This window comes from Methylophaga sp. UBA2513 (genome assembly GCF_002341285.1).
GTDB lineage: Bacteria > Pseudomonadota > Gammaproteobacteria > Nitrosococcales > Methylophagaceae > Methylophaga > Methylophaga marina.
This window is the reverse complement of record NZ_DDNT01000007.1, coordinates 371-115,713: the sequence shown is the minus strand read 5'-3', so window position 1 is coordinate 115,713 and position 115,343 is coordinate 371. Positions and strand designations below refer to the sequence as shown.

Here is a 115,343-nt window from a genome sequence, read left to right as displayed (position 1 = left end):
TAAGCCGCCTGCAGGGCTTCGATGCCTGTTGCTGCCTGATACTGACCCTTACCTTCAGTGATGAGTTGATAAGCTTCTTCGACACGATTCCAGCGATTATCTCTGTCCATGGCGTAGAATCGACCGATAACTGTAGCAAGTCTTCCGGCGCCTGATGTTTTAAAACTGTCCTCAAGTTTTTCAATAGCCGTGTGAGAGCTTTTCGGCGGTGTATCGCGTCCATCGAGGAAGGCATGGACGTAAATGTTTTTAGCACCCTGCTTCGCGGCTAGTTCGACCATCGCATGAAGATGTTGTTCGTGACTGTGAACACCACCGTCAGACAGTAAGCCAAAGATATGTACCGCGTTATCAGTTTTTTTTGCTTTTTCTACGGCATCAATCAAAACACGATTGTTAAAAAACTCACCATTCTTGATTGCCAGACTAATACGGGTAAATTCCTGATAAACCACGCGCCCCGCGCCCAAGTTTAAATGACCGACTTCAGAATTACCCATTTGATCGCCAGGCAGCCCCACACCCTCCCCTGAGGCATTGATTAATGTGTGTGGATAGTTTTTCCACATATCATCCCAGTTTGGGGTATCTGCTGCGAGAATAGCATTGTTTTCTGCGGATTCGCTGTAGCCCCATCCATCGAAGATGATGAGCGCCAGAGGTCTGTGTGTTTGAGTCATTGATTAGTCCTTAAAACGAATGGTGGTCTGGCTCTCTGCTGACTCACCGTTGTCTTGTATGTCATTAAGAATTGATGCCGTGTATTATATGGTGTTTTGTGATGAAATACAGTCACGGGTACTGACGGGCAAAATTGTGGCACAAGCTTTAAACATGGATTCTATCGCGATTGATAATGATATCGAGCGTGCTGCATTTGCACTGAAAGCGATGTCTCATCCTCTTCGTTTGAAGATTCTCTGCGCGATTGGAGAAAATGAATTATCCGTTCAGGATATCGTAGAGCATGTTGGCACGACACAAAGTAACGTCTCCCAGCATTTGGCAAAATTGCGTGAAAAAGAGATTCTCATGTCTCGTCGTGACGCTAATCGCATTTATTATCGTGTAAACGATGAACGAACGCTTCGTTTGATTGAGATGATGCGTGAAGTATTCTGTTCTGCAAAAAATTAATCTAATTTTAAGACAGCTTTAAGGGTTGATATGGAAAATTTGGGCGAGTTTATTGTTAATCATTGGATTTTAAGCACGGCATGGATTGTATTAGCTTGGTTAGTTTTTTCCGATGCAATTAATCGTAAACTGACAGGATTACATCCGCTTGATGTGAACCAGTCAGTCCGACTAGTCAATCAGTACAAAGGTAAGTTTGTTGATGTGCGAGAACCGGAAGAGTTTGAAAAAGGGCATATTGCTGACTCAGTAAACCTCCCGCTCTCCAAGTTGGATGAAGAAATTAGTAAGCTAAAAAATAAGTCGCAACCATTAGTCATTGTATGTGCCAGTGGTCAACGTGCAAAAAATGCTGCTAAAAAGTTCAAATCGAATGACTTCGAGGAAGTCTATGTAATGACTGGCGGCATTAATGGATGGAAAGAGGCAAAATTACCCCTCTTTAGTTAATTAAACAAAATGGCAGGATTTTTATTGTGGCAAAAGTAATCGTTTATTCTTCCGCTCACTGTCCCTACTGTGTGATGGCAAAGCAACTGCTGGAGCGTAAAGGCGTTAAGTACGACGAAATTCGTGTGGATCTTGATCCCTCTAAAAGAGAAGAGATGATGAAAAAGAGCCAACAAAGAACCGTGCCACAAATATTTATCAATAATAAAGCCATAGGTGGCTACACTGATTTAGTTGCGATTGATCGCAGCAAAGAGTTAGACAGCCTCCTGGCGCAATCTTAAAACAAGAAGGAATAGAGATGGCTGAAGAAAATACAGCAGCAGGTGAAGAGCAGCAAAAACCACGTTTTGTGATTCAAAAAATTTACACAAAAGATGTGTCTTTTGAGTCACCTAATTCACCAGAAATTTTCCGTGAGGAATGGCGTCCGCAATTGGATTTGCAGCTAGGTAATGAATACAACCGTATCGACGATGATACACATGAAATTATTTTGTCAGTTACTGTCACAGCAAAAGTAGGTGATAAGACGGCATTTCTTGTGGAAGTCAAACAAGCTGGTATTTTTACTTTAACGGGCTACACCACAGAAGAAATGGGACCATTAGTCGGCAGCTATTGTCCGAATACCCTTTTCCCTTTCGTCAGAGAAGTCGTTTCTGATCTGGTGACCAAAGGTGGCTTCCCACAACTTGTCTTAGCGCCAGTAAATTTTGATGCGATGTACTTGCACCAGAAAGAACAGGTAGAAAGACAAGCCCGCGAAGCAAAATCAAACACCACTCACTAAGACTTGGGTAGCGGCTGTGGCAGAACAGGCCAATTTAACACCAACATTAGTTATGGGTGCCGGTGCCTGGGGAACGGCATTGGCGATGGCGATGGCCAGAAATGGTCATCAGACCTGGTTATGGGGACGTGATAAACAACATCGTTCGGAGATGACGTCGTCGCGTGAGAATACGCGTTATTTACCAGGTCAAGCTTTTCCTGAGGCCTTATCCATTGTTGATGATCTCGATACAGCCATACGTGATTGTCGACATGTACTAGTTTCTGTTCCCAGTAAAGCGTTTGTTGAAAGCTTGCATATGATCAAGCCAAGGCTTGGAGAGACAACGCCAGTTAGTTGGGCGACCAAAGGGTTGGCTCCAGATACGGGTGAGTTGCTCTATGATGTTGCTCGTTCGGTATTAGGTGAAAGTCATCCTTTGGCTGTCATATCCGGTCCATCCTTTGCTGCAGAAGTTGCCGCTAATCTTCCTACTGCCTTTACTGTCGCGTCGGAAGAGGGGCATTTTGCTGAGCAATTGGCGGGACTATTTCACTCTTCGACACTACGTGTGTACACAACTTATGATGTGCTGGGAGTACAGATTGGCGGCACAGTGAAAAATGTATTAGCGATCAGCGCAGGTATTTCTGATGGTTTAGGCTTTGGGGCTAATGCCCGAGCAGCATTGATTACACGAGGTATGGCGGAGATAAGACGTTTAGCCGCAGCACTAGGGGCTGAAACTGAAACACTGTTTGGCTTGTCTGGAATTGGTGATTTAATTTTAACCTGTACGGATGACCAAAGTCGTAACCGCCAATTAGGTTTGGCGATAGGAAGAGGACTCAGTGTTGAAGATGCTGTTCAAGCTGTAGGTAAAACGGTAGAAGGCATGCATGCTGCCAAAGAGGTCATGATAAGAGCTCGACAAGCTAAAATTGAAATGCCGATAGTGGAACAAGTATGCAAAATTTTGTTTGAAGGGTACGATCCACGAGAATCCGTTCAGACGTTGTTATGCAGAGAACAAAAAGCAGAACTCACACCTCCCGCTAATAAACGGGTTAACTAAAACGAGGAAGAATCTATGCGAGGCATTGTGAAGTACAGCACGGCAGTGACCGTTGCTTTAGCCCTGAGCCTGGGGCTGAGTGGTTGTGGTAACCCACTGAAAAAATCTGATGAAGTAGAAATTTCTACAGAGGGAAAAACCTTATTTGAAACAGGTTTGCAGTACGTTAAAATTGTCGATCGTGATGTGCCGGGTGTGGCTAACGACCATCCTTACTCAATATCTCCAGATACAATGCGTACGGTTTTAGAGTCTCTTTATGTAAATGAAAAAGTACTGTTCAACCAACGCCAAAACCCCTTGTTTTCACCTGCAGAGTTACAAATTCTGAGTAATGGCTTAGCGAATGGATTGAGCCGTGCGCAGCCAAATGAAGATGTGACTTTCGTGACGCTTGGTGTGCATCAGGGCATGATTGCGAAAGAGCGTCAAAGTGATAGTGGTCGTGTTTTCATGAGTGGTGGACGTTTAAACATCATCTTCGGTTTGTTGCATGAAGATTATCGTGACAAAGATCAATACACAGGTCAGGAAATTGACCGCCGTGTTAATCCTTTGCTGCCTGGTACAAGAAAGTTTGACTCAGAACCTGCTGTAAGAGTTGCTCTTGATAATGGTATGTCATATCACATTGATCCTGAGACGGGTAAAGAAAGAACAGACTGGATTGAGATTGATATTCCTACAGTCTTACAAACCGTTGCAGAACGTCAAGCTGATTCAAAAGATGCACTTATCAGCCCAGAGTTGAAAGAAGATATTGCGCGTAATAAGCAAGAAACCAGTAATCTTCGCGATGATATGGCTAATATCAAAGAAGTGTTATTTGATATGAGTGAAAAAATGGATAAGTTACAAAAAGAACTGGAAGCGCTGAAGAAATAATTCCAGCGGTTTATTTCCTACTTTAAAAGGGGCCTTGTGCCCCTTTTTTTGCCTGTTTTTTAGAGTTGATAGCGCCTGTCACTTACTGAAAGTCGTGGCAGTGAATTAATGTTCTTTGTCAGACTCAAGACTTTAAATTGCTGTCCCATTTGACCTGGCATCAATAACTGCTTTAAAGCCGCACTTTGTTGTAGCCAGTCAGCTGATGTCATTTCACTATGGCACTTCGCCGCAATTGAGGTGATATCGCCTGCTATTAGAAAATCACTTTGTTCATGGAATCCGGCGACATCCAGATCTTGTTCCAAAGCAATGTCAGCCAGAGTTGAGAACTCAGTGTGTGTCGTGATGTCTTGCAGCCCAGGTAAAAAGAATGGGTCATCATTGATTTGATGACGAAAATAGCAACATAAGGTCCCCTGCTCTCTTTCTTCGCGGTAGAACTCTGTAAAGCTATAACCATAGTCAATAATAAAGATGGCGCCGGCTTTTAGTGATTGAGCCGTAGTTTGTAGCCATTGCTGTGCTGTTAAGTTGATTTCAGTCTCGTAATATTCAGTTGAAATAAAGGATTGAATACGCTCAGCTTGTTTTTGAAGATCAGCTTTCGTGATGGCCCTGTCTTGCCATGCGAACGCGTTATTATTCCAGCCAACATGACGTTCAAATAATTCATTATCTTTTATTTTTATAAGGTTAACTGGCATGGCATCACATACTTCATTGGCCACAATAACCCCTTCAAACTTTTCTGGCAGGCTATCCAACCAAATAAAGCGATCCATAAGTTCAGGGATATGTTGCTGCAGATAGGCCCGTTGCCGTTGTCGTAAATCTGCGCTGATTTCTAGAATGAAATAATACTCAGGTAACTGGTGCTGGCTTTTGAGATAAGTCATGATATCGGCGGCCAGCTGTCCCGATCCTGCCCCAAATTCGAGTATCTGCTTTTTTGTTAACTGTACCAACACGTCATGTATATGTGTGGCAATACTATAACCAAAGAAATGACTGATCTCTGGAGCTGTAGTGAAGTCACCATACTTGCCCAGTTTATGACTGCCTGCACTGTAGTATCCATAGCCTGGGGTATACAGACAAGCTTGCATATAATCAGAAAAAGGAATTGAACCAGCTTGAGAATAGATCTGTGTCTTTATGATTTCTTTTAACGCATCACTGTGCTGTTGCGCTTCGGGAGAAACAGTCGATAATGTATCTGGATTATTCATCATTAAGGAGCAGCAATTGCAACAGGTTGTATTGGTGACAGGCACGAGTCGTCGAGTGGGTTTGCATATGGCCAAACGATTCCATGAACAAGGTTGTAATGTATTAGCACATTATCGTACTGAGACGTCGGGTGTCCAAGAAATGCGTGACTTGGGTATCGAAACAGTGCAGGCCGATTTTTCGTCGACGGAAACAATAATGACCTTTATTGAGGATTGCCAACAACGTTGTGAGTCTATAAGAGCCGTTATCCATAATGCGTCTTCTTTTTCACCCACACCAGATGATTTAGCAAAAGCTGCTGAGCAGTATGAACAGTTTTTTTATGTGCACATGATGGCACCTTTTCTTATCAACGAAGGCTTGAAGAATAAGTTTCAGGGAGATGACAACAAACCTGCTGATATCGTGCATATTACCGATATCAACGTGGAAAATCCGACCACTCGTTTTGATACTTATGGCACGACTAAAGCTGGACTTCATAATATGATGCTGGTGTTGGCTAAAAAATACGCGCCAACGATAAAAGTCAATGCCGTTGCTCCCGGGCCTGTGCTATTCACCGAGTCACACTCTGATGAGGTGAGGCAACAGATGATGTCTGAAACCCCATTAGGCTGTGAAGGTGGCGCCGAACCAGTCTTTTTGGCGGTAAGAAGTTTATTAGATAACCCTTTTCTGACCGGTGTATCAATCGCGGTGGATGGTGGTCGCCGACTCTCCAAACGATAAATGACCCACTTGGATAGCGGTGCCTCTTTGAATGCTCTTCGTAATGGGCTTGTCAGCTAAGAATAAAAACAACTCGTCGATTAATGGATAAAGAAAATACTCATCTGTCACTTGTCTGGCAGGAGTATTCAGGTCATCCGGTACAGTCAGTGAGCAAAGAATATCTAAGTCGGCAGGTCGATCTTTATGTTTGCGATCAGGATCTGCTCGATCTCGTCCAAGTGTCGTTTCTATGTCGTTACAGATATCTTTCAGACTTTCTTTCGATATATCAGTCTCAATGAAAATTACAGCATTAAGGAAGTCATGCTGACTGTTCATTCCTACTGGAGGAATGTGTAATACCCGACTGATATCAAAACTCGCAAAATGTGCCAAGAGCTGGGCAATAATCTGAGAAAAATTCTCAAAAGGCGCAATATTGCAGCCTAATCCAAGCAGGTAGCCGTTTCTTTTCTTGTGCATTATTTGCTTCGTTCAATCACAATCCGCGCGGTGTTTTGCCCATGAAGAGCGACAGGTTTGCTTAGTGTCAGCTTGAGTTTTGGAATTGAAAATTCAGTGAGTAGCATCTGCGTAAGATCTTCAGCGAGTGTCTCAATGAGCTGATAGTCACTGGCTTTAACAAAGTTAACAATTTTTTGGGCGATCGCACCATAATCGAGAGTGTTACTGATGTCGTCTGTTTCCGCAGCTTTACGAATATCCCAGTCCATTTCGAGATCAAAAGTCAGGGTCTGTTGGGTGTGTCTTTCCCAGTCGTAAATACCAATAATGGTATCGATTTTAAGGTCGTTAAGAAAAATTTTATCCATATCTCGATCTGTTAAAGGGTGGCAATCACTGATTCGCGACCTATAATGTCGCAACGTTTTTAAAAGGTAGCATCATATCATGCTTGAGACTTATACCTTACCCGTCATCTTATTGGTGGTCGCTTATCTTTTTGGTTCATTATCCAGTGCCATCATTCTCTGTAAACTGGCAGGCTTACCTGACCCGAGAACGCAGGGATCTGGCAACCCTGGAGCCACTAATGTGCTGCGTTTTGGAGGAAAGAAGCTTGCCGCTACCGTATTGCTGTTTGATGTTCTAAAAGGTGTCATTCCTGTTGCAGTGGCACATGCAGTCGGTCTTGAAATGGTATGGGTAGCGGGTACGGCATTCGCAGCCTTTTTAGGACATTTATTCCCCGTTTTCTTTGAGTTTAAGGGGGGTAAGGGAGTCGCGACAGCGTTGGGCGGTTTTATTGCTTTGTCCCCTGCTCTGGCTGCTGCAGGCTTAGCGACGTGGTTAATTATCTTTGCTGCGACACGAATATCATCGCTATCTGCCCTCGTGGCTGCTGGCTTAACACCCGTCTACAGCTTGTGGCTGATTGACAGTGTTAATGCACGTTGGATTATCTTGCTGACAGCACTGCTATTGATTGCCCGACATCATGGCAATATACGCCGTTTGCTCGCTAAAGAAGAATCTAAATCTGGTTAGTTTATGGTGGGCTGAGTTCATTCAGCGGCCAGCGAGGTCTGACAGTAAAACTTGGCACATCTTGATGTTTCATTGCCTCATGGCGCATGGCGCCTGCAAAAGCAATCATAGCGCCATTATCACTGCAAAATGCTTGTCGCGGATAAAACACTTCAACGCCCTTCATCGAGTCTAGTTTATGACGAAGCGCTTTATTGGCACTCACGCCTCCGGCCACCACTAAACGTTTATGCCCTGTTTGTTTGAGGGCTCTTTTACATTTGATAGCGAGGGTTTCGACAACAGCTGTCTGAAAAGCTAAAGCAATATCCGCTTTATCCTGTTCCGTTTGTTTTGTGTCCAGCCAGGTATTCATAGCAAATGTTTTTAAGCCACTGAAGCTAAAATCGAGGCCAGGTCGATTGGTCATCGGACGAGGAAAAACAAAGCGATCGGCAATACCTTGTTCGGCCTTGGCAGCCAGATAGGGGCCACCAGGATAATCCATCCCAAGTAGTTTGGCTGTTTTATCAAAAGCCTCGCCAACGGCATCGTCAATGGATTCACCCAGTAGCTCGTATTGGCCAACCCCTTTTACATCCACTAGCAAAGTATGACCACCTGACACGAGTAATGAGACAAAAGGAAAGGCTGGAGATGGTGTTTCGAGTAAAGGAGATAATAAATGCCCTTCCATGTGATTTATCGCTAAGGCAGGAATATTGAGAGCCCAGGCAAGGCTGCGACCTATCGCGGCGCCAACCAGTAATGCACCAGCTAAACCTGGTCCAGCCGTGTATGCAATGCCATCAATATCACTTCTGGATAATCCTGCCTCGGATAATACTTCTTCGATTAAAGGTAAGGTTTTACGAATATGATCTCTCGAAGCCAGCTCTGGGACGACACCACCATATTCGGCATGCATAGCTATTTGGCTAAATAAGCGATGAGCTAATAAACCTTTTTCAGTGTCGTAAATGGCGATACCTGTCTCGTCACAGGAAGATTCAATACCTAAAACACGCATTTTTTACCTAAACTATATTGTGAGTAAACGTGACTATTATGCCCTTTTTTATAAATAAAGTGATTTAACTGTTTGCTTTCCGGTAAATATTTCGTACAATTAGGGGTTTCCATACAAGAATTGTTTAGGGAGTTTTTTGAATGCCTGCAGTAAGAGTTAAAGAGAACGAACCATTTGACGTCGCTCTACGTCGTTTTAAACGTGCATGTGAAAAAGCTGGCACTGTTGCCGAAGCCCGTGCTCGTGAAGCTTATGAAAAACCAACAACTGTACGTAAACGTGCCGCAGCAGCAGCCGTAAAACGTCACCAGAAGAAACTGTCTCGCGAAAACGCAAGCCGTATCCGTCTTTACTAAAATCGTTATTCAGAGACAAGTCCAATACCATGCCTGCAGAAGCCAGCCCGTTAAAAGTTACTATTCAAGACAGCATAAAAGACGCTATGCGTGCGAAAGACAAAGAACGTCTTGCCGTGCTTCGTCAAATTTCAGCAGCGATTAAGCAAGTTGAAGTAGATAACCGGGTTGACCTTTCTGATGACGATATTGTTGTCATCCTGACTAAGATGAGCAAACAACGTCGTGAAGCATTAGAACAGTATGAAAATGCCTCTCGTGCAGATTTGGCGGATATCGAAAAAGCTGAACTTGCCGTTATTGAAGAGTTCATGCCTGAGCAGCTATCTGAAGAAGAGGTTGCTCAAGAAATCCAAACAGCCATTGAAGAAGCTGATGCAAGCAGTATTAAAGACATGGGCGCAGTCATGAATGTGTTGCGACCAAAAATTCAAGGCCGTGCTGATATGGCCGCAGTTAGTGGAAAAGTAAAATCAGCGTTAAGCAATTAAAACAGCAACGCTGCCGTATCTCATAAGATATGGTTAATATTTTCAATAAAATTCAGCCATAATACCAGATATGGCTGGTCAAATACCCCCACAATTCATTGATGAACTGCTAGCCCGGGTTGATATCGTAGATATCATAGATGCCCGGGTTGCTTTGAAAAAAGCAGGCAAGAATTTGCATGCCTGCTGTCCTTTTCATAATGAAAAAACTCCTTCGTTTACAGTTAGTCCGGAAAAGCAGTTTTATCATTGCTTTGGCTGTGGTGCACATGGCACAGCAATAGGATTCCTCATGGAATACGATCAACTTAGTTTTCCTGAAGCTATTCAGGAACTAGCTGATCATGTGGGGATGACTGTGCCGACCACACAAAATGTCTCGCAATCTCCGCAACAGAAAAACCTCTATGACTTGATGGATAAAGTCAGCCAATTTTACGTCCATCAGTTACAAACTCACCCCGACAGACAGCTTTTTGTGGATTATTTAAAGACTCGAGGGTTATCTAAAAAAACAGTTGAAATGTTTGGCATCGGTATGGCGCCAGATGGTTGGGATAATGTTTTAAAAACCTTTGGTTCTTCTCAAGCACAAGTTAAGCAGCTTCTGGATGCCGGTTTGTTGATCAAAAATGATGCTGGACGGACCTACGATCGCTTTCGACATCGTCTTATGTTTCCAATTCGTGATCGCAGAGGCCGAGTTATTGGTTTTGGCGGTCGAGTATTAGACGATTCAACACCAAAATACCTTAACTCGCCTGAAACACCGATTTTTCATAAAGGAACAGAGCTGTACGGCCTCTATCAGGCAAAAAAACAGAACCGTAAACTTGAACGAGTACTCATTGTTGAAGGTTATATGGATGTTATTGCTTTGGCCGAACATGGTATTACAAATGCAGTTGCCACACTGGGTACTTCAACCACACCGGATCATTTAAAACAATTATTAAGGGCCAGTCCGGAGGTTGTTTTTTGCTTCGATGGCGATCGTGCAGGTAGAGAAGCTGCCTGGCGAGCGGCGGAAAATGCATTACCTATGTTGGGTGGTAATCAGCAGCTGAAGTTTATGTTTTTGCCCGATGGTGAAGACCCCGATAGTATGGTGAGAAGGAATGGTGCAGAGGCATTCGAGTCAGAAGTGCTACATGCCCAAAATTATTCAGATTTTTTCTTCACATGGTTAACCGAGAAGGTTGACCTCAGTTCAATGGATGGACGCGCTCGTCTGGTAGAAATCACAAAGCCATACCTGAAACATGTTCCAGCGGGGGTCTATAGGGATATGTTAGAACAACGTTTAGCGGAGTTAAGCCAAACTAATATCGCTACATTAAACAGGCATATAGAGAAGCCCGCATCGAGACTGCAGAGAGCACCAAAGAAGCAAACACTAGCGACCATGACGCCATTAAGGCTAGCTATTAGCATTCTTCTGCAATATCCCATATTGGCGAGAGAGATTGATGACACAGCATCGATTAGTTCTCTTCAGTTACCAGGTGTGAATATTCTTAAAGAATTGCTTGAAACTCTTCATCAGTATCCCCATCTTACTACTGCGGCACTTCTAGAACGTTGGCGCGACAGGGAAAATGGTGCGCATCTTGAGAAGTTAGCGCTGCAAAGTTTGAGTTTGTCAGCTGATGAGCTCAAACACGAGTTGCTCGGTATATTTTCGCAACTACAAAAACAAGCTAAGGAACAACGACGAATTTATCTCGAGTCAAAACCGCTCAGTGAGTTAACCGAAGCAGAAAAAGCTGAGTTACGGTTATCGCAGAAATAAATGTTTATGTTAATTTGATGCAATAAATTTGTCATTTCAGTATAATGAAGTGTTCACGTCTATAAGCGTCACAGGGTTAAAGGGGCTGCATGAAAGATCAACAATCACGCGTTAAGGAACTGATCGCCTTAGGTAAAGAACGTGGTTATCTCACCTATGGTGAGATTAATGATCATCTTCCAGAAGATTTGGTAGATGCTGATCAGGTCGAAGATATTGTCAGCATGTTTAGTGACCTCGGTATCATGGTTCACGAAGATGGCATGGATACCGATGAAATGGAGCGTCTTGCTGAAGCGGTTTCGTCAAACGACGAAGTCTCCGATGAAGAAGCTGCTGCTGTCCTAGCAAGCTCTGATGGTGAATTTGGTCGAACTACTGATCCAGTACGTATGTATATGCGTGAAATGGGCTCGGTCGAACTGCTGACACGTGAAGGCGAAATTGTCATTGCCAAACGCATTGAAGCGGGCTTGCGTGAAAGCCTGATGATGCTCTCAACATATCCTGCATGTATTTCATCATTTTTAGAGTTGTATGACGCTGTAGAAGCAGGGGAAATGCGTCTGAATGAGCTAATAAAAGGCTTTGTTTCAGCAGATGAGCTCGTAGAAGAGCAGGATGATCTCAGCGATACAGATGACGATTCAGATGATGATTCTGATAGCGATTCAGATGATGACGATGATGACGATAGTGTAGACAACGTCAGTGATGATGATTCAGGTGAAATCGATCCTGAAGAAGCGCGGGTTCGGTTTGAAGCATTAAAAGACAGCTTTAATGCCTATCTGAAAGCTGAAGATAAAGAAGCTGAGACGTTACGCGAACAGGCAAGTGCTCAATTTATGGAGTTTAAACTCACTCCAAAAACATTGGCTTATCTCAATGTCTTAATGAGCGATACGGTCAACGAAATCCGTAATCAAGAAAGAATTATTATGGATATCGTAGTAGAGCAAGCTCGCATGAATCGCCGTGATTTTATTGATTCATTTCAAGGTAATGAGAGCAATGTTAACTGGGCTGACAAGCATATCAGAGCCAAAAAACACTACTCTTCTACCATTAAGAAGCATCACGACGAAATCATTGCTGCACAATCAGTTTTAGCTGAGATTGCAGAAAGTCGTGGCATGTCAATTTCTGAAATAAAAGAAATTTCACGCCAAATGTCGATTGCAGAGGCTAAAGCCCGCCGCGCGAAAAAAGAAATGGTTGAGGCGAACTTACGTCTGGTTATTTCTATTGCGAAAAAATATACAAACCGTGGCTTGCAGTTCTTGGACTTGATTCAGGAAGGTAATATTGGTTTGATGAAAGCCGTTGATAAATTTGAATATCAACGTGGTTATAAGTTCTCAACCTATGCAACCTGGTGGATCCGTCAGGCGATCACTCGCTCAATTGCCGACCAGGCACGCACTATTCGTATTCCTGTGCATATGATTGAGACAATCAATAAACTGAACCGTGTTGCCCGCCAAATGCTACAAGAGATGGGGCGTGAGCCGACACCGGATGAGTTAGCTGAACGTGTCGATATGCCTGAAGATAAAGTACGTAAAGTACTGAAGATATCTAAAGAGCCAATTTCGATGGAAACACCGATCGGTGATGATGAAGATTCACATTTAGGTGATTTTGTTGAAGATGTGAACGTGATTTCACCTTCAGATTCTGCGATAATAGAAGGTTTGCGTGAAGCGACTCAAGGCGTATTAAACGGCCTGACAGAGAGAGAAGCAAAAGTTTTACGTATGCGTTTTGGTATCGATATGAATACCGATCATACGCTTGAAGAAGTAGGCAAACAATTTGACGTCACACGTGAACGTATACGTCAGATTGAAGCGAAAGCATTACGTAAACTGCGCCATCCTTCACGTTCTGATCAATTACGAAGCTTCCTAGATTCAGAAGGTTCGTAAGCTAGTCAAAAGGGCCTATAGCTCAGTTGGTTAGAGCAGTGGACTCATAATCCATTGGTCCTAGGTTCAAGTCCTAGTGGGCCCACCAATACAATCAAAGCCTTGGTATTAAGTTCTGCCAAGGCTTTTTTTATGCCTGACATTGATAAATAATTCACAAAAGATTGATTATAGTCATAGCATCAGCATATCCCTGTTGTGATAAAAAAATACGACAGGCATGGTGTTATTAATTGATTAACATGTGAGTAGTTATGAGTGATGATCTGGATTTGTCTGGTTTAAGAAGAAGCTACGAAAAAGACTCTCTTGACGAGAGTATGAGTGCAGCATCACCACTTGAACAGTTTAAGCTGTGGTTATCAGACGCGCTGGAAAAAGGTGTGTGTGAAGCTAATGCAATGACCTTAGCCACAGCAGATGAACAGGGTAGACCATCAACTAGACCTGTCTTGATAAAAGGGTTCGATGAAGATGGCATTGTCTGGTTTACTAATTACCAAAGTAGAAAAGGGCAAAATCTAGATGTTAATCCTTACGCCTCAGTACAATTCTTTTGGCCAGAGTTAGAGCGTGTTATCCGAATTGAAGGGAAAGTTGAGAAACTCACTACATCATTGTCAGATGAGTATTATACTTCGAGGCCATTAACCCACCGTATCGGTGCTTGGGCATCACCACAAAGCCAAGTTATTAAAAGTCGGAAAGTGATTGTTGAAGACGCCGCGAAATACGCATTGAAGTTTGGACTAACACCGCCAAGACCTGAGTCATGGGGAGGGTATAGACTCATGCCTCAGTATTGGGAGTTCTGGCAGGGACGATCTAGTAGGCTACATGATCGCATTGCTTATAGCTTAAAAACAGATGGTCAATGGATAAAACAACGATTGGCGCCATAAAACTGATAGAAAATGTGATCTTGCTCATAATTTAGTGTCTTTATATTCAATTTTTTTATCTGTACGACGCTACACTTATTGTGAGGTGATGGGTTTCAGTTCTCACAATTATTGCTCCTTCTAATTGATTAAGCTAGGTATATACCTAGCTTTTTTTTGGGTAAAAAAAAGCCCCAATTAAGGGGCTGAGAGTAAACCGGTAGGTTTTAATAGTTTTTATTTTCAGAGGCGGAATCTTCAATCGCATCGCCTGCTGATTCAACATCCTTGCCAACACCTTCCATCGTGTTACAAGCGGATAAGAAAAGTGCCAAAGATAATGGAATTAATAAGGTAGTAAGTTTCATAATTTGCTCCTCCAATTATTGTTGAGAGGGTTTATTAAGTCTGGTCCAGTTCGGATACGTATCAAGATAACTCCGATCAAAACCAGATAGATCAATTAATCCGTCTAAATCGTTTATTTCTATTTGACCATTTTTATTGTCAATTAGACCTAAATCACGTAAGTGTTTAAACGTACGACTTACATGAACTGAAGAAATACCAAGGGTATCACCGATAATCGCCTGATTCATAGGTAGGTGAAACTCACATGCCCGCTGATGTAATCTCACTTTCATTTCAACAATGAAATGTGCAAGACGTTCAGCAGCGCTTCGTCTGCCTATATTGACGATTCTCTCAATCAGCATGGCCTGTTCTCTGGCCATGATCAAAAAGAATAAATCGGTTAATCTTGGTGATTTTTCAAAAATCTCAGTCAATCTTTGTTTAGGGAATGGACAGGCTTCTATTGGTGTCAGCGCCCTAAACTCTGTGAGTGAATGACTCAGTCCAATTTCCCTTAATCCTATAATCTGACCTGGCAAAAAGATATCCAGAATTTGCCTTTGGCCATCTGCCATGGTCTTTATCGCACAGGCCCAGCCAGATTTTAGGGTGTAAAAACGATCACTGTATTCACCAGCGAACGCTAGACGTTCACCAGAGCCAAACATACGAGCATCTCTTTCTAGAGCGGCAAGAAGGTTTACTTCTGACTCTGACAACTCGACCATTTTTTCAAACTGACGAACAATACAACTTTCTGTATCGCTGATAACAGATTCCATGAAGACTCGCTCAAATAATGTAGTTCAAAAGAGACCTTCTTGAATACGCCATCATCGATTAAGAATGTCTATATTTTTCGTGAGAATATACGTCTACATAGGTGGACGTCTACCAGTAATGAAGAAAATGAGGGCGAGAACTAAACCAATAACAAATAAAATCCAAGCAATGTTGGTCGCTGTACCAGCAACACCACTTAAACCAAGCGCACCAGCAATGATACCGATGATTAAAAACGTCAATGCCCAACTTAACATATCTATCTTCCTTTATAGTGAATGGGAATGAATACGATATGTGTATTTGATTACCTCGTCTTTAACATAGGTTAAGGCAGTAGTCATTAATCAGCGATAGGTTAGATTAAGAAGAGCCGAACAATAAGTATTTCCGATAAATACTTTTTGCTATGAAAGCTCTTTTAATGTCAGTATTGATGAACAAACGCATTAATAAGTTTGTCAGTCTAGTTGAATAATGTTTTTATTCAGCCCAATTCTAAATGGAGATGTATGTATGAAATCAATGAGTGAATCAAAGTCTTTTTCAATGATCTGTAAAGCATTTCTAATTATGTTTGCTTTTGCAGGCGTTGGTATGCTTTCAGCTTGTGATAACGATGGTCCAGCAGAAGAAATGGGTGAAAAAATCGACAACACGGTTGAAGATGCTGGAGATGCAATTGACGATGCTGCAGATGACGCTGGTGATGCTATTGAAGATTCAGCAGATGAAGCTGAAGATGCAATGGATAAATAGTTGCCACGGATAATAGTCTCGAAGATACGTTTATAACAGATCAATAGGAGATAAGAATGGCTACACAAACGACAAATCAAGAATTACAAGAACAGTTAGATGCACTACGTAAAGATTTTGCCGAAGTTACCAGTACTTTAAAAAATCTAACTACAGAATATGCACAACAAGGACAAGATAAAGTCAAAGCGACTGCACAGCAGGCACAACAACAGGCAAAAGAGAGTATTGCTAGAGCACAAGGCGAAGTTGAAGCACACCCATATACAAGTATGGCCGTTGCTTTTGGTATTGGCTTGGTGATTGGTAAAGCGCTCGATAGAAAATAACTCTATTCACCCTAACTAAATAAGAAGGTTACGATGAGTTTGTTTTCAAGAATACAAGTAACAACCTTAGCGTTTGCATTGGCAATCATTCTCGGATTATTTGCTATTGGTTTTGCCGGGATTGCTGGCTATATAGCTCTTCAGGCATATTTTGATACGCCTCTAGCAGCTTTGTTAACAGCCATCGCGTACCTTCTGGTGGCGTTAATTATTTTAGCCGTTGTAAAAGTACTGAACCGTACTTCTGATAAAGCACCCTCTCGTAATAGAGAGGGGCGCGAGTACAATACTCAACAAGCTGAGGAGTTAACCGCACTTTTGGAAAAATTTTCTGACCCTGTGCTGGTTGATGTGATCAAAAAACACCCAGGCAAGTCTTTAGCAACAACTTTAGCTGCTGGTGTTTTATTTGGTTATAGTCAGGAAGCTAGGTCTGTTGTTAAGTCTGCATTTAAGCAATACTTTGACGAAAGTTAATGTCACTTAACATATATAATAAAAAAGCCTCAATTCATTGAGGCTTTTTTATTAATAACCTTTATTCTCGCTGGCACTCTTTTCTAGAGCATCTCCTGCCGCACCCACATCTTTACCGATGCCCTCCATCGTATTACAGCCAGCTAGAAATAAGATGAAACAAACAGATAGTAACAAAGCCAATGGTTTCATAAACACTCCTATTTAAGACAGGCATAAAATTACCATAACTGATAAAAGATAGAGAAACCTTTATCTTTTTTTACACCATGGCTTTTTGTCTAGGAACTAAATTTTTCAATACTGGTCATGTATAATTGAATAATAATTGTCTGGCTAACTAAGTGTGATTGTCAGGCGCAAAAAAAAAGATTACTCGAATCAGAATTAGGATGAATCAAATGAAGCTCATGATTAACGGTAAAAGCCGTCAGGTAGACGCACCTGAAGATACACCAATTCTATGGACACTCAGAGACATACTCGGTATGACAGGCACAAAGTTTGGATGCGGTAAAGCGCTTTGTGGTGCCTGTACAGTTATGCTTGATGGTAAACCAATCCGTTCATGTGTCACACCAATCAGTGCGGCAAAAGATAAAAAAATTACCACTATCGAAGCGGTATCAGAGGACAAAGTTGGGCAAGCTGTTCAGACGGCTTGGCAATCGATAAATGTGCCTCAGTGTGGTTATTGCCAATCAGGACAAATTGTTGCTGCAATGGCCTTGCTTCGTGACAACCCAAACCCGACAGATGAAGATATTGACACTGCCATGAGTGGCAATATTTGTCGTTGTGGTACCTATACGCGGATACGCGAAGCAATTAAGCAAGCAGCGCAACAGGGGGGTAAATAATGAATCATTTTGATCTTCCTGAAATAGCCAATGTGAGTCGACGTAAACTTCTCAAGGGCTTCGCATTAAGCGGACTCGTGCTAGCTGTTGGTATGCCGTCACAATTATTTGCTGCGGATGAAAACCCAAAATATGGGCGTGACGGGATGCCAAATGGCTGGGTTGATGATCCTCTCGTGTTTGTCTCAATTGCTGAAGATGGCACCGTGACGATTGTCGCTCATCGTTCTGAAATGGGCCAAGGCGTTAAAACAAGTTTACCTATGGTGGTTGCCGATGAAATGTCTGCTGACTGGGCAAAAGTGAAAGTTGTTCAGGCAGAGGGTAATGAGAAACGCTATGGTAACCAGAACACCGATGGCTCGAGAAGTATGCGCCATTTTTTCATGCCTATGCGTAACGTCGGGGCAGCGGCAAGAATGATGTTAGAAGCTGCCGCCGCGGCGATATGGTCGGTGCCTGTCAGTGAAGTAAAAGCTGCGAATCATCAGGTCGTTCATGCGGCTAGTGGACAATCACTAGGTTATGGTGAGCTTGCTCAGAAAGCGGCCGAAATGGATGTGCCCGAAAGCCAAAACCTGATTTATAAAACTGCAGATGAATTCAATTACATCGGCAAAAGTGACAATAGGCTCGTTGATGGGGCCGATATCGCTACTGGCCAAACAACGTATGGTATGGATGTACGCCTTGATGATATGGTCTATGCTGTTATCGCGCATCCTCCAGCTTATGGCGATACACTCAAATCTTACGATGATACGGAGACCTTAAAAGTACCTGGCGTACTCAAAGTTCTGACCTTGCCCAGTAGCCCGCCTCCAGCTGTATTTAATCCACTAGGTGGGGTGGTTGTTGTCGCGACCAACACTTGGGCGGCAATTCAAGGTAGAGAGAAATTATCTATCGAATGGAACGCGGGCCCTAACCGTCAGTATGATTCAGAAGCCTTTCGTAAGACTTTAGAGCGTTCCTCACAGCAAAAAGGGGGCAAGGTCATCAGAAGCAAAGGTCAAGCGTATGAAGCAATGGCCAATGCCAGCTCAACAATTTCTGCTGACTACTACATTCCTCACCTAGCACAAGCGCCAATGGAACCTCCTGCTGCGACGGCACGGTTTGTTGATGGTATATGTGAGATTTGGACTGCAACCCAGAACCCACAGGCTGGTGTTGATACCGTTGCGAAATGGCTGGAAGTAAAACCTGAGCAGGTTAAGGTCAATGTGACCCTATTGGGCGGTGGTTTTGGGCGGAAGTCGAAACCAGACTACCTGGTTGAAGCCGCGCTGATTTCCAAAGCATTGGATGGGCGCGCTGTGAAAACAGTATGGACACGTGAAGATGATATTCAGCATTCCTATTTTCATACTGTGTCTGCTGAACATATGGAAGCCGCGTTTGATGAGCAGGGCGATACCATCGCTTGGTTGCACCGTACAGTCGCTCCAACCATTGCTTCAACCTTTTCGGAAGGTGCCAAACATGAAATGCCGATGGAGTTGAGCATGGGGGTGGTGAATATTCCTTTTGATATAGAGAATATTCAAATCGAAAACCCAGAAGCACCAGCTCATACACGTATTGGTTGGTATCGTTCGGTAGCGAATATTCCACATGCTTTTGCTATTCAATCATTTATTGCTGAGATGGCTCACCAACAGCAAAAAGACCATAAAGACTTCTTATTGTCTCTGATTGGGCCCGATCGAGAAATAGACCCGACCTCATTAAAAGATGAGTGGAACTATGGCGAGTCTCCCGAGCTTTACCCATTGAATACAAAACGTATGAAAGGCGTGATTAACATGGTGACGGACAAAGCTGAGTGGGGGAAATCACTACCGACAGGTTCTGGTCAGGGAATGGCTGCTCATTATAGCTTCGTGACATACGTCGCGGTTGTCGTTGAAGTGACGGTGAATGACGATGGAGAAGTCAGCGTGCCCAGAGTGGATGTTGCTGTAGATTGCGGTCCTCAAGTGAATCCAGAACGCATTCGTTCACAGATTGAAGGGGCATGTATTATGGGCATGAGCCTTGCCCTGTCTAGCGAGATTACCTTTAAAGACGGCGTTACCGTTCAAGATAATTTTGATGGGTATCAGGTTGCTCGCATGGATGCTGCACCTAAGGAAATTAATGTGCACCTGATGCCGGCTAATGACTTTAGTGAACCGCTAGGTGGTGTTGGTGAGCCAGGTATGCCACCGATTGCACCCGCTCTGTGTAACGCCATTTTTAATGCAACAGGCAAACGTATCCGTGAACTGCCAATACGTTATCAACTAGAGTCGTAATGTTATGACGGGGCATGATACAAACGTGCTAAAACAGCTGCAAAGCTGGTATCAGCAAGGGCATAAGGTCTGGTTAGTGACGGTACTTAGCACTTACGGTTCCAGCCCTCGCCAGCCTGGCTCTATGTGTGTATTGCGTGATGACGGGCTGTTCACTGGCTCCGTTTCCGGCGGCTGTGTAGAAGATGATTTAGTGACACTTTTACATGATGGTGCACTTTCGTCAGCTTCAGCTCAAATAAAAACCTACGGCGCTAATCAGGAAGAGCAAGCACGTTTCAAGCTACCTTGTGGAGGGCAATTAAAATTACTGGTAGAGCCAGTCATTGATGACCAATGGCTTGATGATGTTATCACCGCCATTTCATCCCAAAAGCTGATCAAAAGAGACGTTTCTCTGAGGTCTTTACGGGTAAGCTGCTCCTTAGCACTAAGTCATGAGCCTCTGGTCTGCGAACGGCCAGAGTCCATCTCATTCGTCTACGGACCGCGTTTACGCTTACTCATTATTGGCGCTGTAGAAACGTCACATTATCTGGCCAATATAGCCACTGCGCTCGATTATCAAGTCTATGTTTGTGATCCAAGAGTTGAGATGCAGCAGACATGGACACATCAAGAAAGTACATTACTGACAATGATGCCCGATGATGCTGTGACCTCACTGCAGCCCGATCTAAATACGGCAGTGGTGGCTTTAACGCATGATCCGAAGTTAGACGATATGGCATTACTTGAGGCGCTCAAATCAGCGGCCTTTTATGTGGGGGCTTTGGGGGCCAAATCGAATAACAATAAGCGTCGGGAAAGACTCAAATTATTTGATCTGACTCAACAAGAGATTGATCGGCTGCATGGTCCGGTTGGTATGTCCATAGGTAGTAAAACGCCTGCAGAAATTGCGGTGGCGATAGCGGCCGAGTTAGTCGCTATTTATCGTCAACGTATTCGAGCACAACAGACTTCAGCTTCATTGGATAAGGTGCTCACCTAAACATGGCGCTTGAAAAGGTAGCGCCGATTATTCTCGCTGCTGGTAAGTCAACACGCTTTGGATCGAACAAGTTACTGGCAGAAGTCGAATTTAAAGGCATCAGACAAGCGTTGCTACTGCATACTTTATCACCCTGGCTGGATGTGTTTGAGCGTGTTTATCTGGTGACGCCCAAAGAGAACCAGCTTATTAAAGAAGCCTGTCATTCTATTGATCACAGCATTGAGTTTATCAAAGCAGAAAAGAGTGAGTTGGGTATGGGGCATTCGCTTGCTGCCGGTGTGGAAGCTTGTCATTCATCACAAGGTTATTTGATAGGCTTGGCAGATATGCCAATGATTGAGCCAGAAATACTTGAAAATCTGGTCAATAAGCTTGAGCAAGGCTTTCCTATCGCTGCTCCCTATTTTGAGGGTAGACGTGGTCATCCAGTTGCTTTTTCTCAAATTTACCGTGATGCGTTACTGGCATTATCAGGTGATGTAGGTGCTAAAAGTATTCTGCTCGAGAACGAGAAGTTGATTGAAAAAGTGAATGTGAAATCGTCTTCAGTTTTGACCGATATTGATCTAAAGTCGGACCTTTCAGTGCTGTCATGAAGCCTGAGCTAATACAGGCTTTATTACTTATTCAGGGATAAGTTTTTTCGCCAAAGCATTCAGGTGATAAAAATGAAATCGACCGATCTTCACCGGCACAAGCACACAGTTGTTTTTTTCCATAAACTCACGCAGTTGTAACTGTTTGTTCGGCTTGTAGAGGGCGGGCTTGCCCGTCAGCGAGTAGAGAATGCCAGAATCGGTAATGGCTGAGCCTTGCCGTGTTTTGAAATCATAGTGAAAGTCAGTCACTTTTTGCGTGATGATAAAAAAATCGTAATGGCTGGAGTGCCCAAAAATATGTCGTTCTTGGGTTTCTTGGACTTCTACCAAGCCCCAATTTGATATGACGCCGCACTCTGATAACGATCTGGCTTCCAAAACACGATCCTTGTGTAAATTTGTGAAACAGTGCTCATTAATTTAGCAGTTTAATTCTCTTATAACAATGCTTTACGGGTGCCAATTTTCGATAAGCCGTATGGATACGGTCATCACATTTTTTTCATCGATCTGTCGACAAAATCAGACAAACATACATGGAGAAAGAATATGAATAATTCGCTCAAAGCTGGCTTACTTATGATGGTAGCTTCTAATGTCCAAGCAAAAGATTGCCCACAATATATGGATTATGACTTGCCCAAACTTCACTCGAATGACACGGTGAATTTATGTGAAATAGCCAAAGATAAAACCTTATTAGTCGTTAATACCGCAAGTCACTGTGGCTATACGCGTCAATTTGGTGGTTTGGAGTCATTACATCAGCAATACCAAGATAAAGGTTTAGTGGTAATTGGTTTTGCGAGCAATGACTTTGATCAAGAAGCCAAAACAGAAGCGGAAGCAGCGAGAATTTGTAAAGAAAACTTTGGTGTGTCATTCACCATGGTTGCGCCAAGTTATGTAACAGGTTCGCGTGCTAACCCAGTTTTCAGGGAAATTAATCAACAAAGCCAAGCGCCAGGTTGGAACTTCAATAAATACATCGTTGATGCTGATGGTCAGGTGGTAAAACACTTTGCCAGTTCAGTTGAGCCAGATGATCCTGATTTGCTAAATATTATTGATTCCACTCTGAGTAAGAATGAAGACAACCCCTAAGCTCAAGATATACGCCTAGCTTGTTGACTATGTACCCAGCAAGGTCAATACTCTACTGTTATTGATACTTTGTTGTTATCATTAACAAAGTCTATTAGCACACAAAAGGAACGTTGGGGTAAAGGATGTGTATTGTTTATCGACTGGTATTTGCCAGTTTAATAGGTTTGGCCTTATCTGCATGTAGCAGTATTCACAATACCATTGGTCCAGACGCTCCTCAGTCTGAGTTACGGGAATCTTTGCAGGCGCCGCTGACTATTTCTGATAGTGGTTCGCCTTTTTGTGAGGAAGCAATGGTGGTTGCAGTCACGCCAAAAGTGGTGCGTGTTCCAGAACGTTATCACGCAACGCTTTATTTTGAGTTAGACAAAACGACGTTTACACCAGCCTCTCTACGTGATTCCGTTGATGTATACAAAGCGATTCTGGAAAGAAAAAATCGTCATGTAGAAATTGTCGGTCATACAGACACGCTTGGCGCCAGCGCATACAATGAAAAGCTCTCAGAGCGTCGCGCTAACAAGGTAGCGCAGGATTTGATCAATGCCGGTGTTGAAGTAAATCAGATTTCTGTGTCAGGGAAAGGGGAAACGGATCTGAAAGTACCTACGGCAAATGGCACTGAAGAAGTACGTAACCGCCGGGTTGAGATTGATGTACGTTAATATCTGGAGCATTTAGACATATGGTTACATCGCAACGCTTTACTCTCATTGCTGCATTTATGACGGCTATCGCCAGCAGTCCCGTTTTTTCTGAAACTCTGCAGGGAGCAGTAGATAAAACACTAAAACAAAATCCTGAAGTTCTGGCTGAAGCAAACCGCCGTTATAGCGTTGATAAAACGGTTGATCAGGCTAGAGCCGGTTACTATCCAAGAGTCGATCTGACTCTGGGGATCGGCTTTGAGCGAACTAAGAACCCAGCAACAAGACCCGGTCATGAATTTCTTTCACGTGGCGAGGCTGAGATTGAAGCAACTCAAATGCTGTATGACGGTTTTGCTACAAAAAGTGCAGTTGAACAAACTCAGGCACAAGCTAATTCTGCTGGTTACAGTGTGACAGATTTATCGGAAAGTATTGGTCTGAACACTGTACAAAGCTACCTTGATGTAATGAAGCGTCAGCAATTACTTGAAAACACTCAAGCTAACTTGATTCAACATGAAAAGATCTTCGATAAAATCAAGTTACGAACAGATGCGGGTGTAGGCAATCGCTCAGACCTTGATCAAACCACTGGTCGTGTGGCGTTAGCGGAAGCGAATTTACGCTCTACCGAAGGTAATTTAAAAGATGCGGAAACACGTTATGAGCGATTAGTAGGGCAAGCCCCTGAAGCGCTAACCGATCCAGGTATGTCATGCTGTGACAGTGCACCGGCTAAGGTTGAAGATGCCATACAAATTGCCTACAGACAGCATCCAGCACTATGGGCAGCTATATCTGATCACGAAGCATCATTGGCCCAGCAAGAGGGAGCTAAAGCGCCATTTCATCCACAAGTGCGAGCTGATTTGAGCGCCAGAGCAGATAATAATCTCGACGGAACACGTGGGCATGAGAAAGAAGTTCAAGCGATGATTCGCATGGACTACAACCTCTTGAATGGCGGCGCTGACAAAGCACGTATTGAAGAAACCAAGTACCTCAGTGAACAAGCCAAACAAAACGCCGAAATTATCAAACGTGACGTTGATAGAGATGTGCGGCTGGCATGGAGTAATGTTGAAACCTTGTCGAGACGTTTACCTATTCTTGAGCAACGTATGCTGGCTGCTGAGAAAACGCGTGATGCCTATTTTGAACAGTTCAATGTCGGCAGACGGACCTTACTGGACTTGCTCGATACAGAAAATGAATTGCTAACAGCCAGAAATGATTATGCCAATGCCTATTATGATCATATTTACGCCTGTTACTGGTTATCCGAAACAATGGGGCGGTTAATGGAAAGTTTGTCTATTGAGGCACCGGAAGCAGCCATTATCGTCGCGCAACCTCAAACTGCTGAATAACCCCTACTAGTGGAATCCGTATTGAAGTCTGGCTGACTCGTCTGCCACTAAACTGTCACATATTACGGCTACGATATCCATTTTTATTGAATATCGTTATGCATCCCATCAGGCTGACCGCACCCTCACCTGCTTTAAAGGTCTTTGTTTATCTTCTACCTGCCTTATTATTATTCTCGAGAGCAATAGCGGATATTACTGTCGTTCTGGTGGCATTCACCTTTTTGTTTATCAGCTATAAAAATCAGTCTTGGCCATGGCTAAAGCAGTCATGGTTTGTTGCTTTTTTAGTATTTAACGCCTATCTAATTTTACTTAATTTACCCCAAAGTAGTGAACCATCAGAAAGTTTGAAGTATGTGCTTACTTTTATAAGATGGCCATTATTTGCAATGGCATTGGCGTTTTGGATTTTTGATAATAGTGACATTAGACGTCATTTTATTATCAGCCTCTCATTGATTATTGCATTCGTTGTAGCTGATACCTTATGGCAGTATTTATTTGGTGTAGATTGGTTTGGCATTGAACGTTTCACTGAAACACGCTTAACAGGGCCATTCAGAAGCCCTATTCCCGGAACGATGTTATTAAGACTGTGGTTCATCGTGCTATTCATCGCTTGTCTTGTGCCATGGTTCAAATATACGACAGTCCGACAAATAACATCATTAATGACCATTATGAGTGTCGGGTTTGTTTTCACCTATCTTACAGGCGAGAGAATGGCATTAATTCTTTATTGTGCCGGGGCTGCTGTTGTGTTTATAACTATGCTGTTCATCTATCGAGACTATCAGCGACGCTTGTTAAGTATGGTGGTAATTTTTGTATTATCACTGGGAATGATCATACTGATCTCTCCTGATATGCTCGAACGGAGCATCATGAGTATCGGTACTAAATTATCGTCATTTGCCGAATCCGATTATGGGCTGGTCTTTAAAGCCGCTTGGCAAGTATGGCAGGATAATTGGTGGTTTGGCAGTGGCTTGCATACCTATCAAAGCGTCTGTGAACAACAGCAATTATTAGCTAGTGCAGGCATGGTGTGCAGCCATCCGCATAATCTCTACCTGCAATTGGGGGCTGAAACAGGCCTGGTTGGATTAGTTTTATTTCTGGTAATGCTGTGTTTATTGTACAAGCAGGTATTGCTGCCATGTATTAAAGCTAAGAATGGCTTACAAACAGCATTATGCTTTGCATTACTAACGGTCAGTTTTTGGCCATTGTCCGGAGGGATTAGTGTGCTGAGCAACTGGGTGGCAGCTTTAGTTTGGTTAGGTGTAGGCTGGGCGTTGGCGATATCTAGGGCAAGTGCTGTAACACCTCATGAACATCTAAGTCATACAAATCATTAACCTGAAGCGCGCGAAAGTCCCCACGTTGAAGTTCGGATCGTTCAACAGAAGTTGTTGGTCCGAATAGAGCAAGACCCGGTTTGCCCAAACATGAGGCGATATGACTGGGGCCGGTATCATTACCAACCACAAACTGTGCATGATTGAGAATGGTTGCCAACTCAAACCAGTTAAGCATTCCATAGTCTTTTGCCGGTGTGTAACCTGCCAGTCTTGCTGCCATATCTTGCTCATCTGGCCCCAAAATATTCACCACATCATATCCAAGCTCAATGAGTTTAAAAGAGAGCTCGGCATAATACGGCCAGCGTTTTTCTTTATGTTGTGCAGAGCTACCAGGTATAAGGGCAATATAAGGTTGTTTAACATGGCGCCAAAGAAATTTGATAGCGTGACTTTCCGTCATCCACTTCACATCTGGAAAAAAAGCATGATGAGTGGGTATATCGGCCTGAGTGAGTAAGGTTTTCAATCCTTTCAAACCTGACTCAGGCGCCTTTGCTCCACGCCGACTAATCCAGTCAACATCAGGTAAAAAAAAGCGCTGATATAAGGCTGTTCTATCCGAGTTTTGTAAATCAATAACCAGATCAAACTGGTGTTGAATAAGTTGTCTGCGTAGCCTGAATTGGTGTTTCAGCCTTCTCAGTGGCTGGCGATCATCTATCATGATGCTATCGATATAAGGTGAACGCACCATTAAGGATTCATAGCGGGACATGGTCAACAAGATAATCTCAGCATCAAGGAAGTGCTGGCGGATATCTTTGAAAATACCGTCTGCCTGAATTAGATCACCAAATGCCCCATGCTTGATAAGCAAAATCTTATTTGCTTGTGTCATGAATTATGGTTCCAGCAAACCCTGGTAAACAGAAAGGGTATTGTCCGTCATGGCTTCCAGTGTCATTGATTGCTGAGCCAGCAGCATCGCTTTCTGCATCATACCTTGCCAGCCCACTATGTCTTTGCTAAGTGTGGCCAGCTGTTGACGAAAAGCCTGGGTATCAGCGATAGGTGTGATTAATGCCTTATCAAGGACTTCGTTAGCGACAGGTACATTCGTAGATAAAATGGGTTTGCCTAATAATAATGCTTCACTGACTACATAAGAAAAGCCTTCTCTTCTCGAGCTGATTAATACGCCGTCACAAGCGTGCATCAGTGAACTGACATCTGGACGATAACCGACCAAACGACAGTGTGTCTGTGTTGACATCTGTTGAATTCGGCTATGTAACCATTGGCGTTCTTCTCCTTCACCGATAATCAGTAAATTCAAAGCCAGGCCGTCTGCGGCATCCAATAACAAATCAAAGCCTTTTGCCTTTACTAGTCGACCAACGGCACAAAATGTTGGTAACTCAGGGTTGAGTCCAAACTCTTGATGGATATCAATAGGTGCAACTTTTGGGCTAGAAATACCGTTATATATTGTTGTGGCATTCGCTATGTTCAGATGTGAGCGAAGACTATGACTAACCGCAATCGCCTGATCGAGCTTGGCAAAATCTTTCACTCGGCTTTTGATGTTATGTAATGTACCTACGGTTTTTGCGCGATGAAAATAGCGACACTTATTTAGTACAGCCGTCGCTTTATTAGCCTGAGCATGCACTATATCCGCGTTGGACTTATGCAGATAATAAAGCACGCTGAACCACAAAAGTGGATTACGCCGGCTTTGCTCAGTATTAACTGGAAAACCTTGGATATGTGCAGGTAAGGTCTCTAGAAATTGAGGGTCGGCAATAACACTGACAGAATGACCGGCTTTGTGGAGGCTGATAGACAGTTCTCTGACATGTTTTTCAAGCCCACCACCGCCTGTGCTTAATAACAATTGGCAGATGTTCATGTGGGCGAATGTTGTTTTAATGCGCGTTTATAAACAGATAGCGTGGTTTCTAACATAGACTCCAGTACAAAAGGATGTGATTCTGGAACAACAGGCGGTGCAAGTAACCATTTTGTGCTTAAGCTGACGACAGCGGCTTTATCACCCGTGCTTACTTTGCCTTCCGGCAGTACGGCCGTTAGTTGTTCTTCCACACCGCCATGAGCATAAGCAATAACCGGCACCCCTAAACTCAGGGCTTCTATACTGACTCGCCCAAACGCTTCCGGCTGCAATGATAATGACATGACGATGTTGGAAATTGACATAATTTCTCTCAGATCACTCCGGTGGCCGATAAAACTTACATCATTTAAAACGCCAAGTTCAGTTGCACGTTGTTGTAATTCACCTAAAAAAGCCGATTTTCCTTTTTTAGTTTCACCAACAATCAAACCGTGCACATCAGAATAATATTTTTTTAGCTCAGCAATAATCTCTATAAAATCAGCCTGACCTTTCCAACGTGTAATGCGTCCCGGCAGAGTGATTAATAACTTGCCCCGTGTTTGAGGGAAGGATTGATACCAATGAGATAACCATGCATTATTTGGCTGATATCCATACGGGAACTCTCGTCGGTCAATACCCCGGTAATTCAGGGTGAGGTTTTTTTGAACACCGTATTGCGTCGTGACGTATTCACGGATTTTTTCCGACACAACCAATATCTGTTCGCCTTTGGTCATGATTCGGCTATAGCCGTTGACAGAGTATGTGCCGTGAACGGTAGTAATGAATTTTGGACGTGATGCCTTTGGTAAGGATTTCCACGTCAAATAGCATACCCAGGCCGGCATACGTGAACGCACATGTAAAATATCAACACGGTTATTCACCAGAAAGCGTCGTAGTCTCGGGATAAGACGGAATGTCGCCAGCGACTTACGGCCTATGTTCCAGTTGATATGCTCGCTGCCTTGCTGACGTAAGGTATCGACTAAGCGGCCACCAGCGGAAATAACAAACGAGCGATGCCCCAGGCTTGCCAGATAGCGGCCGACTTCCAATGTGCCTCGTTCAACACCTCCTGATTCAAGTGCAGGTAACACCTGAACAACGGTTAACTGATCTGTCATGAGCAATTAGCTGAGTTGAGGTATTGGCTGTGGTTGTGCTTGTGGCACGCCATCCAACCAGTGTTTTGCTATCCAGTCTGCACAGCGTTCTGATTCCATGAACCCCGGAACAGCTTGTAGACGGTTTTTGTAATGGCCCAGGCTGTCAAAGCGAACAGCATAGCCTTCACCCACTAATTTACTCAGTCCCCGTGAGACACGGTTATCACGTTTGATGGGCATGTTAAGAATACCGACCGCAGTGTTTGCTGTGAGTGCTTCATACACCATCGACACGGAGTCTTCGCTAATCCATGCACTATAACTTGCTGCTAATTGGCGTGAAACCCAGTTACGATCGGTTTCTTCGAAAGGCACGATAGTGAGGTTGGCCAATTTGAAGCCTAGCATGTGAGTGGCGAAGTTGTCAGGTGTACGTGGAGAGGTCGTGAGCGTATAGTGAATACGCGGGTTTTGCTTACAAAGCTGAGTTATTTGTGATGTTATATGGTTTTCATTCCAGTCACAGTGTTTGGAAGGGCCGCCAATCATGATTAGTCCCTTATCGGTGTGATGAACACCTGTCGCGTGAATAGGGTTAAGAACGCCTCGTGTTTCCAATACATTGCCACGACCTTGATAATAGTCATGCTCCGGTATTAAGCTAAGATCAAAAAAAGACACCGGTAAACTGGGCTGCATCAAGACGATGGTTTGCCCGCCATACACCTTTTTTGCTGCCAGCATGTGAAGATGCGTGCGATGACCTGCCCCGATAATGAGATCAGGTAAAGGTAGCCCATGACCTGCAGGCCAGGTTGTACTCAATAAATCGAACACAGGTTGAAGTCGACCACTCACCGGAATATCAAAACTTTGACAGGCCATTTTGCGCTTTAAGGCATTCACCAAACCTTGAGATTGGCTTTGATGGCCAGGTTTTCCATCAGTGAGTCGCCAGATGATGATGGGGTCTTCGTCTTTGTTGATATTCATGCAGACAGCACCTAAATATAAAGTAATGTAGCCTCAAGCTGAAAAGGCGATGTGCTGTGGACTATAGGGCAGCCGTATTAAAGTTTTATGAAATGAGAGCGGTTTCACAAAAAATAAATTAGGAATATTTTCTCTGGAGGCCTATGGCGAGCTGAGCCATAGTCAAGCGACGACAGTCAAAAGGAGTGCACATGATTGAGCGTGATGAAGATACCTTTAGTGCGTTAAAGGAAATGGCTGAAGATGCGCAGTTGGTCTCACGTAACCACAATGATGAATTAATCGGTCTCGAGTACTATTCAAATTTGGCTGTGTTGAGTGATGATGAGTTGGGTTTATTAGTTCGTTTATGGCACGAAAAGTATGTGACCTGCCAAAAAGAGAAACTCGCTTCTCAATGGATGGTCATACAGATATTCATTCTTATCTTATTAGCCATTTATGTGGCTTGGGTATCAGGGGGGATTGCTGGTACGCTGATCAGTATAGTCGGTGTGATCGCCATGATCGCCATGATTGAAGATAAGCGGGTCAGTGTCGCTAAACGAAATTTAGCTGATGCCCGCGAAGTCTACAGAACACTACAAACATTAAAACAAGACAGACAACGGTAATGTCAGCATGTTATCTAGCCAGTTCTTCAAGGCGGATGCTGACATGTTTCGCAAATTAAATTAAAGGAGATTTTATGACTACAGTGACATTAAAAGGAACCCCTTTTGAGACAGTGGGTGAGTTGCCTGCAGTTGGACAAAAAGCACCAGAATTTAGCCTGACAAAAGATGACTTGTCTGAGCTGACTCTGGCAGATTTATCTGGTCGTGTTGTGCTCAATATTTTTCCATCTGTAGATACGCCTACCTGTGCGATGTCTGTCAGACAATTCAACACAAAAGCGGCTGCCTTGGATAACACCACGGTTGTCTGTGTATCAAAAGATTTACCTTTTGCCATGGCACGTTTTTGTGGTGCAGAAGGTATTGATAATGTCGTGACTGGTTCGGCGTTTCGCTCTTCATTTGCTGAAGATTACGGTTTATTAATGAAAAATGGGCCTTTAGCTGGTTTGTGTTCGCGTGTGGTTGTCGTCATTGATGAAACTGGCAAAGTCATTTATACCGAACAAGTCAGTGAAATTGCTGATGAACCTGATTATGAAAAAGCCTTGTCAGCACTTAGCTAAACGAGCTTATCGTTGCAAAAGCCCTGTTCAATAGCTGTTGAACAGGGCTTTTTTTTGTTTAAAAAACGCTCAGAGATGATTTAGCGGAGGAGGTGTCGATGATCGCGCTTGAGACAGATTTATTTTCATCCGTGTCGGTTTTGGCTGAATTCCATCCTCTGGCAAAGGCGATTCAATTCTGGTCAGACAAGGCAGGTCAGGCACATAGTAAAGTGCTGCTTTTTTCCACTGTACCCACAGCGATGCAAACTTTGGAAGTGGATATCGCGATGGCAGGTGATCAATTAAGTAAAGCCTCATTGCCAGATTATTATCAATTCTGCAGTGATATTGAGTTGATCTTTTATGGTGCACAGCCATCGGGTCCTGTTGCGGCTTTAACGGATATTGACTGGCTCCGTTTAAGACGGCTCTCCATTTATGCACAGTACTGGAAAGATAGAAATCCCCAAGAGGTGAATAAGCTCTTAAGTTTTGTGATGGGGATTCCTTTGTATAGTCAGATTGTAGCTCAACGCATCGCCTCAGATGCAAGTGATAAAAGAGCTAGCATTCAACAGGGGCTATCGCTGTCAGGCGGGGTCTATCTGATAGGTGTTGAACGTTACAAACAGCTTTTCAGACACGAAATTGATCAGGCGTTCAATGAAGCAAAACAGTTGGTGTCAGCCTATCGTGGCACACATGAAGATAATGCTGCTGAACGGATTAACAGTATGGTGAATGCCGCACTGACAAAATAAAACCAAAAAAAGTAACCTGCCATCCAAGTCGGGTATAACTTTTGCTCTCTTCTTCTGTATATCGTTCTTTTGAACTAAAACCTGATAGGGGGACTGATGAAGGACATTTGGAAGGACTATGAACCGGGTTCGTTTTTTGATGAGCTCATGTTTGCAAAACATCAGCCCAGAGCATTCAGTTTTAAACTGCTTGAATACTTGCGTTGCATGGAAAAAAAAGCGTTTACGCAGCGGGTGCAAGAGTCAGAAGTAGAAATGCTGGAGCGTGGCATCACCTTCACCATTTATAGTGATGCGGGCAATATTGATAGGGCTTGGCCATTCGATATTATCCCAAGGGCTATTCCAAAGAGTGAGTGGGAACGCACCGAAAAAGGGCTAAAACAACGCATTCATGCCTTAAATCAGTTCATTCAAGACATTTATAACGATGGAAATATTATCAACGCTGGCATCATACCCGCCGACGTGGTTTATCAATCCAAAGGTTATCGTAAAGAATGTCATGGTATGACCCCTGCTCATGGCGTTTGGGCCAATATCTGTGGTTCAGATTTAGTACGCGATCATGATGGCACGCTATACGTGTTAGAGGATAATTTACGTGTACCATCTGGGGTGGCATATATGCTCGAAAACAGAAAAACCACCAAGCGAGTCTTGCCTGAGCTATTCAAACTCTTAAATATTAGCCCTGTTGATGCCTACCCTGAACACTTAGCAGAAATGCTCGCCTCATTACGCCCTGATTTAACTCATCCAACGATGGCGTTATTGACGCCCGGTATCTATAACTCAGCCTATTTTGAACATGCGTTCCTTGCTCAACAAGCCGGTTTGATCTTGCTGGAAGGCGCCGATCTACTGGTAGGGGATGATGATTATGTCTACATGAAAACGATTCATGGCCTTGAGCGTGTTGATGTCATATACCGCCGTATTGATGATGATTTTATTGATCCAGAAGTTTTTCGTCCTGATTCAATGCTAGGTGTGCCAGGGATTATGCGTGCCTGGCGTGCGAGTAAAGTCGCGATAGCCAACGCGCCAGGATGCGGTGTCGCTGACGATAAAGTCATTTATGCCTATGTGCCTGACATGATCCGTTATTACCTGAATGAAGAACCCATTTTGGGCAATGTGCCTACCTGGCTGTGTCGTAATGAGGAAGATTTGACCCATGTGTTAGCGCATCTGCCTGAACTGGTGGTCAAACCCGCCAATGAGTCAGGAGGCTATGGCATGTTGGTGGGACCGCATTCCTCGGCAGAGAAAGTGGAAGAATTTCGTGAGTTACTGATCAATGATCCAAAAAACTACATTGCTCAACCGACCTTGAGTTTATCTGTTTCCCCCACCTGTTGTGATGACACGATTGCACCACGACATGTCGATTTAAGGCCATTTATTCTGTCTGGAGATGATATTTATGTCACCCCCGGTGGGCTGACTCGTGTAGCGATGGTCGAGGGTTCGTTAGTTGTTAACTCGTCACAGGGGGGCGGTAGTAAAGATACCTGGATTGTTGATGATAGTCGCCATTTCATGGAGGAAGACTAATGTTATCTCGTGTTGCTGAGAGAGTGTATTGGTTGGCTCGTTATTTAGAGCGCGTGGAAAACACGGCGCGATTAATTAATGTGCATACCGCACTATTAATGGACTTGCCCGAGCATATGGAAGTGAACTGGTTTACCTTGGTGACCATTTTTGATGCTGAGCAGATTTATTACAGAAAACATCCGCGTGAAAATGAATATGACATTATGCATTTTCTATTAGCTGATCCTGGCTATGGTGGTTCATTGATTAATAATCTGGCGGCTGTGAGAGAAAATGCCCGAACCTCATTGGATGTATTACCAGAAGAAGTCTGGGAGCAGGTGAATGAGCTACACTTATTAGTGAAGAGTGAATTATCATCCATTGGTAATCGACGTCGCAGACAGAAGTTATTACTCACTATCATGGAGTCATGTCAATGTATATGGGGTATGATTGCCAATCACATGAGTCGTAATTTTGCTTATGACTTTTTACAGGCGGGTAAACATCTAGAACGGGCAGATATGACCAGCCGAATATTGGAGTTGTCGGCATTGCTGATGTCAGATAACCGAAGTGAAACTCTAAAACAGCACGAAGGTATTTTGTGGGCGACATTACTGAGAGTTCTAAATGCCCAGCAAATGTATATTCAAGCACATAACTCCTCATTGAAAGGGGAAAATGTGTTGGCATTTTTAATTCAAAATACAGCTTTCCCGCGTTCTTTGAGCTTTTCTGTCAAGTCGGTAGGAAATTACTTAGAGTATTTACCTGGAGATAAACACATGTTGGCACAGCAGGCTGAGATTCTGAATGATCTACAGGCATATAGTCCGGAGAGAAATCCGCCAGAAACTATTCGATTGATGATGGATGAGTTACAAATCGCCTTAAATCGACTGAATACCAGTATTACCACTAATTGGTTTTATCCGGACTACTCCGTTTCATGAAACGGTTCTTTTGCCAATGTGGGCAGGAAATTTTCTTCGACAATACCCACTGTGGTGTTTGTGGCAGTCAGTTGGGGTTTATTCCAGAGCTACAACAGTTAACCAGCCTGCAAGAAGATGATAAGGCCTGGTTGATGACCGATCTTTTTCCACTGCAGCGCTATCGAAGTTGTGAGCACCGTGATGATGAGATTGCCTGTAATTGGCTGATTCCGGCTGAATCATCTAATACTCAATGCATTTCATGTGCGTTAACACGCACCATACCCATATTGAGTCAACCTGAAAACTGGCGGCGCTGGCGAACCCTGGAAGCGGCAAAACGTCGTATGCTCTATGGCATTCTGAGGTTAAACCTGCCGATAAAGGGCGCCTATCAAGGCTATCCAAATGGCTTGGTTTTTGACTTCCTTGAAGATCAGAGAACCAATCCGATGCTGGCACTTGAGCATGTGTTAAGTGGACACAGTCAGGGGGTGATAACGCTGAATGCTGCTGAGGCAGATGGTAGCTTCAGAGAAGCAACGCGTGAAGCTATGAACGAGTCCTATCGAACCCTACTGGGACATTTTCGTCATGAAATCGGCCATTATTATTGGGATATGCTGATAAAAGATACCGATCACTACGCCATGTTTTGTGAGGTGTTTGAATACCAGCAGCAAGATTATCAAAGCAGTCTAGAATCGTATTATGAAAACGGACCCGCAGCAGACTGGCCAGCCTCCTACTTGTCAGCCTATGCCAGTGCGCATCCTCTTGAAGACTGGGCTGAGACCTGGTCACATTATTTGATGATGAATGAGACCATGGAGACGGCGATGACCTATGAACTGATTGAGCATTTTGATTATGCTAGCGATTTTGATGTAATGATGAACGACTGGTTATCGCTGGTGGTGAAAATGAATGCACTGAATCGAAGTGTTGGCAATACAGATGCTTACCCCTTTGTCGTTTCAGCGCCGGTCAGAAGAAAATTACTTTTTATTCATCAGTTGTTGAAGTCGTTGAGAAAGCCTCGGGAATCCGCGGCATTTCCTTAAATGCCTGATTTAATTTATTACCCCATTCCCGCCGTAGGTTAATCAAAAAAGTATCTTCTGCATCGAAACGATAATGATGCTTAAAGACCAGGCTATCTGTCTCGTATACCAGCACCTCAATCGGCGGGCCGACACTGACATTACTTTTCATGGTGGAATCCATAGAAATTAATGCACAGGTAGCGGCATCGGTGAGTGACGTTTGCATGGTGAGAAAACGATCTAATACCGGTTTGCCATATTTACTCTCACCTATTTGTAAGTAGGGTGTTTCACGGCTGGTGGTAATGTGGTTTCCTTGTGGATAAATCAGAAAGGCTTGGGGTGGTTGCCCTTTTATTTGGCCAGCCAGTAATAAGGTCGCATCAGGTGAAAAGCCGGATTGCTGATCTTCGCTATAACGCTTGATGCGTTGATTTAACACATCACCTACATAGTCAGCGGTATCAGAAAGATAGTGTGTGCTATTGAGGCTGGTCTCACTATTTTCCCGTAGATCCCGGTTTATCTGTTCAATAACACATTGCGTGGTGGCCAGATTACCGGCACTTAATATGGTAATACAGCGGTCAGCATGCGTATTGAAACGAAACATTTTGCTGTATGTACTGACTTGATCAATACCGGCATTGGTTCTTGAGTCTGAGGTTAGAACCAGTCCTTTATCTAATGATATGGCAATACAATACGTCATAAATTGTTCCAGGAATCGCTGTGTTTAAAGATAGTCAAAAAGTTGAGATTGAGCAATCATCGTTTACTCGCTCACGACAATGGATGGAACCCACGGGCGGGCTTTGAGTCGTTAATACTAAAGACAGGATGAGTTAACAGCGTTGTTAACGAACATAATCAAGTTAATTATTATCTCGGATATGACGTCTGAATTCACCCCCTTTATCGGAGTATACGATGGAACCCATAAAGACATTTATTGAGCAAATCAGCTGGTCTACTATTATCACCACCAGTTTTCGAATGGTGATTATCTTTATTGTGGCCTGGGTGACAACATGGTTACTCAAATCAGCATTACAGCGGTTTGAACTAAGACTGGTCGGCAAAGCGACAGCACGAGGTGAATCATCACTCGAGTCCAGAAAACGTATCGAAACCATTGTCAGGCTCCTAAAGCAAGCAGGTTTGCTCGCGATCTGGATTACTTTCTTCCTGATAATTCTGAGAGAGATTGGTGTAGAAGTTGGGCCATTGCTTGCTAGTGCGGGGATTGTGGGGTTAGCAATTGGGTTTGGTGCTCAGAATCTGGTTCGTGATGTTATTTCAGGCTTTTTTATTATTTTGGAAAATCAGATCCGAGTGGGGGATGTAGCTGTCATTAATGGCACGGGTGGGCTGGTCGAAGCTATCAACTTCCGGACAACGGTGCTACGTGACTTGGCGGGGATCGTACATTTTTTCCCCAATGGCACCATCACGACGTTGAGTAATATGACGACAGAGTGGTCAGCGTATGTTTTTGACATTGGTGTTGCTTACAAAGAGAACACCGACGAGGTGACCAAAGTCATCCGAGAAGTTGCTGACAGTATGATGGCTGATGAGGATATGAAACACCTGATAATTGAACCACCAGAAATTTTTGGTGTGGATAAACTGGATAATTCAGCTGTCGTTATCAAAGGCAGAATTAAAACGTTACCGATTCAACAGTGGACGGTGGGACGGGAGTTTTTAAGACGTATCAAGCTGAGCTTTGACGAGAAAAATATCGAAATTCCATTCCCACACAGCACACTGTATTTTGGCGAGGATAGTAAACCTTTTGATGTGAAGCTAATGGAAGCGGCAGCCAATCAGTCCAAGGATACATAACCCCACTTTCCCTGATGTTTGACTGGCGCCAAGCCCTCCTGAAAAGACTGCCCCCATTTGAATTGAGGCTCTATAACGACGTGTCCGGTGTTATCCACAGATCCCACTTTACCCGCGTTTTCCACTCTGGCTAAGCCGTTTTTATATGACCAGGCATTGTCAAAGTGTGGTGGGATGATTGTTTTGCCTTGCTTATCAATATAACCATATTTGCCATCCAGCATAATCACGGCTTTTGCTTCACTGAAAGGCATGGCACGGTCGTATTTTGTATCACTGATGGGATGCCCATCAGAAGAAATAAACCACCATTTTTTGTTAGAACTCACCAAAGCGAGCTGCTCACTGAAAGAAAACACCGTCTCGAATTGAGGTGTGATATGCATTTGTCCTTTCGCGTTCAGATAGCCCCAACCATCTTTAGTTTTTACAGCGGCGAAACCCTCGCTATAGGGTTGTGACTCACGAAACTGTGTCTGAACAACCCACTTTCCCTGTGTATCGATAAATCCCCAAGAACCATATTGCTTCACAGTCGCTTTACCTTCGCTGAATGATTCTGCTTTATCAAAGCGTGGTGAGATAGACCAATTACCCTCTGTGTTGATATAGCCCCATTTATCATTTTCCAAAGCAGCCGCCAGGCCGTCGTTGAATGGGCTCAGCTTTTTATACAATGCGGGGATAATCATCTGACCCTGGGTGTTGATCATTCCCCAATGTTGATCAATACGGATGGGAGCAAGTCCCTCATGAAAGGCGGTAATCTCAGTCTGTTTTTGAGGAGGGAGAATAAATTCGCCCGCTTTATTAATCAGACCCACATGTGGGATGCCTTGTTTATTTTGGACCACGATCGCTGTGTCACCATAAAAAGGACTGACAGCATCAAACTCATATTGAATGGCCACTTTATTGGCGCTGGCAGGTGAGATAGAACTAAGCAGAAGTAGCATCGCCGCTGTGAGTAGAAACTGTTTCATCGTCGTCACCTTTGACTTGATTGTTAGATTCAGTCGCTGCCGCTTAACGTGAATTTCACGTGAACCTAATAACAATATAAATCAAAAGCTTATCTTCTTTCTGATAGGCTGTTAAATGAGTGAAAATTGCATGAGTAAAACGTGTCGACATGTGCTTCGAAGCACAGTGACAGCGGTCCTGGTCTCAATATGTCAGGCCTGTTCGCCAGTGACTGTATTGAATGCGCTTGTACCAGACAATGGCTATCAGAAACTAGCGGATAAAGCCTATGGTGATGAGAACAGGCAAAAATTAGACATTTATTTACCTGCCCACACGATATCAGATCATCCATTGAAGACTGTCGTCTTCTTTTATGGCGGTAGCTGGGATTCTGGCAGCAAAGCAGATTATAAGTTTGTTGCTGAGGCGCTCACCTCTGCCGGTTATATTGTCGTGATTCCTGACTATCGCTTATACCCAGAAGTCGTCTTTCCCGCGTTTGTGGATGATGGTGCCCGTGCTGTGACCTGGGTATTGGAGCATATTAATGAATATGGTGGAGAGGCGGGACATGTGATCCTCGCTGGGCATTCCGCCGGTGCGCATATCGCTGCATTACTCAGTCTGGATGCCACCTATTTAGCGAAATATCATCATCAGCCGACAGACGTCACAGCCATGATCGGCTTGGCAGGGCCTTATGACTTCTTACCATTGCAAAGTGACCGTCTAAAGCAGATATTTGGTCCGGAAAAACAACGTTGGCAAAGCCAACCTATTCATTTTGTGGAAGGAAATAATCCTCCGATGCTCTTGATGGTTGGCAATAAGGACCGCACGGTCTTACCTAAAAACAGTGTCAATCTGGCAACGAAAATTAAGCAGAAAAACGGTGCTGTTGAACTTGTTGAGTTTGACGATTTAAATCACGTTGCCATGGTGTCACATTTGGCTAAACCTCTGAGAGGCAGCGATGAATTGAGACAAACGATAATCGCGTTTATTAATCAGTTTTAGTGTCGGCTGGGATTAATGGTAAAAGTGTGAAGGCGGGGCAGATAGTGATTTTTAATCCCGAGTCTTTTTTATTATTCGCGTTAACGACATACAGGGGATAACTCTGTCCGGCTGTGAGACCGGCTTCGGGAAGCTCGAGTAAATACTGATTATCACTGACTTTTGTATTGTCCAGGGTGAACCACTTGTCTCCCGATTTCAGTGCCCACCCTCTAGGAGCTTCGCTCAGCTTACCTAACAAGCTCACCGTTTCAGTTTTCTGGATACAACCCGCTGGCTTAAGCGTCAGAGACGATAACTTGCTGGTAGTCAGTGGAACAAATTCTTTTACGTTAGGTTTAGTGACGGCTCGCACATCGGTCTGTGCATGACTTTCTGCTGCTAAGAGACTCACAAACACAAGAAAATAAGGCACTATCGTCGATAGTGCCTTAAGTGATGGCGTGAACATGCTAGGCAGAAATACCTTTAGAGGTGATGACAACCATTTTTTCCACTTGCATATCTTCCATGGTGTAAGGAATACCCCCCGTTCCCAAGCCTGAATGTTTCAAGCCGGCAAACGGCATCCAGTCGACACGAAACGCAGTGTGTTCATTGATCATCACAGCAGATGAGTCGAGTTTATCAGCCACATATATGGCTGCGTTTAATTCACGACTGTAGACCGAGGCCTGAAATGCAAAGGGTAGGCTGTTCGCCGCGGCCAACGCATCATCAACATCGCCAAATGGATACACATTTACCACCGGGCCGAAGACCTCCGACGTGGTCACTTTTGCATCAGCGGGTGGGTTAAATAACACGGTTGGTGCATAGCAGTTATCATCCAGTGCCTTGGCACCACACAGACATTCGGCACCGGCGTCGATCGCTTCTTTGACCCAGTTATCTATCCGGGTTAATTCACTTTTTTTGATGATAGGGCCGACTTCGGTATCAGCAGATACCGGGTCACCTACCTTGAGCTGTTTAGCCGCTGCTGCCAATTTTTCTGCCAGCTGTCTGGCTATAGAACGATGCGCATAGATTCGTTGTACTGATACACATACTTGTCCTGCATGATAAAAACTGCCTTTACTGAGACCGGGAACAGCCGCGTCAATATCAGCGTCTTCGGTCACAATAACCGGGGCGACACCACCGTGTTCCAGCGCACAACGTGTGCCTGGTGCGAGTTTAGAGCGTAAATACCAACCCACTTTGGCGCTGCCGATAAAACTCAGAAATGCCACACGGTCATCTGTGACCAGAGACTCGGTATCTTCGTGACTTTGTGTAAGTAACGCCTGGCACCAACCTTCCGGTAAACCGGCTTTGTGGAATATCTCCACTAAGCGAAAACAGGATAAAGGTGTTTTTTCAGCAGGTTTTACAATGACTGGACAACCCGTCGCAATCGCTGGACCCACCTGGTGGGCTATAAGGTTAAGTGGGTGGTTAAAGGCACTGATAGCAACCACCACACCAATTGGCTCTTTACGTATGGTTGTTAAACGATGTTGCGAAGCTGGGTTGATACCCATGGGAATAGTATGAGGGGCATCATTACGCAATCCATCGATGCAGGCTCGAATGCTATCAATACAGCGTGCCATTTCAACCTGCGAGTCGATAAGTGGTTTACCACCTTCTTCAGCGGCACCGATGGCTAGGCTCTCAGCATCCGCCTTCATGAGCTCAACGGCTTTTTCCAGAATAGCAATGCGTTTAACAACGGGGAGCCATTGTGAGCGATCTTTGTAAAGATCATGAGCCGTACTTAATGCCGTTTCAATATCCGCTTTATCTGCTTGTTCGACAGTACCGAGTAATTGTTCATTGAAGGGCGAGAAGACTTCGGCCCTGGAAGCATCCGTTTTGGATAAACCAGCGATCTTCAACGGAAAATGGGGCGTGGTCATTATATAAGCTCCTTATAAAATACAGATTTTTTGTTTCAGACCCTCACTGAGGATGGAATAGTTCAATGAATAATCAACAGCCAGATCAATCAGATGCACCCCTTTAGCATTGAGGGCGTAATCCAGCGTTTTAATGAACTCAGCATGACTGGTGGGTCTGTGGCCAAAAGCGCCATAACTGTCAGCATATTTCACAAAATCCGGGTTATTAAAATTGAGGCCATAATCGTCAAAGCCCATGCCTTCTTGTTTCCATTTGATCATGCCGTAGGCATTATCATTGAAAATCAGCACCACTAAATCTAAGCCTAATCTTACGGCTGTTTCCATTTCTTGTGAGTTCATCATAAAGCCGCCATCACCACAGACAGCCATGACTTTTTGATCCGGATTCAGCATTTTTGCCATCATTGCGGTGGGCAAGCCTGCGCCCATGGTGGCGAGGGCATTGTCGAGTAACAGAGAGTTGTAGTAATAGCTTGGATAATTGCGTGCAAACCAGATTTTATATACACCGTTATCCAGCGCGAGAATATCTTCCTCTCCCATCGCCTCTCGGATAATGCGAACAGCACTTTGCGGCAGAATAGGGAAGCGCTCATCGTCACTGTATTTAGACAGCCGCTCGTTGACTTCCTGTTTGACTCTGTAATAGTAAGAAAAGTCCCAGTGCGGTTGCACTTCAAGCCCGGCACGAAGGCGGTTAATCGAGGTAGCAATATCACCAACCACATCGAGCTGAGGGAAATAAACCGGATCAATCTCTGCTGCATGGAAATTAATGTGGATGACTTGAGCCCCGCCATCTTTCATAAAGAAAGGCGGCTTTTCTACTTCATCGTGACCCACATTGATAATGAGGTCAGCGCGCTCGATAGCACAATGTAGAAAGTCAGATTCAGATAAAGCGGCGGTACCCAGATAGCTGTCATGTCGCTCATCAATCACGCCTTTACCCAGTTGCGTGTTGAAAAAAGGAATACCGGTATGTTCGACAAATTTTGTCAGTGCGGCACTGGCACGTTTCCGGTTGGCGCCGGCACCAATCAGTAGCAGAGGCATTGACGCCTCTTCTATCATTTTCAATGCATGCTGAATCGTGCGGTTATCCGCATCGGGGCGACGGATAGTTTCCACCGTATAGATGCGCTGATGGGCTTCTTCTGCGGCAATGTCTTCTGGCAGTTCAATGTGAACCGCGCCTGGTCTTTCTTCAACGGCAATCCGGAAAGCTTCTCGAACAGTTGCAGCGATGGTGCTGCCATGCACGACTTGTTTAGTGAACTTGGTAATAGGACGCATCATATTTACGACGTCCACAATCTGAAACAGGGCTTGTTTACTCTCTTTAATGGGTTTCTGACCGGTAATGATCAACATAGGCATGCCACCTAGTTGTGCGTAGGCGGCCGGGGTGACCAGATTGGTGGCTCCGGGCCCGAGAGTGGATAAACAGACACCAGGTTTGCCTGTTAATCGTCCGTAGTTGGCGGCCATAAAGCCCGCCCCTTGTTCATGACGGGTAATAATCAGCCTGATAGAGGAATGTTTTAAAGAATCAAGAAAATCCAGATTTTCTTCGCCGGGGATGCCGAAGATATATTCGACCCCTTCGTTTTTGAGTGCTTTGACGAGTAGGTCTGATGTTTTCATGATGCGTCCTTATCCGTTGGTTTCAGGGGGCCGATCTGTGTTCTGTTGTATTCGATTATATAGTGATAATTCAGTCTACGGCTATGGGGTAATGATGCCAATTTCAACCCGACGATTCATAGCGCGCCCTTGCGATGTCAGATTTGAGCGAATGGGTCTGGTATCTGCATACGCTTCCACTCTAAACTGTTCGGGAGTCAACGCGCTATTACGCAGCAGTGCGTGTACGACTGATGTCGCTCTGGCGGCAGATAACTCCCAGTTTGACCGATAATTCAGGTTACTGAGTGGCACATTGTCTGTATGTCCTGCGACTACAAATGTCGTATTCAGTTCCGTGAGTACATCAGAAATGTGAGCCAGAACTGGCAATATGCCTTGTTTTAGCGTTGCCTGTCCAGAAGGAAAAGACGCATTTTCATTAATACGAATAATGACTCTGTCTTCAATGGTTTCAAGACTCAGCTGCCCTGCTGTGATCGCTTTAACAAATTTTTTCTGCAGTGTAGCCATCAGACTATTCAATTTTGCCCGTTGGTACAAATTGGCATCATGAATTTTTATGGCGTGCTCGTCATTGACACTTTCCTGGAAAATCTTTGAGATGGGCGAGGGTGTATCAGTAGGAGCAGGGGAAAAGGTTTGTTTAATGATGCTGGTGGCTTTGATGATCTGATCTGGCGTTTCTTTTTTGACGCCAAAGGCATTTTCCATGGAGCGTACGACAACTTTATATTTCAGCGCATCTATTTCGGCCATGCTCAGCAGTAATACAAAGAAGCAAAGCAATAGCGTCATCAAGTCTGCGAAAGTAGCTAGATACCGAGGTATGCCACCGCTTTGTTTTTTCATATTAGGTCGATACTGATTCTGGTTGTTCAATTCTGTTCGCTTTGGGTCACCGACTCATTCAGGAAAACACTATCTTTGAATTATCATTTGATGTGTAGATATTGCTATGCTAATCAATCGTATACACGTTAATATGTGGTATTAATGCATCTGTTGCAAGCATTGTAGGGAAAGCTTGTGTCGTATCAATGCAGTAGCACAGCGAATGCGTATTGTTTTTGTGCATAATTTGCGAGAGCTATCTTCATAAAAGAGGTTATATTTCAGTTGGTTAAGATGATAGTCGTTTATGCATATTAGCAGTTACACAAAAATGGCATTCTATAGCATATTGGCTGTACTGGCTGTGATCTGCATCTCAGTCGCGACGTTTATCAGTCAAGGTGTCACCGAAAACTACAAATCTCAGCTATACGCCAATACTCAGGAATTACTCTCCGAATATAACAACCGTATCAGTTCCGAGTTACAGGGGCATATACAACTTGTTCGAGGCCTTCCCAGCCTATTTGCTGTGAACCAGGAGCTGTCGCAAGCACAGTTTGCTTCAGCAGTGAGTTATCTGGTCAATGACGATCTGGAGATTCGGAATATCGCAGCGGCACCAGATATGGTGATTTCATACATCTATCCGATAAAGGGTAATGAAGATGCGTTAGGGCTGAACTACCGTGAAGAACCTGAGCAGTTTGAAGCAGCTGACCGAGCAAGGCGAACACGTGAACTGGTGTTGGCCGGTCCACTAGAATTAAAACAAGGTGGTACAGGCCTGATTACCCGTGTGCCTGTTTTTTTACAGAATGATAAAACAGGTGAGGAATATTTCTGGGGACTGATTTCTGCTGTCATTGATATCAAAGCATTTTTTAATAAAGTTGGCTTGAACCAGGACCTGCCTTTTGAATTAGCTATCAGAGGGAAGGATGGCTTAGGGCGACAAGGTGCTGTGTTTTATGGTGACCCTGCTTTATTCCAACAGCCCACATTGAGCCAAACGCTTAAGCTACCTGAGGGAGAGTGGATACTCGCGGCTGAACCAAAAGGTGGTTGGTCTACTTTACCCAAAGCTTACTGGCATGAAGTACTGACGGTTTATGGTGTGACCGTTTTTATCTTTTTACTGGCAGCCATCATTATTCGTTTTGTTTTGATGGCATCGATCGCTAATTACAAATACCGCAGTTTGATTCAATCTTCACCTGTTCCTTACATTTTGTTGGATAAACAACAGCGAGTGATGTTTATCAATCAGTCATTTAAAGAAACCTTTGGTTACGATCTGGATAACATTGAAACCTTACCTAACTGGAAAAGGCTCATGTTTCTGGTACAGCAACAAAGGGAAAAATCAAAACATGATTTCTCTCAAGAGAATGCTCATATCAGTAGTATGAGTCATGCTTTCGAGATTGATATTGAGACGAAAAAAGGCAAACCTCGAGTAGCCCTGGTCAGCTCATCCGTAGTTGAGAATACGCTTGGAGATGAGACCTTGCTAGTGATTTATGACATCACTGTGCGTAAAGAGGCTGAAGAGCAGCTACGTTTTTCTTCACGGGTCTTTAATCAGGCTCATGAAGCCATCATGATCACGGATACCAAAGGCGTTATCACCGATGTGAACCCCGCCTTTAGTCATATCACAGGCTATAGTCGTGAAGAGGCGATAGGTCAGACACCTCACTTATTGAGTTCCGGAAAGCACTCGCCTGAGTTCTTTCAGAACATGTGGAAATCCATCAGCGACCATGGCTATTGGCAGGGAGAGGTATGGAACTGCAGGAAAAATGGTGAGCTTTATGCAGAGTTGTTAACGGTCTCATCATTGACTGATGACGACGGTGCAACACGTCATTTTGTCGGATTGTTTTCAGATATTACCAATGCCAAACAGCAGCAAGATACCTTGGAATTGATGGCCCATTATGACGTGCTGACTAAGCTTCCCAATCGTGCCTTGCTGGCTGATCGTTTCTTACAGGCAGTGGCGCATTGTAAACGTGCAAAAACGATGCTGGCAATTTGCTTTCTGGATCTCGATGATTTTAAGCCGGTCAATGATACCTATGGACATGATGTTGGCGATCAGCTGCTAATTGAGGTGGCTAATCGCTTACGAAACAATGTTCGGGAAGAAGATACCATCTCAAGGTTTGGTGGTGATGAGTTTGCCATCATCTTTCGTGATGTGGAGTCTTTACAGGAATGTGAAGACATGTTGAAACGGATACACCACTCTATTGCTCAGCCATACTACGTAGATGATTTACGCCTGACTATCAGTGCTTCCAGTGGGGTTAGTTTTTATACACAGGAAAGCGATGATCTGGACACGCTACTCCGCCATGCTGATCAAAGTATGTACCAGGCAAAATTATCTGGTCGGAATCACTACCAGCTATTCAACCCAGCCGATAATCAGCTGACTATAGAAAAACAACAGCTGTTGCATGATATCCGTCAGGCCTTAAAAACCGATGAGTTCTGTTTGTTCTATCAACCAAAAGTGAACATGACAAACGGTGAAGTCTTTGGCATGGAAGCACTGATACGTTGGCAGCATCCAACGAGGGGATTATTAACACCGCTCAAGTTTTTGCCCGTGATTGCTGACAGCGAACTAGAAATTGAGATCGGACGGTGGGTCTTGCAGCAAGCACTTAAGCAACTCCAGTTCCTACACCAGCAAGGGTATATGATCTCCATCAGTGTCAACATTGCCTCTTACCATTTACAATCTGATGCCTTTGTAAGTGACATGGAGACGTTACTGGCCGAGTATCCCGATATTGGGCCGGAATACCTACAACTGGAAATAGTCGAAACCACCGCTCTAGGTGATATTGGGGCCATCACCAAGGTCATAAGGCAATGCAAGGATTCCATTGGTGTATCAGTGGCATTGGATGATTTTGGTACTGGCTACTCCTCACTGACACATTTACGTCACTTGAGTGCCGATACGATTAAAATCGACCAAAGCTTTATTCGTGACATGCTTGATGATCCACAGGACTATACGATTGTTGATGGTGTAACCGGCCTGGCTGAAGCGTTCGACAGACAAGTCATTGCAGAAGGTGTTGAGACGGTCGAGCATGGATTAATGTTGTTGTTGATTGGCTGCGAAAACGCTCAGGGCTATGGCATAGCCAGACCCATGCCAAGCGATGACGTGATGTCGTGGCTCAGACATTATCATGCTGAAGTAGGCTGGGTATCAGCATCTCGTTTATCACTCACACCAAGACAGAAGGCATTACGGTTTTTCATGCTAACGCTTGAACGCTGGCGACAAGTGTTTTTGAGTAACTTTGATGAGAGCAGTGATACGGCTCAATCACCACAATGGCCAATTATGGATGTGCATTACTGTCATTGTGGCACGTGGGTTGAACGCGTAAAGAATCAGAACCTGTTCGAGCACGAATGGTTAGATGAGTTGGTTGCAACGCATCTGAAATGGCATAACTTGGCGATAACAATGCGGGAATATGCACTTGCTGACAAGATGGGGGAAGCCAGAGCGTTTCTAGATGAGTTCGATAAACTCTATCAGGAGTTACTGTCGCTCATCGCTACTTTAGAGACTGGAAAATCCCTGCAATGAAAGACGCTGTTGAACTGAACTAACAGAATACCGCTCTGGTCACACAGCTATTGAACAAATGAAGGTACAAGCAATGCGTGCTTTATTTCCTCTATTAATGTTACTGCTGAGCGCATGTAGTAATTTGCCAATGGCGATTAAAGAAGCCCCAAGCCCTGACTGGCAGTTAAGTCAGGTCGCTGTTGAAGCTGAACAGCACAAAGGTGAAGTGATACGTTGGGGGGGACAAGTCATTAAAGTGGAAAATGATGATAATGGCTCAACGATTCATGTTGTACAGTTTCCACTAAATAGTTTTGGAAGACCGGATAGTGATGGTGTCAGCCAAGGACGATTTTTAATTCATTCTGAAAGTTTTATCGATCCATATATCTATAAAGCGGGTACATTAATCACTGTTGCCGGCACGGTTGAGAAGAAAGAGACCGTCACAATCGATAAGAAATCAATGAGCTTACCGGTTGTGATCTCTTCTGAATTGTACCGCTGGACGCAAGCGGACTATTCGCGTGATCCTTATTGGCGGAGTCATCCTTATTATTATGACCCGTTCGCCTATGGCCCGTATTACGGGCCAGGCTTACGCCCATCATGGCGTTACTATAATGGGCTTTATTGGTAAGCTTATTCGACGATCTCGATTAAGGTTTCACCTGGTGTCACACGGTCGGCTTTCTTCACGTGTAATGCTTTAACCGTTCCAGCGATATTAGCCAGTAGTTCGGTTTCCATTTTCATGGCTTCCATGACTAATAGGGCCTGACCTGCTTCCACTTTGTCGCCTTCTTTCACCAGAACTTCAACCACATTGCCAGGCAGCGGTGCTGTGACATGACCCGGATCGGTGGCTTTCTTACGACCACCGGTATTACCGCCATCATTTACATACTCATTTAACGCTTCGAAAGTGACTTCTTCTGGCATGCCATCGATAGATATGTAGAACTTACGTTTACCACCGCCAACATCACCTACACCGGTGATGGCAATGTCATAGCTTTCACCATGGACATCCACTTTAAACTCGGTAGCAATGCTTTCTTTATCATTATTAGCTTCACTAACAGGTAATAATGGCTCAGGTTTCAATGTGCCTTCAGCACGTTGTTGCAAGAATTCACGACCGAGATCCGGGAACATGGCAAAAGTCAGTACATCTTCTTCTGATGTCGCTAACTCGCCAATATCGGCTCTGAGTTTATCCAGCTCTGGTGCCAGCGCATCAGCAGGACGAGAGTCGATCACTTCTTCGTTACCAATGGCTTTTTTCTGCAATTGTGCATTAACAGGTGCGGGTGGCTGACCGTAGCCACCCTGAAGATAACGTTTCACTTCATTAGTGATGGTTTTATAACGTTCACCGGCTAAGACGTTATATACCGCCTGAGTACCCACAATTTGTGATGTGGGTGTCACCAATGGTGGAAAACCCAGATCTTCACGAACGCGTGGAATTTCAGCAAACACATCGCGAATTCTGTCCAGTGCGTTTTGTTCTTTTAATTGGTTGGCCAGATTTGACATCATGCCGCCCGGAACCTGATTGATTTGGACAGACACATCTTCGCCCGTAAATTCGCTTTCAAACTGGTGGTATTTTTTGCGAACGTCACGGAAATAGTCGGCAATTTCGGATAACAGGTTCAAATCAAGGCCAGTATCCCAGTCTGTATTACGCAATGCAGCAACTTGAGATTCAGTCGCTGGGTGGCTGGTACCGCTGGCAAATGAAGAAATGGCGGTATCAATACGATCCACACCCGCTTCAATGGCTTTTAACTGACATTGTGCTGCCAGACCAGAAGTCGCGTGAGAATGAATAACTAAAGGTAAGTCGACTTCTGATTTAATGGCTTTCACTAAATCGTAGGTCGGATAAGGAGCCAATAGACCAGCCATATCTTTAATGGCAATCGAGTCTGCGCCCATTTTTTGTAGATCTTTGGCCTGTTTTACAAACAATTCAGGAGTATGAACCGGGCTGGTGGTGTAGCTAATCGTACCTTGAGCATGTTTACCGGCTTTTTTGACCGCTTTCATGGCGGTTTCCAGATTACGCAGGTCGTTCAGCGCATCAAAAATACGAAATACATCAATACCGTTTTCAGCCGCACGCTCGACAAAAGCACTGACCACATCGTCAGCATAATGGCGGTAACCCAACAGGTTTTGGCCACGTAATAACATTTGTAAACGGGTATTGGGTAAGGCTTGTTTTAATTGTCTGAGTCTTTCCCAAGGATCTTCTTTTAGGTAGCGAACACAGGCATCAAATGTGGCACCGCCCCAGACTTCCAGTGACCAATAACCGACCTGATCGAGCTTGTCACAGATAGGCAGCATATCGTCAGTGCGCATACGAGTGGCGATAAGTGATTGGTGAGCATCACGCAGAATGACATCAGTAACTTCAATTTTTTTCATAAAATCTCCAGCAGTGTTTAAGGCTTACCAGCCTGCATGGGCTGCAATTGCAGTGGCCAAAGCCAGCGCCACTGCGCTGGGACGTCGTTTATTCGAATAGTTAAGTAATTCCGGATGGTTAGGCACAAAACTTGTGTCGAAATGACCAGATCGGAAATCAGGATGATTGAGAATTTGTTTGTAGTAGTTCTCAGTGGTTTTAATGCCGTGTAAACGCATATCATCCAGAGCGCGTTGACCACGACTGATCGCATCTTCCCAATCCAGTGCCCATACCACCAGTTTCAGACACATCGAGTCGAAATACGGTGGGATTTCATAACCGGTGTAGATAGCGGTATCTACCCTGACACCAGGGCCGCCTGGTGCATAGTAGTGGGTGATGCGTCCGAAGCTCGGTAGGAAGTCATTTTTTGGATCTTCGGCATTAATCCGAAACTGTAAAGCATAGCCGCGATAGGCAATGTCTTGCTGGCGGTAGCTTAACGGCAAGCCAGATGCGATACGTAATTGTTCACGGACAATATCAATACCGGTAATTTGTTCGGTAATGGTGTGCTCTACCTGAACCCGGGTATTCATCTCCATGAAATACACTTCATTACCAGTGAGCAAAAATTCGACGGTCCCCGCATTTTCATAATTCACTGCTTGAGCCGCTTTGACAGCCAGGCCACCGACATAATCACGCTGCTCAGGTGTCAGTTGTGGGCTTGGTGCAATTTCAATCAGTTTTTGATTACGGCGCTGAATAGAACAATCCCGTTCATACAAATGCACGACATTGCCTTCGCTATCAGCGAGGATTTGTACTTCAATATGACGAGGGTCAACAATACATTTCTCAAGGAAAACTTCAGCAGAACCGAATGCCTTTGTCGCTTCAGAAATAACGCGTGGATACTGTTGGCGCAATTCGTCGGCACTATCACAACGACGGATACCACGACCACCACCACCAGAGGTGGCTTTGATCATTACTGGATAACCCACTTCTTCAGCCAGCGCTAACGCTTCATCTAAGTCCGCTAAGTTGCCGTCAGAGCCCGGTGTAATGGGTACACCAGCATCGCGCATACTGTCTCTAGCGGCTGTTTTATCGCCCATTTTTTCAATAACGCTGGATTTGGGACCAACAAAAGTGATGTTGTGTTTTTCACACAGGCGGGCAAATTCGGCATTTTCAGATAAGAAACCATAGCCAGGATGGATAGCATCGCAACCGGTTTCTATCGCTAAGTTCACAATACGTAATGGATCAAGATAGCCAGCGAGTGGATCATCACCAAGTGAATAGGATTCGTCAGCACGTTTGACGTGTAATGCATAACGATCGGGTTCGGTATAAATAGCGACTGAACGAATGCCCATTTCTGCACATGCGCGAACAATGCGCACAGCAATTTCACCACGATTGGCGATTAACACTTTTTTCAACATGAGCTACTCCAGATTGAATCTAGGAAATAGGCTAGAGGAAATCATACATAATGAAAAATTGATATAATTTTGATTAGTGATAAGTAATTACTTATGTATAAGGTTTTTTAATTTTTATGTCATTGACTTTACAGCAATTAATTAGTCGACTGTCTTTTCGTCAAATGCAGGTGTTTCGAGCTGTCTATCAACAGCAAGGTTATGGAAAAGGGGCAGAAAGTTTGGGGCTGACTCAGCCCGCCGTCAGTTCTCAAATCAAAAAACTGGAGTCAGCGCTGGGGCAGCCGTTATTCGAATATGTCGGTAGAAAGCTTTATTGCACGCGAGCAGGTGAACGGGTAGCTGAACATATTGATGCCATATTTGAGCAAGTCGCCAGTTTGCAGAGTGATTTACATCGACTGGAGGGAAAGCTTTCAGGTGAGTTAAATCTGTGTGCGGTCAGTTCAGCCCAGTATGCGGTGCCGCATGTATTAAGAGGGTTTTTACAGCAGTATCCATCGGTCAATGTAAACCTGAATATTGTGAACCGTACGCAGGCCATTGAGCGTTTGAATGACAATAAAGAAGATTTGGTGATCATGGGCTTGGTACCTAATGATCGTTCCTTATCGTCCTTACCCTTTCTGGATAATGAATTGATACCCGTGGTGCCCGTACACCATCCACTTGCCACAAAAAAGCATATCCATCCGCAGCAATTTCTTGATGCACAATTGCTCAGTCGTGAATCTGGATCTGGTAATCGACTGGCCTTAGAGCAGCATTGTCAGCAACAACGTTTATCGCTGAATGTCTCCATGCAGTTTGGTTCTAATGATGCACTAAAGCATGCTGTTCTAGCTGGGTTAGGTGTCGCTGTTTTACCGAGGTTGAGTGTGTTATCTGAGCTGCGGCTGGGCCAGTTGGTCAGTCCGGTAATTAAAGGTTTCCCACTGCGACGCAGTTGGTGTCTGGTATCCCCTCAGGGTAAACATGCAACCCCTGTTACTCAGGCTTTTTTAGAGTATATCCAAACAAACTTGAAAGAGATTCATCAATATTTTCAATAGTTGGATGTTGTCTAGGGCTTCCTTAGCAGCTCGTCAATACTAATCTGATGATTGCCCCGGTGGATTTTAGATGTCAGATAACCATGGTTATGGCGGTTTGCAAATACCCCGGTAGGCCGTGTGCCATGAACCTGAATACCGGCCTTTTCCAGTTGCTGACGTTTGTCCGGATTGTTAGTCATTAGCATAATCTGATTCAGCTTGAGTGCATTCAGAATATCAGCCGCTGCTTGATAATCCCGTTCATCGACGTTATGACCAAGTTCGAGATTGGCGGTAAAGGTGTCATGTCCCTGTTCCTGCAAACGATAGGCATCGAGTTTTTCATACAAACCAATGCCGCGGCCCTCCTGACGCAGATACAGTAAATAGCCACCTTCTTTATTGAATAAACTTAATGCCTCCTGTAATTGCGGTCCGCAATCACAGCGTGCTGAACCCAGCGCATCACCGGTAACACACTCCGAATGGATGCGCACAAGAGGATGTGTGGGATCGGGTCTACCAAGCTTCAAAGCAAAGTGTTCTTTGCCATCCACAAAACCCGAAAAGCTATACATTTCTGCCATGGCCTCACTGCCATCATTAAGAATAATGGGTAACTGAACAGTCGTTCTAATCGTCACTGCGGATACGTCTTTGGCAGAACGGAAACAGTGGTTAATTCGTCTGAGCAATACGCTGAATAGCTTAGGGCGGTTTGAGTTCACAATGTAAGGCAACGTCTAATAAAGCAATCGGTGATCTTACTGCATCTGACTCTTTTTAAGAATAATTTATTGAAATACTGGAAAGTTTTCCCGCTAAAGGGGAAGTGCATTTCAGTCATCATCAGATTGAAATATCTCTGACGCATACTAAAAGGTCGGCACTAAATATGATGAGGCGTTTTGCGTGCAACAACTGAAGCAAACAGAAGATTGAAATATCTCTGACGCATACTAAAAGGTCGGCACTAAATATGATGAGGCGTTTTGCGTGCAACAACTGAAGCAAACAGAGCATATATTTCACTTAATTTATGATTTGCTTAATCGCCAGGAGTTAGTGGAAACCCTGACAATACGTCAGGAGAATAAGGATAAGCAGGCATTAGTCGAGCTGTTAACCGTCAAGCAGTATCAAGGTGAAATTCAGCAGCTGTTAAACCGCTTACATCCATATGACATAGCAAATCTGCTTGAGCAATTACCGCCGGTACAGCGCTCGTTTATTTGGCAACTGCTGCAAAGTGAGCATATGGGGGCGGTGCTGCTGGAGCTTTCTGATAGTTTACGACAAACCTTATTAGCAGAATTACAACCAACCGATTTGATTCGGGCGGCATCGCATCTCGATACTGATGAAATTGCGGATCTGATGCAAGAGTTACCAGATGAGATCGGTGATAGCGTCTTATCCTCATTACCACAGCAGCAGCGTGAAAATGTACAGTCCACCTTACTCTTTCCTGAAGAAAGCGTTGGTGCCTGGATGGAATATGATTTTGCTGTGGTACTTGAGCATCAAACCTTAGATCAAGTGTTACGTGAGTTACGTCAGAAAGGGAAGTTACCGGATGAGTCCGGTTTTATCATGGTGATCAATTCGGCGGGTTTATTTCAGGGACTGCTGCTCGTCTCTGATTTATTAATCAAACGAGGTGATTTACGGGTAGCCGATTGCATGTTGAAGCAAGCCCATATCTTTCATACCACCGATTCTGCCGATGAAGCGGCACGTGATTTTGAGCGTTATGAATTATTGGTAGCACCGGTGGTGAATGCACATCAGAAACTGGTTGGGGTATTACGTGTCAGCTCGCTAATGGATCTACTGGAAGAACAGTCGCAGCGCCAGTTTCTCGCTCAGGCAGGCTTATCGAAAGAAGAAAACTTGTTTGACCCAATGATGAAGTCAGCTAAAAATCGCTGGCCGTGGATTGCACTGAATCTGGTGATTGTATTGATTGCTTCTCGCGTGATTGATCAGTTCCAGACCACGATTAGCAGTATGGTGGCACTAGCTGCCTTATTACCCATCACCGCTAATATAGGCGGCAACACGGGGAATCAGGTGGTGGCGCTGGTGATTCGTGGGCTGGCATTAAAACAACTCGACGCCAATAATCTTCGACGGCTTTATATAAAAGAGTTTTCCGTGGCTGCGGTGAATGGGCTGATATGGGGAAGTTTAACGGGATTGCTAACGCTATTTTTGTATCAGAATCTGGGCTTGGCCTTTGTAATGATGCTAGCCATGTCTGGCACGATGGTGTTAGCGGCCTTAATCGGCGTAAGTATTCCGTTGATTCTAAAGAAGCTGAAACAGGATCCGGTATTGGGCAGTAGTATTATCACTACAGGAATGACCGATACACTGGGCTTTCTGATTTTCTTGAGCCTCGCTTCTTTACTCCTGCCAAACTGACGGATAATCAATTTATCATTACTCAGGAAAATCCTGAGTGATCAAAAGAAAAATACGCTATTGTCATTTGCCACGTACTCGTAACATAGGAACCGTACTAACAAACACAAAGCGAGGTGATTATCATGTGGACTAAACCAGAATATTCAGACATGCGTTTCGGTTTCGAAGTAACTATGTACATCTGCAACAGATAATAGTTTCTCAAATCGAGAGCAAAAAAGCCCCACTCGTTGGGGCTTTTTTTATGCCCGAAGAAAATTATCTACGTAAAATGCCGGATATACAGACCGGACACACAATCTTAAGCTTAGCACCAGTTATCGCATCACGGACATAAGGTGGTTTTATGCTCAAGGTTGGCACAATCAAACAAATCTGGCGTTATCCAGTCAAAGGGATGGCAGGGGAACAGCTTGAACAATGTTATCTAGGTGAAAATGGTTTAACTGGCGATCGTATCTGGGCATTACAAGATACTCAGCGACAGGAAATCCAAAGCTGTAAATTTCGGCCTGAATTATTACGCTGCAATGCAAAGTGCCGACGTGGAGATGCGACCGGACCAGATGATCAGGTTGATATCACTTTTCCTGATGGCGCCGTGATTGGCAGTGATGAGCCACAGGTCAATCAGTTACTGACTTTGCTAACCGGGTTTGATTCCACATTACAGCCGCTTAAGCCTATTGAAGAGCAGGATTTCTACAAACGATATAAACAAGACGATCACACTTGGTTGGAAGAATTAAAAGCCACGTTTGATCGGGAGCCTGGAGAAGCCTTACCGGATTTGGATAACCTGCCCGAGCAGGCTCAGGAGTACGTATCGCTCCCAGGCACCTTTTTCTTGGTCACCCCGTTTCATATGCTGACGACTGCCACACTGGATTATATGAAACAGCTTAAACCTGACTCTGACTGGGCAGTAGAGCGCTTCCGTCCAAATATTGTCATCGAAACGGTTCCAGGTATGGAAGGTTTGATTGAGCAAGCCTGGTTAGATAAAACGATTCAGATTGGTCAGACGACAGTGCAATGTTGTGGCACCACGCCACGATGTGGCGCTATTACCCGACAACAGCGCCATATACCATCAGATAAAAAAATGCTTCGTACGATTGTGAAGCAAGCTGACCAAAACCTGGGAGTCTATGGCGCTATTGCTGAAGCTGGTGTTATTCGTGTTGGTGATGAGGTCTTTATTCAATAAAGTCTTATTTCTCAACAAAAGCACGTTCAATCACATAGTCGCCGGGTACACCGATGCGAGGAGAAACCACAAACCCTCGCTCATCTAATAACGCTGCGGTGTCATTCAGCATTTGTGGACTGCCACAGATCATGGCTCGATCATGCTCAGGATCAAGGGGAGGTAGACCAATATCCTCAAATAATTTGCCACTGGTAATCAGATCCGTCAGTCGTCCCTGATTTCGGAAAGGTTCGCGAGTGACGGTGGGATAATAAATTAACTTTTCTTTGACCAGATCACCAAAGAATTCATTGTCAGGCAAGTCTTTTTCAATGAAATCGGCATAAGCCAATTCACTGACATAACGGACCCCATGAATAAGAATGATTTTCTCAAAGCGATCATAGGCTTCAATATCCTGAATCACACTGAGAAAAGGCGCGAGCCCAGTACCTGTTGAGAAGAGGTACAGGTTCTTCCCCGGCTTCAGATCATGCACGACCAAGGTACCCGTAGGTTTTCTGCTGACTAATATCTCATCACCTACCTGTAAATGTTGCAGGCGTGAAGTGAGTGGCCCGTTAGGAACTTTGATGCTGAAAAACTCCAGATTTTCATCATAATTCGGGCTAGCAATACTGTATGCACGAAGCAACGGTTTATTGTCGACTTCAAGGCCAATCATCACAAACTGACCATTTTCAAACCGCAAACCCGGATCACGGGTGGTTTTGAAGCTGAACAGATTGTCATCCCAGTGGTGCACGCTTAATACGCGTTCGCTTGCAAATGTACTCATCGTTATCTCTTTTTTATGAAAGGGCGTTGGTTAAACTAGGCACTGCATCAAACAGATCGGCCACTAGGCCATAATCGGCTATCTGAAAAATCGGCGCGTCAGGATCCTGGTTGATGGCGACGACAATACGGCTGTCTTTCATACCGGCGGTATGTTGCACCGCACCAGACACGCCAACCGCAAAATACAGTTCAGGTGCTACCGTGACACCGGTTTGACCGACCTGAATTTCATTCGGCGCATAGCCTGCATCCACAGCCGCTCTGGTTGCACCGAGTGCAGCACCCAGCTTTTCAGCCAATGGATTAAGCAAGGCATCAAATTTTTCTGCACTACCTAATGAGCGACCACCTGATACCACCACTTTGGCCGAGTTCAGGGCAGGTCTGTCTGATTCAATACGTGACTCGCTGATCCAGCGTGTTTTAGTGAAAGGCGCTACTGCTGTAATAGTCGTAATTTCAGCCTGACCATTTAATTCAGCCGCGGCAAACTTGCTGCCACGCACTGTCAGAATTTGGCGTGTATCACCACTTTGTATAGTGGTGTGTACATTACCGGCGTAGATAGCACGCACGTAACGATTGTCAGATTGAATGTCCAATACATCGGATATCATCGCTACATCATTGAGTGCCGCCACTCGAGGTAAAACATTGCGACTAAATGAAGAGTGGGCAGCAATAAGGACCTCATAATCAGTGATTATCGAGTTAATCTGATTGCTGACATCTTCTGCGATCGGATGGGCAAACTGCTGCGCATCGACATGCAATACTCGACTAACGCCATGAATCGTGGTGGCCTGCTCTGCAATCTTTTCAGATTGATGGCCTAAAACTAACAGGTGAACCGGCTGTCCCCAAGATTGAGCTGCAGTCACAGCATGACGGACTTCGTTATGCAGTTGTTGTCCATTGTGTTCGGCTAATACTAATGTGCTCATAGTGCAATTCCTTCTTTTGTACGTAATTGCTGCAATAAAGCATCAACACTGTCGACTTTAATCCCAGCTTTACGTTGAGGTGGTTCGGCGACATTGATTAATGACAATCTGGGCGTTAACTCAGTGACCAGATCTGAAGCCGACAGGTTTTCGATCGGTTTCTTTCTCGCCTGCATCAGATTGGGTAGTTTGACGAACCGTGGATCGTTTAAGCGTAAGTCAGCAGTGACTACCGCAGGTAATTGCAATGCCACGGTTTCGGTACCACCGTCTATTTCACGGGTAACGATAGCTTCACCATTTTCAATATCCAGCTCCGAAGCAAAAGTACCTTGTGGATAATCCAACAAGGCAGCCAGCATTTGCCCTGCCTGACCAGCATCATCATCCACCGCTTGTTTACCGAGAAGTATCAGATCCGGTTGCTCTTTATCAGCGACGGCTTGTAAGAGTTTGGCGACCTCCAGCGACTGTACTTCTGTTTCGTGTTCGACCAGAAGTGCCCGATCCACACCCATAGCCAGCGCATGTCTTAATACATCCTGATTGGCTGATGAGCCAATGGACACGGCAACAACTTCATCGGCCTTACTTTGTTCTTTCAAACGAATGGCTTGCTCAATCGCATTTTCATCGAACGGGTTGGCACTCATTTTCACGCCGTCGATATCCACATTGGAACCATCGGCTTTGATACCGACTTTGATGTTGTAATCCACTACACGTTTTATCGCGACTAAAATTTTCATTACATTTCCTCTTAAGGTTTGCTGAGCATTTTATAGTGGCGTACAATATTTGTTAAATTGATAATTTAGATATTATCTATCTAATAAATAGATATGCAAAAACATGAAATTCAGTCTAAGACAACTCGAAATTTTTGTTGCTGTCAGCCGAACAGGCAGTGTGTCAAAAGCAGCTCAAGCCTTGTTTCTATCTCAATCTGCAGCGAGTACCGCACTGGCAGAATTTGAGAAGCAATACAATGTGCAATTGTTTGATCGTGTGGGTAAATCCTTGCGGATTAATCAGGCAGGTCAGCAATTGTTACCGCATGCTGTTGAGCTACTGGATCGTGCGCAGGAAATTCATAATCTCATGGAAGGTCATGCCGGATATGGTCTGATGAAAATCGGTGCCACGCTGACTATTGGTAACTATTTGGCGACCTTGCTGGTGGCCGAGTTTTTACATGAACATGCTGATAGCCGCATTGAGTTGCAGGTTCACAATACAAAAACCATCATTGAACAAATTGCGAACCATGAGCTTGATATTGGTTTGATTGAAGGGGGATGTCATCACCCGGATATTGAAGTGGAAACCTGGATTGCCGATGAGTTAGTGGTGTTCTGTGCACCTGATCATCCTCTGGCAAACAAGAAAAAGGTCACTATGCAACAGTTATTAGCAGAGCCTTGGATTCTCAGAGAAAAAGGTTCTGGTACACGTGAAACGTTTGATCGTGCTTTTCACAATTATCATTCACAACTCAATATTCGCCTCGAACTTGAACACACCGAAGCGGTAAAACGTACAGTCGAATCAGGTCTGGGTATCGGTTGCATTTCCCGACTGGCATTAAAAGATGCCTTTCGTCGCGGTAGCCTGGTACCGGTCAATGCACCTGCTTTGGATCTAGGTCGGTATTTCTATTTTCTGTGGCATAAGCAGAAATATCAGACCACCGGCATGCGTGAGTTTTTAGCGTTATGTCAATCGATTACTGCTGATGTTTCGCGCAGTGACGAGGTTAATCTCACTCGAATTATTAAGGAATAAATCATGCAACGTGACGTAATGAATTATGACTTGTTAATTATTGGTGCTGGGCCAGCGGGGTTGGGCGCCGCTATTCGTTTTAAACAATTAGCTAATGAGGCCGGAAAGGATCTCAGTGTCTGTGTGTTAGAAAAAGCCGCTGAAGTTGGGGCACAAATTATTTCTGGTGCTGTGATCGATCCGATCGCGTTAAACGAGCTGATACCCGACTGGAAACAAAAAGGCGCACCACTAAAAACCGCCGTGAGTGAAGATAAGTTCCAGTTTATGACCAGCGATAAAGCGTGGACGATTCCACATTGGTTAATGCCGCCTTTGATGAAAAATAGTGGTAACTACATTGGTAGTTTGGGTGAGTTATGCTCATGGCTGGGCGGTCAGGCTGAAGAGCTGGGCGTTGAAATCTATGCCGGCTTTTCAGCTCAGGAAGCGTTATATAACGAACAGGGGGATCTGATTGGGGTTATTACTGGGGATATGGGTAGTGATGCCGATGGTGAGCCGACAGCACAATTTGTGGCAGGAATTGAAATTCAGGCGCCTTTTACCCTAATTGCAGAAGGGGCCAGAGGTTCTCTGGCACGTCAGTTAGAGTCGCATTTCAATCTACGTGATGCAGACCGTCCAGCCAAGTTTGGCTTGGGCATCAAAGAAATCTGGCGTATCCCTGAGCAACAGCATCAGCCAGGTTATGTCAGTCATAGTTTTGGCTGGCCCTTATCTGACGATACGGGGGGCGGTGCTTTTGTCTATCACTATGGTGAACAATTAGTGTCTATCGGGATGGTGGTGCATCTGGATTACAGCAATCCGTATCTATCACCTTTTGATGAGTTTCAACGTTTCAAAACGCACCCCGAGATACGAGCAATGTTACAAGGCGGCAAACGTCTTAGTTATGGTGCCAGAGCCATTAGCGAAGGAGGTTTGCAATCTTTGCCGGATCTGATTTTCCCTGGTGGTGCATTTATTGGTTGCAGCGCGGGCATGGTCAATGTGCCCAAAATTAAAGGCAGCCATAATGCGATCAAATCAGGCATGTTAGCCGCAGAAGCGGCTTACGACTATTTTACTGAGTCGACAAATGATGGTAAGCGTTTACTTATGGAATATCCCATTAAATTAAATGCTTCATGGGTTTGGAAAGAGTTAGAAAAAGTGCGTAACTTTAAACCCTTGCTGTCACGTTTTGGCAACATGACAGGTGGCGCCTTAGCGGGTATTGAATTGTGGCTGAGTGCCTTACATATCAAGTTACCCTGGACATTGCAGCATCAGCAGGCTGACCATAAAAGTCTCAAATCGAAAAACCAAGTCAAGAAAATTGACTACCCTAAACCAGATGGTGAGCTGACTTTTGATCGCTTGTCTTCGATCGATTTGAGCAATATCGTGCATGATGATAACCAACCTGGTCATTTGCAATTAAAAGACAAGGCCGTGCCCGTCACCATCAACCTGAAGAACTATGATGCACCAGAACAACGTTATTGCCCGGCCGGAGTCTATGAAATTATTGAGCAGGCAGGGGAACCGTCGTTGCAGATAAATGCTCAGAACTGCATACACTGTAAAACCTGTGATATCAAAGACCCGACTCAGAATATTGTCTGGGTGCCACCAGAAGGCGGCAGTGGCCCTGTATACAAAGGTATGTAAGGGTGGAGTGGATAGCTAACAACAGATTTAAAGGATACTGTGATGACAGAAAATGACGCCAACCCAGAAATGGATGAGAAAACCTACGAGCTAGCTCAATTAGTCTTTCAGTTAGTGCGTGACGGTAAAGCGGAAGAGTTAAAAAAATCACTGGAAATGGGCCTGCCAGTGGATATTCGCACGGGCAATGGCGATAGTCTGTTGATGCTGGCCAGCTATAATGGCCATTATGAGATGACAAAGTTATTGCTGGAACATGGTGCCGACCCTGAACTGGCCAATGATCGCCAACAAACCCCTTTAGCTGGTGTGGCATTTAAAGGTTATAAAGATATTGCCGAGTTGTTGATTCAGCATGGTGCCAATGTCAATGCGACAACGCCAGATGGTAAAACAGCCCTGATGTTTGCAGCCATGTTCAATCAACTGGCGGTGGTCGATTGCCTGTTGGCGCATGGTGCTGATATAGAGGCCAGGACGGATGACGGCAAAACGGCGTTAATGTTGGCGGATGCGATGGGCGCGGCAGACACGCGTGAGCGTCTTCAGCAAGCCTAACTCACCAGTACACACATTGGTACGATAAAGTTAATTGTGTACTATCTAATGATTCCATCATCACAATGAATGAATTGCATGCCATCAGCTAAGACTTTTCTTTTTCGTCATCGTCGTTTCATTATCGGCCTGCTAACTCTGGTCGTTATTTACACGTTGGCCGGGTTTTATTTCTTGCCCTGGCTGGCAGAAAGACAACTAAAAAGCACTCTGGACCAGCGTTTACAGCTGCAAACACAAGTACAGGATATCCAATTCAACCCTTTTACCTTTGAGTTAAACATCGCTGGTCTGGCTATGCAAACCAGAGAAAACCAGCCTATTCTGGCTTGGGATTCGGTATATGTGAATGTCGATCCAAGCCAATTAATCAAAGGTGATATCAGTATTCCTACAGTAGATATTAACGCGGCTGATCTGCATTTTCAGCGTTATTCCGAGGCAGAAAATACCCTAACACGTCTGGCGAATACATGGCAGGAAACAGCACCTGAAAAAGAAGAGTCAGAACCTGTCACCGCAGATTCCACCACTTCAGATGCCGATGAGCCACTCTTTCATGTCGTTTTAAACTCACTAAGTTTTGAGGGCAGCGAAATACATTACCTGGATAAAGTCCCTGCTGAGCCATTTAAAACTGTTATATCGCCTATCAATTTTCAGCTGAATCAATTTTCTACTCAAGCTGATGAAACCGCGAAAACCACATTGAATATGGAGCTGGAAGACAAGGCGAATCTATCAGTGGCGGGCACCTTTTCATTATCACCACTGACTGTAGCCGGTCAGCTCAAACTGAACCAATTTAATCTACAGACGCCATACCGTTATTTTAAAGCGCAGTTACCGGTTGAATTAAAGCAAGGTGTCGTCAATATCAGTCTGGACTATGATGTGGATCTGAGTGGTCAGCAACCTAGCGTTGATATCAATAACACGGCTATCCAACTCTTTGATCTCAATGTGGCACAACCAGGCTTGGATAAAGCCTTAATTGCCAATGGTGAGCTGCAGCTAGAAAAGGGCCGTTATCGTTATCCTGACAATCAATTAAGCATTGATAAAGTATCAGTCAATGAGGCGAAACTGGTCACGATCATGAACGAACAGGGCGTGATTAACTGGCAGCAATTACTGGATGCCCTACCCAAATCAGAGGCAGATGACGCGCAAGAAACTAACGATACGCCAGCCATACAGTTAGCTATCTCAGAAGTCGGACTGAATAATATTGATCTGTCTATTGAAGATAAACAACCGCAATTGCCGTCTAATATGACATTGAATCTCACTGCCAGCCTGAATAACCTCAGTCTTGCAGATAAGCAAATCATGCCTTTTAACGCCAATATTAAGGTGAGTTCAGGCGGTACATTGTCTACTACAGGCGAGCTACAACTTTTCCCTGAACTGGCGGTAACAGCAGCGAGTAAGATCGACCAATTATCACTGACGCCATTACAGCCATACATCAATGAATATGCCATGGTGACGCTGGAAAATGGACAGTTATCAGCTAATGCTTCGCTGAAAAGTAACGCTGATGATGCCTTCTTGGTTAATGGCGACTTAGCGTTATCATCGTTGCAGATAGATAATCAGAATCTGAAGGAAAAACTGTTCAGCCTGGATGCGTTATCCATTAATACCATTGATTTCTCCCTCAAAAATAAAGAGTTAGCTATTTCTGATATTGAAGTCCATCAACTGTACAGTCGTATCTTTATCAATAAAGATGGCGTGACCAATTTACGTCAGCTGTTAAAAGAACAACCGAGCGCTAGCACAGCCACAGCTACTGAAACTGAAAATAATGCTGAGCCATACAAAGTATCTATTGGTGAGGTGATCATAAATAAGGCTAGTTCACGATTCACCGATGAAAGCCTGCCAATTGTGTTTGATACTGAAATGCGATCATTAGATGGCCGGATTAGTGGTTTTTCTACCCAGTCTGATCAGGCCGTTGAATTGAATCTGGAAGGACAGGTGCAAGAGTTTGGTATGGTCGAAATTGAAGGCAGTCTGGCACCGTTCAATATTACCGAAGAAAGTAATGTGGCCATGTCATTCAGTAATCTCGATCTGCCAGCCATGAGCCCATACACCATCAAATTTGCAGGTAGAAAAATTGCCGATGGTCGTGCCGATGTTAAACTGAATTATGAAATCCAAAATGGAAATTTAAATGCATCTAACAGCCTGGTGATACGTGATATCAAGCTGGGAGAGCGAGTGGAATCACCAGAAGCAGTCGATTTACCTCTGGATCTGGCCGTGGCCTTATTAAAAAATAGTGAAGGGGTGATTGATTTAAGCATTCCGGTGACAGGCGATGTCAATAATCCTCAGTTTGAAATGGGACCGGCTATTCGCAACGCGATTTTTAATGCGATTCGTAATATTGTGACCTCACCATTCCGCTTCCTGGCCAACCTGATAGGAGGTGATGAGCAGCCAGTCGATAATATTCATTTTAAGGCGGGACGAGCTGATCTCACGCCACCTCAAAAAGAAGCCTTGCTGAAACTGTCTGAAGCATTGGTCCAACGTCCACAATTAATTTTAGACATTCCGGCGCCTTATGCAGAGAAGCTGGATCGGCAACAATTGCAACTTAAGGCGGTGGAGCAGGATATCAAAGTTGGTTTAGAGCAGACTGACACGGACCAACAATTGTTAGTCCGTCGCCAAACGGTATTAGAGCGTTTATATACAGAACAAGCTTTAAGTCCTGACCTAACAGCAGTGAAGCTGGAGGTAATGGCCGACAATACGGCAGCCGATGATGAAGAGCCGTCTGTAGATTTGCTGGCCTATAACAGCAAACTAAAATCCAGTTTAGTCACAAACAAAGTGATTTCTGAGGCAGACCTGAATAATCTGGCCAAAGCCAGACAGCAGGCCGTCATGCTTTATTTGCAAGAACAGGCCAAACTCAGTGAGGCTCAATTACATGCTGGCATCGTCAAGGAAGAGCAGGCCGAGCAGGATGTGGTCATCATGAAATTTGATATCCGTGCTCAATAAAATGACTGCATAATTTAGGTAAGCGACAGTAAAGCAGAAACTAAGCGTTTATTATCATATGTTTTATCATGACGTTTATCGATTAGCTTAACGTCGATGAGTTCAATATTGAGCTCTTGCAATAAGTCTGTTGGAATCCCGCCAGGATATTGTCCATTTTTGGTATCCACCATTAAATAATTCAATACGGTGTTGGCAGGAGCATCACCAGTGATATCTTCTTGAATATATTTGATGATGGTCATGAGTGAGTCTTGTAACGTCATGCCAAGCTGTTCTGGATCGCTATTGAGATTAGGTACGAACACTTTGGGGCAGCCATTGTTAGCGATGGCTTTGCCCACACCGGTCGGCAGTAAGTTGGCCAGCAGACTGGTATAAAAGCTGCCTGGTGGGTAACAGATTAAATCTGCATCTTCAAATAAACCACGGTTTCGTTTACGTAACTTTGTCTCGGTGGGACGACTACCATTTAACGTTTCGCTCAAGTGAATGTGCTTGATGGGAGATAAAATAGGGGCGACTTCCTTGCCTGTAATTAAATGTTGTCCATGAATAATTTCTCCATTCTCTAGCTCGACAGAGAGGTGGTAATCATCATTGGTGATGGTTCTCACTGTACCTAATACATGCACCAGTTTTGAGAATAAAAAAACGATGGGTTCCAAATCTTTATGATTATTCAGATAGCCACCAGCCAAGATTAAATTACCAATACTGGCGCCACGAAGATCAAAGTCCTTGGGCATGGACTGATAAAAATAACCCAGATGGTTACAAATCAACTTACGCATAGGGTTGGCAATGTCATTGATTAAATCATCTTTGCCATTCACCATATTCTGTAGTCGTCGCTTAAGCCGCTCTTGATTCTCAGTGACTGAGAAACGGTAACTGAACAGTCGATAGATTTCAGGATGCCCTAACACGGTCTCATCAGCTAAGGCCATTAAGCGACTGCGTAAATCACCAATAGCAGGCATATCGAAGGCATGTCGTAGCTTAGCTGAGCTACCGCCTGAATCGAAAGGGCTGACAAAATGAATGGAGTTATGGGTGAGTTTTTTCAACTCTCGTGATAGCCCCGTTAATGCGGTACCACCACTGAAGAACAAAATTCTCGGCCCCAGCTCGGGTATCTTTTGATAGCGGCTAATTCTGAGTGGGTCGGGGATAGATGCCGTTCGACAAACGCGGATTTTGGTCATCAACTTGTCCAAGCAAATAAGTGTGTTGGCATAGTGTAACAATAGTTTCACACACTGTTCAGAGTTGTTTTGCTAGACTGCAGTGACTTTAAGATCCCCATAACTACATGAAAAAAATACCAACAGAGATAAAAGAAAATTTGCAGTTTCTCTGTGTCGAGATTGATGCCCAGCTAGCCACACTGTCGAGTTATTACAGAAATCCTTCTGCGTCTTTGGCACGCAAAGTCCGTGATCGTGCCGGGTATGCCTATAATTTAAAAACACGTATTCATACGGCAACGGTTAACCGTATCGCCGCTGGTGTTGAGCATGATTCGGATAAATTCTGTCTGCGCTGTATTGAGTTCATTGCCACAGATATTGAGCGCATTGCTGAAATATGTCGTCATTGTATTACCCAATCAGAACAGATTGACGATGCACAAGCACTGATGAGTAAAGCCTTTATCGCTATCGTAAAAAAGGTCAGACAAGCCATTAAACTTATCCTACCTGCGGTGATTGAGAGGAAATCAAGCATTGCGCTGGATATTGAGCAAATCAATCAAGGACTTCGCAGTAGTCATCAGCGATTAATCAAACGCTATGTGTCTGCTTTAAAAAAGCAGACGCAGACCAAACAGTTAACGCAGGCCTTATTTGTCGCTTATGAAATGAAACAATTTGATGATGCTTTATTGCGTATAAGCGAAACCATTGTGTCAGCTAATGTGGGGCAGCCGATCAATTTTGAACGGTATTATTCATTTCAATCTTTGATCAGTGATGTGGAGAAAGGTGATAGTGATGTCACTATTACCCCTATCGCTGAAACTCGCTCTGGCACGGCTATTTCAGGTCTGTCTAATGGCGCTGAGAAAATGGGGTTTATGGCGGTCTATAAGGACGGTCAGAAGCAAAAGCTAAAAGAAGAAAAGCAGGGGCTGAACAGCTGGGATAGTATCTATCCAGGCTTAGCGCCTAAAATTTTGTCCTACCAAAAGCGTGGCGAATCAGCGGCGTTATTAATCGAACACCTTCCTGGATATACCCTTGAAAAAGTGATTGTGAATGAGTCAGAAAAACTGCAAAAACAGGCGCTTAAAGCACTAAAGAAGACCTTAGAGTCGTTATGGACAGAGACCTTACGTAAAAAAGTCAGTCCAGCTTTATTCATGCAGCAAATGGATAGTCGCTTAGCTGATGTGTATAAAATTCACCCAGAATTTGATGCCGCGAACAGTCAGATTGGCGATTACGATTGTCCATCAATGAAGTCACTCATTAAGCAAGCACGTCAGTTGGAGAAGCAATATCCACCGCCTTTCTCAGTGTATATTCATGGCGATTTTAATGTGGATAATATTATTTTTGACCCCATTGAAAACCGCATTAATTTCATCGATTTACATCGTTCTAAATACACTGATTATGTGCAGGATGTCACCATTTTCATGGTATCAAATTATCGCCTGCAGATTTTAGACTCAGAGCGAAGAAAACAAATCATGAAAATGGCTATCGAAATGTATCGGTTTGCCCGTCGATTTGCTAAACAACACCAAGACCATACCTTTGAAATCAGGCTGGCATTAGGTCTGGCCAGAGCGTTTGCCAGCTCCACCCGCTTTATTTTGGATAAAGCACTCGCTAAGCGAATGTTTTATCGAGCCCGTTACCTAATAGAGCTGGTGTTGACGACCCACCCAAAACAGATTCATCGTTTTTCTGTACCTGTGAAGGAGATATTTGTTGAGTAACGATCTAAAAATAGGCGTGATAGGCATTCCTGGTAAGTGGTCCACTGAAACCTTGGCGGATGCAGTTCAGGCTAAAACGGGCTATCGTTTAGTGATCGATATGTCAGAAGTGACCCTCGATTTAACACGAATGCAGCTGATGTATCGTGGTACTAATTTGTGTGAACTAGATGGTCTTATCGTTAAAAAAATATCAGCGGAATATTCACCCAGCACCTTAGATCGACTGGAAATGTTACGGGTAGCTGAGCAGCAAGGAGTAAGAGTGTTCAGTCGGGTAGAATCGATGTTACGTCTGATTGATCGCCTTAGCTGCACGATAACACTCAAAAATGCTGGCATACCGATGCCAAATACCTGCATTACAGAGGATGTTGAGCAAGCCATAAATACCGTCAAAGAGTATGGTGAGGCTGTTTTTAAACCCTTATTTTCTACTAAAGCCCGCGGCATGACTTTAATCAATGCCAAGCAGGCTGATTCTCAGATTCGTCAGCAAGTCAGCGATTTTAAACAGGTCAATCCGGTGATGTATATTCAACAAAAATTGAACCTGTCAGGACAAGACCTGGGCCTCGTTTTTTTAGCAGGAAACTATCTGGGGACCTATGCCCGGGTATCACAGAGTGATGCATGGAATACCACGATTCACAGTGGCGGTCGTTATGCTGCTTTTGAACCGTCATCAGAGATTATTGAAATGGCGACCCAAGCCCAGTCATTATTCAACATGGATTTTACTACTGTGGATGTGGCGATCACCGATAACGGTCCAATTGTATTTGAGGTGTCAGCATTTGGTGGGTTCAGGGGCGCAAAAGAAGGCTGTGATGTTGATGCTGCTGCCTTATATGTCGAACATGTACTAGAGACGATAGATAGCCATGACGAATGAGATACCATATGAGATTGAGTCTTTATTAAAGAACTATCCGCCGTTACCAGACGCACTGGAAATCGACCTTGGTTTTTGCAGCTGCCGGATACATTCTAATTCTATTGAGCTATTGGCACGGTTATCAGCTTATTTTTCATCAATAGTCAGCAATGTATCGACACCAACCTATCAAGTCACAGCGATTGAGTGTGATACGCCTGACTTTTCTAATGCCTTTATCGACTGGAAGCGTGAACCTGGTAAAACAGGCAAAAAAGACAGCTATATCAATTTAGATAAAGCCAGGCTTATCCGTAAAGTCAGAACTGGTATGGTGTTTTACCAAAGCACGGATACGGCGATTGCGATGGGGCCCTGTTTAGAAAATGCCAATCAAGTCATTAACTTTATTAATAACCAGTTTATGACTTGGTTACAGCAAAAAGAGGCCTTAATTTGTCATGCTGCCGCTGTCGTGAGAGAGGGCGAGGCCTTTGCGGTCGCAGGCTTTTCTGGTGGTGGTAAATCCACTTTGATGCTGGAGATGCTTGAACAAGAAGGCACGACTTTTTTAAGCAATGATCGTCTGTTTATCAAACAAACATCTGTAGGAGTTGATGCTTATGGTATTCCCAAATTACCACGCATTAACCCAGGGACGATTGTGAATAATAAGCGCTTACACCCATTGTTAACTGAGGAATTGAGACAGACTTTTCTGAGTTTACCTAAGGATGAACTATGGGAATTAGAGCAAAAATTTGATGTGGATATTGATGCTTTATACGGTGAAGGTCGTCTTCAGTTTGAAGCGCCATTAAAAGCCTTGTTGATTCTGAATTGGTCTCGTCATGATCAAAGTGATGTCAGCTTACATCGAGTGAATTTACGTCAACGTCGCGATTTATTACAAGCCATTTTGAAGTCACCCGGTCCTTTTTATCAAACAGTAAAGGGCGAGTTCATTTCTGACGATTATCAAGCGGATGAAGACGCCTACTTAGCCATTTTAGATAATATTGCTGTGTATGAGGCAACGGGCGGTGTCAATTTTCAGCAGCTTTCCGCTTTGTATCTGGCTGCAGGTCAAGAAAAGCAATGAGTGATGTACTACTCCTAAGACATGCGAAATCAGATTGGTCTGTCGACGTCGATGACTTTGATAGGCCTTTAAATAATCGCGGAAAACGCGCTGCTCAGCGTATGGGGGAGTGGTTAAATACGCATCAATTCATTCCTGAACAAGTCTGGGTGTCAGCGGCAAAACGCACAATGGAAACGGCAGAAAAAACCCTCAAAGCAGCAGGGTTGCCCATTAGTCTTATCAAACCCATTCCAGAACTCTATGAAGCCAGCCCTGCTACCGTGCTGGATATGATTGCTAAAGCACAAAAAAATGTGGGTTTAACTCTCATTATTGGTCATAACCCTGGGATGGAAATAGCCTTAGTGGAGCTGGTAGCAGACCAATTACCGGATTTTGGTGATGATAAAGTCTTACCAACAGCGACGTTGGCACATCTACATTTTGATGATAATAAAGTCTCGCTAAACGCGTTCATCCGACCTAAGAATTTACCTGAGAAATTCCCCGTCAGACGTGATGGACAAGTGCAGTATTGTGACCGTCCAGCCTATTATTACCAACAGTCTGGGGTGCTGGCTTATCGTTGGCATAATGAGCAGCTGCAGGTACTTTTAATCACAAAGCAGGATAGAGAAAAGTGGGGAATACCTAAAGGCATTATTGAGCCGGGACTGTCTGCGACTGAGTCTGCCTTAAAAGAAGCTATGGAAGAAGCCGGCGTAATAGGCAATATTCATGAAGATGCATTGGGCTGCTTTCAGCACAACAAGTGGGGAGGAATCTGTGAGGTCAAGGTGTATCCAATGCGGGTAACGGAACTTGCTGATGATACTCAGTGGGAGTCTGAAAAACGGCGCCGCCAATGGTTCGTGGTGGACTCGGCAGCAAGAGTCATAAACAAGCCCGATCTTGTCGATATGATCCGGGCGTTGACTGTATGCATTCAAAAGCAGGCATAGTATGTCTCGTTTAATTCTCGGTTTTATACGGCACGGTGATTATGAGCAATTAGCTGACACACCGAGTGCGCACCAGCCCTTCGCATTAACGGAACAGGGTAAAACCGACGCGTGTATTGAGGCACAGAAATTATGCCGTCTTATTCTGCAAGAAGGCTGGCAATTGGTGCCGCAGATTGATTGCTCAAATATGTTGCGATCATGGCAAACCGCCGATATTTTCCGCCTGATTTTAGAGACGGCACTCGATTCCTCACTGTGCAGTCAAGCGTATGATGCATTAGCTGAGCGAAGCGTTGGTTCTGTAGCTAATCTCACGGTGAAACAGATTGAGGAGATAGTTAATACTGACCCTCGATATCCTCGATTACCAGAAGGTTGGAAGTCTGATAGTCACTTTTGTTTACCTTTTCAAGGTGCCGAGTCATTGATGACAGCTGGCTCTCGGGTAGCTAAGCATATTGAAACGCAGATGCGGGATATACCCAGAAAAGCCGAATCTCAGCTGAAATTATGTGTAGGGCATGGCGCTTCATTTAGACATGCTGCTTATCATTTAGGGGTCATCAATGCTGAAGAGATTGCTCAACTCAGCATGTACCACTCTCGGCCTATTTTTCTTGAACTATTCGAGGATGGCACTTGGCAGCACGTGGGTGGTGAATGGAAAAAACGTTCATCTGTTGCCGCTACCACCATGGACTAACTATGAAAATGATGTCACAACAGCAGCATCTCAAGCATAGCCAACGGTTTATTGAAACCCTGGTGAGTAAGCACAAAACTCACCAATCTGTTTGGCAACACTTACCTACTACTACCGAATGCTGGAATGTTTCGGAAGCGCATTCAGGTCAAAAGGCTCATCAGGATGAAGCGTCTTTTGCCAAAGCAATGAAGGCAGCTCAGCAATACAGCAAGTGGACATGGCCAAAGCGTCCGATCTTTTTCATTGCCGACCCTCATGCCGACGCGGAAGCATTTGTCCGTTCCTTAGTGGCGACTGGGGGTATCAAAATCACTAATCAGGCCCTGCTGGAATTTACATTGACGCGCTTAGGGCGGGAGGCCACTTTTATTATTGGCGGTGACTGTCTTGATAAAGGGCCCAGTAATTTAGCGTTACTGGATGCGCTTAAGCGACTCTTTGATACTGGCGCGCGGGTAAAGCTGCTGGCCGGCAACCATGATATGCGACTGTATATGGGCATCTACGCGATGAGCTTGCCTCGTCATCCCAGCACAGAGCACTTCTTTGTGCGGATGGGGGAAAAGGTTATCCCGTTATTGAGTGAAGTGCATCAGCGTTATTTGAAAGGCAAAAAATTACACAAGTCGATTCCTGATGAAGCCAGTTGTAAAGAAGCCTTATTTCCACGACCCGACTGGTTTGAGCAATTTCCTCAACACGCCAAGACATTGATGACCCACGCAGGCATTAAACGTGAGCTGCGTAAGATGCAGCGAAAATATGATCACTTTGAAGTGGCTTGTAAAAAGGCTGGATTTAGTATGCAGGATGTCTATGCCACGGCAATGAAATGTCGCCAGTTATTTCTGCATCCCAAAGGTGACTATGCCTGGTTTTTTAAACGTATGCAGCTCAGTTATCGTCGTGGTTCTTTTCTGTTTCTGCATGCTGGCTTAGATGATGAAATCAGTAAGGTGATTGAGCAAGAAGGCGTGGCAAAACTGAATAAACAGTTTCGTCAGCAAATGAAAAATGATCTGTTTCAGTTTTACTACGGCAGCTTAGCTAATACGATGCGAACCAAATACCGCGACAGTGATTTACCCCTCAGTGGAAAAGGCGTGAAGCAGATTAACCGTAAGGGTATTCATGCCCTGGTTCAGGGCCATATCAATCGTAAACATGGACAACGTTTAGTCTTGAAGCACGGGTTGCTTCACGTGGAAAGTGATGTGACGCTTGATCGTCACTCAAGGCATAAAGAAGGCCTGAAAGGCGTGGGGGCTGGCGTGACAATTATTCACCCTGATCAACAGCTTATCGGTTTGAGCGTAGACTATCCATTTGCCAAGGTCTTTCATCCACATTTTTATAAAATCTAATCATGGAGTAAGTGATGATCGAGCAAAAAAAACGTTTCCGACACGAGTCCTTACAGGACAAGAAAAGTATTCAAGGGATGTTGGATGCTGTTGCCAAAGGCATTGCGAAAGGTGAACTCAGCTTCAGCGATGATGAAGGAAAAATGGTAATGCAGCCGAAAGATCTGCTGAACTTAAAATTAACCGCCAGTGAAAATGATGAACACAAACGTATCGATATACGTATTAGTTGGTATGCCGATGATGAGCCAGTCAAACGAGGTAAGCTGACCGTTAAGTAACTCCTATGAGGGGAGCAGCGATATTGAACGGTGACTCACTGCAGTGTGTGTTGCCTTTGTAAGTGATAACACAAACATCGATCTCACCGATTTTGTCTCAGCCTGTTAAAGTATTCACTATTAACCCTGCTGTCTATCGATGCATTCGTTGGTTGATGATGCTGATAATGCGATAGACCAAACCGGCTTCTGCTTTAGGAAATCTGTGTGACTAACAATGATGTATTGAGACGAATTCGTTATATCTTAGATTTGAACGATTCCATGATGATAAACGTATTTGCGCAAGCAGATATCGATGTAAGCCGTGAACAGGTCAGTCAATGGTTGAAGCGTGACGATGATCCTGACTATGAGTCGCTGAATGACAAACAGATGGCGACCTTCCTCAACGGCCTGATTAATCACTTACGCGGCAAAAAAGAAGGTGAACAACCCAAGCCGGAAAAGTCGCTTAACAATAATATTATCCTCAGAAAACTCAAAATAGCCTTTAATTTACAAAGCGATGAGATTCTAGCTGTGTTGCAACTGGAAGGTTTCAGCCTGAGTAAACATGAGTTAAGTGCGTTTTTCAGAAAACCGGAGCACAAACATTATCGGGCTTGTAAAGATCAGGTGTTACGAAATTTCCTGCAAGGTCTGCAGTTGAAATATCACCCAAAGAAAAATGATCTGGAAGGTTTCAGCTGGCCGTCACTGGATGATAAAGAGAAGTAAGTTTTGACGAGTTCTCAAGTGTTTGACTGCATTGTGATTGGTGCCGGTGCAGCTGGTCTGATGTGTGCTGCTACTGCCGGCCAGCGTGGGCGCCAGGTACTGGTGCTGGACCATGCCAATAAAGTCGGTAAGAAAATATTAATGTCAGGTGGTGGCCGCTGTAACTTCACCAACCTCTATATGGAACCTGATAATTATCTGTCGGCAAATCCCCATTTTTGTAAGTCAGCATTAAGTCGCTACACCCAATATGATTTTCTGGAGTTAGTCTCTCGCTACAATCTGGCTTATCACGACAAAGGCGCAGGTGAATTATTCTGTGATGACAAAGCCCGAGATATTTTGAATATTCTGCTGGCTGAATGTGAAAAAGGCGGGGTCAAAATTCAGACGGATACCGCTATCACGGCCATCGAAAAAACGGAGCAAGGTCAGTTTGTGATTGATACCGAGCAAGGTCAGTATCAATGTCATTCTCTGGTCATCGCTACCGGTGGTTTATCCATCCCGAAAATGGGGGCCACAGGCTTTGGTTATAAGCTTGCCAGACAGTTTGGTTTACAAGTGAGAGATACTGAACCTGCTTTAGTGCCATTTACCTTAAGTGATGCCTGGCTGACTGTCGCACAGGAGTTAGCAGGTGTAGCGATGGATATTCGTGTCAGCTGTCGTCAGCAAAGTTTTAATGAAGCCTTGTTATTTACACACCGAGGGCTCAGTGGACCAGCCATTTTGCAAATCTCTAACTACTGGTATAGCTCCGATGAAATCACCATCGACTTTTTACCTAGCCATAGCGTGACTGAGTTGATTGAACAGTGGGTGACGAGCGGAGAGAAAGCGACAATCAAAACCTTGTTGAGCCAGTATCTGCCGAAACGTTTTGTGTTGACCTGGTTAGGTCTGATGGCCGCTGATTTAGGTGATAAACTGGCTAAACAATTAGTGAAGAAAGACATAGAACAACTGACACAGTTTTTTCACCACTGGACCATTAAACCATCAGGAACAGAAGGTTACCGGACTGCAGAAGTCACCCGAGGGGGTGTTGACACTGATGGTATTTCTTCAAAAACGTTTGAAGCCAAAACCACAGCAAATTTATATTTTATTGGTGAAGTGCTGGATGTGACGGGCTGGTTGGGTGGCTTTAATTTTCAGTGGGCATGGTCAAGTGGTTGGTGTGCAGGGCAATATGTGTAAACAACTTCAATTAACGCAGTCATTTAAAGCGATGTTATTACGCCATGAAACAAGCGGTTTCTTTTCAGAAGCTTGATAAAAATATCAATGGACAACGCCGCCTGCGAGCGTGTCATGAATGCGACTGGGTGTCTGCTTTACCGCGGCTTCGTCCCGGCGAGGTCGCACACTGTCCCCGTTGTCACCATGTTTTAGCCAGACGCCACTATCGTCCGGCCCAGCGTAGCTTGGCTATTGCTATCAGTGCCTTTATCGCCTTATTCATCGCTGTCAGTTTCCCTTTTGTTAGTTTTTCAATTAAAGGCATTGGCCACAGTATTGAAATCGAACAAACTGCGTCAATGTTACTGAGTTTTGAACAACCTATTGTGGCGATTGTGGTGGCATTGACTATTATTATCTTGCCCGCCATGTATCTTGTTTCAGTGATTTGGTTACAGCTGGTCTTGTTGTTTTCAGAACCTAAAATCAAACATCGTCAAATTGCCCGGACGCTCAAACATCTCGACAGTTGGATGATGGCAGATGTCTTTATCATTGGTGCCCTGGTTAGTCTGTTTAAAATTGCAGGCATGGCCGATATTGAGCTTGGCATTGCCTTTTGGGCTTATGCGGTGTTTGCCTTCTTATTGTTAATGACCACGCGTTCTATCGATGCTGACTGGATGTGGTTCGCAATTGCGGGCGAACCACGTGCGCCGGCGCATACGAATACGGGACAAGGAGCCGCGGAACAAGGGCTGACCGGTTGTCCCACCTGTGGTTTGATTCATGCACTGGATAAAGGCAGTGATAATCACTGTGTTCGTTGTGGCGAGCCTCTTCATGCACGCGCACCGAAAAGTCTGCAACGCACCCTGGCCTTACTGATAACTGCCACCATTTTCTATATACCAGCAAACGTTTATCCGATAATGACCACCACCAATTTTGGTCAGGAAAAGAACAGTACCATTATGGCTGGTGTGATTGACTTGATTGAACACGGTTCGTGGCCGATTGCGCTGGTCATTTTTATTGCCAGTATTCTGGTACCTATCGCTAAATTAATCGTGTTGTCCTGGCTGTGTTTAACCGTCAATAATGCACATCAATTGAGCCAGTTAGCACGTTTAAAATTGTATCGGATAACGGAGTTTATCGGTCGCTGGTCCATGGTGGATGTCTTTGTGGTGGCGATTTTGGTGGCTTTAATACATGCTGGCGATTTAATTTCAGTCACACCGGGACCGGCTGCACTCGCTTTTGCCAGTGTGGTGGTGTTGACGATGTTGGCGGCCATCACTTTTGATTCACGTCTGATATGGGATAAGCCACAGATGGAGTTACGACCTGCACAGGACAACAGCGTATGACGGATGATGTATCGAATACCAACACCACGGAAGAGTTAGATAATGCCCGTGCGACGAAAGCGTCTAGTTGGTCGCCAATCTGGATTCTTCCCATCGTGGCGGTCCTCATTGGTGCCTGGTTGGTCGTGGATGATTATCTGAGTACAGGGCCACTGATTAATCTCACCATGAACGATGCCGAAGGTATCGCTGCCAATAAAACACTCATCAAAACACGTAATGTGGAAATCGGCCATGTTGAGTCGGTCACTCTGTCTGAAGATTTACAGTATGCAGTAGTCAAAGCCCGCATTAACCCTGATGCTGCTTCGACTTTGGTAGAAGACACACGTTTCTGGGTAGTAAAACCACGTATTGGCCGGGAAGGTATCAGTGGTTTGAATACCGTATTATCCGGTGCGTATATTCAACTTGAACCAGGCCAGTCGCAACAGGAACAGCGAGAATTTGAGGTGCTTGATCAACCGCCGGTGTCATTGAGCGGTAATGGTATTCATATCAAACTCGACAGTCCTCTGGGCATCTCCTTAAAACCAGGCGATCCGGTCAGTTATGAAGGACAGATTGTAGGCCGTGTTGAAAAGTCAGAGTTCAAACCCGGTAATCAGCATATGCATCATGAGTTATTTATCGAAGCACCTTATGATGTACTGGTGACCAAGAGCACACGGTTCTGGTCTTCGTCTGGTGTGAATATCAGTCTTGACTCCAAAGGCTTTAATATCAATCTGGCCTCACTGGAAACACTGTTAAGCAGTGGTGTCAGTTTTGGTGTGTTGCAGGAAGTGGAAAATGACGAGCCTGCAGCGTCGGGAGATGAGTTTGCCTTGTATTCCAATCAGACCGAAGCACAGCAGGCCAGCTATGATCGATATATTGAATATGTGTTGATGGTGAAAGATACCGTGCGAGGCCTGGCAGAAGGCGCACCTGTTGAATTCAGAGGATTACGTATTGGTACCGTAGAAAGTGTCCCGTGGGAATATAACTCACGAATGCGTAATGGCAAGGATGGATTTGCGATTCCCGTATTGATTCGCCTGGAGCCGCAGCGGCTCGGTGACTTCCATGATGGTCTGCTCGAAGAGTGGAAACAACGCGTAGATAGGCTTATAGAGCGAGGTTTAGTGGCTACCTTAAAACCTGGCAATTTACTCACCGGCGCAATGTTTGTGGATATCAATATTGATAGAACGCCGGGTATGCCTGAGATTAAAGTGGCCATGTTTAAAGATCGACAAGTGATTCCTACCAAGTCATCGCAGCTGGCACAGATGGAGATGAAAATATCCAACCTGCTCGATAAATTAAATGGACTAGAAGTACAGCCTGTATTGGACGGAGTGAATGCTAACTTGAAAACATCACAAGCCTTGTTGCAGGAAGTACAGACTTTAGCCAGCAGCATCGATCAGTTTGTGAATAATCCCCAGACGCAAACGATACCGGATAATGTCAATCAGACGCTCGCTGAGCTCAGAGAAACGTTAAAAGGCCTCTCGCCAGAAGCACCGGCGTATCAGAATTTATCTCAGAGTATAAAAAGCCTGGAAGGTCTGATTAAGGACATACAACCCTTGGTGCGTACTTTAAATGAACAACCCAACGCACTGATTTTCAATCGTACTGAGCAGGCGGATCCACAACCTCCTGCTGCTCAACCGTAGATGCAGGAGAGTGTTGTGAAACGATTTTTTATTGGACTGTTTTTTATTTTGTTGACTGCCTGTGCGGGCCAGCCAGTAACACAGTCAACTTTCTATACCTTACCTGTCATCGATACGCCTACAGATAACATCCGTTCGGATAAAACCGTTTTTATCCGACCAATCATTCTGGCTGATTTTCTCAGTAAAAATGGTGTGGTACTGCAACTGGATGACATCACGGTTCATTCTGCCCAATATCATCAATGGGCTGAGTCACTGGCTGCACAGTTGAGTCGTGGTTTACGTGATCGACTACAAGCGGCGCAGTCAGATTATCGAATCGTTAATTTGCCGTCGTTTGCTAAGCAAAGCAGCTATCAGCTTCAAGTAGAGTTTGATCAGTTTCAGGGCCGTTTTGATGGTCAAGCCGTCACCAGTGGACAATGGCAATTGCTTAATAAACAAGGTGAAACGGTCACCACTCAACGTTTCAGCCTGACGCAAGCTTTACCAGCAGAAGGTTATCCTGTTTTGGTTCGTGCTTTAGCAAAAAATCTGGATAAGCTGGCCGCTGATATAGCGAAACAATTACGATAAGTAAATAAGAGGAAGAGGCTTTAATCCTTATTCACTTCACGTTTATCGATGAACATTAAAATGATCTGCCGATCCGTATAAATATCGTTTGAACCATGCTGACGAATGCCATCATAAAATGCTTTGAATTTTGGATCACGTTGTTTAAATCCTTCGATATCCTGATTGAGTACCTGCGCCTGAAATGCGGTTGGCGCGGTATCAAAATGACGTGATGCACAAAATACCGCTGTGGATTGCCCTGCCTGTTCCGCTACTACTTCATTGGCTGGATTAAAGAGACATTGTTGATAGTTCTGCTCTTCCGCATTCACCATTGTTGAAAATAACAGGCCTGCAACAGCAAGAGAAAATATGTGGGGTTTCATCATCACCTCATAGAGTCGGATTGATTAGAGATAATGACTCGTGCACAACTTAATTTGCTCCACCAGGATGTGAGGCTCATGTTTCAATCCAAGCTAGAGATGATTAACTCGGTCCCTGTCCGAATTGAGGTAATGAATCTGAGGTCTGGTCCCATTCTGCTTTACTGTTCATAAAAATATGGGCGTCAGCTTGAATAGTTAAGCTGCTGTCTAAACAGCCGGCAGGCACTACTAATAAACGGCCATTCATCTGTGTATGAGGTAAAGCCGAGCCACAGTGCTGACAAAAACTTTTGGTATGACGGGTGCCTGGTAAGGTGTAAGTTCGGATGTTTTCTTCTCCAGACAACCAGATAAGTTTGGCGGATTGAGAAAATAGATTGGACGCATGTGCCGAGCCCGTATCTTTTCGGCAATGACTGCAATGGCAGAGATAAAAGTGTTCGAAGTCACCTTTAATTTCAAAGCTGACTTTGCCACATAAACATGAGCCATGATGTTCCGTCATATTTTTTCCTTGTTTTTCTGGCATTACTAATTTTAACTGAACGTCGATATTTCTCAGCATAACATCAGAGTGAATTCAGTAGATTGGGTAGAGTCCTGCGAAACCCAACGATTGGATAAACATTAGGCAATAAGTTTGTTCAAGGAACGCTTGTCTGGGGTCATGTTTAAATTCAATCTACTGGATAATTATCTACTTCACATGTTGCCGCTGGGGCGTTCATTTAATTGGATTTCGTTCTTCATCTTAAGTTCTAGTTTTTGGAATTCCTAGTTTCGCCTTAATGGCGAGTCAGGGAAATGCTTGCCCATTTCCCTAACAACCCTAGGGCACCCCACAGTGCTGGCCTGCGGCTCCACTGCGTTGCTCACTTTGTCTGGCGTCTGGTTAAAACTCGCTAACGCTCAAACACTAACCAGCCGTTACCCAGACAAACCTCCGCTACTCGTCAGCACAAACGGGGATATGAAAAGTCTCTCTTTTTCTCCCGTCTATTGCCGCCAAGAATTAGGCTTGGTTGATGGAAGAAGTGGTCGAGTGTTTGAGCGTAGCGAGTTTTCGACCACGCCATCAGCCAAGTTTAATTTTTGGATCAAAGGCAATTTCTGGTGCCCTTTTGTTTGGTTCGTTTATTTTGGGCAAACAAAATAAATGAACGCCCCAGCGGCAGCGTTTGAAGTGAAAAGTAGTATATTTTTGGAGGGCTAATTCCAACCCACCTACAGAGCTGATCTCATAAAAAATGTCATATCGTTGGGTTTCATTCTTCAAACCAGCCTACAAAGCGTTGATTGCTTTAATTCAATTCATCAACGAGGCAGGGCAATAAACGTCCCATCATTTTCTTTGGTCATTTCACGCATAAGTACACTGAAACGATCTGTGGTGCCGGGTGAGATAAAACCAATAGCGTGGATTTTGGCGAGCCGTCTGCCGGATGGCAGCTTTTTATTTTGCTGGGTAATGGCATCAATGACCGGGTCGTAACTGGAACCAGTGTAATCATCACCAAACACATAAATCGAGGTGGTAATATTGGCTTTGGCATATTTTCTTAAAGCAGTGTTTAAGCCTTCTACGGGGCTGGAATTGGAGACCGCATTCCATCTTTTAAATAAGTCGATAACGCTTTTGCGTCTGTTGGGTGTGTCTGGCATCCATTGACCATCGTAGCCGGAAATCATGGATTGCCCCATATCATTGAGGATTTGAAAGCCTTTCACTTGTGGATGAATATTCAATACATTCACAATTTCCTGAGACACTCTACCCCAGATGTTTTTCATACTGCCTGAGGTATCAACGATAAACACCACATAATCGCTATCAACAGGAATACCGCCCACATCTTCATCACGGGTTTTATTGGGTTTTTGTGGTGTGCTTAACGAAGCTTGTTTTAAACGCTCTTCTACCAGACCCAATCCGGCGATGCTCTCAGCGGTGGCTGCCTGCTTTTTATTTAAGGCATTTAATTGCTGCTGCAAGGCTTTTGATGCGGCGGCGGCCGATTGTTTTTGTTCTGATAAGGAGGAAAGCGCGTCGAGTTTTTGGTTCATTTCCTGCTGAATCTGACTGACCGAATTTTGTAAGGTCACCAGCTGCGAGAGCATGGCACTGACATCTTCTGTGCCAGCAGTAGGAGCCACATCGACATCGGTTTTGGAGATCAGAATCAACATCACTACTGCACCAAAGCCACAGGAAATAATGTCCAGAAACGACAGGCTGAAAATGTCTATGCCTTTATCGCGACGTTTCATGGCCAGTTACTCGCCGGGCTGATTAATAAACCATCCGAGCTGGACGCCCAGGCCCAGTATTCATACGCCGCTTTAGGATCCCCTTCCAGTGGCAGCAAGATCACATTCTTCTTCGCTTGGGTCAGACCACTTTCGTTGATGGTTTGTCGGAACAGCCGTTTTCTACATTCACCCGAAATGGTTTTGGCATTACTGGTTAAGGAGCTACAGCCAGAAAACGGATTCAGGCTTTTATAGTTTGAATTGCCCTTGGTGGGTAAACCATCGGTAATCACATAAATATCGGTAGGGGATAGCTTATTGACGGTGACTAGGCCTTGCTGCAGATTGGTGGCACCGGTTGGCACCACTTGATTCAAACTGCTCATAATACTGGATACGCTAGTGCTACTGGCTGACATCCAGCCTGTGCCCCCCAATTGATTGGCTTGCTCACTAAATGCAACAACAGCAATCTGGCTGTTCTTCGGTGCTCGTGCTAAAAGCCAAGCGACCACGCGCTTGGTGCGTTGCCATTTGGCGGCTGAGATTTTTGTCTGGTCAGAACTGCTTTTGGTTCTGATGATGTCGAGCAATTTTTCATTGGTCATAGAAGCGCTGACATCTACCAATACAGCGATCTTTCGGCCTTCCATTTTCAGACCGAGCAGATAATTCTCTTCATTCACCTGCTGTGTTTCGACCAGATCTTCTTTTTTGGGGACTTTTATCTCCGTAATACTTTTCTTAAGCTGGTTGAGATTGGATTCGGCGGTCTGCACTTCACTGTTTTTGTTGTCGAGAGCAGCGCGTTGCTGTTGCAGACTCTGGCTTAACGCGGATAAATCAATGTTTTCTTTTTTCAGCTGGGCGCTGAGTTCATCCAGCCCTTTTTGAGCTTCATCGCGAGCTTGTTCCAGGCTGCTGATATCTTTTTTCAGGTTCTCTGTTTCAGAAGGTGAGGACTCGATATTTTGTTTCACCAGCATAAAAACCAGAATCACTGCACCCAGCCCGCACGACATAATATCCAGAAAGGCGAGGTTGAGTCCTTCAGCTTGTCGGTTTTTACGCGCCAATGAAAATCACCGAATGCGACGAAGTAAGTACTTATCACAATAGTCCTGCGTATCGACGATCTGACTGTCTTGCAGGCGTTGCAGTTGGTGGAATAAAAACATTAAAAAGATGCTGATCAACAAGGCCACCAGTGTTGAGTTAAAAGCGATGCCCAAGCTGTCTGTCATACCCGAAATATCACCTGCCAACGCCTGATCAGCTTGTGATAAAGCCTGCCCAATCCCTCGAACAGTACCGATAAACCCAATCGATGGAATCGCCCAGATCAGATAACGGATCATGGTGTTTTCAGAGTCCTGTTTAACAGCCAAGGCTTCCAGGTTACTTTCAATGGCATCCGACAGGTTCTGCACATTATTGGTAGAGCTATAGCGCCATAGAGAAGAGCGTAATGTTCGCACCAATGGTGATTGCATGCAGTCGGCGGGAATTTCAGTGTCCAAGCGATCAATAATCGCATTCACATCCAGATTATGTTTTGCATCAGTATCTGCTTGTGAATCGGCGTCTTTAATCAGATCCACACTAAATAAATACTTGGTTTTGAGAATATTACGATAAGCACTGAGAATCAGATAACAGCCCCATAGCATCAGAATAAAACAGATTTCCTGCTCGTAGTCTTTGATGATAACGGCTATATCGCGGGGTGCGGTTTGTCCCTGACTCACAGCAAACTCAATCAGCTGTGCTGCTTCAGGTCGAACATAACCAATGTAAAACAAATGCACGACAACGATAGAAATCAGCAATGCCGCGAAACTTTTCAGCATATCTTTCATGGTTTAAATATCCACAGGAAAGGAAACAGGGGAGTTCAGGCTAATAATGGGTTTGCCGGCATAGACATTTTTCACCATGGTGATTGCCAGGACAAAGACCACAACGGATAACGCTATCAGCAGCCATTTTTTAAGTTGTGCCATATTATTGACCTCCGTAAACAAAGCGACCCAGTCGGAAACCGATATCATCTCTGGGCTGGCTTGCGCCATCGCGGTATGACGCTCTTAATTCTGTGAGTGTGCCTGAGCGCCAATTAGCACCTTTAACGACATGCTCATCAACGAGTGTAGTATCCAGTGTTTGTGAATAAGTACGCCCTTGTTTGGGTACAGTAAGTGAGTAGCTGTCATGTGTCCATTCACTGACGTTACCGCCCATATCAAACAGGCCTGATAACTCTCGTTTCATCGACTTTACTGGCGCCACACCTGCATAACCATCGTTATAGCGCGGTACATAATGCGTCACCGATCCTTTTGCAGACTCATCAGCAATATTGGCGGCTTTAGGTGGTATCGTTTTGTCATAGCCCCAAACGAAGACTGTTTGAGCAGACCGGCCTGCTTTTCGGGCTAACCATTCCCACTCAGCCTCGGTCAACAAACGATAACCATCGGCTTGATCGTTAATGTGAGTAACGGAATTGCCGTTGATTTTATACACTGGCGTTAAATCTTCTGCCTGACTTAACCAGTTGGCATAACGTACTGCCTCTAGCCAGCCGACAGAGGTGGCGGGCAAGTTGGGGCCACCGCTATGGCTTTTATCAAACTGTGCATACGATTGATTGCTGACTTCGTGCACACCCGCATAAAACGGTCGGTTAATTGTGACTTTACGGATAAACTCATTGGCTCGTTGCCCGGCTTCACTGCGCTCTGCACCCATGATGATGGTGTCATTGGCTGTGAATAACTGCATTTCATCACCGGCATAGGTTTTATAGCTTCTCGGCGCTTCTTGCAGACGAGCTTGTTTCTCAGTTAGTAAATTCACCGAGACACTGCTGGTGGATTTTGCTGTAGGCGTGATGGTGCGAGTCTCAGAGCGATAGCCTGCCAAATCGAAACGAATCGTCTGTGGCAAGGCATCCAGCGTTAAGTTTAAGGGTGTTTGTCCGATGGCTTTGCCATTAATCGTGACTGACGCTTGAGGCGTCGACTCAATCACGACTTTGCCCATTTCTTTTTTCAGCTCGAAATTAAGGTCAGTGCTTTCACCTTGCTTAAGATTGACGCGTTGTGACTGTGAAAAATAGCCGGATTTTTTATACTTCAATACGGCGTCCTGATTGGCCTCGATTTTGATGACATCAGCAACAGGCGTATCAATACCATTCACTGTTAAGGTGCCACCCACAGGCGATACGCTGAGGTTCACTCGGGCGCGTTCTGCTTGCAGTCGATACTGTCTGCTGACCTGTTTAGCTGTTTGTGTGATATCGATAGCATCCGAGATGGTCTCAAAACCTGCTTTGTGGATTTGCAATGAATATCGTCCGCCGAGCAGTGATGTCGACATAGGCGTTTGTCCGACTTCTTCTCCATCTATGCTCACTGCTGCCCCCGCTGGCTGAGTGCTTAGCGATAACTCACCCGAGATGGGCGTCATACTCAAGGTCTTTTCAACGACATCACCCGGTTTCAGTGCGTAATTTTCACTAATAGGCTCAAAGTAAGGGTGACTGGCTGTGATGCTGTAATCACCTCGTTCCAATGATGTCTCAAGGGTATTGCTGATGGCGGTGAGCTTCTTGTCGATGTACCAACTGGTTTTATTATCTTCGAGAGAGGTTTTCAAAACGACTTGGGCTGGCAGCGGCTCAAGCGTGATTTGTGTCACTTTGCCAAAGCTGGATTCTGAAATACGCTGTTTGGCCGTTTGATAACCTGGCGCTGAGGCTTCTACTTCCGCTGAATCTGACAGGCTGTATAAATGATGATCAATTATCAGGGCAAGGCCACGACTGACATTAATCTGGGCATCCTGGTTGATAGTTTCAGGCAGCACCTGAATTGGTGTAGCTCGGGAAGCGATTAACGCTGCAGCAACAAAACAGGCGACCACAATAAAACCCAAACCCAGCCACAACAGCATTCGGCGTTGTTGGCGTTTTGCAGCCTCAATTGCCTGTTTAAATTCGCTCATCTGCAATCACGGTGACCTGGACATCGCTACGGTTAAGCGGAATGGTCACTTCAATCAACTTGGAGCGATACCCTTCACGCTTGCCTTCAAAGGAGTAGATGCCGGGTTTGAGCTGAATCGTTTTGCCGGTAGTTTCACCGACTTTACCCACACCCCTCACAGAGACAAAGGTTTTTCCATCGGAAATGACATTCACATTCACCGGAGTATTCACGGCATTGATGGTGGACTTCAACTGTTGAGCTGCTTTTGCCAGAGACGGGCTTTGAGCACTAAAAGATTCTGCTTGGATGACATTGATATCAGCCGTGGCTTTGACTGCGGGATTGTTAAGACGATAAGGATTTTGTAATAAGCCCTCAATATTTTGGTCGATTTCCACAATCCGTTTGGCCTGATTTAAACGATCAATCAGGTCTTTATTGGCTGGGCGTTCTTTTAAGGCGGCACTTAATTCCTGTTTAGTGACTTCCCAGTTATCGGCATTTTGTGCCTTATCAGCAGCGGCAACATGTTCTTCAAAGCGAAGCTGTGATTCCAGTGTTGCCAGTGCTGCGCTGACTTCTTTATTTTCAGGACGATTGGGATAAATTTGTTGTGCTTGTTTCAGGGCTTGTCTGGCGCTTCCAGCTTGCCGTTGCTCAATCGCTTTATAGGCTTGAGATATGGCCTGGTTATACCGTGACTCGGCCAGTTGCGTACGCAGAACATTAGCCCGCTGTTTCATCTCTTCCCGATCCGGCTCGATTTTCAGTAAATCCTCAATCAGAGATAGCTCTTTACTTGGATTATTTTCATTTCTGGCAACACGAGTCGCTTCATTCAGCTCTACAATCTGTGGGATCTTTTCTATTTTCTGTTCTAGCGCCTTGGCATCTGTTGAATCAGCTTTGTGAATAAGTGCATCATCTATCGCCAGACGGGCTGGTTGATAATCATAATTGTCATACGCCGCTTGTGCTTTCTGCATGGCTTGTTCAAAAGCAGCCTCACTGTCAGTCAGTGTCTTCTCGGCGGTTTGCGTTAGCGTATCGATCGCTTGCTTGGCTTTGGCATATTGACCAGCACCGAAGGTATCCACAGCAGTTTGTTCCTGGCTTTTTAAGGTCTCGGCCAGCGTCTTATCCCAGCTGTCGATATCAATTTTCTCCAGTTGCGGTTTTAAGGTATTTTCATAGTGAGAAAAGGCATCCAGATAGGCTTGGCGTAATGCGGCGATATCTTCTTCGTTTTTAGGTTCTTCGATTTTTTGTGGTGTGGCTTGTGTGTCTGGTGTTGGCTCTTCAGCAGAAGGGTTGCTGTTAAATCGAACGTTATTGAGGCTGAATAGCACGAGTCCCGTCACAACAATGAGCGAAAGAACAATAATGATGCCAATGAGCAGGCGCTGTTGTTTCGCCTGCTTGGCTCTGCGTATTTCTTCGTTGATCATGACGAATATTAAAGCGCTTTATCGGGTGTCGATTCAAGCTCATACATGCGAGCCATGAAGGCGCGCCATTGTTGGAACTGCTGCTCCATATTACCGGTCAGTTTGGTGCTTTGGTTTTCAAACTCAATCACCTGAGGCGACATTTCCAAATCCAGCGATTGGCCCAGTTCGTTTATAGCATCTTGATGAAACTTGGCCTCTCCCCGAGAGGTAATACCACTAGTAATTAATACTGCACCGCCAACACCGCCAGCGATGGTGACCATATCTCGGCCTAAATTATTGTCATAACGACTGCCATTAGAACCCACCGCGACAGCAGCAGCGATCAATAATGCACCACCCACAATTTTCATCAGGCTTTTATTCTGTGCTTCCTGCTGCAGTTTTAGTTCTGTCGCGCTGGCTTTTTGCCAAGTCAGATAACTGTCATTCATTTTTTGTGAAAAAGCGGCATAGTTAGGTTGTAGATTATCCACAAATAACTGTTCTTTAACGCGAATCGCTTTCACACGTTCATAGAGTGGGTCGGACTCGCTAGGTAAACCCGTTAATTTGATAGGGGTGGAGCTGGTGTCGAGATAGTCATCAAAGGCTTTATCGTTAAAGCTGGCGCCAAAGCGTAAGTCGGCAATATGTTTTACCGTGCTTAAATCTGATGGTTTTTGTTTTAGTAAGGCTTTAACAATATCGTTTGCTGCTTGATTAAACGCGGGATCATACGGGTCTTTATCGGTATTTCTGGGGTTTTTATAAAAACCATCGCCCACTTCGTAATCGATATTGTCGTCCAGCCACTCTTTGCCGCTGGCATCAACCACTTGCATATCAAATTCTACTTCCAGACCGTTTGACTCAACAATACTGCCTAATACATATAAATCACCAGAAGCGGTTTTATCTGGCGTGACCCTGACAGCGCCGAACTTGCCAGTATCATCTAAGGCTTTTTTGAGTTTATAGGCAAAACGGTTGGCTTCTGCTCGACGCAGTTCCGGCCATACACCTTCTTCTTCATAATTGGCTGCCTTGCCAGAAAGGCCCGGCGAGAAAACAGGAATCACCACATCCATTTTCGGGCCGGTGTAGGCTGTTTTTGACATATCTTCACTAAAACTGGAAGACGAACGTGGTCCAACATCCACACCTGAGCCGGATGTAGTGGCACACCCCGTGAGCACATGCAGCATCACCAGCAGGTAGACAAGAAACTTGGATGGCTTTCTAAAACGATCAATGTTCAACGTTCATACCCTTATATTTTCTGTATTCATCCCAGAGTTTTTTGCGTATCTCTGGATCGGTTTCAGCTTCAGCGGCGACACGAATTTGTGCTGCGATCGCATCATCATTATCCGCGGGCGGAATATCTTCCGGAATCTTACCATTCTTAGCGATATTACCTGAGGCGGAGATGTCACCTGAACCTGATTCTGTAGATTCTTGTGAATTTGCTGCGGTGGCAGCCGTTGTATCGGTTGAGGGGGCTTGTTCTGTGCCCTGCATAGTGTCACTGGCAACAGACTCCATGCCACTGGCACCGCCTGTTGCGTTACCGTTTCCTGAATCGCCACCACCGTCAGTACCTGAACCAGAGTCAGATCCATTGCCATTATTGGTTGATGATGAATTAGCAGAGATGGCCATATTGCATAATTCAAAGCGATGCAGAGAATCACTCAGCGCTTGCTCCATGCGCGCCAGCTTTTCAGCCCGGGTCAGCGAGGGATCATCCAGATAATCGACACTGACATTCTCACAATCCGGACCATTATTGACGGATTCATCTGCTTGACTTAAGCCGGTATAAGCCAGCGCACCGGATATCAGTGTGAGCAATAGAGTAAGTGAGCTAGACTTTTTTCTCATCGTTGAAAAAGGCTCCCGAGATATTCACTGATTAATGATAGCTATCTTAAAACGATAAGACAGCAAAAAGCACCGATCTTTCCTTAGTTTGCGGTATAGCTAACAACAAAGTGACATAAAACATACTTCGACTGACTTCTGCACGGCTATTTTTAGTCAATAAGATGAATCTCAACATATCTGTTCAGAACAGGCCCTATGCATTTTTCTCATCCTGATTTGAAGTCTGATGCTCTTTCACAACTTCCTTTTTAAAAAGACGATAGACCCAAATAAAGAGGAACGGTGCAAAGAAAACGACAAAGAGTGTCGTCGTAAATATGCCACCAAGCACGCTGACAGAAATAGCGTTTTGTGCGCCTGACCCTGGCCCGGATGCGAATGCTAATGGCAGTACACCGAGAATAAAAGTGAGCGAGGTCATTAAAATAGGTCTAAAACGCTGCTGTGCTGCTGAATAAGCGGCATCAAAAGCCGTTTGGCCTTCTTCGAAATTATTTTTTGCAAACTCAACAATCAAAATCGCATTTTTAGCAGCAAGGCCTATCGTAATTAACAGACCAACCTGAAAATACACATCATTCGCTTGTCCTGTGAGCCAGGTTGCGACGACAGCTCCAAAAATGCCCAGTGGTACGGTTAGCATAATAGCGACGGGAATAGCCCAGCTTTCATAAAGTGCTGCGAGGATGAAAAACACGGCTAATGCCGACACGATATAAAGAAAAAGGGTATTCGTTCCCGCCTGTTTTTCTTCATAAGACAAACCTGTCCAGGCCACATCCAGTCCTTCAGGCAGTTTTTCTGCCAGTTTTAATACTTCCTGTAATGCGTCGCCTGAACTCACACCGGGTGTTGTCGAGCCTTGTATTTCTCTTGAAGCAGCACCATTAAAACGTGTCAATTTGGGCGAACCATAAGTCCATTCACCCGAGGCAATTTCTACCAATTGCACCATATCGCCATTATTATTGCGAACGAACCAGTCATCGATATCTTCGGGCAGCATACGGAAGGGGATATCAGCTTGAACATAAACGCGTTTTATACGTCCATTTTCTAAAAAATCATTAACGTAAGTGCCGCCTAATGCAGAGCTTAGTGTCTGGTTGACCGTGTTTAATGGAACACCGAGTGCACGTGTTTTAATGTGATCGATCTTGAGATCGTATTGCGGACTGTCATTTAAGCCATTAAAACGGACCTGGGTTAAAAGCGGACTCTGATTGGCGAGCGCTAAAAACTGATTGGTGGCATCGACGAGCTGTTGATGATCAAGGCCGGTACGGTTAACAAGCTGAAACTCAAAGCCACCGGAATTACCCAACGCACTAATGGCCGGGGGGACGATAGGAAAGATCATAGCGTCACGAACTTGTGACAAAGTCTGTGCTGCCCGGTCCTTAATGTTGAATACATTATTTTCTTCACCGCGTTCATCCCAGTTCTTCATTTTGACAAAGGCGAGCCCGACATTTTGCCCCTGACCTGAAAAGCTAAAACCGGCAGCAGTAAAAAGGCCGTCAACCGCATCACCCGCATCATCCAGATAGAAATCTTCTATTTTCTTCACCTTTTCGACGGTTTGCACCAGTGAAGAGCTGGGTGGTCCGGTCAATAAAGTAAATATACGGCCCTGATCTTCATCCGGGAGAAACGATGAGGGAATACGCATGAGCGTGATGGCGGTGATCACGATGAGGATAAGAAACACAGCCGGTAAGACAACTTTATTTTCAAGCAGACCGTCCAGCAGTGTTTTATGGCCATGGCGAAGATTCGTAAAGCCACGATTAAATAAACCAAAGAATCCTTTCTCTTTTTGGCTTTTTCTTGATTTCAAAATCTCGCCACAAAGAGAGGGGGATAAGGTTAAGGCGATAAACAGTGATATCGCCATGGCGACAGAAATCGTGATGGAAAATTGACGATAAATCACCCCGACCGAGCCCTCAAAAAAACTCATCGGTAAAAATACTGCCCAGATAACCACCGTGGTGCCAACAAGCGCGCCAGAAATTTCCTTCATTGCGGCACGAGTGGCTTCTTTAGGATCGCGATCCGGATCTTGCTCTAATTTTGTCTCCACATTTTCGGTGACGACTATCGCATCATCCACCAACATGCCGATGGCAAGCACAAGAGCAAACAGGGTGAGTACATTGATTGAATAACCGAGCGTCAATATCACCCCAAATGTGCCAAGCAACACAATAGGAATAGCAATTGCCGGAATAAATGTTGCTCGGATATTTTGTAAGAAAATGAAAATGACCAGAATGACCAAACCGATGGCCATGAAGAGGGTCATCACCACATTAAAAATAGACGACTTAATAAATGTTGATACATCGATGGGATACACCACTTCAAGGCCAGGCGGAATGATGCTCTCGAAGTCTTTAACGCGCTCTTTGACATTCTCAATGGTCGTCAGCACATTGGCTCCGGAAGCCAGTTCAATGGCGATACCCGATGCCGGTTGTCGATTCCAACGACCAATAATATTGTAGTCTTCAGCCCCTATTTCGACCCGAGCGACATCTCCCAAAGTGACCTGCGAGCCATCTTCAAGCACTGTTAATAAAATGGACTCAAACTCGGCTGGTGTAGAAAGCAGAGACTGCACGGTAATGGTGGCATTAATCTGCTGTTCTTTTGCCTGTGGCGTGCCGCCTATCTCACCTGTCGCCAGTTGCACATTTTGTTCTTGAATAGCATTAATCACATCTGATGCCGTGATATTAAAATTATTCATACTCCGCGGGTCGAGCCAGATCCGCATGGCATGTTCGGCACCAAAGGTTTGAATTTTTCCGACACCATCAACACGACTTAGCGGTTCTTCAATATTGGATACCAAAAAGTCAGAGATATAATTCCGGTCCATTGAACCGTCTTTGGCGTAAAACCCAATAATCAACGCGTTACTATTGCCTGCTTTTTCAACAGGCACGCCCAACTGCTGAACAATCGTTGGCAAGGAAGATAAGGACTGTGAGACTTTATTTTGAGTTTGTACCTGAGCGATATCGGTGTCGGTGCCAGGCTCAAAAGTCAGTGTAATGGTGGCTCGGCCAGAGGAAGAGCTTTGCGACTGAATATAACGAAGGTTATCGATACCTGTCAGGTTTTGCTCAATCACCTGTGTTACTGTGTTTTCAAGTGTTTCAGCCGATGCACCAGGATAGGTAGCGGAGATGGACACTTTCGGCGGTACGATGCTGGGATATTGTTCAACTGGCAACTCAAAGAGCGAGAACAAACCAAAGCCGATGATGAAAAAGGCAATCACCCAAGTGAAGATAGGGCGGTCTATAAAAAAGCGTGAGAGCATGTCTAGCGATCCTCGCTCATGTTCTGCTGAGGCTCTTTCTGAGCCGCTTTGTCTGATGGAGTATGTTCATTCGTCGCTGAGGATGAGGCGTTTTCGGATGAATCAGGCGCTATATCAGGACTTATGTCACTCAACTCGGCTTCCATTTGTTGAGGCTTCACAGTGGCACCGGGCCGAAGCATCATCGTTCCTTCTACAATCAGACGATCGCCAGTTTCGAGGCCATTGAGCACAATCCAGTTGTTGCCATAAGCCGTCCCAATTTCAATCGGATGCTTGCTCGCTTTATTGTCAGCATCAATTAACCACACACTCTTTTTACCCTCAGCACCAATGATGACGCTCTTTTGTGGAATCACGATCGCTTTAGTACGCCCAAGCTCCTCAACGGAGGCCCAGACAAACATGCCTGGCAAAAGAATCGTATTTGGATTTTCGAACACAGATCGCAAGCGTATTGCGCCCGTCTGCATACCAACAGAGAAATCCGTGGCATCTAGCGTGCCTTTGTATGGATAAAGTTGTTTTGAGTTACCAATATAAAGTGAGACTTCGTACTCGGCTTTTGAGGCTTTATTGAGTCGTAAGGCCGAGAGACGTTCTTGCAAATTACGTACTTCTTCTACAGATTGTGACAAATCAACGTAGACGGGATTAAGTTGGCGCACCGTGGCCAGCGGCATTTCTTGTTGCGATGTCACAAGCGCGCCTTTTGTAATGCTTGATGGACTGATATAGCCGCTTATTGGGGCATAAACGCGCGTGTAATCTAAGTTGATTTTTGCATTTTTCACTTCCGCTTCCGCCAGGCTGACAGCCGCTTTTGCCTGTTCATGACTGGCAAGTGCATCGTCATACTCTCGATGACTCACGGCATTGGATGGGATGAGCAACTTATATCGGTTTACAAGCAGTTCTGCGTTTTTCTCACGTGCTTTGGCATCCTGCAAATTAGCCATGGCCATTTTATAGTCTGCTTCATAACGAGCAGGATCTATCTGATAAAGTTGCTGCCCCTCTTCTACGAATGACCCTTCTTTAAATAATCGCGACTGAATGATGCCACTAACTTGTGGCCGGATTTCAGCAACCTGATAGGACACCACGCGTCCGGGTAGCTCATCACTACGATTAACGGGTATGGGCTTAATCTCAATGAACCCGACATCTACAGCTTGCTGACTCTTCGCGCCCTGTTTTGCTGCACCTTCGTTTTTCTTGTCCTCGCCTTGTCCATCACAGGCTGATAGAGACAGAGTAAGGGCAAAAAATATAATAAACAAAGGCATAATATTCACTGTTATAGCATCCTATCGGCATGGCTTATTTTGTATTCACTTCTTTATTGAAGAGGCTATTGGTTGATAGTGGGTTTGTGTCTAAAAACGCCACTTTTCTTGAGTACACATCGACCATAGCCGTATTTTCCTAACGTTTCAAAAAAATCGCTGAGCGATTGAATCGAGAGAACGATGATTCATCGATCACTGGGCGTCTCAAAAGATACTTTTTTAGGGGTAACCCTCATGCTTGGTCATTTTTTTGTCGCACACAAAAAGCATTTAGCAGCATCAATATGATGCTGCTAAATCTGCTCTTTCAGACTGCTGAATGTGTCTTAACGACTATTCTGGACTAACTCGCCAGATGGTATTACCGACATCATCGGCTACCAATAGGCCGCCCATTTTATCTACGACGACACCGACCGGACGTCCTCTTGCGTCACCATCTTCATTAACAAATCCCGTCAAGATTTCTTGAGGCAGGCCATCAGGTTTACCATTTTTAAATGGCACAAAAATGACTTTATAGCCACTTAACGGTTTTCTGTTCCAGGAGCCATGTTGTCCAACAAATGCGCCATTCTGATATTTGTCAGCCAGTAAATCCGCTTCATAAAACGTCAAGCCCAATGAGGCCGTATGTGCGCCCAATGCATAATCGGGTTTGATGGCTTTTTCTACTAACTCAGGCCGTTGCGGTTGCACTCTAGAATCCACGTGTTGTCCGTAATAACTATAAGGCCAGCCATAGAAAGCACCCTCTTTAACGGAGGTCATATAGTCCGGCACCAGATCACTGCCAATTTCGTCACGCTCGTTGACCGTTGTCCACAGTTCACCGGTCTGCGGCTGCCAGTCGAGTCCATTTGGATTACGTAAACCGGAGGCAAATAAGCGTTTCTCACCTGTTTGCAAATCCACTTCTAAAATAGCGGCACGGTTTTCTTCTGCTTCCATGCCGTTTTCACCAATATTACTGTTGGAACCCACGGTGGCATACAGCTTGGTGCCATCTTCATTGGCAATAATATTTTTGGTCCAGTGATGGTTAATGGGACCACCCGGTAAATCTGTCACATGCTCTGGTTTAGCCGTGATTTGAGTTTGTCCTTCTTCATAGGGAAATCGCACAATCTCATCAGCATTGGCGACATAAAAATCATTGCCGATGAGTTCCATACCAAAGGGTGAATGCAGATTCTCTAAAAAGACATGCCGTGTTTCAGCGACGCCATCGTTATCTTCATCACGGAGAAGGGTGATGCGATCAGCACTTGGAACGGCTGCACCTGCATCTTCTAATACCATGCCTTTAATCCAGGATTTAAAGCTCCAATCTGAGCTTTCACTCTTCGGTGCATTTGATTCAGCCACCAATACATCGCCGTTGGGTAAGATATACAACCAGCGAGGATGATCTAAATCCACAGCAAACCGGTTCACCGTCAGCCCTTCAGCAACAGTGGGTTTTTCATCAATCGGCCACCCTTCTGCGGGGGCAATATTTAATGTAGGAATAAGCGATGATTCTGGCGCGACCAGGACGGGATCTGGCCCGACATCAGCTTGTGAAGCAATTTTTGAGGTATCACCACAGCCAGTGAGACTGATGGCCATGATACTGATCGCGGCGCTGTACTTATAAAGGTGCTGCATCGTGTCCTCCTTTGAGTGAAAGCGATAACTTAACTAGATTTTGGAAGAATAAATATTTGAGTCTAACAATATTGCCCTTACCCATGACTTGCTTTGGGTTAAAGGGGATTGCTTGAAATAGGTCAATATGAACGCCATATAAAAAATGACCATGGAATTCTTTAATAATTCACATTGTCATAAAAAGCGGTTTATTCACCTTTCAAGGAGATAACATGCAAATTCAGGTAAATACCGATCGTCATATTCCAGGTGACGATACGCTCACTGATTCGATTCGTGAGGAATTACAACACGCTCTTAAACGCTTCGACGAGCACGTCACTCGTATCGAAGTCCACCTAAGCGATCAAAACAGTGAAAACCGAGGCGGAGCCGATGATATTCGCTGCCTGATTGAAGCTCGCATAGAAGGTCATCAACCTAATGTGGTCACCCATGACGCGGCCTCTGTTAAACAAGCATTTACCGGGGCAACCGATAAAATCAAACGTGTACTCACCACCACGATTGAACGCATGAAATCACACTAAGAAAGTCGTTTTTATCAATCAAAAAAGGCCAAACAATTCGATTTGTTTGGCCTTTTTTATTTTGATGCCCAAGGGCCTTTAATGAGCGAATATCTATTTATCTGTCATACAAAAGGCATTACTTCATTCAGGGCAAGTTTTACTGCAATTGGACATAAGAATTAAATCGTCAAAAAAGTGATTTAAGAACGATCACTGACCACAAATTCATACATTCACTGTAAAAAGATAGCTGTCATTTTTACGTAAAGACCGAACGATAATATATGGTCTATGAGACCTTAATATAACGCTGATCACAATTGAACGTTGCTTAGCGTTACAAACTATGGAATATTTAACCAAGATAAACAACTTCTTACAGCTACTAGAAAGTAGTGAGTTGTTTACAAAAAGGAATCAACCACCATTCGGAACGGATACCTTGCCATAATCATGGCCTCTACTCAGAAAGTATCCACTTCCCAATTGATCAAACAAGCCGCTCTCATAAAAACGGCTGTTATCCAGCCACAAATTAAGCCGAGAAAGATAATCCAATCTAAGCAACTTAAATTTGCTTACCTAAGCCACAACCAATATACATGGAGTAATAGATGTTCAAGATGATGTTCTTTTTTGTGTCAGTTCTTCTCAGTTTTTCTGCCTTTGCAGGAGGTACAAAACCAACTCTTTCTAGAGAAAGCATAGGAGATGTTGAGGGGATCCTTAAGGATGAAAAAACATGGGCTGCTCATGAACTCGTTGCTGAGCAGAGTTATCAATTTAAAGTCGATCAGCCTCTGAGTTTAGGTGTTTTTGATGTGAAACGCCCCTTACCTATTCAATTGACTTTTCTCAAGAAGGAAGACGCGGGGACAGCAAACTGCCGAGCCTATTTTCTTGATAAGAATTTTTCAGCCAAAGAGGCTAAGTTATTTTTTGAGCAACACGCAGGCTCGAAGCTAAAGTTATTAAATGGTCAACTAGTTAAACTCACCAGCAGTGGTGGTTCTGCCAGATGGTGCAAATTTACTGACTATAAAGTACTGGCAAGCAAAAACGAGCGAGAACAGGCAAGCCAGAGCAAAGCAACTGAGGATAATGCCTATCAATTTGAAGGCACGATAAAAGTCCTTGTTGCTCGATTGCATTCTTCAAGCATGATTATGCGTCAGCTAAACGCAGGGGATATCACACAGAAAAGTCTGTTTGAACGTTGTGACAAGACGCTGACGATAGCCCCACCTCTTGCTTCACACATGAAAGGGCCTGCATATATGAATAAAGAGGCAACAGTTCATGTAACGATAGAAGGTAGGAAATGTGTCGCGACAAGCGTTGTATTTGACGCTAAATAATTGATTGCTGTTGGTGAAATAGCAGCGAAAATAAAATCAATCACTCTGACTTTATTGGGTTTCAGGCAATTGCTTCTTGCCAATCCTATTTATAAACCACCACTGGCAAAAAACTAACTGCTTGCGGTGAATAAAATGGTTAATCACCGCATTAAATGCAGTGAATAAGCTTGTTCTTGCGGTGAATAAAGACTATTATCACTGCATAATTTGCGGTGATTAATATGTGGATATACCAACACAACAACTGGCCTGACTTTTCGTGGAATGCAGACGCCCTAGCTGCCAAGCTGGCTGATATTCGTCATCAGCAGGGCCGTTTACTTGGCAGAATGGAAGCGATCGGTTTTGACTTGAGAAGAGAAGCCAGCTTAAGAACATTAACTAATGATGTGGTGAAATCTTCCGCCATTGAAGGCCATACACTAAATCCTGAGGAAGTACGTTCCTCCATTGCTCGTCGCTTGGGTATGGATATTGGCGGTTTGATTCCAGCTAGTCGTGATGTTGAAGGTATCGTGGAAATGATGCTGGATGCGACACAATTTTTTTCCAAACCTTTAACAAAAGCACGTTTGTTTGATTGGCATGCAGCACTTTTCCCTACAGGGAGAAGTGGTATGCACCACATCACTGTGGGCGATTGGCGCTTAGTTGAGAATGACCCTATGCAAGTCGTTTCAGGTCCAATCGGAAGAGAAAAGATTCATTTTGAAGCGCCAGCCGCTGACAAAGTGAATGCAGAAATGAGCACGTTTATAAAGTGGTTTGAGAGTAAATCTGCTATCGACCCTGTTATCAAAGCCGGCATTGCTCATCTCTGGTTTGTCACTATTCACCCTTTTGAAGATGGAAATGGCAGGATTGCCAGGGCGATTGCCGATATGGCATTGGCAAGAGCAGATAAGATGCCCGAGCGGTTTTATAGTCTGTCTAATCAAATTGAGAGTGAGCGAAAACAGTACTACGCACATCTCGAAAAACAACAACGAGCAACACCGGATATCACAGAATGGCTAAGCTGGTTTTTAGATTGTTTGGGCCGGGCTATTACCAATGCAGATGAAACGCTAAGTAATGTGTTATTCAAAGCTAGATTATGGGATAGAGTTAACCAAAACCCGGTTAATGAACGACAGCGCCGTATTATCAATCGTATGCTTGAAGATGATTTTCAGGGACACATGAATACCTCTAAATATGCCAAGTTAGCTAAGTGCTCAAACGACACGGCATTACGCGATATTCAGGATTTAGTTACGCGACAACTCTTTATACAAAACCCAGGCGGTGGACGGAGTACGAGTTATAGGCTAACTGGTGAGATAGATTAATGGGATTTGTTTTTCAAGAAGTACGACCCCTTGATTTTTCGCTCATCTGAAGAAGCGATTAAAGTCTCAGAAAAATGTTGGCTCAGTCTGGTTAGCCGAAAAAGTCTTAAAGCTGGATACGTCTGTACCCGTTTATATTATTGCCTTTTCACCAAAGGGTATCTTTACTCGTACCGATAACGCTGCACAGAAATTAGCAAACGCTTTAAATTTGGATTTCCCCATTTTTGTTGTGTGCCTTAAAAGTGACTCGAAAGAATTTGGCAAAAAGATTAAAGCGATTGGAAAGCGGATACTTTAAAAGAGGAATCAAGAGGGCAACAGTTTTATTTTGGTTTAATTATTAAGTTGGCTGACTCATTAATTGGACCCCTTAATTTTTTGAGCAAATTAAAAATCAAATACTACGGTTCTATTGAATGTGAGAAATCTCTAACTTTCAATTAATTTCTATGTATTATGCATATGAAATTGTCTTAAATATAGACGCATCAAGTGGATAAGAATGATACAACTAAACCAATATTATACGGATAATAAATATGGTGACTTTCTTGTCGGTAAATTTAGTTCTTTATCCCCAAGGCTAGCTCTAGACTTAGGCTTTGGTTCAGGAAGTTTACTAAACGCAGCTAGGCGTCGATGGAGTGAACTATGTCTGATCGGTGTTGATATTGATAATGATAATGTCAGTCGCGCAAAGCTAAATAGCTCTATAGAGGCCCTCAATCATAACGGTTTTGATCCATCGTTACCGGATATTATCAAAGATAAATATGGTGATATTGATTTATTGGTAGGAAATCCCCCCTATTTTTCTCGAGAACTTGATCAAGATGCCAAAAAAATTCTACGAAAAGTAGGCATGCTGGATTGTCTTCCAGCTAATGCAAAAAAAGTACCTGCTGAACTAGTTTTTATAGCTCAAAACTTAAGGTTATTATCAAAGTCTGGGGAATTAGGTCTAATTGTTCCCGCTGGATTAATATCCGGTGAGAAATGGAAGCCTATAAGGGAATTTCTATTTACCAATTATAATGTGACTAATGTAATTCAGTTACCAACTAACAGCTTTAAAAACACTGATGCACAAACTTTTATATTAATTGTAAAACAAAAACTATCTTCAGAAGAAACTGTATCCATCTCATACATCAATGCACCACAGAGTATGCAAATTTCGACGAAGGATGCTTCAAATAGAGCTGATTTTATGTATTACAAGTCCACATCAGTAATATCATTACCTTCGGATATTTCTGAGAATGATTTCTTTCTGTTTCGGGGAAATAAATCAAAAAATGAGTTATCGATATTAGTTGATAATTTCATTCATACAACTGACTTACCAGCTGTTCCCTCCAATGGGTTTTATATAAATACACCATCAATTCATTCCAATAATATGCAGAAAGGAGATATATTAATTGCTAGAGTCGGAAGAAGATGCCTCGGCAGAACTCTCTATGTTAATCAAGGTAGTCTTCCAATAAGTGATTGCATTATTGGTATTCGTCCAAGTTCACTTGAGGTTGCTGGTATATTATGGGAAAAGTTATCACACCCAAGGTGTAGAAATTTTTTACAAGAAGTTTCTTTGGGGGTAGGTGCAAAATATATAACTTACAGAACTATTACGGACTATTTAACGACAGGCTGTCATGCAACTTCCAGAGAATTTTGAACAATTTAAATCCGTAGTTATTGAAAAAATAAGAACGTACTGCGACACCAATATTTGGCCTTTTGACTATGAAATCTTTAGTGGTTGGCTTAATAACTTCGAAAATGCTCTCGACGAGTATCTTGCCTTACAAATTCTAGATAGTTTGATTGTCAGATCCTATGATATGGCCAGAGCCAGTTATTCAAGGGTTTTATTTGGTCCCATCTGGCAATACATAAGTGAAGAAACAAGTATCCCAATTGGTAAAATAGATGATTGGAAGTCACATTTACGTAGTGGAGCATTGAATAAGCAAATAAGATTTGCACCAGTGAAATTATTAGATGATCAGGGAGAATCGGGAGGCGCTATTTATAGATTACTCTCATCTGACGTTAACACGGATCGTTACGGACTTGCCAAGGCATCGGTCGCGCCAGAATTACTTATTCTTATTGATGATTTTATTGGAAGTGGTGATCAGTTTTCTGACTTTGCCAAAGAGTTTGATTTAGCCAATAAGTTACATCTCTATAAGATAATCTATTGCCCTTTGATAGCTTTCTCTGAAGGTATAGAGAAAATTAACAACCTCTATCCAGACTTAACCGTTATTGCAGGTGAATATCTTGATGAGACAGATAGCTTTTTACGGGGAGAACCTAATGATCAATTTAGAAATGATCCCCAAAATACTGTGGCCGATGTCAAAAAACACTTACAAATATTGAAAACAAAATATTCGCCAAAAATGGAAGATTGGCTTGGCTACAATGAAGCTGCTCTTCCATTGTCATTTGAGTGGGGGTGTCCAAATCAAACTCCTCCGATCTTATTCATGGATTATTCTCCAAAAAAGAAAGGTTGGAGTAAGCTGTTTAACAGAAGGGCTCTATGAAGATAACCGACATCATATATGAACTCTCTACGGCAAGGATGGAGTTCCAAACCTCAACCGGTAGTGTATTGAATTACTTTGTAGTTCCATTTTTCATAGACCGACTGGATCTTCGAAAAATATCTCACACTATAGCGCTTGCAGGATCTCGTGGTTCAGGTAAAAGTACATACATCCAGTACTTTTCGCACTCTACACGCTTCGACAAAGCTTTGGATGTTATTAAAGATGATGAATTCGATTGCATTTTGCTTTATTGGAAACCTGATATAGCATACTGCCAAGGATTAAAAACTAGCTGGTTAGGTGATTCAGCACTTCATTTCTTTACTCTCCACGCATCACTTTCGCTGATGGCCGAACTTTCAAAACTTGTTACCAATATTAACAATCATTTTCCAGAATTAGTTACTGCTATGAACGATAAGGGGCATTTTTGGAATGCAGTATCTAATGTAACAAAGACACAAATACGAGATATTCAAACTCTAAATGATTGGTTAATGAGTTACCAATATGAGATATCCACAAGACTAAATCCTCTAAATACTGAAAACTTATTATCGATTCAACCAAAGCATATGCTTCAGTATTTGACTGAGGCCTTGCGTGCCGATTACAAAAAATTTGAATATACAACATTTAAAATTTTTATAGATGAATTTGAGCTGTTAAATATAGAACAGCAAAAACTAATCAATACATATAGGAAAGAATCAACTCTTTTACTTAACTGGAATGTTGCCTATAAACTTAACTCACAACCAAGTAAGGAAACTACTAGTGACGAATGGCTTCAGTCACCAGATGATTATGTTGAAGAAAATCTAGACGATTATATTCATTCTGACTACGCAATTTTTGCTGCAGAGATTTTTTTATTAACACTTCAAAATGCAGGGTTGCAATGTAAGTCATCTAGATTAAGTCCAAGCTTTTTAGGAACTAGAGGAAATATTGAGCTTCGCCAAAGCAAATCCTATCAGGAAGAAGTTTTTGCAATAATTAAAAATCTATTACCATCCCCATCAATTCCTGAACTTTCAAAACTTTGTTTTTCTAGTAATTCCGTACAAACAAAATTAACTAATATTCTTAACGGGTTAAACCTTTCAGATATTGTTAAGGAAGAGATACGTAAAAATCAAAGTCTTGCAATCACCATTTTGGGTACATACAGACAAAAAAGTTTTTCATGTGAACTAATTGAAAAGTATGTTCTTGGACAAACCAGCGCTAGTCAAAATACGAAGCTGAAAGATAAAGTCAGTACATACGAATTTAATACTCTCCTTTCCCTTAATTTACAGCATTCTTCATTAGATATTCCTGTATATGCTGGATTCGAGAGATTTATAACTATGACGAGACCAAATATTCGTCATTTTAAAGAACTTTGTCTTTCGGCATTCAAGCATTCAGACGCATCTCAGTCAAAACGTGATTATTTATACATAGAGGATATTCCTCCTATCCCTTATCGGAGTATGCATATTGGGGCTATTGCTAAGAGTTCATCATTAGTCAGTGAAGTAATTAGTTATCCACCTCATGGAAAGAAATTATCCCAAATGGTTAACCGAATTGGAGAACTTTTCAGAATATCCCAGAAATCTAGTTATCAAACTGAACCTGAAAGGGATATTTTTACGTTTCCGTATGATTATTCTGGAGCAGAGGAGGAGCTAGAAGCCTTTTTGGCATCAGCTTTAAGTTGGAGAGTATTAGTAGAGGATGATTCTAAAAGAGTTAAAGATGACAACCAAATTACAAATAAAGAATTCCTGCTAAACCCAGTTTATGCTCCAAAGTTTGGAATATCGTTTAGAAAAAAAAGAGGGATATCATTCACCTTAAATGAGTTTAAGACGATAGTCGCTGGTAGTTCTGAAGACTTTGAAGCAATTAGAAAGTCATATCAAAAGAAATGGAGGGCTAATAACGGGGATGAGAGGCAAGGTAGTTTGGAGTTATGATAAAAATCTCATCATGGAAGTCTTATCGCGCTAATGAACTTTCGAGAACTAGCTTAAATTCTTCCTATAATGCGACATTTACATTTATAGATCAGTATGATGACCGTAGTAGTTGGTCATCAAAATATATTGATTCTGTGTCAGAAGACATAATAACTCTTGACTATTGTCATGCTGAGACTGCTCTTGTTATTTCTGGTGAGAAATTCAATCTATTTGATTTACAAAAATACGATATACCGGAAGGCAAAATTCTTGTTGATTCTACTTCTCTAGCTCTTCCCGAGTTAATGCATCTATTTTCAATTCTGAACAACAAAAAAAAATCATTTGACGTGATGTATGTACAACCAAATAATTACACAATGTCAAAACCTCAGGGGCTAAAGGCTACACAATCTTTTGATTTATCTGATGATGGGGAAGGAATACAGCAACTACAGCCATACGTAAACTTTAGTAATAATACTGTGATTTTTTATTTTCTAGGATGGGAAGGTCACAGGCTTGGTGGACTAATAAATTCTGAAGAATATTTCTCAAGAAATATTACATGCTTAGTAGGAATTCCTCCTTTCAAAACTAGCTGGGATTATAAGATCTTATCAAGTAATTACAGTCAACTATCTGAACTTAGTAACATCACCACACCTAGATTTAAATATGCTGGAGCTAATGATCCAATAAAAACATATGAGATCATCGAGCAGGTATATAAATCTGCCTGCTATAGCCAGCAATCTCTCTCCCTTGCACCATTAGGTACCAAACCAGCGACAATTGCAGCAGCTCAATTTGCTGTAAACAATCCGAGATTAATCATGCTGTATGACTTTGTGAAGAAAAAAATTAAACGCTCAAGTGGTGCAGATATCGTACATATTTGGAGTTTTGATTATGAAGATTAAGGATACAATTTAGCAGCTCCGATTTCCAGAACCAAGGGGACAGCGACAGCCAACTTGATTCTTAAATCAACAGTGTCAGAAATCAACAGTGTCAGAGCGTTTGATTCCAAATCATGACGAGCAACTATAATGTGATACACCACCGACATCGCTCAGCTCCTCTGGCATGAGGCGATAATATTTTTCCTCGATGTCTTTTGACTGTTCAGCGTAGGGTTGTGTTATCACATCCTGTAACTCACGGAGAGGTGTGTAATCACCTTCGGCGGCTTGTTTATAAGCAGCAACGAGCTGCCACTCTCGCAGAATATATTTCGGATTAACCTGTTTCATTTGGCTGGAAACCGTTTCACGTGAACGTGTAGGAGTTGCATCGTTTATGTCACTGATGCCTACCAGCGATTGCCATTTATCAAGCCATGCTGACCAGTGTTGCTCAATTTCCTGAGTGTTTGGAGAGGTTGAGTTAATGCCATTTTCAGCAGGATTCAGTTCAGCATAAAAGCTTTTTTTCAGTGGGTCGATGTTGTCAGGTAACTCTGAGAGTTCACGAAAGAAAATGGTGTAATCGACGAGTGTCAGTGTCATCAGGCTGATAAGTTCGCTGAATAATGCCTCGTTATAATCCTCAAGCCCGAGTTTAGCTGCCCACATCTTTTCCAATTGCTTTTGCATGACGTTAGCAAAGCCGTGTTGAACCTCTTCAAGCTCTGATAGGTAATGCTGATCGCCCTTGAGCAAAGGCTGTAAGGCTTTACAAAACATGGCAAAGTTACGCGCTGCCGCGGCGGGTTGGTTAAAGAATGAGAAATGACGTCCACCGCCGATCCATGGTTGGTATACAGGATCAAACGTTTCACAGAAGCCAAAAGGACCGTAGTCCAGTGTAAAGCCGCCGACAGCGCAATTATCACTGTTGAAATTGCCTTGGCAGTAACCGACACGTATCCAGTTAGCGATAAGTGAGGTGAGGCGTTCACGAAACGCCTTGGCCAGTAAAATGACTTTGGTTTCGATATTCAGGTTGTTATCGATAACGTCAGCATATTCTCGAGCGATTACGTGCAAGACGATCTTTTCCAGCTCATTCATGGCATTTTCATGTGCATGTTTCACAACACGACGGGCAAATAGCTCAAGTTGACCCACACGAATAAAGGAAGGGGCGACTCTCGTTGAGATGGCAACGGGTTCATTGATAACAATATCTGGTTCAGTGGACGCCGAACCCTCCGAATACCAGGGTCGTCTGACACGTTCGGTTGTGGAAGCATACAAACTTAATGAACGCGATGTGGGTACCCCGAGTGCGTACATGTGCTCTTGAGCCATGAACTCTCTAATACTGGAACGTAAAACCGCTCGACCATCTGCACCTCGGCAGTAGGGTGTTCTTCCACCACCTTTTAACTGCATTTCCCAGCGTTGCCCTTTGATAACCGCTTCTAATACGGAAATGGCTCGACCATCGCCGTAGCCATTACCGGTCTGGAAGGGACATTGTTGCGTGTATTCCGTACCGTAAATGGACAGGGCGTAACCCGTCGCCCAACCGACTGGGCGAATAGGCTCGGGAACATGAGTGAGATCGCCAGAGAACATCTGAGTGAAGTCTTGCGTGGTCGCTAGGCTGTCAGCGAAACCCAGTTCATCGAAAAAGGTTTTGCTGTGTGTCACGTAAACGGGGTTGTCGATTGGCGTTGGCTTTACCGGGACATAATGACCCGAGAAAACTTGTCTTGGAGTGTGATCTTCGCCATTTACCGTCGCGTCAGGATCACGGTTAAGTGAGTCCATAAGCGAGTAGCTTGTCAGTTGTGCAAGGTCGTCGAGTGTTGCGACTGTTGAAGTCATATTTTCGGAGGCCTAATCAGTAGTGTCAGGGTGTTTGATCTCACCATTATGAGTGGCTTAATCTGGTTAAATGCCAAGTTAACATTTAACTGAATTTACTCAAAATCAATAAGACTGAATGTTGAATTTATATATGAGTATCAACCGTAGAATTTATTGACTTATTTTTGCCTTTTTCAGGCTGAAATAAAAAATCAATACAGGCAAGGTTCCGTAGATTAGTAATATTCTCCAGAATGTAGTTGGCAGACTATAAAAATAACCATATGCAATTTTTAGTATGAATATAAAAAGAATGGTGGAGTAAGTTATCCCAAACCATTTCGGAATTAGTACTTTCTTGCCAAACCGCAATAATGTTAGAACCACAATTCCTAAAATAATCATGCTAAACCCAACAAGTATAGAGCGAGCCGTCTACATCACCAGCTTTATAGACCAGCCATAATTGGGTAAGAGTGATTAAAGTAAAAATAACGATGTACAGTCTAGATAGTATTTTCATCATTAATCTATCTTTGTCATAAAGGCTGGCAAAACATTACCCTGCTTATCTTCCATCAACAAACCGATATCAAACAATTGTCGTATGTCTCTTGAGCGTGTTTTATCTGTCAGTTTGCTATACATCGCCTGATACCAAGCCGCTTGGCGTAGTATTTTGAGCTTAGTCGGCGAACCTTTAGCAACTATTTCATTCACGATGGCATATTGTCTGTCGTTAATCTTTTTTTGATCATGGAATAGCTTTACGCGAGCTTCATAAAGCACCATGTGGATCATCCTGTTCACTCGATCATGTAGTGCGTTAATGGTGTCCAGCATTCCGTTCAGAAAAAACATGATAAATGCTGTATTGGGGTAATCCTGTTTCTTATCAGCTGCTTTTCTGCAGTGATTAAACAACGCGAAATAATGGTCAATATTTTTCAGGTAATAACGTGCTTGAGCAAACGGTGCATAGCGAAATCCATCAGCATAGAGAATGCCTGCTTCTAGTACTCTTCCTACCCGACCATTACCATCCCAGAATGGGTGAATTAACTCAAAGTAAAAATGTATTAATGGCGCACGGATTAAGGCTGGAACGCCTTTAGTTACAAGTTGTTGGTTCCATTGCAGTAATTCACTAAGTAAATGATGAATATCGGTACCAAGTTGGGGTGGTTTATAAATACCACCGTGATCGCTATCACCTACTTTGGTGATCATGCCGTCAGGATTATCACGTAATACTCCCGGCTGATTCTGTTCACCCGAATTAGACAGCTTGAAATAGACCCGTTTATGGATGGCCATCACATCCTCAAAGTTCGGTTGCCAATTCGCTTTATCCGCCTGTTCACGAATATAGTCATAGGCGGTTTTGATATTTAATGCACGTTGTTGCTGGATGGTTTGAATTTGTTCAGGAGTTAACTCGAGAGCCGCTTCTGTTTCCTGCTCAGAAAGTTCTCCACCTTCAATTGTGTTGGTGCCAAAGACCGAGCTGACAATCACTTCTTTTTCAAGTTGGGTGGCAACATGAGCCAATGGAGAATCTTTAAAACGAGCCTGTGCATCAATGACCCTCTGCAACAGAATGTCAATTTGCTGAGAGTCCAGCCCAAGTTGCAGCTTGAATATACCCGAGCGTTTAGTCTCAAGGCGTTTTATACACTCATTGTCGGAAAAAATGTCCATAAAATATTATGTATCTTTGTATTTTTTATCAATAACTTAAGATATCATGATAAAAATAAATGTCCATTAAAATGTCCGGCTTTGATTGGCTTAAATATTCTTTGGTTATCCTGTATTTTGTTTATTGCATTACTCAGAACTTAATTCTGTTCATATTTAATCAAGCCTAGCCTAACTTCCTAAAAATCCAATAAGCGGGGCGAATCAGTAAAAAGTGAATAACTCTGTAAATCCAGGTGATGAGGATATAGAGCGGACTAAATATGCCGAGTAGTGGCAGGTAAAATAAAACAAAAACTATTCTGTGTAGCAGGTAACGGATAGTAAAAGGAAACCAGTGACGATAATTAACTCTGTGTGGTGAGGCCCAGAGTTTTAAATACAAAAACCAAGATGTTTTATAAGTAGCCAGACCAATCACTAATGAAGCGATTAAAGAAAGATGAACCCATGATGGGATAGCTGGGTGGATGCGATCATCCAGTTCTTTTGCACGTGCTTCATTAGGCTGAAGTAGCATGGCCGATTTTGTCAAAACATTCAGTGGCATTGAGGCGAGCTCGATGACGCTGTTTTGCTTTTCGACGGCTGCTTTAGTTGGTACGCGATGATCAAAATGCAGTGCAGTGCGTAACTTCCCGGAGGTATCAATATCAATAGGTATTGGAGCCGACGAATTTTTAGCGGCGAAGGCATTATAAAAATCGCCGGTTGTGTATGAGTTTAAACTGCCATCATCTTTCTTTTTTTGCCAGTCTTTAGCCAAGGTTTGTAAGGTCTTTTTCGGTTTATCTGAGCCGAGAATGATCAGGCTGATATCTCTATCAGCAGCGACCTTTTCTAAATCCTTCACAGCGATTTTTTCTTTGCCATGCATTAAAAAGCCATTTTCTACCTTGGCTGAAATAACAAAGGTTTGCTGACGCATTGTTTTGAGTGCGTTCAGCAACTGATGAGTACCGACTTTATCCACCGGTATTTTTGAGCCGTAATTTTGTTTGGGTAGGGTGACTTCAGGATTATCAGCCAGTTGAATCAAGCGCATATTTGACGAAGAAATGGGGCGTTGTAACTGCCACATGGCCGTTTTTAATGTACTGATATCGCTAATGTTGATACTGATATGGTTATCTATCAGTTTGGTTGTTGGGCTGGTGGTTAGTGAATAGGTTTTGCCTTGTCGAGATTTAATCTTGATGGCTACGTCCGAGGGGAGTTTATTAAAGGCATCCAGTGAATAAGGGAGGTGACTTTCAGACAGTAATAAGGTGGCTTGCTTGTTTGCATCTGCCGCGGTTTTAGTGAATTGATGAACGGGTACGCTTTTGCCATCAGGTGTTTTTGCTAGCCATTGATTTTGACTAGGGTTAAAACTAATTTCGGCGACGCCGCCTTCTGGATAATGGGCTAACTCATCAGCAAACCGAAAGGACGAGCCATGGGGGCTATCCGGTGCATCTATACTTTTCCCTAATTTTGACAAGCCGGAGATCAAACCTGCTTCAGCTGAAGGTTGAGCAACAGTAAGTAGGGCGGACAGGAGCAAGAAAAGCCAGCGTGTTTTAGTGAATGATGCAGTCATTGAAGGCGCGTTCCTTATGGCCAGCCAAGGTACGAACAAGCGTATAAGCAATAAGTCATTGCAACAACACTCGGTACTAGCTAAACATTCTGCTGTTACAGCACAAATAAAAAAGCCCCGAGACTTTGCAGTATCGAGGCTTTCGTATTCGTATGGTACCCAGGGCCGGAATCGAACCGGCACGCCGGATTAGGGCGAGGGATTTTAAGTCCCTTGTGTCTACCAATTTCACCACCTGGGCAACAAGCCGCACATTATAACGAAGATTTTCGATTTGTTCACTACCCTTTTTACTATTTTGTTACAGATTTAGGTAATTGGTAGTGGGCTTCGATCATTTCACGAGTCAGAATGCCGTAGATTCGTTCAATCATTGGTGCGTTCTGACGGCTGACGTAAAGCGCTTCTACATGATGTTCATTCAGGGCCCGGTGTGCTTCGAACAAACTGGTATGTAAGGAAATTTTGTGCACATCTCGGCGTGTGCCGGGAATTTGCATTAAGTCGATTTCGGTATTTTCACCTATGTCTTTGACGCTGACAGCTCTGGCCAGATCGCTGGCGGGCATCATTACTACAGGAATGCGATCGCGGGTAATAATGATCCATTCGGGGCTGTTTTTTAAGGTTTGCATGGCCATTTGGGCGCTGATGGTTTGATTTAACGTGACAAAGTTACGTTGCATGGCCGCGCCCACACTGATCTTACGTAATGCTTGTGAGATGGGGTCATTTTGAAAGTCGAGACCACGATAACGAAGAATGCTGACAAATAAGGCATCAAGCTTGAAGTAGTCATGAATAATCAAACTGGAGAAAACGATAGCGAGCATGCCGGGCAGGATGATTTCCGGATTACCGGTTAATTCCAGCATCGCCATTAAAGCCGCAAGTGGGGCTTTGAGTGTGGCAGACATCATCGCACACATACCGATAACGGCATAAAAGGTCATGGAAGAGGCATATTCCGGTAAGGCTAAATTACCGATATAACCCAGGATCGCACCAGCACATGCACCCACGACCATGGTGGGGCCGACCATACCTGCGGGGATACCAAAACCCACACAAGCAGAGGACAGGACAAGTTTCAGCACCAGGATAATGACCAGGCTGCCAATCGCGATTTCATTAGCGGAGATACTGCCAATAATGCCGTAGCCCATGCCCATCACTTCAGGCACGGCCATGCCAAACACACCCATTAAAATACCGGCATAGGTTGGACGTAACCAAGCAGGATGTTTACTAAAGGTGCCGGAAAACAATTGTAGGCTTTTTAAAGATAAGGTGGCTAAAAAACCAATAATGATGCCCAGAAAAATAATGTAGGGCAGCTCCCATAACGACTGCATTTCGGAGGCAAGGTTAACAAAAACCGTATCATCTCCAAAGGTGAGCCGACAGACCACTGCACCGGTTACCGCTGCCAGAATGACTGGAATAAAACTGGCAATGTGGTATTCCATCATGATGACTTCCATCGCAAAGATCACACCAGCGATGGGCGTATTAAAGGAGGCAGCAATGGCGGCGGCAGAGCCAGAAGCAACTAGAATACGCACACTGTTATTTGGGAGCTCTAACCCGCTTGCAAGCAAACTGCCACTGGCAGCACCCAGATGCACACCCGGGCCTTCACGACCGACAGAGTGGCCTGTAATGATGGCGATACTGGTACCTATAAATTGCCGGACGGCATTTTGCCAAGGCAGACGACCCTCATAGGATGAGAGCCGTTCGATAACATGCAAAATACCAGTGTTACGTTGCTCTGCATCCAGTCCGCGAAATAACAGCCCAATTAGCAAGCTGCCGATAATGGGGAGTGCCAGTAACCAGTACCAGGGTAATGAGTCGTAACTTTCCACTTCACCGGAGGGGAACAGGGCCATTTGACCAAAATCAATGGTCAGGCGCAGTAGAATAATGGCGAGACTCGACAGTAATCCGGTAATGACAGCAAGCACATACAGCTTGACGCCCAATCGACCAAAGATGAAGTACTGTCGGAGTTTTTCCAGCATGTGCCCTATATAACTTTGGAAAATCGCTGCCTTGCTTGTTGACTGTATTTATCAAACACCATGCAGATATTACGAATTAACAAGCGGCCGGCGGGTAAGACTTCTATAGAGTCCCATTTATACTGCAACAGGCCGTCTTGGGCAAATTGTTCTAGGTCTTCAATGGCGTCGGCAAAATAGTCGTTGAAGTTGAGGTTGTAAGCTTTTTCGATAGTGGGAATATCCAGAGCAAAATCACAAATTAGTCGGGTGATGATGTCTCGGCGACATTTATCATCGTCATCCAGCTCAACACCACGTAAGACCGGCAATTTGCCCGCCTTAATCGCTTCATCATATTCCGGCAGTGTTTTCACATTTTGCACATAGGCATCACCGACTTTACCGATGGAGGTCACACCAAAACCAATCAGATCACACTCAGCACGAGTCGAGTAACCCTGGAAGTTGCGATAAAGCTGTTTGTTTTGTTGAGCTAGCGTCAGCTCATCGTCTGGTTTGGCAAAGTGATCCATGCCTATATATACATAACCTGCGGCGGTCAGTTTATCGATGGTGCGATGCAGAATCTGTAATTTCACCTGTGGTAGTGGAATGTCAGCCGTAGCAATTTGCCGTTGTGTTTTAAATAGATCAGGCATGTGAGCGTAGTTGAACACGGACAAACGATCAGGACTGGCAGCAATCACTTTATCCAAAGTTTCGCTGAAGCTTTCTACGGTTTGATGAGGCAGACCATAGATCAGATCCAGGCTGATACTGCGGAAACCTTCTCGACGGGCAGCGTCTAAAATCGAGAAGGTTTGTTCTTCGGTTTGAATACGGTTAACGGCTTTCTGCACCTTAGGGTTGAAGTCCTGCAAACCGAGGCTGATGCGGTTAAAGCCAAGCTCTCTTAATAGTTTTATGGTGGCGTCATCGGCTTCACGTGGATCGATTTCAATCGAAAACTCACCTTTGTCATCATCTGCTAAGGTGAAGTGTTGACGTGTGTGCGCCATCAGTTCACGCATTTGCTGATGAGTTAAAAATGTAGGCGTGCCACCGCCCCAGTGCAGTTGTTCAACTACTCGGTTTGAGTCGAACAATTCAGCCTGCATACGGATTTCTTCATACAGGTTTTCTAAGTAAGGCTGAGCATGCTGGCGGTTTTTGGTGATGATTTTATTGCATGCACAATAGAAACAAACGGTATCGCAAAACGGCACATGGAAATACAGAGAAAGCGGGCCTCCACGCTGATTAGATAAAGAAATATGTTGAGCGTATGTGTCGGCTGTAAAACCATGATGAAATTCGACCGCTGTCGGGTAAGAGGTATAACGTGGGCCGGCTTTGTCGTAACGGCAGATTAATCCTTCATTAAATTCAATCGCATCAGTCATGGTTTTATTCCTAAATAATGTGCGCAAAGTATAACCAGCGAGGATTTAAGCTGTTTTATTATCCGAACAGATCTTGACCTGGATCAAAGCTAGCAGTGGCTGCTGACGGATTGCTTGAGAAAAAGAATCGCTTTGCCTTTATAAATCATCCATTTTGGTGGTTTGGAAAAGCGGTTATCTACGGTATTATTAGCCTCTTTTTTAGCATCTCCGGCAATCATCTATGAAAGTATTAGTCATCGGTAGCGGTGGGCGCGAACATGCTCTCGCCTGGAAACTGAATCAATCTCCAAAGTGTTCTCAGGTTTTTGTGGCACCCGGTAATCCCGGCACCGCCAGTGAAAGCAATATCAGCAATGTGGATATCAAAGTCGAAGATATCGCCGGGCTGGTGAAATTTGCTCAGGACAACGCGATTGATTTAACCGTGGTGGGGCCGGAAGTGCCATTAACCATGGGTGTGGTTGATGCCTTTGAAGCTGCCGGTTTACGTTGTTTTGGTCCATCAAAAGCGGCGGCAGAATTAGAAGCCTCAAAAAGCTTCACTAAAGATTTCCTCGCTCGTCACCAGATTCCAACCGCGGCATATCAAGTATTTACGCAAGTGGATGAAGCCAAAGCTTATATTCAAGAGCAGGGCGCACCCATTGTTGTTAAAGCCGATGGTTTAGCAGCAGGCAAAGGCGTGATTGTGGCGATGACCGAAGCCGAAGCGATTTCAGCGGTTGAAGATATGCTGTCTGGCAATGCCTTTGGTGACGCCGGTAGCCGTGTGGTTATTGAAGAATTTATGACAGGCGAAGAAGCCAGTTTCATCGTGATGGTGGATGGCGAACACATCCTGCCATTGGCGACATCACAAGATCACAAAGCTCGCGACAATGGCGATAAAGGCCCTAACACGGGTGGGATGGGCGCTTATTCTCCTGCACCTGTGGTCACCGATGAGGTGTTTACACGCATTATGGCGGAAGTGATTGAGCCAACTGTGAAAGGCATGGCGGCTGATGGTCGCCCTTATACTGGCTTTTTATATGCGGGGCTGATGATTGATCAAGCAGGCGCGCCACGCGTAGTTGAATATAACTGCCGTTTTGGTGATCCAGAAACTCAGCCGATTTTGATGCGTTTACAGTCGGACCTAGTCACATTATGTGAAGCGGCATTAGACAAGCGTTTAAACGAAGTCGAAGCTGAGTGGGATTCGCGTGCGGCCATTGGTGTGGTAATGGCGGCTGGCGGCTATCCAGATAGTTACCGTAAAGGTGATGTGATTACGGGTATTGCAGACGCCGAACAAAATGGCAGTAAAGTCTTCCATGCAGGTACAGCGAGTCAGGGTGATAATGTCGTCACGGCTGGCGGTCGCGTGTTATGTGTCACGGCACTGGGCAATACTGTGGCTGAAGCGCAAAAATCAGCGTATGACGCATTGAGTCATATTAAGTGGGATGATGCGTATTTCCGTACTGATATCGCTTATCGCGCTGTGGCACGTGAGCAAGGCTAAACTCACGGTTTGAGAATGTAAAAAAGGGGTTACTGGTTAACCCCTTTTTATTGAGTGAAATCAGGGTATGCAATCAATGTGGTCTGACTAGGGGCGAGAACATGACAAATACTTGGCGATTACGAGAAGCGGTAAAAACACTGAATGCAGGTGGCGTTATCGGCTACCCGACAGAGGCTGTGTTTGGTGTGGGGTGCGACCCTTGGGATGAAGAAGCCTTATTACGTTTATTAGAATTGAAGCAGCGCCCCTTGCATAAAGGTCTTATTCTGATTGCTGCTGATTTTAATCAGTTACAAGATTTTATTCAGCCCATTGAAGCTTCAGTGTTAGCTGAGTTGAATAAAACCTGGCCCGGTCCGGTCACCTGGTTATTGCCTGTTCGTGAAGAAGTCTCGATGTTACTGACAGGTTTGCATGACACCATTGCCGTGCGTGTCACAGCGCATCCACAAACGCGCGCTTTATGTGAGGCTTTTGGTGGGGCGATAGTCTCGACCAGTGCCAATATAAACGGATTACGACCAGCGATGAATGTGCATCAGGTGCGTTGGCAGTTACCTGAATTGGATTATGTTTTGCCCGGCAGCTTGGGTGGCGCCAAAAAACCAAGCCAAATCAGAGACGCACGAACAGGAGAAATTTTACGATGAGTACCCCCGATATTAATGCCGTTCGTGAGTATCTACTTCGTCTACAAGAAATTATATGCAAAGAACTTGAATTAATAGATGGTGGAGCCACGTTTGAAATTGATGACTGGAAACGTGAAACGGGCGGTGGTGGTCGCACACGAGTTTTAAGCAATGGTGCGGTATTTGAGCAGGGTGGTGTCAATTTTTCTGAAGTGAGTGGTGATAATTTACCGGCTTCAGCCACGGCCAGCCGTCCAGAGTTAGCGGGTCGAAGCTTTCGAGCAATGGGCGTGTCGCTGGTGATTCATCCACATAATCCTTATGTGCCGACATCACATGCCAATGTCCGCTTTTTTATCGCAGAAAAAGAAGGCGAAGAGCCTATTTGGTGGTTTGGTGGTGGCTATGATTTAACACCTTATTACGGCAATGAAGAGGATGTGATTCACTGGCATACAACGGCTAAAGCCGCGTGTGATCCATTTGGTGATGATGTTTATGCACGCTTTAAATCATGGTGTGATGAGTATTTTTACCTGAAACATCGTGATGAGTGCCGTGGCGTCGGTGGTTTGTTTTTTGATGATTTGAATGAGTGGGGCTTTGATCGCTGTTTTGCATTTATGCAATCGGTTGGTGACAGCTATATCAAAGCTTACGCACCCATTGTACAAAAACGAAAAGACACAGAATTTGGTGAGCGCGAACGTGATTTTCAACTCTATCGTCGTGGTCGTTATGTTGAGTTTAATCTGGTGTATGACCGCGGCACATTATTTGGATTGCAGTCGGGTGGTCGTACTGAATCGATTTTGATGTCGCTACCACCACTGGTGAAGTGGCGTTATCACTGGATTCCGGAAGCCGGATCAGCAGAAGCCCGTTTATACACGGACTTTCTGCCGCCGCGCGATTGGATTTAAGACTCGCCGGATAAGGCGGCGAGCTGATCCGCCTGATATTCGTTGATCAGTGGTTCGATGACTTGTTCCAGTTCACCTTCCATGATTTCAACCAGTTTGTATAAGGTTAAGTTGATGCGGTGATCGGTCACACGTCCCTGAGGATAATTGTATGTACGAATTCGTTCACTTCGGTCACCTGAACCCACCAGTGATTTACGCGTTTGTGCTTCTTCAGCCGCTTGTTTTTCTACCTGCGCAGCCATGATGCGTGCTTGTAAAACAGACATCGCTTTAGCACGGTTTTTATGCTGTGAACGCTCTTCCTGACATTCGACGACGATACCGGTTGGAATGTGAGTGATACGTACCGCAGAATCAGTGGTGTTAACGTGCTGACC

The 115,343-nt window shown here is 44.2% G+C and carries 111 protein-coding genes and 2 tRNA genes (1 of these 113 cut by a window edge); 66 read left to right on the top strand and 47 right to left on the bottom strand.

Annotation, left to right across the window (positions count from 1 at the left end; all coding sequences use genetic code 11):
- Positions 1–680 carry the 5' end (the start) of a 2,3-bisphosphoglycerate-independent phosphoglycerate mutase gene (gene gpmI, locus B3V56_RS03530; RefSeq protein ID WP_289282190.1) on the bottom strand. It extends 853 nt beyond the left edge of the window, so the window shows 680 of its 1,533 coding nt (coding positions 1–680); it begins with the start codon at positions 678–680; its stop codon lies beyond the left edge, outside the window.
- Between the two features lie 58 nt (positions 681–738).
- On the opposite strand from gpmI, the gene B3V56_RS03525 reads away from it, so the two are divergent.
- The 6 genes from B3V56_RS03525 to B3V56_RS03500 are packed head-to-tail and all read left to right on the top strand — an operon-like array spanning position 739 to position 4,322.
- On the top strand, positions 739–1,137 hold the full coding sequence (locus B3V56_RS03525) for an ArsR/SmtB family transcription factor (RefSeq protein WP_414673369.1): 399 nt from the start codon (positions 739–741) through the stop codon (positions 1,135–1,137).
- Positions 1,138–1,167: 30 nt separating this feature from the next.
- A complete protein-coding gene (locus tag B3V56_RS03520) occupies positions 1,168–1,587 on the top strand; it encodes a rhodanese-like domain-containing protein (RefSeq protein ID WP_286305929.1) in 420 nt (139 codons plus the stop codon).
- 26 nt (positions 1,588–1,613) lie between these two features.
- Positions 1,614–1,871, top strand: coding sequence for a glutaredoxin 3 (grxC, locus tag B3V56_RS03515; protein WP_343749747.1), 258 nt, complete (start codon positions 1,614–1,616; stop codon positions 1,869–1,871).
- Between the two features lie 17 nt (positions 1,872–1,888).
- On the top strand, positions 1,889–2,380 hold the full coding sequence (gene secB, locus B3V56_RS03510) for a protein-export chaperone SecB (protein ID WP_286305928.1): 492 nt from the start codon (positions 1,889–1,891) through the stop codon (positions 2,378–2,380).
- A gap of 16 nt (positions 2,381–2,396) precedes the next feature.
- The gene (locus B3V56_RS03505; protein ID WP_289282189.1) at positions 2,397–3,437 is read left to right on the top strand and encodes an NAD(P)H-dependent glycerol-3-phosphate dehydrogenase; all 1,041 of its coding nucleotides are present in this window, start codon (positions 2,397–2,399) and stop codon (positions 3,435–3,437) included.
- A gap of 15 nt (positions 3,438–3,452) precedes the next feature.
- Positions 3,453–4,322 carry a hypothetical protein gene (locus tag B3V56_RS03500; protein ID WP_286305926.1) on the top strand — a complete coding sequence of 290 codons (870 nt, stop codon included), beginning with the start codon at positions 3,453–3,455 and terminating at the stop codon, positions 4,320–4,322.
- A gap of 59 nt (positions 4,323–4,381) precedes the next feature.
- Here the strand turns inward: B3V56_RS03500 and B3V56_RS03495 are convergent, their stop codons facing one another.
- A complete protein-coding gene (locus B3V56_RS03495) occupies positions 4,382–5,557 on the bottom strand; it encodes a class I SAM-dependent methyltransferase (RefSeq protein WP_289282188.1) in 1,176 nt (391 codons plus the stop codon).
- Between the two features lie 13 nt (positions 5,558–5,570).
- On the opposite strand from B3V56_RS03495, the gene B3V56_RS03490 reads away from it, so the two are divergent.
- Positions 5,571–6,290, top strand: a complete 720-nt coding sequence (locus B3V56_RS03490; protein WP_289243614.1) for an SDR family NAD(P)-dependent oxidoreductase — start codon at positions 5,571–5,573, stop codon at positions 6,288–6,290.
- Here B3V56_RS03490 and folK read toward each other — a convergent pair.
- Both folK and folB read right to left on the bottom strand, forming a co-directional pair.
- Positions 6,249–6,755, bottom strand: coding sequence for a 2-amino-4-hydroxy-6-hydroxymethyldihydropteridine diphosphokinase (folK, locus tag B3V56_RS03485; RefSeq protein WP_289282187.1), 507 nt, complete (start codon positions 6,753–6,755; stop codon positions 6,249–6,251). The two genes, B3V56_RS03490 and folK, sit on opposite strands and share 42 nt — an antisense overlap.
- A complete protein-coding gene (gene folB / locus B3V56_RS03480; protein WP_286305922.1) occupies positions 6,755–7,105 on the bottom strand; it encodes a dihydroneopterin aldolase in 351 nt (116 codons plus the stop codon). The genes folK and folB overlap by 1 nt, the downstream gene beginning before the upstream one ends.
- Positions 7,106–7,184: 79 nt before the next feature.
- On the opposite strand from folB, the gene plsY reads away from it, so the two are divergent.
- Positions 7,185–7,781, top strand: coding sequence for a glycerol-3-phosphate 1-O-acyltransferase PlsY (plsY, locus tag B3V56_RS03475; protein WP_289243615.1), 597 nt, complete (start codon positions 7,185–7,187; stop codon positions 7,779–7,781).
- A gap of 1 nt (position 7,782) precedes the next feature.
- Here plsY and tsaD read toward each other — a convergent pair whose 3' ends face one another.
- The gene (gene tsaD, locus B3V56_RS03470) at positions 7,783–8,790 is read right to left on the bottom strand and encodes a tRNA (adenosine(37)-N6)-threonylcarbamoyltransferase complex transferase subunit TsaD (protein WP_289243771.1); all 1,008 of its coding nucleotides are present in this window, start codon (positions 8,788–8,790) and stop codon (positions 7,783–7,785) included.
- A 140-nt stretch (positions 8,791–8,930) separates the two neighbouring features.
- On the opposite strand from tsaD, the gene rpsU reads away from it, so the two are divergent.
- The 6 genes from rpsU (at position 8,931) to pdxH (ending at position 14,262) form a co-directional block, all read left to right on the top strand.
- The gene (gene rpsU, locus B3V56_RS03465) at positions 8,931–9,146 is read left to right on the top strand and encodes a 30S ribosomal protein S21 (RefSeq protein ID WP_007144284.1); all 216 of its coding nucleotides are present in this window, start codon (positions 8,931–8,933) and stop codon (positions 9,144–9,146) included.
- A gap of 29 nt (positions 9,147–9,175) precedes the next feature.
- Positions 9,176–9,637 (top strand): GatB/YqeY domain-containing protein, encoded by a 462-nt coding sequence (locus B3V56_RS03460; protein ID WP_286305920.1) that lies wholly within the window; start codon positions 9,176–9,178, stop codon positions 9,635–9,637.
- 70 nt (positions 9,638–9,707) lie between these two features.
- On the top strand, positions 9,708–11,429 hold the full coding sequence (gene dnaG / locus B3V56_RS03455; protein ID WP_289282186.1) for a DNA primase: 1,722 nt from the start codon (positions 9,708–9,710) through the stop codon (positions 11,427–11,429).
- Between the two features lie 89 nt (positions 11,430–11,518).
- Positions 11,519–13,360, top strand: coding sequence for an RNA polymerase sigma factor RpoD (rpoD, locus tag B3V56_RS03450; protein ID WP_289283976.1), 1,842 nt, complete (start codon positions 11,519–11,521; stop codon positions 13,358–13,360).
- Positions 13,361–13,371: 11 nt separating this feature from the next.
- Positions 13,372–13,448: transfer RNA gene (locus B3V56_RS03445), tRNA-Ile, on the top strand.
- Between the two features lie 166 nt (positions 13,449–13,614).
- Positions 13,615–14,262 (top strand): pyridoxamine 5'-phosphate oxidase, encoded by a 648-nt coding sequence (pdxH, locus tag B3V56_RS03440; RefSeq protein ID WP_286305917.1) that lies wholly within the window; start codon positions 13,615–13,617, stop codon positions 14,260–14,262.
- A 206-nt stretch (positions 14,263–14,468) separates the two neighbouring features.
- Here the strand turns inward: pdxH and B3V56_RS03435 are convergent, their stop codons facing one another.
- The 3 genes from B3V56_RS03435 to B3V56_RS03425 form a co-directional block, all read right to left on the bottom strand.
- Complete coding sequence (locus B3V56_RS03435) at positions 14,469–14,609, bottom strand: entericidin A/B family lipoprotein (RefSeq protein ID WP_286305916.1); 141 nt, start codon at positions 14,607–14,609, stop codon at positions 14,469–14,471.
- A 15-nt stretch (positions 14,610–14,624) separates the two neighbouring features.
- A complete protein-coding gene (locus B3V56_RS03430; protein ID WP_289282460.1) occupies positions 14,625–15,377 on the bottom strand; it encodes a Crp/Fnr family transcriptional regulator in 753 nt (250 codons plus the stop codon).
- 93 nt (positions 15,378–15,470) lie between these two features.
- A complete protein-coding gene (locus B3V56_RS03425) occupies positions 15,471–15,635 on the bottom strand; it encodes a DUF1328 domain-containing protein (RefSeq protein WP_007144291.1) in 165 nt (54 codons plus the stop codon).
- 259 nt (positions 15,636–15,894) lie between these two features.
- Between B3V56_RS03425 and B3V56_RS03420 the strand changes: the two genes are divergently transcribed.
- Genes B3V56_RS03420 through B3V56_RS03410 form a run of 3 tightly spaced genes read left to right on the top strand, consistent with a single transcriptional unit; the run spans position 15,895 to position 16,943 of the window.
- Complete coding sequence (locus B3V56_RS03420) at positions 15,895–16,137, top strand: hypothetical protein (RefSeq protein WP_286305914.1); 243 nt, start codon at positions 15,895–15,897, stop codon at positions 16,135–16,137.
- 56 nt (positions 16,138–16,193) lie between these two features.
- A complete protein-coding gene (locus B3V56_RS03415) occupies positions 16,194–16,466 on the top strand; it encodes a hypothetical protein (RefSeq protein WP_286305913.1) in 273 nt (90 codons plus the stop codon).
- Positions 16,467–16,499: 33 nt separating this feature from the next.
- Complete coding sequence (locus B3V56_RS03410; RefSeq protein WP_289283975.1) at positions 16,500–16,943, top strand: phage holin family protein; 444 nt, start codon at positions 16,500–16,502, stop codon at positions 16,941–16,943.
- 51 nt (positions 16,944–16,994) lie between these two features.
- Here B3V56_RS03410 and B3V56_RS03405 read toward each other — a convergent pair whose 3' ends face one another.
- Positions 16,995–17,135, bottom strand: coding sequence for an entericidin A/B family lipoprotein (locus B3V56_RS03405; protein WP_286305911.1), 141 nt, complete (start codon positions 17,133–17,135; stop codon positions 16,995–16,997).
- 209 nt (positions 17,136–17,344) lie between these two features.
- Here B3V56_RS03405 and B3V56_RS03400 point away from each other — a divergent pair, with 209 nt between their 5' ends.
- The 4 genes from B3V56_RS03400 to B3V56_RS03385 are packed head-to-tail and all read left to right on the top strand — an operon-like array spanning position 17,345 to position 21,696.
- Positions 17,345–17,803 (top strand): (2Fe-2S)-binding protein, encoded by a 459-nt coding sequence (locus B3V56_RS03400; RefSeq protein ID WP_289283974.1) that lies wholly within the window; start codon positions 17,345–17,347, stop codon positions 17,801–17,803.
- Positions 17,803–20,103 (top strand): xanthine dehydrogenase family protein molybdopterin-binding subunit, encoded by a 2,301-nt coding sequence (locus B3V56_RS03395; protein ID WP_289283973.1) that lies wholly within the window; start codon positions 17,803–17,805, stop codon positions 20,101–20,103. Before B3V56_RS03400 ends, B3V56_RS03395 begins: the two co-directional genes overlap by 1 nt.
- A 4-nt stretch (positions 20,104–20,107) precedes the next feature.
- Complete coding sequence (locus B3V56_RS03390; RefSeq protein ID WP_289283364.1) at positions 20,108–21,097, top strand: XdhC family protein; 990 nt, start codon at positions 20,108–20,110, stop codon at positions 21,095–21,097.
- Between the two features lie 2 nt (positions 21,098–21,099).
- The gene (locus B3V56_RS03385; RefSeq protein WP_289283365.1) at positions 21,100–21,696 is read left to right on the top strand and encodes a nucleotidyltransferase family protein; all 597 of its coding nucleotides are present in this window, start codon (positions 21,100–21,102) and stop codon (positions 21,694–21,696) included.
- Between the two features lie 27 nt (positions 21,697–21,723).
- On the opposite strand, the gene B3V56_RS03380 is transcribed toward B3V56_RS03385, so the two are convergent.
- Positions 21,724–22,077 (bottom strand): hypothetical protein, encoded by a 354-nt coding sequence (locus B3V56_RS03380; RefSeq protein ID WP_289283366.1) that lies wholly within the window; start codon positions 22,075–22,077, stop codon positions 21,724–21,726.
- A gap of 171 nt (positions 22,078–22,248) precedes the next feature.
- Between B3V56_RS03380 and B3V56_RS03375 the strand changes: the two genes are divergently transcribed.
- From B3V56_RS03375 to B3V56_RS03360, 4 genes are all read left to right on the top strand, one after another.
- Entirely contained in the window at positions 22,249–22,803 is a 555-nt protein-coding gene (locus B3V56_RS03375; RefSeq protein WP_289283367.1) for a glutathione peroxidase, read from the top strand.
- Between the two features lie 125 nt (positions 22,804–22,928).
- Positions 22,929–23,471, top strand: coding sequence for an OmpA family protein (locus tag B3V56_RS03370; RefSeq protein WP_289283368.1), 543 nt, complete (start codon positions 22,929–22,931; stop codon positions 23,469–23,471).
- A 20-nt stretch (positions 23,472–23,491) separates the two neighbouring features.
- Positions 23,492–24,826, top strand: coding sequence for a TolC family outer membrane protein (locus B3V56_RS03365; protein ID WP_289283369.1), 1,335 nt, complete (start codon positions 23,492–23,494; stop codon positions 24,824–24,826).
- Positions 24,827–24,924: 98 nt separating this feature from the next.
- On the top strand, positions 24,925–26,190 hold the full coding sequence (locus B3V56_RS03360) for an O-antigen ligase family protein (RefSeq protein WP_289283370.1): 1,266 nt from the start codon (positions 24,925–24,927) through the stop codon (positions 26,188–26,190).
- Here the strand turns inward: B3V56_RS03360 and B3V56_RS03355 are convergent.
- Genes B3V56_RS03355 through B3V56_RS03340 form a run of 4 tightly spaced genes read right to left on the bottom strand, consistent with a single transcriptional unit; the run spans position 26,138 to position 30,141 of the window.
- Positions 26,138–27,034: a glycosyltransferase family 9 protein gene (locus B3V56_RS03355; RefSeq protein WP_289283972.1), complete on the bottom strand. Its 897-nt coding sequence runs from the start codon at positions 27,032–27,034 to the stop codon at positions 26,138–26,140. The two genes, B3V56_RS03360 and B3V56_RS03355, sit on opposite strands and share 53 nt — an antisense overlap.
- 3 nt (positions 27,035–27,037) lie before the next feature.
- Positions 27,038–28,048: a glycosyltransferase family 4 protein gene (locus B3V56_RS03350; RefSeq protein WP_289283373.1), complete on the bottom strand. Its 1,011-nt coding sequence runs from the start codon at positions 28,046–28,048 to the stop codon at positions 27,038–27,040.
- The gene (locus B3V56_RS03345) at positions 28,045–29,166 is read right to left on the bottom strand and encodes a glycosyltransferase family 4 protein (RefSeq protein WP_286305897.1); all 1,122 of its coding nucleotides are present in this window, start codon (positions 29,164–29,166) and stop codon (positions 28,045–28,047) included. The genes B3V56_RS03350 and B3V56_RS03345 overlap by 4 nt, the downstream gene beginning before the upstream one ends.
- Positions 29,167–29,172: 6 nt before the next feature.
- The gene (locus B3V56_RS03340) at positions 29,173–30,141 is read right to left on the bottom strand and encodes a mitochondrial fission ELM1 family protein (protein ID WP_289283374.1); all 969 of its coding nucleotides are present in this window, start codon (positions 30,139–30,141) and stop codon (positions 29,173–29,175) included.
- A gap of 191 nt (positions 30,142–30,332) precedes the next feature.
- Here B3V56_RS03340 and B3V56_RS03335 point away from each other — a divergent pair, with 191 nt between their 5' ends.
- The 6 genes from B3V56_RS03335 (at position 30,333) to B3V56_RS03310 (ending at position 35,614) form a co-directional block, all read left to right on the top strand.
- A complete protein-coding gene (locus tag B3V56_RS03335; protein ID WP_289243635.1) occupies positions 30,333–30,755 on the top strand; it encodes a hypothetical protein in 423 nt (140 codons plus the stop codon).
- 74 nt (positions 30,756–30,829) lie between these two features.
- Positions 30,830–31,324 carry a thiol peroxidase gene (tpx, locus tag B3V56_RS03330; RefSeq protein ID WP_289283375.1) on the top strand — a complete coding sequence of 165 codons (495 nt, stop codon included), beginning with the start codon at positions 30,830–30,832 and terminating at the stop codon, positions 31,322–31,324.
- Positions 31,325–31,422: 98 nt separating this feature from the next.
- Positions 31,423–32,067, top strand: coding sequence for a hypothetical protein (locus B3V56_RS03325; protein WP_289283376.1), 645 nt, complete (start codon positions 31,423–31,425; stop codon positions 32,065–32,067).
- 96 nt (positions 32,068–32,163) lie between these two features.
- Positions 32,164–33,627, top strand: coding sequence for a circularly permuted type 2 ATP-grasp protein (locus B3V56_RS03320; RefSeq protein WP_289283971.1), 1,464 nt, complete (start codon positions 32,164–32,166; stop codon positions 33,625–33,627).
- Positions 33,627–34,568 (top strand): alpha-E domain-containing protein, encoded by a 942-nt coding sequence (locus B3V56_RS03315; protein WP_286305892.1) that lies wholly within the window; start codon positions 33,627–33,629, stop codon positions 34,566–34,568. Before B3V56_RS03320 ends, B3V56_RS03315 begins: the two co-directional genes overlap by 1 nt.
- Positions 34,565–35,614, top strand: coding sequence for a zinc-binding metallopeptidase family protein (locus B3V56_RS03310; protein WP_289283970.1), 1,050 nt, complete (start codon positions 34,565–34,567; stop codon positions 35,612–35,614). The genes B3V56_RS03315 and B3V56_RS03310 overlap by 4 nt, the downstream gene beginning before the upstream one ends.
- Here B3V56_RS03310 and B3V56_RS03305 read toward each other — a convergent pair.
- Positions 35,556–36,308 carry a proteasome-type protease gene (locus tag B3V56_RS03305; protein WP_286305890.1) on the bottom strand — a complete coding sequence of 251 codons (753 nt, stop codon included), beginning with the start codon at positions 36,306–36,308 and terminating at the stop codon, positions 35,556–35,558. The two genes, B3V56_RS03310 and B3V56_RS03305, sit on opposite strands and share 59 nt — an antisense overlap.
- A 218-nt stretch (positions 36,309–36,526) precedes the next feature.
- On the opposite strand from B3V56_RS03305, the gene B3V56_RS03300 reads away from it, so the two are divergent.
- Entirely contained in the window at positions 36,527–37,447 is a 921-nt protein-coding gene (locus B3V56_RS03300; protein WP_286305889.1) for a mechanosensitive ion channel family protein, read from the top strand.
- Here B3V56_RS03300 and B3V56_RS03295 read toward each other — a convergent pair.
- Positions 37,429–38,430, bottom strand: a complete 1,002-nt coding sequence (locus tag B3V56_RS03295) for a WG repeat-containing protein (protein ID WP_289283385.1) — start codon at positions 38,428–38,430, stop codon at positions 37,429–37,431. The two genes, B3V56_RS03300 and B3V56_RS03295, sit on opposite strands and share 19 nt — an antisense overlap.
- A 130-nt stretch (positions 38,431–38,560) precedes the next feature.
- Here B3V56_RS03295 and B3V56_RS03290 point away from each other — a divergent pair, with 130 nt between their 5' ends.
- Positions 38,561–39,430, top strand: coding sequence for an alpha/beta hydrolase (locus B3V56_RS03290; protein WP_289283969.1), 870 nt, complete (start codon positions 38,561–38,563; stop codon positions 39,428–39,430).
- Here B3V56_RS03290 and B3V56_RS03285 read toward each other — a convergent pair.
- From B3V56_RS03285 to B3V56_RS03270, 4 genes are all read right to left on the bottom strand, one after another.
- Positions 39,417–39,881: a hypothetical protein gene (locus tag B3V56_RS03285; protein ID WP_289283387.1), complete on the bottom strand. Its 465-nt coding sequence runs from the start codon at positions 39,879–39,881 to the stop codon at positions 39,417–39,419. The genes B3V56_RS03290 and B3V56_RS03285 overlap by 14 nt on opposite strands.
- 1 nt (position 39,882) lies before the next feature.
- Positions 39,883–41,334, bottom strand: a complete 1,452-nt coding sequence (locus tag B3V56_RS03280; RefSeq protein WP_289283388.1) for an aldehyde dehydrogenase family protein — start codon at positions 41,332–41,334, stop codon at positions 39,883–39,885.
- A 12-nt stretch (positions 41,335–41,346) separates the two neighbouring features.
- On the bottom strand, positions 41,347–42,987 hold the full coding sequence (locus B3V56_RS03275) for an acetolactate synthase large subunit (protein WP_289283389.1): 1,641 nt from the start codon (positions 42,985–42,987) through the stop codon (positions 41,347–41,349).
- An 81-nt stretch (positions 42,988–43,068) separates the two neighbouring features.
- A complete protein-coding gene (locus B3V56_RS03270) occupies positions 43,069–43,839 on the bottom strand; it encodes a flagellar motor protein MotB (protein WP_289283390.1) in 771 nt (256 codons plus the stop codon).
- A 313-nt stretch (positions 43,840–44,152) separates the two neighbouring features.
- On the opposite strand from B3V56_RS03270, the gene B3V56_RS03265 reads away from it, so the two are divergent.
- Together B3V56_RS03265 and B3V56_RS03260 are read left to right on the top strand one after the other, a co-directional pair.
- A complete protein-coding gene (locus B3V56_RS03265) occupies positions 44,153–47,449 on the top strand; it encodes an EAL domain-containing protein (RefSeq protein WP_289283968.1) in 3,297 nt (1,098 codons plus the stop codon).
- A 73-nt stretch (positions 47,450–47,522) separates the two neighbouring features.
- Positions 47,523–48,071, top strand: a complete 549-nt coding sequence (locus tag B3V56_RS03260) for a Slp family lipoprotein (RefSeq protein WP_289283967.1) — start codon at positions 47,523–47,525, stop codon at positions 48,069–48,071.
- Between the two features lie 2 nt (positions 48,072–48,073).
- On the opposite strand, the gene oadA is transcribed toward B3V56_RS03260, so the two are convergent.
- The gene (gene oadA / locus B3V56_RS03255) at positions 48,074–49,873 is read right to left on the bottom strand and encodes a sodium-extruding oxaloacetate decarboxylase subunit alpha (RefSeq protein ID WP_289283512.1); all 1,800 of its coding nucleotides are present in this window, start codon (positions 49,871–49,873) and stop codon (positions 48,074–48,076) included.
- Positions 49,874–49,897: 24 nt separating this feature from the next.
- On the bottom strand, positions 49,898–51,313 hold the full coding sequence (locus B3V56_RS03250) for an acetyl-CoA carboxylase biotin carboxylase subunit (RefSeq protein ID WP_286305880.1): 1,416 nt from the start codon (positions 51,311–51,313) through the stop codon (positions 49,898–49,900).
- 116 nt (positions 51,314–51,429) lie between these two features.
- Here B3V56_RS03250 and B3V56_RS03245 point away from each other — a divergent pair, with 116 nt between their 5' ends.
- Positions 51,430–52,365 (top strand): LysR family transcriptional regulator, encoded by a 936-nt coding sequence (locus tag B3V56_RS03245; protein ID WP_289283333.1) that lies wholly within the window; start codon positions 51,430–51,432, stop codon positions 52,363–52,365.
- A gap of 11 nt (positions 52,366–52,376) precedes the next feature.
- On the opposite strand, the gene B3V56_RS03240 is transcribed toward B3V56_RS03245, so the two are convergent.
- Complete coding sequence (locus B3V56_RS03240; protein ID WP_289283334.1) at positions 52,377–52,991, bottom strand: GTP cyclohydrolase II; 615 nt, start codon at positions 52,989–52,991, stop codon at positions 52,377–52,379.
- A gap of 352 nt (positions 52,992–53,343) precedes the next feature.
- On the opposite strand from B3V56_RS03240, the gene mgtE reads away from it, so the two are divergent.
- The 3 genes from mgtE (at position 53,344) to B3V56_RS03225 (ending at position 55,987) form a co-directional block, all read left to right on the top strand.
- Entirely contained in the window at positions 53,344–54,774 is a 1,431-nt protein-coding gene (gene mgtE, locus B3V56_RS03235) for a magnesium transporter (RefSeq protein ID WP_289283335.1), read from the top strand.
- A 125-nt stretch (positions 54,775–54,899) separates the two neighbouring features.
- Complete coding sequence (pqqA, locus tag B3V56_RS03230; RefSeq protein WP_081443609.1) at positions 54,900–54,971, top strand: pyrroloquinoline quinone precursor peptide PqqA; 72 nt, start codon at positions 54,900–54,902, stop codon at positions 54,969–54,971.
- A 152-nt stretch (positions 54,972–55,123) separates the two neighbouring features.
- Complete coding sequence (locus B3V56_RS03225; RefSeq protein WP_289283966.1) at positions 55,124–55,987, top strand: MOSC domain-containing protein; 864 nt, start codon at positions 55,124–55,126, stop codon at positions 55,985–55,987.
- Between the two features lie 4 nt (positions 55,988–55,991).
- On the opposite strand, the gene B3V56_RS03220 is transcribed toward B3V56_RS03225, so the two are convergent.
- From B3V56_RS03220 to B3V56_RS03210, 3 genes are read right to left on the bottom strand one after another with little or no spacing between them, the layout of a single operon-like run.
- Positions 55,992–56,768 (bottom strand): ferredoxin--NADP reductase, encoded by a 777-nt coding sequence (locus B3V56_RS03220; protein ID WP_286305875.1) that lies wholly within the window; start codon positions 56,766–56,768, stop codon positions 55,992–55,994.
- 13 nt (positions 56,769–56,781) lie between these two features.
- The gene (locus B3V56_RS03215) at positions 56,782–57,714 is read right to left on the bottom strand and encodes an electron transfer flavoprotein subunit alpha/FixB family protein (RefSeq protein ID WP_289283339.1); all 933 of its coding nucleotides are present in this window, start codon (positions 57,712–57,714) and stop codon (positions 56,782–56,784) included.
- Entirely contained in the window at positions 57,711–58,463 is a 753-nt protein-coding gene (locus tag B3V56_RS03210) for an electron transfer flavoprotein subunit beta/FixA family protein (protein WP_289283340.1), read from the bottom strand. The genes B3V56_RS03215 and B3V56_RS03210 overlap by 4 nt, the downstream gene beginning before the upstream one ends.
- 103 nt (positions 58,464–58,566) lie before the next feature.
- Between B3V56_RS03210 and B3V56_RS03205 the strand changes: the two genes are divergently transcribed.
- From B3V56_RS03205 to B3V56_RS03190, 4 genes are all read left to right on the top strand, one after another.
- On the top strand, positions 58,567–59,499 hold the full coding sequence (locus B3V56_RS03205; protein ID WP_289283341.1) for a LysR family transcriptional regulator: 933 nt from the start codon (positions 58,567–58,569) through the stop codon (positions 59,497–59,499).
- A 3-nt stretch (positions 59,500–59,502) separates the two neighbouring features.
- Entirely contained in the window at positions 59,503–61,158 is a 1,656-nt protein-coding gene (locus B3V56_RS03200) for an electron transfer flavoprotein-ubiquinone oxidoreductase (RefSeq protein ID WP_289283342.1), read from the top strand.
- A gap of 42 nt (positions 61,159–61,200) precedes the next feature.
- Positions 61,201–61,716: an ankyrin repeat domain-containing protein gene (locus B3V56_RS03195; RefSeq protein WP_289283343.1), complete on the top strand. Its 516-nt coding sequence runs from the start codon at positions 61,201–61,203 to the stop codon at positions 61,714–61,716.
- Between the two features lie 78 nt (positions 61,717–61,794).
- Positions 61,795–64,746 (top strand): DUF748 domain-containing protein, encoded by a 2,952-nt coding sequence (locus B3V56_RS03190; RefSeq protein WP_289283344.1) that lies wholly within the window; start codon positions 61,795–61,797, stop codon positions 64,744–64,746.
- A 14-nt stretch (positions 64,747–64,760) separates the two neighbouring features.
- Here B3V56_RS03190 and B3V56_RS03185 read toward each other — a convergent pair whose 3' ends face one another.
- On the bottom strand, positions 64,761–65,954 hold the full coding sequence (locus tag B3V56_RS03185; RefSeq protein WP_289283345.1) for a GAK system CofD-like protein: 1,194 nt from the start codon (positions 65,952–65,954) through the stop codon (positions 64,761–64,763).
- A gap of 107 nt (positions 65,955–66,061) precedes the next feature.
- Here B3V56_RS03185 and B3V56_RS03180 point away from each other — a divergent pair, with 107 nt between their 5' ends.
- From B3V56_RS03180 to B3V56_RS03125, 12 genes are all read left to right on the top strand, one after another.
- A complete protein-coding gene (locus B3V56_RS03180; protein WP_289283965.1) occupies positions 66,062–67,696 on the top strand; it encodes a phosphotransferase in 1,635 nt (544 codons plus the stop codon).
- Positions 67,689–68,591, top strand: coding sequence for a GAK system ATP-grasp enzyme (locus B3V56_RS03175; protein WP_289283348.1), 903 nt, complete (start codon positions 67,689–67,691; stop codon positions 68,589–68,591). Before B3V56_RS03180 ends, B3V56_RS03175 begins: the two co-directional genes overlap by 8 nt.
- Entirely contained in the window at positions 68,581–69,675 is a 1,095-nt protein-coding gene (locus B3V56_RS03170; RefSeq protein ID WP_289283349.1) for an HprK-related kinase B, read from the top strand. Before B3V56_RS03175 ends, B3V56_RS03170 begins: the two co-directional genes overlap by 11 nt.
- Entirely contained in the window at positions 69,672–70,619 is a 948-nt protein-coding gene (locus B3V56_RS03165) for a histidine phosphatase family protein (RefSeq protein WP_289283350.1), read from the top strand. Before B3V56_RS03170 ends, B3V56_RS03165 begins: the two co-directional genes overlap by 4 nt.
- A 1-nt stretch (position 70,620) precedes the next feature.
- A complete protein-coding gene (locus tag B3V56_RS03160; RefSeq protein ID WP_289243666.1) occupies positions 70,621–71,325 on the top strand; it encodes a histidine phosphatase family protein in 705 nt (234 codons plus the stop codon).
- A 2-nt stretch (positions 71,326–71,327) separates the two neighbouring features.
- Positions 71,328–72,692, top strand: coding sequence for a metallophosphoesterase (locus B3V56_RS03155; RefSeq protein ID WP_289283351.1), 1,365 nt, complete (start codon positions 71,328–71,330; stop codon positions 72,690–72,692).
- A 14-nt stretch (positions 72,693–72,706) separates the two neighbouring features.
- Positions 72,707–72,973, top strand: coding sequence for an amphi-Trp domain-containing protein (locus B3V56_RS03150; RefSeq protein ID WP_289243668.1), 267 nt, complete (start codon positions 72,707–72,709; stop codon positions 72,971–72,973).
- Positions 72,974–73,180: 207 nt separating this feature from the next.
- Positions 73,181–73,693 carry a DUF1456 family protein gene (locus tag B3V56_RS03145; protein WP_286305859.1) on the top strand — a complete coding sequence of 171 codons (513 nt, stop codon included), beginning with the start codon at positions 73,181–73,183 and terminating at the stop codon, positions 73,691–73,693.
- A gap of 3 nt (positions 73,694–73,696) precedes the next feature.
- Positions 73,697–74,896 carry an NAD(P)/FAD-dependent oxidoreductase gene (locus tag B3V56_RS03140; RefSeq protein WP_289283352.1) on the top strand — a complete coding sequence of 400 codons (1,200 nt, stop codon included), beginning with the start codon at positions 73,697–73,699 and terminating at the stop codon, positions 74,894–74,896.
- Positions 74,897–74,940: 44 nt separating this feature from the next.
- The gene (locus B3V56_RS03135; RefSeq protein WP_289283353.1) at positions 74,941–76,251 is read left to right on the top strand and encodes a paraquat-inducible protein A; all 1,311 of its coding nucleotides are present in this window, start codon (positions 74,941–74,943) and stop codon (positions 76,249–76,251) included.
- Positions 76,248–77,918 (top strand): intermembrane transport protein PqiB, encoded by a 1,671-nt coding sequence (pqiB, locus tag B3V56_RS03130; RefSeq protein WP_289283354.1) that lies wholly within the window; start codon positions 76,248–76,250, stop codon positions 77,916–77,918. The genes B3V56_RS03135 and pqiB overlap by 4 nt, the downstream gene beginning before the upstream one ends.
- A gap of 15 nt (positions 77,919–77,933) precedes the next feature.
- Positions 77,934–78,497, top strand: a complete 564-nt coding sequence (locus B3V56_RS03125; protein WP_289283355.1) for a PqiC family protein — start codon at positions 77,934–77,936, stop codon at positions 78,495–78,497.
- 20 nt (positions 78,498–78,517) lie between these two features.
- Here B3V56_RS03125 and B3V56_RS03120 read toward each other — a convergent pair whose 3' ends face one another.
- A complete protein-coding gene (locus tag B3V56_RS03120; RefSeq protein WP_289283356.1) occupies positions 78,518–78,865 on the bottom strand; it encodes a hypothetical protein in 348 nt (115 codons plus the stop codon).
- A 103-nt stretch (positions 78,866–78,968) separates the two neighbouring features.
- Complete coding sequence (locus tag B3V56_RS03115; RefSeq protein ID WP_289283357.1) at positions 78,969–79,373, bottom strand: GFA family protein; 405 nt, start codon at positions 79,371–79,373, stop codon at positions 78,969–78,971.
- 303 nt (positions 79,374–79,676) lie between these two features.
- On the opposite strand from B3V56_RS03115, the gene B3V56_RS03110 reads away from it, so the two are divergent.
- Positions 79,677–80,024, top strand: coding sequence for a hypothetical protein (locus tag B3V56_RS03110; RefSeq protein WP_289283964.1), 348 nt, complete (start codon positions 79,677–79,679; stop codon positions 80,022–80,024).
- Positions 80,025–80,182: 158 nt separating this feature from the next.
- On the opposite strand, the gene B3V56_RS03105 is transcribed toward B3V56_RS03110, so the two are convergent.
- From B3V56_RS03105 to B3V56_RS03055, 11 genes are all read right to left on the bottom strand, one after another.
- Complete coding sequence (locus tag B3V56_RS03105) at positions 80,183–81,136, bottom strand: hypothetical protein (protein WP_289243680.1); 954 nt, start codon at positions 81,134–81,136, stop codon at positions 80,183–80,185.
- Positions 81,133–82,194, bottom strand: coding sequence for a VWA domain-containing protein (locus B3V56_RS03100; RefSeq protein ID WP_289283963.1), 1,062 nt, complete (start codon positions 82,192–82,194; stop codon positions 81,133–81,135). The genes B3V56_RS03105 and B3V56_RS03100 overlap by 4 nt, the downstream gene beginning before the upstream one ends.
- A 6-nt stretch (positions 82,195–82,200) precedes the next feature.
- Positions 82,201–82,977 carry a MotA/TolQ/ExbB proton channel family protein gene (locus B3V56_RS03095; RefSeq protein WP_286305845.1) on the bottom strand — a complete coding sequence of 259 codons (777 nt, stop codon included), beginning with the start codon at positions 82,975–82,977 and terminating at the stop codon, positions 82,201–82,203.
- A 3-nt stretch (positions 82,978–82,980) separates the two neighbouring features.
- Positions 82,981–83,121 (bottom strand): hypothetical protein, encoded by a 141-nt coding sequence (locus B3V56_RS03090; RefSeq protein ID WP_286305844.1) that lies wholly within the window; start codon positions 83,119–83,121, stop codon positions 82,981–82,983.
- Position 83,122: 1 nt separating this feature from the next.
- Positions 83,123–85,129, bottom strand: a complete 2,007-nt coding sequence (locus tag B3V56_RS03085) for a PEGA domain-containing protein (protein ID WP_289282968.1) — start codon at positions 85,127–85,129, stop codon at positions 83,123–83,125.
- Positions 85,116–86,561 (bottom strand): hypothetical protein, encoded by a 1,446-nt coding sequence (locus B3V56_RS03080; protein WP_289282967.1) that lies wholly within the window; start codon positions 86,559–86,561, stop codon positions 85,116–85,118. Before B3V56_RS03080 ends, B3V56_RS03085 begins: the two co-directional genes overlap by 14 nt.
- An 8-nt stretch (positions 86,562–86,569) precedes the next feature.
- The gene (locus B3V56_RS03075; RefSeq protein WP_289282966.1) at positions 86,570–87,805 is read right to left on the bottom strand and encodes a hypothetical protein; all 1,236 of its coding nucleotides are present in this window, start codon (positions 87,803–87,805) and stop codon (positions 86,570–86,572) included.
- Positions 87,795–88,430 carry a hypothetical protein gene (locus tag B3V56_RS03070; RefSeq protein ID WP_289282965.1) on the bottom strand — a complete coding sequence of 212 codons (636 nt, stop codon included), beginning with the start codon at positions 88,428–88,430 and terminating at the stop codon, positions 87,795–87,797. The genes B3V56_RS03075 and B3V56_RS03070 overlap by 11 nt, the downstream gene beginning before the upstream one ends.
- 196 nt (positions 88,431–88,626) lie before the next feature.
- Positions 88,627–91,767, bottom strand: a complete 3,141-nt coding sequence (locus tag B3V56_RS03065) for an efflux RND transporter permease subunit (protein ID WP_289283962.1) — start codon at positions 91,765–91,767, stop codon at positions 88,627–88,629.
- Positions 91,768–91,769: 2 nt separating this feature from the next.
- Positions 91,770–93,056 carry an efflux RND transporter periplasmic adaptor subunit gene (locus tag B3V56_RS03060; RefSeq protein ID WP_289283961.1) on the bottom strand — a complete coding sequence of 429 codons (1,287 nt, stop codon included), beginning with the start codon at positions 93,054–93,056 and terminating at the stop codon, positions 91,770–91,772.
- A 336-nt stretch (positions 93,057–93,392) separates the two neighbouring features.
- Positions 93,393–94,709: a PQQ-dependent sugar dehydrogenase gene (locus B3V56_RS03055; RefSeq protein ID WP_289283960.1), complete on the bottom strand. Its 1,317-nt coding sequence runs from the start codon at positions 94,707–94,709 to the stop codon at positions 93,393–93,395.
- 215 nt (positions 94,710–94,924) lie between these two features.
- Here B3V56_RS03055 and B3V56_RS03050 point away from each other — a divergent pair, with 215 nt between their 5' ends.
- From B3V56_RS03050 to B3V56_RS03020, 7 genes are all read left to right on the top strand, one after another.
- The gene (locus B3V56_RS03050) at positions 94,925–95,242 is read left to right on the top strand and encodes an HPF/RaiA family ribosome-associated protein (protein ID WP_007144355.1); all 318 of its coding nucleotides are present in this window, start codon (positions 94,925–94,927) and stop codon (positions 95,240–95,242) included.
- Between the two features lie 596 nt (positions 95,243–95,838).
- Complete coding sequence (locus tag B3V56_RS03045; RefSeq protein WP_289282846.1) at positions 95,839–96,582, top strand: hypothetical protein; 744 nt, start codon at positions 95,839–95,841, stop codon at positions 96,580–96,582.
- Between the two features lie 224 nt (positions 96,583–96,806).
- Positions 96,807–97,916 carry a Fic family protein gene (locus B3V56_RS03040; RefSeq protein WP_289282845.1) on the top strand — a complete coding sequence of 370 codons (1,110 nt, stop codon included), beginning with the start codon at positions 96,807–96,809 and terminating at the stop codon, positions 97,914–97,916.
- Between the two features lie 505 nt (positions 97,917–98,421).
- Positions 98,422–99,600 (top strand): N-6 DNA methylase, encoded by a 1,179-nt coding sequence (locus tag B3V56_RS03035; protein ID WP_289282844.1) that lies wholly within the window; start codon positions 98,422–98,424, stop codon positions 99,598–99,600.
- Positions 99,578–100,480, top strand: coding sequence for a phosphoribosyltransferase-like protein (locus tag B3V56_RS03030; RefSeq protein ID WP_289282843.1), 903 nt, complete (start codon positions 99,578–99,580; stop codon positions 100,478–100,480). The genes B3V56_RS03035 and B3V56_RS03030 overlap by 23 nt, the downstream gene beginning before the upstream one ends.
- Positions 100,477–102,456: a hypothetical protein gene (locus B3V56_RS03025; protein ID WP_289282842.1), complete on the top strand. Its 1,980-nt coding sequence runs from the start codon at positions 100,477–100,479 to the stop codon at positions 102,454–102,456. Before B3V56_RS03030 ends, B3V56_RS03025 begins: the two co-directional genes overlap by 4 nt.
- On the top strand, positions 102,453–103,364 hold the full coding sequence (locus B3V56_RS03020) for a hypothetical protein (RefSeq protein WP_289282841.1): 912 nt from the start codon (positions 102,453–102,455) through the stop codon (positions 103,362–103,364). Before B3V56_RS03025 ends, B3V56_RS03020 begins: the two co-directional genes overlap by 4 nt.
- Before the next feature lie 111 nt (positions 103,365–103,475).
- Here B3V56_RS03020 and B3V56_RS03015 read toward each other — a convergent pair whose 3' ends face one another.
- The 6 genes from B3V56_RS03015 to hemN all read right to left on the bottom strand — a co-directional run bounded on the left by B3V56_RS03015 (position 103,476) and on the right by hemN (position 111,895).
- Positions 103,476–105,218, bottom strand: a complete 1,743-nt coding sequence (locus B3V56_RS03015; protein ID WP_289282840.1) for a protein adenylyltransferase SelO — start codon at positions 105,216–105,218, stop codon at positions 103,476–103,478.
- A gap of 507 nt (positions 105,219–105,725) precedes the next feature.
- A complete protein-coding gene (locus tag B3V56_RS03010) occupies positions 105,726–106,901 on the bottom strand; it encodes a Fic family protein (protein WP_289282839.1) in 1,176 nt (391 codons plus the stop codon).
- Positions 106,902–107,067: 166 nt separating this feature from the next.
- The gene (locus B3V56_RS03005; RefSeq protein WP_289282838.1) at positions 107,068–108,483 is read right to left on the bottom strand and encodes a hypothetical protein; all 1,416 of its coding nucleotides are present in this window, start codon (positions 108,481–108,483) and stop codon (positions 107,068–107,070) included.
- 153 nt (positions 108,484–108,636) lie between these two features.
- A tRNA-Leu gene (locus tag B3V56_RS03000) sits at positions 108,637–108,724 on the bottom strand.
- A 52-nt stretch (positions 108,725–108,776) separates the two neighbouring features.
- Positions 108,777–110,510, bottom strand: coding sequence for a chloride channel protein (locus B3V56_RS02995; RefSeq protein ID WP_289282837.1), 1,734 nt, complete (start codon positions 110,508–110,510; stop codon positions 108,777–108,779).
- Positions 110,511–110,515: 5 nt separating this feature from the next.
- On the bottom strand, positions 110,516–111,895 hold the full coding sequence (gene hemN / locus B3V56_RS02990) for an oxygen-independent coproporphyrinogen III oxidase (protein ID WP_289282836.1): 1,380 nt from the start codon (positions 111,893–111,895) through the stop codon (positions 110,516–110,518).
- Positions 111,896–112,118: 223 nt separating this feature from the next.
- Here hemN and purD point away from each other — a divergent pair, with 223 nt between their 5' ends.
- The 3 genes from purD (at position 112,119) to hemF (ending at position 114,963) form a co-directional block, all read left to right on the top strand.
- Positions 112,119–113,405 (top strand): phosphoribosylamine--glycine ligase, encoded by a 1,287-nt coding sequence (purD, locus tag B3V56_RS02985; RefSeq protein WP_289283959.1) that lies wholly within the window; start codon positions 112,119–112,121, stop codon positions 113,403–113,405.
- A gap of 101 nt (positions 113,406–113,506) precedes the next feature.
- Entirely contained in the window at positions 113,507–114,058 is a 552-nt protein-coding gene (locus B3V56_RS02980) for a Sua5/YciO/YrdC/YwlC family protein (protein WP_289282833.1), read from the top strand.
- On the top strand, positions 114,055–114,963 hold the full coding sequence (gene hemF / locus B3V56_RS02975) for an oxygen-dependent coproporphyrinogen oxidase (RefSeq protein ID WP_289282832.1): 909 nt from the start codon (positions 114,055–114,057) through the stop codon (positions 114,961–114,963). Before B3V56_RS02980 ends, hemF begins: the two co-directional genes overlap by 4 nt.
- Here hemF and B3V56_RS02970 read toward each other — a convergent pair.
- Positions 114,960–115,343, bottom strand: a 384-nt coding sequence (locus tag B3V56_RS02970; protein WP_289283958.1) for a peptide chain release factor-like protein, incomplete at its 5' end; no start/stop codon positions are given. The genes hemF and B3V56_RS02970 overlap by 4 nt on opposite strands.

What these genes read in the sequence shown, in the direction of transcription:
- B3V56_RS03020 (WP_289282841.1), top strand. Translation starts at nt 102,453, where the DNA reads ATGATAAAAATCTCATCATGGAAGTCTTATCGCGCTAATGAACTTTCG.
- B3V56_RS03290 (WP_289283969.1), top strand. Translation starts at nt 38,561, where the DNA reads ATGAGTAAAACGTGTCGACATGTGCTTCGAAGCACAGTGACAGCGGTC.
- B3V56_RS03420 (WP_286305914.1), top strand. Translation starts at nt 15,895, where the DNA reads ATGAAATCAATGAGTGAATCAAAGTCTTTTTCAATGATCTGTAAAGCA.
- B3V56_RS03315 (WP_286305892.1), top strand. Translation starts at nt 33,627, where the DNA reads ATGTTATCTCGTGTTGCTGAGAGAGTGTATTGGTTGGCTCGTTATTTA.
- B3V56_RS03310 (WP_289283970.1), top strand. Translation starts at nt 34,565, where the DNA reads ATGAAACGGTTCTTTTGCCAATGTGGGCAGGAAATTTTCTTCGACAAT.
- B3V56_RS03370 (WP_289283368.1), top strand. Translation starts at nt 22,929, where the DNA reads ATGTGTATTGTTTATCGACTGGTATTTGCCAGTTTAATAGGTTTGGCC.
- B3V56_RS03390 (WP_289283364.1), top strand. Translation starts at nt 20,108, where the DNA reads ATGACGGGGCATGATACAAACGTGCTAAAACAGCTGCAAAGCTGGTAT.
- hemN (WP_289282836.1), bottom strand. Translation starts at nt 111,895, where the DNA reads ATGACTGATGCGATTGAATTTAATGAAGGATTAATCTGCCGTTACGAC.
- B3V56_RS03060 (WP_289283961.1), bottom strand. Translation starts at nt 93,056, where the DNA reads ATGCCTTTGTTTATTATATTTTTTGCCCTTACTCTGTCTCTATCAGCC.
- B3V56_RS03205 (WP_289283341.1), top strand. Translation starts at nt 58,567, where the DNA reads ATGAAATTCAGTCTAAGACAACTCGAAATTTTTGTTGCTGTCAGCCGA.
- B3V56_RS03065 (WP_289283962.1), bottom strand. Translation starts at nt 91,767, where the DNA reads ATGCTCTCACGCTTTTTTATAGACCGCCCTATCTTCACTTGGGTGATT.
- B3V56_RS03195 (WP_289283343.1), top strand. Translation starts at nt 61,201, where the DNA reads ATGACAGAAAATGACGCCAACCCAGAAATGGATGAGAAAACCTACGAG.
- B3V56_RS03015 (WP_289282840.1), bottom strand. Translation starts at nt 105,218, where the DNA reads ATGACTTCAACAGTCGCAACACTCGACGACCTTGCACAACTGACAAGC.
- B3V56_RS03135 (WP_289283353.1), top strand. Translation starts at nt 74,941, where the DNA reads ATGAAACAAGCGGTTTCTTTTCAGAAGCTTGATAAAAATATCAATGGA.
- B3V56_RS03105 (WP_289243680.1), bottom strand. Translation starts at nt 81,136, where the DNA reads ATGAAACGTCGCGATAAAGGCATAGACATTTTCAGCCTGTCGTTTCTG.
- B3V56_RS03520 (WP_286305929.1), top strand. Translation starts at nt 1,168, where the DNA reads ATGGAAAATTTGGGCGAGTTTATTGTTAATCATTGGATTTTAAGCACG.
- B3V56_RS03035 (WP_289282844.1), top strand. Translation starts at nt 98,422, where the DNA reads ATGATACAACTAAACCAATATTATACGGATAATAAATATGGTGACTTT.
- dnaG (WP_289282186.1), top strand. Translation starts at nt 9,708, where the DNA reads ATGGCTGGTCAAATACCCCCACAATTCATTGATGAACTGCTAGCCCGG.
- B3V56_RS03400 (WP_289283974.1), top strand. Translation starts at nt 17,345, where the DNA reads ATGAAGCTCATGATTAACGGTAAAAGCCGTCAGGTAGACGCACCTGAA.
- B3V56_RS03425 (WP_007144291.1), bottom strand. Translation starts at nt 15,635, where the DNA reads ATGTTAAGTTGGGCATTGACGTTTTTAATCATCGGTATCATTGCTGGT.
- B3V56_RS03050 (WP_007144355.1), top strand. Translation starts at nt 94,925, where the DNA reads ATGCAAATTCAGGTAAATACCGATCGTCATATTCCAGGTGACGATACG.
- B3V56_RS03160 (WP_289243666.1), top strand. Translation starts at nt 70,621, where the DNA reads ATGTCTCGTTTAATTCTCGGTTTTATACGGCACGGTGATTATGAGCAA.
- B3V56_RS03070 (WP_289282965.1), bottom strand. Translation starts at nt 88,430, where the DNA reads ATGAGAAAAAAGTCTAGCTCACTTACTCTATTGCTCACACTGATATCC.
- B3V56_RS03005 (WP_289282838.1), bottom strand. Translation starts at nt 108,483, where the DNA reads ATGACTGCATCATTCACTAAAACACGCTGGCTTTTCTTGCTCCTGTCC.
- B3V56_RS03010 (WP_289282839.1), bottom strand. Translation starts at nt 106,901, where the DNA reads ATGGACATTTTTTCCGACAATGAGTGTATAAAACGCCTTGAGACTAAA.
- B3V56_RS03395 (WP_289283973.1), top strand. Translation starts at nt 17,803, where the DNA reads ATGAATCATTTTGATCTTCCTGAAATAGCCAATGTGAGTCGACGTAAA.
- B3V56_RS03375 (WP_289283367.1), top strand. Translation starts at nt 22,249, where the DNA reads ATGAATAATTCGCTCAAAGCTGGCTTACTTATGATGGTAGCTTCTAAT.
- tsaD (WP_289243771.1), bottom strand. Translation starts at nt 8,790, where the DNA reads ATGCGTGTTTTAGGTATTGAATCTTCCTGTGACGAGACAGGTATCGCC.
- B3V56_RS03320 (WP_289283971.1), top strand. Translation starts at nt 32,164, where the DNA reads ATGAAGGACATTTGGAAGGACTATGAACCGGGTTCGTTTTTTGATGAG.
- B3V56_RS03210 (WP_289283340.1), bottom strand. Translation starts at nt 58,463, where the DNA reads ATGAAAATTTTAGTCGCGATAAAACGTGTAGTGGATTACAACATCAAA.
- B3V56_RS03165 (WP_289283350.1), top strand. Translation starts at nt 69,672, where the DNA reads ATGAGTGATGTACTACTCCTAAGACATGCGAAATCAGATTGGTCTGTC.
- B3V56_RS03335 (WP_289243635.1), top strand. Translation starts at nt 30,333, where the DNA reads ATGATTGAGCGTGATGAAGATACCTTTAGTGCGTTAAAGGAAATGGCT.
- B3V56_RS03350 (WP_289283373.1), bottom strand. Translation starts at nt 28,048, where the DNA reads ATGAACATCTGCCAATTGTTATTAAGCACAGGCGGTGGTGGGCTTGAA.
- B3V56_RS03250 (WP_286305880.1), bottom strand. Translation starts at nt 51,313, where the DNA reads ATGTTGAAAAAAGTGTTAATCGCCAATCGTGGTGAAATTGCTGTGCGC.
- B3V56_RS03155 (WP_289283351.1), top strand. Translation starts at nt 71,328, where the DNA reads ATGAAAATGATGTCACAACAGCAGCATCTCAAGCATAGCCAACGGTTT.
- B3V56_RS03435 (WP_286305916.1), bottom strand. Translation starts at nt 14,609, where the DNA reads ATGAAACTTACTACCTTATTAATTCCATTATCTTTGGCACTTTTCTTA.
- B3V56_RS03275 (WP_289283389.1), bottom strand. Translation starts at nt 42,987, where the DNA reads ATGAAAACATCAGACCTACTCGTCAAAGCACTCAAAAACGAAGGGGTC.
- B3V56_RS03120 (WP_289283356.1), bottom strand. Translation starts at nt 78,865, where the DNA reads ATGAAACCCCACATATTTTCTCTTGCTGTTGCAGGCCTGTTATTTTCA.
- B3V56_RS03280 (WP_289283388.1), bottom strand. Translation starts at nt 41,334, where the DNA reads ATGACCACGCCCCATTTTCCGTTGAAGATCGCTGGTTTATCCAAAACG.
- B3V56_RS03095 (WP_286305845.1), bottom strand. Translation starts at nt 82,977, where the DNA reads ATGAAAGATATGCTGAAAAGTTTCGCGGCATTGCTGATTTCTATCGTT.
- B3V56_RS03220 (WP_286305875.1), bottom strand. Translation starts at nt 56,768, where the DNA reads ATGAGTACATTTGCAAGCGAACGCGTATTAAGCGTGCACCACTGGGAT.
- B3V56_RS03345 (WP_286305897.1), bottom strand. Translation starts at nt 29,166, where the DNA reads ATGACAGATCAGTTAACCGTTGTTCAGGTGTTACCTGCACTTGAATCA.
- B3V56_RS03495 (WP_289282188.1), bottom strand. Translation starts at nt 5,557, where the DNA reads ATGATGAATAATCCAGATACATTATCGACTGTTTCTCCCGAAGCGCAA.
- B3V56_RS03385 (WP_289283365.1), top strand. Translation starts at nt 21,100, where the DNA reads ATGGCGCTTGAAAAGGTAGCGCCGATTATTCTCGCTGCTGGTAAGTCA.
- B3V56_RS03025 (WP_289282842.1), top strand. Translation starts at nt 100,477, where the DNA reads ATGAAGATAACCGACATCATATATGAACTCTCTACGGCAAGGATGGAG.
- B3V56_RS03115 (WP_289283357.1), bottom strand. Translation starts at nt 79,373, where the DNA reads ATGACGGAACATCATGGCTCATGTTTATGTGGCAAAGTCAGCTTTGAA.
- B3V56_RS03340 (WP_289283374.1), bottom strand. Translation starts at nt 30,141, where the DNA reads ATGAATATCAACAAAGACGAAGACCCCATCATCATCTGGCGACTCACT.
- rpoD (WP_289283976.1), top strand. Translation starts at nt 11,519, where the DNA reads ATGAAAGATCAACAATCACGCGTTAAGGAACTGATCGCCTTAGGTAAA.
- purD (WP_289283959.1), top strand. Translation starts at nt 112,119, where the DNA reads ATGAAAGTATTAGTCATCGGTAGCGGTGGGCGCGAACATGCTCTCGCC.
- folK (WP_289282187.1), bottom strand. Translation starts at nt 6,755, where the DNA reads ATGCACAAGAAAAGAAACGGCTACCTGCTTGGATTAGGCTGCAATATT.
- B3V56_RS03180 (WP_289283965.1), top strand. Translation starts at nt 66,062, where the DNA reads ATGAAAAAAATACCAACAGAGATAAAAGAAAATTTGCAGTTTCTCTGT.
- rpsU (WP_007144284.1), top strand. Translation starts at nt 8,931, where the DNA reads ATGCCTGCAGTAAGAGTTAAAGAGAACGAACCATTTGACGTCGCTCTA.
- B3V56_RS03055 (WP_289283960.1), bottom strand. Translation starts at nt 94,709, where the DNA reads ATGCAGCACCTTTATAAGTACAGCGCCGCGATCAGTATCATGGCCATC.
- B3V56_RS03300 (WP_286305889.1), top strand. Translation starts at nt 36,527, where the DNA reads ATGGAACCCATAAAGACATTTATTGAGCAAATCAGCTGGTCTACTATT.
- B3V56_RS03500 (WP_286305926.1), top strand. Translation starts at nt 3,453, where the DNA reads ATGCGAGGCATTGTGAAGTACAGCACGGCAGTGACCGTTGCTTTAGCC.
- B3V56_RS03265 (WP_289283968.1), top strand. Translation starts at nt 44,153, where the DNA reads ATGGCATTCTATAGCATATTGGCTGTACTGGCTGTGATCTGCATCTCA.
- B3V56_RS03325 (WP_289283376.1), top strand. Translation starts at nt 31,423, where the DNA reads ATGATCGCGCTTGAGACAGATTTATTTTCATCCGTGTCGGTTTTGGCT.
- B3V56_RS03225 (WP_289283966.1), top strand. Translation starts at nt 55,124, where the DNA reads ATGCTCAAGGTTGGCACAATCAAACAAATCTGGCGTTATCCAGTCAAA.
- B3V56_RS03150 (WP_289243668.1), top strand. Translation starts at nt 72,707, where the DNA reads ATGATCGAGCAAAAAAAACGTTTCCGACACGAGTCCTTACAGGACAAG.
- B3V56_RS03080 (WP_289282967.1), bottom strand. Translation starts at nt 86,561, where the DNA reads ATGATCAACGAAGAAATACGCAGAGCCAAGCAGGCGAAACAACAGCGC.
- folB (WP_286305922.1), bottom strand. Translation starts at nt 7,105, where the DNA reads ATGGATAAAATTTTTCTTAACGACCTTAAAATCGATACCATTATTGGT.
- B3V56_RS03410 (WP_289283975.1), top strand. Translation starts at nt 16,500, where the DNA reads ATGAGTTTGTTTTCAAGAATACAAGTAACAACCTTAGCGTTTGCATTG.
- secB (WP_286305928.1), top strand. Translation starts at nt 1,889, where the DNA reads ATGGCTGAAGAAAATACAGCAGCAGGTGAAGAGCAGCAAAAACCACGT.
- B3V56_RS03525 (WP_414673369.1), top strand. Translation starts at nt 739, where the DNA reads ATGTCATTAAGAATTGATGCCGTGTATTATATGGTGTTTTGTGATGAA.
- B3V56_RS03260 (WP_289283967.1), top strand. Translation starts at nt 47,523, where the DNA reads ATGCGTGCTTTATTTCCTCTATTAATGTTACTGCTGAGCGCATGTAGT.
- B3V56_RS02995 (WP_289282837.1), bottom strand. Translation starts at nt 110,510, where the DNA reads ATGCTGGAAAAACTCCGACAGTACTTCATCTTTGGTCGATTGGGCGTC.
- B3V56_RS02980 (WP_289282833.1), top strand. Translation starts at nt 113,507, where the DNA reads ATGACAAATACTTGGCGATTACGAGAAGCGGTAAAAACACTGAATGCA.
- B3V56_RS03360 (WP_289283370.1), top strand. Translation starts at nt 24,925, where the DNA reads ATGCATCCCATCAGGCTGACCGCACCCTCACCTGCTTTAAAGGTCTTT.
- B3V56_RS03305 (WP_286305890.1), bottom strand. Translation starts at nt 36,308, where the DNA reads ATGACGTATTGTATTGCCATATCATTAGATAAAGGACTGGTTCTAACC.
- B3V56_RS03085 (WP_289282968.1), bottom strand. Translation starts at nt 85,129, where the DNA reads ATGAGCGAATTTAAACAGGCAATTGAGGCTGCAAAACGCCAACAACGC.
- B3V56_RS03295 (WP_289283385.1), bottom strand. Translation starts at nt 38,430, where the DNA reads ATGAAACAGTTTCTACTCACAGCGGCGATGCTACTTCTGCTTAGTTCT.
- B3V56_RS03185 (WP_289283345.1), bottom strand. Translation starts at nt 65,954, where the DNA reads ATGACCAAAATCCGCGTTTGTCGAACGGCATCTATCCCCGACCCACTC.
- B3V56_RS03045 (WP_289282846.1), top strand. Translation starts at nt 95,839, where the DNA reads ATGTTCAAGATGATGTTCTTTTTTGTGTCAGTTCTTCTCAGTTTTTCT.
- B3V56_RS03215 (WP_289283339.1), bottom strand. Translation starts at nt 57,714, where the DNA reads ATGAGCACATTAGTATTAGCCGAACACAATGGACAACAACTGCATAAC.
- B3V56_RS03190 (WP_289283344.1), top strand. Translation starts at nt 61,795, where the DNA reads ATGCCATCAGCTAAGACTTTTCTTTTTCGTCATCGTCGTTTCATTATC.
- B3V56_RS03200 (WP_289283342.1), top strand. Translation starts at nt 59,503, where the DNA reads ATGCAACGTGACGTAATGAATTATGACTTGTTAATTATTGGTGCTGGG.
- pqiB (WP_289283354.1), top strand. Translation starts at nt 76,248, where the DNA reads ATGACGGATGATGTATCGAATACCAACACCACGGAAGAGTTAGATAAT.
- B3V56_RS03170 (WP_289283349.1), top strand. Translation starts at nt 68,581, where the DNA reads ATGACGAATGAGATACCATATGAGATTGAGTCTTTATTAAAGAACTAT.
- B3V56_RS03090 (WP_286305844.1), bottom strand. Translation starts at nt 83,121, where the DNA reads ATGGCACAACTTAAAAAATGGCTGCTGATAGCGTTATCCGTTGTGGTC.
- B3V56_RS03030 (WP_289282843.1), top strand. Translation starts at nt 99,578, where the DNA reads ATGCAACTTCCAGAGAATTTTGAACAATTTAAATCCGTAGTTATTGAA.
- plsY (WP_289243615.1), top strand. Translation starts at nt 7,185, where the DNA reads ATGCTTGAGACTTATACCTTACCCGTCATCTTATTGGTGGTCGCTTAT.
- B3V56_RS03415 (WP_286305913.1), top strand. Translation starts at nt 16,194, where the DNA reads ATGGCTACACAAACGACAAATCAAGAATTACAAGAACAGTTAGATGCA.
- tpx (WP_289283375.1), top strand. Translation starts at nt 30,830, where the DNA reads ATGACTACAGTGACATTAAAAGGAACCCCTTTTGAGACAGTGGGTGAG.
- B3V56_RS03270 (WP_289283390.1), bottom strand. Translation starts at nt 43,839, where the DNA reads ATGAAAAAACAAAGCGGTGGCATACCTCGGTATCTAGCTACTTTCGCA.
- B3V56_RS03355 (WP_289283972.1), bottom strand. Translation starts at nt 27,034, where the DNA reads ATGACACAAGCAAATAAGATTTTGCTTATCAAGCATGGGGCATTTGGT.
- B3V56_RS03365 (WP_289283369.1), top strand. Translation starts at nt 23,492, where the DNA reads ATGGTTACATCGCAACGCTTTACTCTCATTGCTGCATTTATGACGGCT.
- hemF (WP_289282832.1), top strand. Translation starts at nt 114,055, where the DNA reads ATGAGTACCCCCGATATTAATGCCGTTCGTGAGTATCTACTTCGTCTA.
- B3V56_RS03430 (WP_289282460.1), bottom strand. Translation starts at nt 15,377, where the DNA reads ATGGAATCTGTTATCAGCGATACAGAAAGTTGTATTGTTCGTCAGTTT.
- B3V56_RS03285 (WP_289283387.1), bottom strand. Translation starts at nt 39,881, where the DNA reads ATGTTCACGCCATCACTTAAGGCACTATCGACGATAGTGCCTTATTTT.
- B3V56_RS03040 (WP_289282845.1), top strand. Translation starts at nt 96,807, where the DNA reads ATGTGGATATACCAACACAACAACTGGCCTGACTTTTCGTGGAATGCA.
- pdxH (WP_286305917.1), top strand. Translation starts at nt 13,615, where the DNA reads ATGAGTGATGATCTGGATTTGTCTGGTTTAAGAAGAAGCTACGAAAAA.
- B3V56_RS03460 (WP_286305920.1), top strand. Translation starts at nt 9,176, where the DNA reads ATGCCTGCAGAAGCCAGCCCGTTAAAAGTTACTATTCAAGACAGCATA.
- oadA (WP_289283512.1), bottom strand. Translation starts at nt 49,873, where the DNA reads ATGAAAAAAATTGAAGTTACTGATGTCATTCTGCGTGATGCTCACCAA.
- B3V56_RS03405 (WP_286305911.1), bottom strand. Translation starts at nt 17,135, where the DNA reads ATGAAACCATTGGCTTTGTTACTATCTGTTTGTTTCATCTTATTTCTA.
- B3V56_RS03245 (WP_289283333.1), top strand. Translation starts at nt 51,430, where the DNA reads ATGTCATTGACTTTACAGCAATTAATTAGTCGACTGTCTTTTCGTCAA.